Source organism: Micromonospora sp. USAFONa4, from assembly GCF_057197825.1.
Genome location: NZ_CM170072.1, coordinates 7,013,940 through 7,126,376, shown reverse-complemented (window position 1 = coordinate 7,126,376; position 112,437 = coordinate 7,013,940). Strand labels below are relative to the sequence as shown.

Annotated in this window: 105 protein-coding genes, 1 pseudogene and 1 riboswitch (1 of these 107 cut by a window edge); of the genes and pseudogenes, 47 read left to right on the top strand and 59 right to left on the bottom strand. The window is 74.7% G+C overall.

All coding sequences use genetic code 11. The features are described 5' to 3' along the window. The 8 genes from AC0OO9_RS30860 to AC0OO9_RS30825 form a co-directional block, all read right to left on the bottom strand. Nucleotides 1-942, bottom strand: the 5' portion of a protein-coding gene (locus AC0OO9_RS30860; RefSeq protein WP_484514341.1) for a PP2C family protein-serine/threonine phosphatase. It extends 279 nt beyond the left edge of the window; 942 of the gene's 1,221 nt are visible here — the first part of the coding sequence; the start codon lies at nt 940-942; the stop codon falls past the left edge of the window. A gap of 99 nt (nt 943-1,041) precedes the next feature. Next, nucleotides 1,042-3,189 carry an amylo-alpha-1,6-glucosidase gene (locus AC0OO9_RS30855; protein WP_484514339.1) on the bottom strand — a complete coding sequence of 716 codons (2,148 nt, stop codon included), beginning with the start codon at nt 3,187-3,189 and terminating at the stop codon, nt 1,042-1,044. A 341-nt stretch (nt 3,190-3,530) separates the two neighbouring features. Beyond that, nucleotides 3,531-4,661 carry a peptidoglycan recognition protein family protein gene (locus AC0OO9_RS30850; RefSeq protein WP_484514337.1) on the bottom strand — a complete coding sequence of 377 codons (1,131 nt, stop codon included), beginning with the start codon at nt 4,659-4,661 and terminating at the stop codon, nt 3,531-3,533. A 106-nt stretch (nt 4,662-4,767) separates the two neighbouring features. Next, nucleotides 4,768-5,505, bottom strand: a complete 738-nt coding sequence (locus AC0OO9_RS30845) for an amino acid ABC transporter ATP-binding protein (protein WP_484518096.1) — start codon at nt 5,503-5,505, stop codon at nt 4,768-4,770. Between the two features lie 2 nt (nt 5,506-5,507). After that, complete coding sequence (locus AC0OO9_RS30840) at nt 5,508-6,287, bottom strand: amino acid ABC transporter permease (protein WP_484514335.1); 780 nt, start codon at nt 6,285-6,287, stop codon at nt 5,508-5,510. Between the two features lie 40 nt (nt 6,288-6,327). Then, nucleotides 6,328-7,182, bottom strand: a complete 855-nt coding sequence (locus AC0OO9_RS30835) for an ABC transporter substrate-binding protein (RefSeq protein ID WP_484514333.1) — start codon at nt 7,180-7,182, stop codon at nt 6,328-6,330. Between the two features lie 109 nt (nt 7,183-7,291). After that, nucleotides 7,292-7,423, bottom strand: a complete 132-nt coding sequence (locus tag AC0OO9_RS30830) for a hypothetical protein (protein WP_484514332.1) — start codon at nt 7,421-7,423, stop codon at nt 7,292-7,294. Nucleotides 7,424-7,454: 31 nt separating this feature from the next. Then, a riboswitch (SAM riboswitch) is annotated at nt 7,455-7,566 on the bottom strand. A gap of 81 nt (nt 7,567-7,647) precedes the next feature. Then, a complete protein-coding gene (locus AC0OO9_RS30825; protein WP_484514330.1) occupies nt 7,648-8,340 on the bottom strand; it encodes an RraA family protein in 693 nt (230 codons plus the stop codon). A gap of 289 nt (nt 8,341-8,629) precedes the next feature. On the opposite strand from AC0OO9_RS30825, the gene AC0OO9_RS30820 reads away from it, so the two are divergent. Both AC0OO9_RS30820 and AC0OO9_RS30815 read left to right on the top strand, forming a co-directional pair. Beyond that, nucleotides 8,630-9,865 (top strand): MFS transporter, encoded by a 1,236-nt coding sequence (locus AC0OO9_RS30820; RefSeq protein ID WP_484514328.1) that lies wholly within the window; start codon nt 8,630-8,632, stop codon nt 9,863-9,865. Nucleotides 9,866-9,960: 95 nt separating this feature from the next. After that, nucleotides 9,961-10,799: pseudogene (locus AC0OO9_RS30815) on the top strand (SPFH domain-containing protein). A 21-nt stretch (nt 10,800-10,820) separates the two neighbouring features. Here AC0OO9_RS30815 and AC0OO9_RS30810 read toward each other — a convergent pair. Next, nucleotides 10,821-12,380, bottom strand: coding sequence for a sensor histidine kinase (locus AC0OO9_RS30810; RefSeq protein ID WP_484514327.1), 1,560 nt, complete (start codon nt 12,378-12,380; stop codon nt 10,821-10,823). Nucleotides 12,381-12,653: 273 nt separating this feature from the next. Between AC0OO9_RS30810 and AC0OO9_RS30805 the strand changes: the two genes are divergently transcribed. The 4 genes from AC0OO9_RS30805 to AC0OO9_RS30790 all read left to right on the top strand — a co-directional run bounded on the left by AC0OO9_RS30805 (nt 12,654) and on the right by AC0OO9_RS30790 (nt 17,987). Further along, nucleotides 12,654-14,279, top strand: a complete 1,626-nt coding sequence (locus AC0OO9_RS30805) for a serine/threonine-protein kinase (protein WP_484514325.1) — start codon at nt 12,654-12,656, stop codon at nt 14,277-14,279. Between the two features lie 46 nt (nt 14,280-14,325). Then, nucleotides 14,326-15,321: a hypothetical protein gene (locus AC0OO9_RS30800; protein ID WP_484514323.1), complete on the top strand. Its 996-nt coding sequence runs from the start codon at nt 14,326-14,328 to the stop codon at nt 15,319-15,321. Nucleotides 15,322-15,394: 73 nt separating this feature from the next. Beyond that, a complete protein-coding gene (locus tag AC0OO9_RS30795; RefSeq protein WP_484514321.1) occupies nt 15,395-16,414 on the top strand; it encodes a membrane protein in 1,020 nt (339 codons plus the stop codon). Nucleotides 16,415-16,607: 193 nt separating this feature from the next. After that, complete coding sequence (locus AC0OO9_RS30790) at nt 16,608-17,987, top strand: MFS transporter (RefSeq protein ID WP_484514319.1); 1,380 nt, start codon at nt 16,608-16,610, stop codon at nt 17,985-17,987. 157 nt (nt 17,988-18,144) lie between these two features. On the opposite strand, the gene AC0OO9_RS30785 is transcribed toward AC0OO9_RS30790, so the two are convergent. Then, nucleotides 18,145-18,906, bottom strand: coding sequence for a FadR/GntR family transcriptional regulator (locus AC0OO9_RS30785; protein ID WP_484514317.1), 762 nt, complete (start codon nt 18,904-18,906; stop codon nt 18,145-18,147). 140 nt (nt 18,907-19,046) lie between these two features. On the opposite strand from AC0OO9_RS30785, the gene AC0OO9_RS30780 reads away from it, so the two are divergent. The 8 genes from AC0OO9_RS30780 to AC0OO9_RS30745 all read left to right on the top strand — a co-directional run bounded on the left by AC0OO9_RS30780 (nt 19,047) and on the right by AC0OO9_RS30745 (nt 26,728). Beyond that, on the top strand, nt 19,047-20,342 hold the full coding sequence (locus AC0OO9_RS30780; protein ID WP_484514315.1) for an ABC transporter substrate-binding protein: 1,296 nt from the start codon (nt 19,047-19,049) through the stop codon (nt 20,340-20,342). Nucleotides 20,343-20,419: 77 nt separating this feature from the next. Then, nucleotides 20,420-21,370 carry a carbohydrate ABC transporter permease gene (locus AC0OO9_RS30775; RefSeq protein ID WP_311413516.1) on the top strand — a complete coding sequence of 317 codons (951 nt, stop codon included), beginning with the start codon at nt 20,420-20,422 and terminating at the stop codon, nt 21,368-21,370. Next, nucleotides 21,367-22,182, top strand: a complete 816-nt coding sequence (locus AC0OO9_RS30770; RefSeq protein ID WP_421450020.1) for a carbohydrate ABC transporter permease — start codon at nt 21,367-21,369, stop codon at nt 22,180-22,182. Before AC0OO9_RS30775 ends, AC0OO9_RS30770 begins: the two co-directional genes overlap by 4 nt. Nucleotides 22,183-22,189: 7 nt before the next feature. Then, nucleotides 22,190-23,338 carry a galactonate dehydratase gene (gene dgoD / locus AC0OO9_RS30765; protein WP_132239572.1) on the top strand — a complete coding sequence of 383 codons (1,149 nt, stop codon included), beginning with the start codon at nt 22,190-22,192 and terminating at the stop codon, nt 23,336-23,338. A gap of 4 nt (nt 23,339-23,342) precedes the next feature. Next, nucleotides 23,343-23,981: a bifunctional 4-hydroxy-2-oxoglutarate aldolase/2-dehydro-3-deoxy-phosphogluconate aldolase gene (locus AC0OO9_RS30760; protein WP_484514312.1), complete on the top strand. Its 639-nt coding sequence runs from the start codon at nt 23,343-23,345 to the stop codon at nt 23,979-23,981. After that, nucleotides 23,978-24,931 carry a sugar kinase gene (locus AC0OO9_RS30755; RefSeq protein ID WP_484514310.1) on the top strand — a complete coding sequence of 318 codons (954 nt, stop codon included), beginning with the start codon at nt 23,978-23,980 and terminating at the stop codon, nt 24,929-24,931. Before AC0OO9_RS30760 ends, AC0OO9_RS30755 begins: the two co-directional genes overlap by 4 nt. Continuing rightward, on the top strand, nt 24,928-26,193 hold the full coding sequence (gene manD / locus AC0OO9_RS30750) for a D-mannonate dehydratase ManD (protein WP_484518095.1): 1,266 nt from the start codon (nt 24,928-24,930) through the stop codon (nt 26,191-26,193). Before AC0OO9_RS30755 ends, manD begins: the two co-directional genes overlap by 4 nt. After that, complete coding sequence (locus tag AC0OO9_RS30745; RefSeq protein WP_484514308.1) at nt 26,183-26,728, top strand: gluconokinase; 546 nt, start codon at nt 26,183-26,185, stop codon at nt 26,726-26,728. Before manD ends, AC0OO9_RS30745 begins: the two co-directional genes overlap by 11 nt. Nucleotides 26,729-26,768: 40 nt before the next feature. Here AC0OO9_RS30745 and AC0OO9_RS30740 read toward each other — a convergent pair whose 3' ends face one another. The 18 genes from AC0OO9_RS30740 to AC0OO9_RS30655 all read right to left on the bottom strand — a co-directional run bounded on the left by AC0OO9_RS30740 (nt 26,769) and on the right by AC0OO9_RS30655 (nt 47,229). Further along, the gene (locus AC0OO9_RS30740; protein WP_484514306.1) at nt 26,769-27,185 is read right to left on the bottom strand and encodes a YchJ family protein; all 417 of its coding nucleotides are present in this window, start codon (nt 27,183-27,185) and stop codon (nt 26,769-26,771) included. A 66-nt stretch (nt 27,186-27,251) separates the two neighbouring features. Then, on the bottom strand, nt 27,252-27,623 hold the full coding sequence (locus AC0OO9_RS30735) for a hypothetical protein (RefSeq protein WP_484514304.1): 372 nt from the start codon (nt 27,621-27,623) through the stop codon (nt 27,252-27,254). A gap of 113 nt (nt 27,624-27,736) precedes the next feature. Continuing rightward, the gene (locus tag AC0OO9_RS30730; RefSeq protein ID WP_484514302.1) at nt 27,737-28,768 is read right to left on the bottom strand and encodes a methyltransferase; all 1,032 of its coding nucleotides are present in this window, start codon (nt 28,766-28,768) and stop codon (nt 27,737-27,739) included. Continuing rightward, complete coding sequence (locus AC0OO9_RS30725; protein WP_484514300.1) at nt 28,765-29,943, bottom strand: aminotransferase class V-fold PLP-dependent enzyme; 1,179 nt, start codon at nt 29,941-29,943, stop codon at nt 28,765-28,767. Before AC0OO9_RS30725 ends, AC0OO9_RS30730 begins: the two co-directional genes overlap by 4 nt. Then, nucleotides 29,940-31,223, bottom strand: coding sequence for a tryptophan 2,3-dioxygenase family protein (locus AC0OO9_RS30720; RefSeq protein WP_484514298.1), 1,284 nt, complete (start codon nt 31,221-31,223; stop codon nt 29,940-29,942). The genes AC0OO9_RS30725 and AC0OO9_RS30720 overlap by 4 nt, the downstream gene beginning before the upstream one ends. A 65-nt stretch (nt 31,224-31,288) precedes the next feature. Continuing rightward, the gene (locus AC0OO9_RS30715) at nt 31,289-31,993 is read right to left on the bottom strand and encodes a tryptophan 2,3-dioxygenase family protein (RefSeq protein ID WP_484514296.1); all 705 of its coding nucleotides are present in this window, start codon (nt 31,991-31,993) and stop codon (nt 31,289-31,291) included. Nucleotides 31,994-32,359: 366 nt separating this feature from the next. Then, nucleotides 32,360-34,405: a glycosyl hydrolase family 28-related protein gene (locus AC0OO9_RS30710; RefSeq protein ID WP_484514294.1), complete on the bottom strand. Its 2,046-nt coding sequence runs from the start codon at nt 34,403-34,405 to the stop codon at nt 32,360-32,362. 57 nt (nt 34,406-34,462) lie between these two features. Further along, nucleotides 34,463-36,847 carry a galactose-binding domain-containing protein gene (locus AC0OO9_RS30705; RefSeq protein ID WP_484514292.1) on the bottom strand — a complete coding sequence of 795 codons (2,385 nt, stop codon included), beginning with the start codon at nt 36,845-36,847 and terminating at the stop codon, nt 34,463-34,465. Nucleotides 36,848-37,011: 164 nt separating this feature from the next. Beyond that, the gene (locus tag AC0OO9_RS30700; protein ID WP_484514291.1) at nt 37,012-38,016 is read right to left on the bottom strand and encodes an LLM class flavin-dependent oxidoreductase; all 1,005 of its coding nucleotides are present in this window, start codon (nt 38,014-38,016) and stop codon (nt 37,012-37,014) included. Beyond that, nucleotides 38,013-38,339 (bottom strand): TIGR04076 family protein, encoded by a 327-nt coding sequence (locus AC0OO9_RS30695; RefSeq protein ID WP_484514289.1) that lies wholly within the window; start codon nt 38,337-38,339, stop codon nt 38,013-38,015. Before AC0OO9_RS30695 ends, AC0OO9_RS30700 begins: the two co-directional genes overlap by 4 nt. Next, nucleotides 38,336-38,713 (bottom strand): nuclear transport factor 2 family protein, encoded by a 378-nt coding sequence (locus AC0OO9_RS30690; RefSeq protein WP_484514287.1) that lies wholly within the window; start codon nt 38,711-38,713, stop codon nt 38,336-38,338. The genes AC0OO9_RS30695 and AC0OO9_RS30690 overlap by 4 nt, the downstream gene beginning before the upstream one ends. A gap of 42 nt (nt 38,714-38,755) precedes the next feature. Then, a complete protein-coding gene (locus AC0OO9_RS30685) occupies nt 38,756-40,402 on the bottom strand; it encodes a DUF885 domain-containing protein (RefSeq protein WP_484514285.1) in 1,647 nt (548 codons plus the stop codon). Beyond that, on the bottom strand, nt 40,399-41,637 hold the full coding sequence (locus tag AC0OO9_RS30680) for an amidohydrolase family protein (RefSeq protein ID WP_484514283.1): 1,239 nt from the start codon (nt 41,635-41,637) through the stop codon (nt 40,399-40,401). Before AC0OO9_RS30680 ends, AC0OO9_RS30685 begins: the two co-directional genes overlap by 4 nt. 10 nt (nt 41,638-41,647) lie before the next feature. Continuing rightward, entirely contained in the window at nt 41,648-42,631 is a 984-nt protein-coding gene (locus AC0OO9_RS30675) for an ABC transporter ATP-binding protein (RefSeq protein ID WP_484514281.1), read from the bottom strand. Next, nucleotides 42,628-43,605, bottom strand: coding sequence for an ABC transporter ATP-binding protein (locus AC0OO9_RS30670; protein ID WP_327028434.1), 978 nt, complete (start codon nt 43,603-43,605; stop codon nt 42,628-42,630). The genes AC0OO9_RS30675 and AC0OO9_RS30670 overlap by 4 nt, the downstream gene beginning before the upstream one ends. A gap of 3 nt (nt 43,606-43,608) precedes the next feature. After that, on the bottom strand, nt 43,609-44,529 hold the full coding sequence (locus AC0OO9_RS30665) for an ABC transporter permease (RefSeq protein WP_151456999.1): 921 nt from the start codon (nt 44,527-44,529) through the stop codon (nt 43,609-43,611). Continuing rightward, nucleotides 44,526-45,614: an ABC transporter permease gene (locus AC0OO9_RS30660; protein ID WP_311413496.1), complete on the bottom strand. Its 1,089-nt coding sequence runs from the start codon at nt 45,612-45,614 to the stop codon at nt 44,526-44,528. Before AC0OO9_RS30660 ends, AC0OO9_RS30665 begins: the two co-directional genes overlap by 4 nt. A gap of 7 nt (nt 45,615-45,621) precedes the next feature. Beyond that, a complete protein-coding gene (locus AC0OO9_RS30655) occupies nt 45,622-47,229 on the bottom strand; it encodes an ABC transporter substrate-binding protein (RefSeq protein WP_484514279.1) in 1,608 nt (535 codons plus the stop codon). A gap of 300 nt (nt 47,230-47,529) precedes the next feature. On the opposite strand from AC0OO9_RS30655, the gene AC0OO9_RS30650 reads away from it, so the two are divergent. The 6 genes from AC0OO9_RS30650 (at nt 47,530) to AC0OO9_RS30625 (ending at nt 54,436) form a co-directional block, all read left to right on the top strand. Continuing rightward, nucleotides 47,530-48,066 (top strand): helix-turn-helix domain-containing protein, encoded by a 537-nt coding sequence (locus AC0OO9_RS30650; protein ID WP_132239617.1) that lies wholly within the window; start codon nt 47,530-47,532, stop codon nt 48,064-48,066. A 73-nt stretch (nt 48,067-48,139) separates the two neighbouring features. Then, complete coding sequence (locus AC0OO9_RS30645) at nt 48,140-49,060, top strand: dihydrodipicolinate synthase family protein (RefSeq protein WP_484514277.1); 921 nt, start codon at nt 48,140-48,142, stop codon at nt 49,058-49,060. Beyond that, entirely contained in the window at nt 49,057-50,244 is a 1,188-nt protein-coding gene (locus AC0OO9_RS30640) for an NAD(P)/FAD-dependent oxidoreductase (RefSeq protein WP_484514275.1), read from the top strand. The genes AC0OO9_RS30645 and AC0OO9_RS30640 overlap by 4 nt, the downstream gene beginning before the upstream one ends. Beyond that, complete coding sequence (locus AC0OO9_RS30635; protein WP_311413492.1) at nt 50,237-50,548, top strand: (2Fe-2S)-binding protein; 312 nt, start codon at nt 50,237-50,239, stop codon at nt 50,546-50,548. Before AC0OO9_RS30640 ends, AC0OO9_RS30635 begins: the two co-directional genes overlap by 8 nt. Further along, entirely contained in the window at nt 50,545-52,011 is a 1,467-nt protein-coding gene (locus AC0OO9_RS30630; protein ID WP_484514273.1) for an FAD/NAD(P)-dependent oxidoreductase, read from the top strand. The genes AC0OO9_RS30635 and AC0OO9_RS30630 overlap by 4 nt, the downstream gene beginning before the upstream one ends. Before the next feature lie 241 nt (nt 52,012-52,252). Then, nucleotides 52,253-54,436: a N,N-dimethylformamidase beta subunit family domain-containing protein gene (locus AC0OO9_RS30625; RefSeq protein WP_484514272.1), complete on the top strand. Its 2,184-nt coding sequence runs from the start codon at nt 52,253-52,255 to the stop codon at nt 54,434-54,436. 6 nt (nt 54,437-54,442) lie between these two features. Here AC0OO9_RS30625 and AC0OO9_RS30620 read toward each other — a convergent pair whose 3' ends face one another. The 5 genes from AC0OO9_RS30620 to AC0OO9_RS30600 all read right to left on the bottom strand — a co-directional run bounded on the left by AC0OO9_RS30620 (nt 54,443) and on the right by AC0OO9_RS30600 (nt 58,995). After that, a complete protein-coding gene (locus AC0OO9_RS30620) occupies nt 54,443-55,546 on the bottom strand; it encodes a magnesium and cobalt transport protein CorA (RefSeq protein WP_484514270.1) in 1,104 nt (367 codons plus the stop codon). A gap of 64 nt (nt 55,547-55,610) precedes the next feature. Then, complete coding sequence (locus tag AC0OO9_RS30615) at nt 55,611-56,231, bottom strand: class F sortase (protein WP_484514268.1); 621 nt, start codon at nt 56,229-56,231, stop codon at nt 55,611-55,613. Nucleotides 56,232-56,342: 111 nt separating this feature from the next. After that, nucleotides 56,343-56,831 carry a hypothetical protein gene (locus AC0OO9_RS30610; RefSeq protein ID WP_132239627.1) on the bottom strand — a complete coding sequence of 163 codons (489 nt, stop codon included), beginning with the start codon at nt 56,829-56,831 and terminating at the stop codon, nt 56,343-56,345. Between the two features lie 392 nt (nt 56,832-57,223). Next, the gene (locus AC0OO9_RS30605; RefSeq protein ID WP_484514266.1) at nt 57,224-58,114 is read right to left on the bottom strand and encodes an NAD(P)-dependent oxidoreductase; all 891 of its coding nucleotides are present in this window, start codon (nt 58,112-58,114) and stop codon (nt 57,224-57,226) included. After that, nucleotides 58,111-58,995, bottom strand: a complete 885-nt coding sequence (locus tag AC0OO9_RS30600) for an NAD(P)-dependent oxidoreductase (protein ID WP_484514264.1) — start codon at nt 58,993-58,995, stop codon at nt 58,111-58,113. Before AC0OO9_RS30600 ends, AC0OO9_RS30605 begins: the two co-directional genes overlap by 4 nt. 143 nt (nt 58,996-59,138) lie before the next feature. On the opposite strand from AC0OO9_RS30600, the gene AC0OO9_RS30595 reads away from it, so the two are divergent. Then, complete coding sequence (locus AC0OO9_RS30595; protein ID WP_132239631.1) at nt 59,139-59,474, top strand: winged helix-turn-helix transcriptional regulator; 336 nt, start codon at nt 59,139-59,141, stop codon at nt 59,472-59,474. Nucleotides 59,475-59,621: 147 nt separating this feature from the next. Here the strand turns inward: AC0OO9_RS30595 and AC0OO9_RS30590 are convergent, their stop codons facing one another. After that, nucleotides 59,622-60,731 carry a serpin family protein gene (locus AC0OO9_RS30590; protein ID WP_484514262.1) on the bottom strand — a complete coding sequence of 370 codons (1,110 nt, stop codon included), beginning with the start codon at nt 60,729-60,731 and terminating at the stop codon, nt 59,622-59,624. Between the two features lie 134 nt (nt 60,732-60,865). On the opposite strand from AC0OO9_RS30590, the gene AC0OO9_RS30585 reads away from it, so the two are divergent. Then, nucleotides 60,866-62,116 (top strand): lycopene cyclase family protein, encoded by a 1,251-nt coding sequence (locus AC0OO9_RS30585; protein WP_484514260.1) that lies wholly within the window; start codon nt 60,866-60,868, stop codon nt 62,114-62,116. A gap of 98 nt (nt 62,117-62,214) precedes the next feature. Then, on the top strand, nt 62,215-62,694 hold the full coding sequence (rnhA, locus tag AC0OO9_RS30580; protein WP_132239639.1) for a ribonuclease HI: 480 nt from the start codon (nt 62,215-62,217) through the stop codon (nt 62,692-62,694). 25 nt (nt 62,695-62,719) lie between these two features. Here rnhA and AC0OO9_RS30575 read toward each other — a convergent pair whose 3' ends face one another. The 4 genes from AC0OO9_RS30575 to AC0OO9_RS30560 all read right to left on the bottom strand — a co-directional run bounded on the left by AC0OO9_RS30575 (nt 62,720) and on the right by AC0OO9_RS30560 (nt 65,605). Continuing rightward, nucleotides 62,720-62,950: a hypothetical protein gene (locus tag AC0OO9_RS30575; protein WP_121398427.1), complete on the bottom strand. Its 231-nt coding sequence runs from the start codon at nt 62,948-62,950 to the stop codon at nt 62,720-62,722. A gap of 126 nt (nt 62,951-63,076) precedes the next feature. Further along, a complete protein-coding gene (locus AC0OO9_RS30570; protein WP_151457037.1) occupies nt 63,077-63,313 on the bottom strand; it encodes a preprotein translocase YidC in 237 nt (78 codons plus the stop codon). Between the two features lie 356 nt (nt 63,314-63,669). Next, a complete protein-coding gene (locus AC0OO9_RS30565; protein ID WP_484514257.1) occupies nt 63,670-64,569 on the bottom strand; it encodes a pentapeptide repeat-containing protein in 900 nt (299 codons plus the stop codon). A 223-nt stretch (nt 64,570-64,792) separates the two neighbouring features. After that, nucleotides 64,793-65,605, bottom strand: coding sequence for an SDR family oxidoreductase (locus tag AC0OO9_RS30560; protein WP_484514255.1), 813 nt, complete (start codon nt 65,603-65,605; stop codon nt 64,793-64,795). Between the two features lie 170 nt (nt 65,606-65,775). Between AC0OO9_RS30560 and AC0OO9_RS30555 the strand changes: the two genes are divergently transcribed. From AC0OO9_RS30555 to AC0OO9_RS30535, 5 genes are read left to right on the top strand one after another with little or no spacing between them, the layout of a single operon-like run. After that, nucleotides 65,776-68,568: an exo-alpha-sialidase gene (locus AC0OO9_RS30555; RefSeq protein WP_484514254.1), complete on the top strand. Its 2,793-nt coding sequence runs from the start codon at nt 65,776-65,778 to the stop codon at nt 68,566-68,568. Between the two features lie 56 nt (nt 68,569-68,624). Further along, on the top strand, nt 68,625-69,449 hold the full coding sequence (locus tag AC0OO9_RS30550; protein WP_484518094.1) for a carbohydrate ABC transporter permease: 825 nt from the start codon (nt 68,625-68,627) through the stop codon (nt 69,447-69,449). A gap of 2 nt (nt 69,450-69,451) precedes the next feature. Continuing rightward, nucleotides 69,452-70,786 carry an ABC transporter substrate-binding protein gene (locus tag AC0OO9_RS30545; RefSeq protein ID WP_484514252.1) on the top strand — a complete coding sequence of 445 codons (1,335 nt, stop codon included), beginning with the start codon at nt 69,452-69,454 and terminating at the stop codon, nt 70,784-70,786. After that, nucleotides 70,783-71,817 carry an ABC transporter ATP-binding protein gene (locus tag AC0OO9_RS30540; protein WP_484514250.1) on the top strand — a complete coding sequence of 345 codons (1,035 nt, stop codon included), beginning with the start codon at nt 70,783-70,785 and terminating at the stop codon, nt 71,815-71,817. The genes AC0OO9_RS30545 and AC0OO9_RS30540 overlap by 4 nt, the downstream gene beginning before the upstream one ends. A gap of 38 nt (nt 71,818-71,855) precedes the next feature. Next, a complete protein-coding gene (locus AC0OO9_RS30535) occupies nt 71,856-72,725 on the top strand; it encodes a carbohydrate ABC transporter permease (RefSeq protein ID WP_484518093.1) in 870 nt (289 codons plus the stop codon). 71 nt (nt 72,726-72,796) lie between these two features. Here the strand turns inward: AC0OO9_RS30535 and AC0OO9_RS30530 are convergent, their stop codons facing one another. From AC0OO9_RS30530 to AC0OO9_RS30520, 3 genes are all read right to left on the bottom strand, one after another. After that, nucleotides 72,797-74,416 (bottom strand): hypothetical protein, encoded by a 1,620-nt coding sequence (locus AC0OO9_RS30530; RefSeq protein WP_484514248.1) that lies wholly within the window; start codon nt 74,414-74,416, stop codon nt 72,797-72,799. After that, nucleotides 74,413-75,297, bottom strand: coding sequence for an ABC transporter ATP-binding protein (locus AC0OO9_RS30525; RefSeq protein ID WP_484514246.1), 885 nt, complete (start codon nt 75,295-75,297; stop codon nt 74,413-74,415). The genes AC0OO9_RS30530 and AC0OO9_RS30525 overlap by 4 nt, the downstream gene beginning before the upstream one ends. 78 nt (nt 75,298-75,375) lie before the next feature. Beyond that, entirely contained in the window at nt 75,376-75,552 is a 177-nt protein-coding gene (locus AC0OO9_RS30520) for a hypothetical protein (protein WP_484514244.1), read from the bottom strand. Between the two features lie 151 nt (nt 75,553-75,703). Between AC0OO9_RS30520 and AC0OO9_RS30515 the strand changes: the two genes are divergently transcribed. The 3 genes from AC0OO9_RS30515 (at nt 75,704) to AC0OO9_RS30505 (ending at nt 79,268) form a co-directional block, all read left to right on the top strand. After that, nucleotides 75,704-77,029: a cation:proton antiporter gene (locus tag AC0OO9_RS30515; RefSeq protein WP_484514242.1), complete on the top strand. Its 1,326-nt coding sequence runs from the start codon at nt 75,704-75,706 to the stop codon at nt 77,027-77,029. A gap of 177 nt (nt 77,030-77,206) precedes the next feature. Then, a complete protein-coding gene (locus AC0OO9_RS30510; protein WP_484514240.1) occupies nt 77,207-77,821 on the top strand; it encodes a GNAT family N-acetyltransferase in 615 nt (204 codons plus the stop codon). A gap of 28 nt (nt 77,822-77,849) precedes the next feature. Then, the gene (locus AC0OO9_RS30505; RefSeq protein ID WP_484514238.1) at nt 77,850-79,268 is read left to right on the top strand and encodes an RtcB family protein; all 1,419 of its coding nucleotides are present in this window, start codon (nt 77,850-77,852) and stop codon (nt 79,266-79,268) included. A gap of 24 nt (nt 79,269-79,292) precedes the next feature. Here AC0OO9_RS30505 and AC0OO9_RS30500 read toward each other — a convergent pair whose 3' ends face one another. Next, the gene (locus AC0OO9_RS30500) at nt 79,293-79,724 is read right to left on the bottom strand and encodes an archease (RefSeq protein ID WP_484514237.1); all 432 of its coding nucleotides are present in this window, start codon (nt 79,722-79,724) and stop codon (nt 79,293-79,295) included. A 73-nt stretch (nt 79,725-79,797) separates the two neighbouring features. Next, nucleotides 79,798-81,399 (bottom strand): LLM class flavin-dependent oxidoreductase, encoded by a 1,602-nt coding sequence (locus AC0OO9_RS30495; protein ID WP_484514235.1) that lies wholly within the window; start codon nt 81,397-81,399, stop codon nt 79,798-79,800. Nucleotides 81,400-81,560: 161 nt separating this feature from the next. On the opposite strand from AC0OO9_RS30495, the gene AC0OO9_RS30490 reads away from it, so the two are divergent. The 3 genes from AC0OO9_RS30490 to ygiD all read left to right on the top strand — a co-directional run bounded on the left by AC0OO9_RS30490 (nt 81,561) and on the right by ygiD (nt 83,436). Further along, complete coding sequence (locus AC0OO9_RS30490) at nt 81,561-82,163, top strand: MBL fold metallo-hydrolase (protein ID WP_484514233.1); 603 nt, start codon at nt 81,561-81,563, stop codon at nt 82,161-82,163. Nucleotides 82,164-82,239: 76 nt separating this feature from the next. Continuing rightward, entirely contained in the window at nt 82,240-82,458 is a 219-nt protein-coding gene (locus AC0OO9_RS30485) for a hypothetical protein (RefSeq protein WP_089000245.1), read from the top strand. 108 nt (nt 82,459-82,566) lie between these two features. Next, the gene (ygiD, locus tag AC0OO9_RS30480) at nt 82,567-83,436 is read left to right on the top strand and encodes a 4,5-DOPA-extradiol-dioxygenase (RefSeq protein ID WP_484514231.1); all 870 of its coding nucleotides are present in this window, start codon (nt 82,567-82,569) and stop codon (nt 83,434-83,436) included. A gap of 117 nt (nt 83,437-83,553) precedes the next feature. Here the strand turns inward: ygiD and AC0OO9_RS30475 are convergent, their stop codons facing one another. After that, nucleotides 83,554-84,039 carry an SRPBCC family protein gene (locus tag AC0OO9_RS30475; RefSeq protein WP_484514229.1) on the bottom strand — a complete coding sequence of 162 codons (486 nt, stop codon included), beginning with the start codon at nt 84,037-84,039 and terminating at the stop codon, nt 83,554-83,556. Next, nucleotides 84,036-84,344: an ArsR/SmtB family transcription factor gene (locus AC0OO9_RS30470; protein WP_199729471.1), complete on the bottom strand. Its 309-nt coding sequence runs from the start codon at nt 84,342-84,344 to the stop codon at nt 84,036-84,038. Before AC0OO9_RS30470 ends, AC0OO9_RS30475 begins: the two co-directional genes overlap by 4 nt. A gap of 144 nt (nt 84,345-84,488) precedes the next feature. Between AC0OO9_RS30470 and AC0OO9_RS30465 the strand changes: the two genes are divergently transcribed. Both AC0OO9_RS30465 and AC0OO9_RS30460 read left to right on the top strand, forming a co-directional pair. Next, nucleotides 84,489-84,800 (top strand): hypothetical protein, encoded by a 312-nt coding sequence (locus AC0OO9_RS30465; RefSeq protein ID WP_484514227.1) that lies wholly within the window; start codon nt 84,489-84,491, stop codon nt 84,798-84,800. Between the two features lie 204 nt (nt 84,801-85,004). Beyond that, complete coding sequence (locus tag AC0OO9_RS30460; RefSeq protein ID WP_484514225.1) at nt 85,005-86,036, top strand: extracellular catalytic domain type 2 short-chain-length polyhydroxyalkanoate depolymerase; 1,032 nt, start codon at nt 85,005-85,007, stop codon at nt 86,034-86,036. Between the two features lie 34 nt (nt 86,037-86,070). Here the strand turns inward: AC0OO9_RS30460 and AC0OO9_RS30455 are convergent, their stop codons facing one another. From AC0OO9_RS30455 to AC0OO9_RS30405, 11 genes are all read right to left on the bottom strand, one after another. Continuing rightward, nucleotides 86,071-88,446 (bottom strand): hypothetical protein, encoded by a 2,376-nt coding sequence (locus AC0OO9_RS30455; protein ID WP_484514223.1) that lies wholly within the window; start codon nt 88,444-88,446, stop codon nt 86,071-86,073. Further along, nucleotides 88,443-90,206 carry an ABC transporter permease gene (locus AC0OO9_RS30450; RefSeq protein WP_484514222.1) on the bottom strand — a complete coding sequence of 588 codons (1,764 nt, stop codon included), beginning with the start codon at nt 90,204-90,206 and terminating at the stop codon, nt 88,443-88,445. Before AC0OO9_RS30450 ends, AC0OO9_RS30455 begins: the two co-directional genes overlap by 4 nt. Further along, nucleotides 90,203-91,501, bottom strand: a complete 1,299-nt coding sequence (locus AC0OO9_RS30445; RefSeq protein ID WP_484514221.1) for an extracellular solute-binding protein — start codon at nt 91,499-91,501, stop codon at nt 90,203-90,205. The genes AC0OO9_RS30450 and AC0OO9_RS30445 overlap by 4 nt, the downstream gene beginning before the upstream one ends. After that, on the bottom strand, nt 91,498-92,106 hold the full coding sequence (locus tag AC0OO9_RS30440; protein ID WP_484514220.1) for an ATP-binding cassette domain-containing protein: 609 nt from the start codon (nt 92,104-92,106) through the stop codon (nt 91,498-91,500). Before AC0OO9_RS30440 ends, AC0OO9_RS30445 begins: the two co-directional genes overlap by 4 nt. 113 nt (nt 92,107-92,219) lie before the next feature. Further along, nucleotides 92,220-92,858 carry a flavin reductase family protein gene (locus AC0OO9_RS30435; protein ID WP_484514218.1) on the bottom strand — a complete coding sequence of 213 codons (639 nt, stop codon included), beginning with the start codon at nt 92,856-92,858 and terminating at the stop codon, nt 92,220-92,222. Between the two features lie 117 nt (nt 92,859-92,975). Next, nucleotides 92,976-93,281 carry a DUF2470 domain-containing protein gene (locus AC0OO9_RS30430; RefSeq protein ID WP_484514216.1) on the bottom strand — a complete coding sequence of 102 codons (306 nt, stop codon included), beginning with the start codon at nt 93,279-93,281 and terminating at the stop codon, nt 92,976-92,978. Next, nucleotides 93,278-93,949 (bottom strand): biliverdin-producing heme oxygenase, encoded by a 672-nt coding sequence (locus AC0OO9_RS30425; protein ID WP_484514215.1) that lies wholly within the window; start codon nt 93,947-93,949, stop codon nt 93,278-93,280. The genes AC0OO9_RS30430 and AC0OO9_RS30425 overlap by 4 nt, the downstream gene beginning before the upstream one ends. Next, nucleotides 93,946-94,809 carry a heme ABC transporter ATP-binding protein gene (locus AC0OO9_RS30420; protein WP_484514213.1) on the bottom strand — a complete coding sequence of 288 codons (864 nt, stop codon included), beginning with the start codon at nt 94,807-94,809 and terminating at the stop codon, nt 93,946-93,948. Before AC0OO9_RS30420 ends, AC0OO9_RS30425 begins: the two co-directional genes overlap by 4 nt. Before the next feature lie 17 nt (nt 94,810-94,826). Further along, nucleotides 94,827-95,915, bottom strand: a complete 1,089-nt coding sequence (locus tag AC0OO9_RS30415; RefSeq protein ID WP_484514212.1) for a FecCD family ABC transporter permease — start codon at nt 95,913-95,915, stop codon at nt 94,827-94,829. Continuing rightward, a complete protein-coding gene (locus AC0OO9_RS30410; RefSeq protein ID WP_484514211.1) occupies nt 95,912-96,970 on the bottom strand; it encodes a heme/hemin ABC transporter substrate-binding protein in 1,059 nt (352 codons plus the stop codon). Before AC0OO9_RS30410 ends, AC0OO9_RS30415 begins: the two co-directional genes overlap by 4 nt. Next, nucleotides 96,967-97,806, bottom strand: a complete 840-nt coding sequence (locus tag AC0OO9_RS30405) for a hypothetical protein (protein ID WP_484514209.1) — start codon at nt 97,804-97,806, stop codon at nt 96,967-96,969. Before AC0OO9_RS30405 ends, AC0OO9_RS30410 begins: the two co-directional genes overlap by 4 nt. A 182-nt stretch (nt 97,807-97,988) precedes the next feature. Between AC0OO9_RS30405 and AC0OO9_RS30400 the strand changes: the two genes are divergently transcribed. From AC0OO9_RS30400 to AC0OO9_RS30390, 3 genes are all read left to right on the top strand, one after another. Then, nucleotides 97,989-99,488, top strand: coding sequence for an HtaA domain-containing protein (locus AC0OO9_RS30400; protein WP_484514208.1), 1,500 nt, complete (start codon nt 97,989-97,991; stop codon nt 99,486-99,488). A 90-nt stretch (nt 99,489-99,578) separates the two neighbouring features. Next, a complete protein-coding gene (locus tag AC0OO9_RS30395) occupies nt 99,579-100,682 on the top strand; it encodes a WxL protein peptidoglycan domain-containing protein (RefSeq protein WP_484514207.1) in 1,104 nt (367 codons plus the stop codon). Further along, nucleotides 100,679-101,560 carry a hypothetical protein gene (locus AC0OO9_RS30390; protein ID WP_484514205.1) on the top strand — a complete coding sequence of 294 codons (882 nt, stop codon included), beginning with the start codon at nt 100,679-100,681 and terminating at the stop codon, nt 101,558-101,560. The genes AC0OO9_RS30395 and AC0OO9_RS30390 overlap by 4 nt, the downstream gene beginning before the upstream one ends. Here AC0OO9_RS30390 and AC0OO9_RS30385 read toward each other — a convergent pair. Next, complete coding sequence (locus tag AC0OO9_RS30385) at nt 101,530-102,192, bottom strand: TetR/AcrR family transcriptional regulator (protein ID WP_484514203.1); 663 nt, start codon at nt 102,190-102,192, stop codon at nt 101,530-101,532. The two genes, AC0OO9_RS30390 and AC0OO9_RS30385, sit on opposite strands and share 31 nt — an antisense overlap. A gap of 110 nt (nt 102,193-102,302) precedes the next feature. Here AC0OO9_RS30385 and AC0OO9_RS30380 point away from each other — a divergent pair, with 110 nt between their 5' ends. From AC0OO9_RS30380 to AC0OO9_RS30355, 6 genes are all read left to right on the top strand, one after another. Then, on the top strand, nt 102,303-103,787 hold the full coding sequence (locus AC0OO9_RS30380; protein WP_484514201.1) for a flavin-containing monooxygenase: 1,485 nt from the start codon (nt 102,303-102,305) through the stop codon (nt 103,785-103,787). Then, a complete protein-coding gene (locus AC0OO9_RS30375) occupies nt 103,780-104,760 on the top strand; it encodes an SDR family NAD(P)-dependent oxidoreductase (RefSeq protein WP_484514200.1) in 981 nt (326 codons plus the stop codon). Before AC0OO9_RS30380 ends, AC0OO9_RS30375 begins: the two co-directional genes overlap by 8 nt. Continuing rightward, nucleotides 104,757-105,620 (top strand): alpha/beta fold hydrolase, encoded by an 864-nt coding sequence (locus AC0OO9_RS30370; RefSeq protein ID WP_484514198.1) that lies wholly within the window; start codon nt 104,757-104,759, stop codon nt 105,618-105,620. The genes AC0OO9_RS30375 and AC0OO9_RS30370 overlap by 4 nt, the downstream gene beginning before the upstream one ends. Before the next feature lie 30 nt (nt 105,621-105,650). Further along, on the top strand, nt 105,651-106,757 hold the full coding sequence (locus AC0OO9_RS30365) for a CapA family protein (protein ID WP_484514197.1): 1,107 nt from the start codon (nt 105,651-105,653) through the stop codon (nt 106,755-106,757). Between the two features lie 67 nt (nt 106,758-106,824). Beyond that, a complete protein-coding gene (locus AC0OO9_RS30360; protein WP_484514195.1) occupies nt 106,825-107,487 on the top strand; it encodes a GntR family transcriptional regulator in 663 nt (220 codons plus the stop codon). After that, complete coding sequence (locus AC0OO9_RS30355; protein ID WP_484514193.1) at nt 107,484-108,764, top strand: MFS transporter; 1,281 nt, start codon at nt 107,484-107,486, stop codon at nt 108,762-108,764. Before AC0OO9_RS30360 ends, AC0OO9_RS30355 begins: the two co-directional genes overlap by 4 nt. A 121-nt stretch (nt 108,765-108,885) precedes the next feature. Here the strand turns inward: AC0OO9_RS30355 and AC0OO9_RS30350 are convergent, their stop codons facing one another. Continuing rightward, complete coding sequence (locus AC0OO9_RS30350) at nt 108,886-109,305, bottom strand: hypothetical protein (protein WP_484514191.1); 420 nt, start codon at nt 109,303-109,305, stop codon at nt 108,886-108,888. 185 nt (nt 109,306-109,490) lie between these two features. Between AC0OO9_RS30350 and AC0OO9_RS30345 the strand changes: the two genes are divergently transcribed. Together AC0OO9_RS30345 and AC0OO9_RS30340 are read left to right on the top strand one after the other, a co-directional pair. Then, the gene (locus AC0OO9_RS30345; protein WP_151453684.1) at nt 109,491-110,576 is read left to right on the top strand and encodes an S-(hydroxymethyl)mycothiol dehydrogenase; all 1,086 of its coding nucleotides are present in this window, start codon (nt 109,491-109,493) and stop codon (nt 110,574-110,576) included. Next, nucleotides 110,576-111,205 carry an MBL fold metallo-hydrolase gene (locus AC0OO9_RS30340; protein ID WP_484514189.1) on the top strand — a complete coding sequence of 210 codons (630 nt, stop codon included), beginning with the start codon at nt 110,576-110,578 and terminating at the stop codon, nt 111,203-111,205. Before AC0OO9_RS30345 ends, AC0OO9_RS30340 begins: the two co-directional genes overlap by 1 nt. 133 nt (nt 111,206-111,338) lie before the next feature. Here AC0OO9_RS30340 and AC0OO9_RS30335 read toward each other — a convergent pair whose 3' ends face one another. Continuing rightward, nucleotides 111,339-112,283: an anti-sigma factor RsbA family regulatory protein gene (locus AC0OO9_RS30335; protein WP_484514187.1), complete on the bottom strand. Its 945-nt coding sequence runs from the start codon at nt 112,281-112,283 to the stop codon at nt 111,339-111,341. Nucleotides 112,284-112,437: the final 154 nt, after the last annotated feature.

Here is a 112,437-nt window from a genome sequence, read left to right as displayed (position 1 = left end):
CGGGACGGGCCCGCCCGGCTGGCCCGGCGCGGCGAGGACGGGGCGCAGGTGCCCGGCGGAGGAGAGCCGGATGCGGGTCCGGTCGGGGGAGACCATGGCGTAGAGCGCCGTGGTGAGGTTTCCGGCCTCGAAGTGGCTGACCTTGCGGTCGAGGAGCGTCAACGCCTCCGCCGGGTCGTCGCAGACCAGCGCGTAGGCGCGCAGCGCGCTGCGGACGCGCCCCATGATCACGGCCGACTGCAGGCCGTGGCCCGACACGTCGCCGATGACCAGGCCCAGCCAGCCCGAGGGCAGGACGAACACGTCGTACCAGTCGCCGCCGATTCCGGCGACGTGCCCGGGCACGTACCGGGCGGCCATGTCCAGGCCCGGCAGGCGGGGCAGCTGGGTGGGCAGCAGGCTGCGTTGCAGGGCGAGGGCGGCGTTGTGGTCGAGGTTGTGGGACCGGGCGAGGTTGGCCAGGCTGGCCCGGTCGGCGACCAGCTCCAGCAGGCGTACGTCGTCGGTGGTGAACCGGCGCTGGCCCAGCGTGCCGACGTGCAGCACGCCGATCAGCTCGCCCCTGGCGAACATCGGCACGCCGAGCAGCGACCGCAGCCCCATCGACAGCAGGATCGGGTTGACCACGACGTCGGGGGTGACCTCCTCGATGACCACCGGCCGTCCGGTCAGGGCGATCCGGCCGGCGAATCCGCGGCCCACGGAGACGCGGAACCCCTGCCGGACCTCCTCCTCCAGCCCCTTGGCCGCGGTGGCCACGAGCTGCTGGGAGTGCGTGTCCAGCATGAGGATGGCCGCCGTGTCGACGTCGAGCAGGTCCCGGACCCGGTCGAGGAGTTCGTCGAAGAGATCGGCCGCGTCGAGGCGGGACAGCGCCGCGTCGGTCACGGCCTCGATGCGGCGCAACCGTTCGTCGTCCTGGATGAGCCCTCGATCGGCCACCACCGGATCCTAGCCCTGACGGCTGCGACCGCCGATTCTGCGTTGTGCCGGCCGGCCCGGGCGCGGCGTCTGCACGGACCTGGTCCGGGCATCGGCCGGTCAGGACCGGCGGCGGGTCGCCGAGGCCTGGAGCGTGGGCCGGCGGACCACCGCGATCCGGTCGCCCCGGGCGCGCAGCGACGTGCGCCCGCCGCGCCCGCGCCGTACGGTCAGGTCGACGGTGCGTCCGCCCACGCGCACGCCCTCCAGCGTGAGGTCCGGCAGCCACTCCGGCAGGTGCGGGTCGACGAAGATCGTCCGCAGCGGCGCGGCCGGGCGCAGCGCCAGCAGCGCCTGGACCAGCGCGACGACCGCGCTGGCGGACCAGGCCTGCGGGGAGCAGGAGTCCGGGTAGACGCCGGGGTGCGGGTGCGCGTCGTCGCGGGGGAGTCCGCTGAGCACCTCCGGCAGGCGGTGTTCCGTGAAGAGCGCCGCCGCGGAGAACATCCCCTCCGCGAGCCGGTGCAGGTGCTCCCAACAGCCGTACCGGGCCAGCCCCAGGCCGATCGTGCCCGCCTCGACCGGCCAGACGCTGCCCCGGTGGTAGCTGAACGGGTCGTACGCCGGGTGCGCCGAGGACAGCGTGCGCACCCCCCAGCCGCTGAACATGTCGGGGGCGAGCAGCCGGTCGGCGACCAGGTGCGCGATGCGGGCGGGCACGATCCCCGTGGCCAGGAGGTGGCCGTCGTTGGAGTTGACCGAGCGCACCTGCCGCTTGTCCGGCCCCAGCGCCAACGCGTGGCAGCCCCGGTCCGGCATCCAGTAGGCCCGGTGGAAGCGGCGCCGCAGGGCAGCGGCCCGCCGGACCAGTCCCGCGCCGTACGCGGGGTGGCCGGCCGCGGCGAACGCCACCCCGGCGTGCCGCAGCGCGGCGTACCAGTACGCCTGCAACTCGCTGGTCGCGATCGGGTTCGGCACCACCTCGCCGTGCTCGTCGACGATGGCGGTGTCCGAGTCCTTCCACCCCTGGTTCTTCAGGCCGGCGGGGGAGCGGCGGTGGTATTCGAGGAAGCCGTCCCGGTCGAGGTCGCCGAACCGGTCGATCCAGCCCAGCACGCGCCGCGCGGTTGGCAGCAGGTCCCGTACCGTGTCGAGGTCCCCGGTCCAGGCCAGGTACTGGCCGAGGAAGACCAGGAAGTCCGGCGCGGTCGACCAGTCGCCGTAGTAGCCGTCGAACGGGTCGATCCCGAGCGCGGACACCGGCCCCCGCCGGGCCTCGTGCAACGGCTTGCCGGGTTCCTCGTCGCGCCAGTCGTCGACGCGCCGCCCGAGGTGGTGGGCGTTGAGCCGCAGGCTGTCCGCCAGCATCGTCGGCCCGGCGAGCAGGGACTGCCACGACGCGGTCATCGTGTCGCGGCCGAAGATCTCCTGGTAGATGGGCAGGCCCGCCATCGGTGCCGTCGGGCCCTCCGGTTCGCCCAGCGGCAGCACGGACAGGTCGTCGACCGCGCACCGCCAGGCGGCGGTGACGTCGAAGTTGCTGCTGGCGAGCCGCGCGAGTTCGCGGGCCAGGGTGCCCCGGGCGTGCGCGGCGGCGTCGTCCGGCTCGGCGAAGGTCGGCGGCGGCGCGGCGAGGCGCTGCCCGTCGAAGACGGGTTCGACGAGGAGTTCCATCCGGCGGGACCCCCGGGGCGGCACCGCGAGGTCGACCGTCAGGGCGGCGTCGGCGTACCGGACGGGCGTGTCGGCCCGTACGCCGATCGCCACCGCCCGGTCGAGGCCGTCGCACCGGTAGGTCAGGCGGAGCTCCCGGTCCCGGTCGTCCCAGCTCGCGTCGACCGTGCCGGACTGCACCCGGCGGCCGGTCTCGGCCTCGCTGGTGTCGGCGAAGTCGGCGGCGAGGTGGATCCGCAGCCGCAGGTCCAGCGGCACGGCCGCGTAGCTGACCACGGTCAGCCGGGTCCGCAGCCCCGCGCCGACGAAGCGCTCCACCAGCAGGTAGGCCGCGCGGGAGGGCAGCGTGTCGCCGTCGCCGAGGGCGGCGTACGAGAGCTGGGCGTGCCCCGCCACGTTGGCCGTGCTGAACGGGACCGGCTCGCGGCCGTCCACGCTGAGGCGTTCGGTGCTGAGCACCCGGGTGTTGCGGGCGAAGAAGCCCTGCGGGTCGGCGCCGGTGATCCGGCCGCGGACGTCGGTCACCAGGGTGCTCCAGCCGCTCGCCACGTAGAGCAGGTCCGGGCGGACGCGCAGGTTCCGGACCCGGGTCATCGCGGCCGGGGCGGGCTCGGGCGGGTGCGCCGGACGGGACGGGCGGGCCGTGGGCGCGCGGACGGCGACAGCATCGGGTGCACCCCTCGGGCCGGCGGCTGCGGGCCGGGCCGCACCGGCGCGGTGCCGCCCGGGCCCGCCGGACAGCGGTCCCTACCCGTTCGCGTCGCCGCTACACCCCCTCAGCCCTGCGGCTGGCCGATGTCCACGGCCAGCGCGGGGTCGTCGGTGCCGGACGTGCCCAAGGTGTCCGTCGACAGCGAACCGCCGAACACGCGGTGGTAGAACTGCGTTTCGCCGGCCCGCCGGGGCGGTCCGCCCCGGCGGGCCGGCGGCGGTGGTCAGTGGCGGAACGACCGGCGTACGACGCCGCCGACGAGCGCGCACCAGGTGTCGAGGTCCAGCTTGCCGTGGGCCGGCAGGCCGTGGCTGCGCTGGACGTCCTTGACGGCGGTCCTGGTCGGGTGGTCGTACTCGCCGGTGACGGTGACCCCGGGGTGGCCCCGGAAGTTCAGCAGGAACTGCACGGCGGTGACCGGGAGGCCCGTGGCGTCCTTGCCCAGCTCCGGCACCAGGGTCTCCCAGGTGGGCGCGGTGAGGGTGGCGTCGACGTCGACCGCGATGCCGTTGCGGTACTGCCAGTCCTGCACGGCGGCGACGGTGGCGGCGTCGAATACGCTGTTGACGGGCACGGTGTAGCCGCGGTGGGCCAGCAGGTACTGCACCACCCGGACGCTGGGGGAGCCGACGAAGCGCCACAGGTCCGGCCAGCGGCGGGCCGGCACGTCGGCGAGGTCGGTGCCGAGGGCCTCGAAGACCCGGCGGCGCAGGGCGGGGAACTGCCCGTAGAAGGCGGCCCCGGGGCACAGGGTGGTGCGGAAGTCCCAGTGGCCGAAGATGTCGTGGGCGTGCAGCCCGTACCGCCGGCAGATGGTCGCGCAGAGCGTGACCAGCGAGTCCAGCAGCGCCTCCGGCGGGGTCTCGGTGACGTACGTGCCCTCGTTCTCGATGCCGATGGCCCGGCCGTTTTCGCCCGGGCAGTGCGCCGAGATCATCTGCCGGTCGCCGGCGCGCAACCGCTCCAGGCTGCCCCGGCGTCCCTCCATGACGTACCCGCCGCGGCTGATCGTGAAGTGCTGGCCGGTGTCGGACCAGCCGTTGCCGTCCATGTGCAGGTTCTGGCAGTCGCGGGCCAGCTTGACCGCCTGTGCCTCCGAGTAGTCGGTGACGTTCGGGAACGCCATGTGGTGCACGATGATCTTGTTGGTGGGGATGGCGCTGACCGCCAGCGGGTCCGCCGGCGGGCGCGCGCCCCACTCGTCGCAGCTGTAGATCCAGTCCAGGTCGGTGCCGGGGTCCGCCTGTGCGGCGGTGGGGAGGGCGAGTTGGCTGCCGACGACCGCGACGGTGGCGGCGCCGAGGCCTGCCCGCAGCAGGGTCCGGCGGTCCAGTGCGGAATTCTCGACGTGCATGGCGTCTCTCCTCTGCGGCCGGAGGTGGGGGCGGGGGCGGCCCCGTGAAAAGGAACTCCAGGCGTCGCGTGTGCAGTGGAGGATATTGCCAAGCGTCGGCCGGGCGCTAGAGCACCTGGGAGAGGAAGCGGCGCAGCCGGGGATGCTCGGCCCGTTCGAAGATCGCGGCCGGTTCGCCGGCCTCCAGCACCACGCCGCGGTCCATGAACGCCACGGTGTCGGCGACCTCGCGGGCGAACCCCATCTCGTGGGTGACCACCACCATCGTCATGCCCCCGGCGGACAGCTCGGCCATCAGCCCGAGCACGCCCTTGACCAGCTCCGGGTCCAGGGCGGAGGTCGCCTCGTCGAAGAGCATCACCTGCGGGCGCAACGCCAGCGCGCGGGCGATCGCGACCCGCTGCTGCTGCCCGCCCGACAGGTGCGCCGGGCGGGCGTCGGCCTTGGCCGCCAGCCCCACCAGCTCCAGGTGCTCGCGGGCGACGGCCACCGCCTCGTCCTCACCGAGCTTGCGGATGCGGCGCAGCGCGAGGGTGACGTTGCGCAGCACGCTCATGTGCGGGAAGAGGTTGAACTGCTGGAAGACCATGCCGATCCGCTGCCGCAGGGCGTCCGGGTTGTCGGCCAGCACGCTGCGTCCGTCCAGCAGCACGTCGCCACGGTCGGGCTCGACCAGCCGGTTGATCGTGCGCAGCAGGGTGGACTTGCCCGACCCGGACGGGCCGATCACGCAGGCCGTCGCCCCGCGCGCCACGTCCAGGTCCACCCCGCGCAGCACCCGGTGCGACCCGAAGGCCAGGTGCACGTCGCGGACGCTCAGGCTCACCGAGGTCGTCGTGTCGATGCTCATCGCTGGTTCCCTCCCGCCGCGCCCGGCAGCGCCAGGTCGAGGTCGTCGTCGCCGTCAGCCGGCGCGGCGGCCTGCCGGCCGTGCCGCAGCCGCCGGTCGATCCAGTTGACGGCGTGCGTCAGCGGAACCGTCAGCGTCAGGTAGCACAGCCCGGCCAGCAGCAGCGCCGACTGGTTGCCGGTGTTCGCCGCGTAGTCCTGCCCGATCCGGAACAGCTCCCGCTGGCTGGCCAGCAGGCCGAGGAAGTAGACCAGGCTGGAGTCCTTGATCAGCGCGATCAGCTGGTTCACCCAGGCCGGCAGCACCCGCCGGATCCCCTGCGGCACGATCACCAGGCGCATCGCCTCGCCCCAGGACAGGCCCAGCGCCCGGGCCCCCTCCAGCTGGGCGGCCTCCACCGACTGGATGCCGGAGCGGAAGATCTCGCCGATGTAGGCCGCCGCGATCAGCGACAGCGCCAGGATGCCCAGGGGATACGGGTTGGGCCCCCACACCTGCATGCCCAGCGGCGCCAGGCCGACGCCGATGAGCAGGATCGTCGCCGCGGCGGGCAGGCCGCGGAACACGTCGGTGTAGACCCGCGCCGGCCACCGCAACCATCGGGTACGCGAGATGCCCGCGACGGCCAGCGCCATGCCCAGCACCGAGCCGAGCAGGGCGGCGGAGATCGCCAGGATCAGCGTGTTGGGCAGCCCCACCGTCAGCATCTCGGGCAGCGCCTCGCGCATGGAGTCTGCGTCGAAGAAGGTCTCCCACAGGGTGCTCAACGGATCCATCGTCGCTCCTACCGCCCCGCTCGCTCGTCGTCCGTACGTCTCAGGAGGTGGCCGACGCCGACGGCACCGGGACCGTGCCGCTGCCCGGCGTGAAGTCGGCCGGGATCGGGCGGCCCGGGTAGTACTGGGCCTGCAGGCGGCTCCACGTGCCGTCCGCGATCACCTCGTCGAGGCCCTTGTCGAGCGCCTCGCGCAGCTTGTCGTTGCCCTTGGCGAACGCGTACGCCGTCGGGGCCGGGCTGAGCAGCTTGGCCGCCACGGTGATCTTGCCGGCGCTGTCTGCGGCCGACTTGTCGCCGATCTCGGCGGGGGCGATCCAGGCGTCGGCCGTGCCGGCCTTGAGCTGGTTGATCGCGCCGTTGTAGTCGGGCACCCGGACCGGGTCGAGCCCCTCGCCGGTGGCGTAGTCGTCCTGGACGGTGCCCTGCACGACCACGACCCGCTTGCCGGCGAGCTGGTCGAAGCCGGTGATCGACGAGCCGGCCGGCACGTCGAGTCCGAAGTGGCCGAAGTCGTAGCCGTTGCCGAAGTCGACGGTCTTCCTGCGCGCCTCCGTGATCGTGATCGACGAGCTGCCGACGTCGAACTTGCGGTTGTTGACCTGGGAGAGCAGCGCGGAGAAGTCGGTGCCGACGAACTCCACCTTCAGGCCGACCTTTCCGGCGACCGCGACGAGCAGGTCGTTGTCGAAGCCGGTGAACTTGCCGTCCTTGAGGTAGACGTTCGGCGGGGCGTCGGTGAGCGTGCCGGTGCGCAGCACGCCCGGCTGGAGCAGGCCGTACGGGTTGTCGGCCGCGCCGGCTGCGTCGTCGCCGCAGGCGGTCAGGGTGGTGGCGGCCAGGACGGCGGCCACGCCGAGGGCGGCGGCGCGGGTGAGGGAGGAAAGGAATCGCACAGGTGTCTCCGATGAGGTGTCTGCGGCGACGGGCACGGGGCGCGCGTCGCCGACGGTGCGCCCGGTGGGCGTACCGCTGGAACGGTGCGGGGAAGAAGGGGTGGCGCGGCTAGCGCGCGTCGCCGGGGCGACAGGAGGTGGCGCAGACCCGCATCATGTCGATGTGGCGGCGCCGGATCAGCGCCGGCGACGTCGGGGCCACGGCGGGGACCGCCGGTGGGGCGCAGATGCGGACGGACATGGCTCTCCTCGGTCGGGACGACCTGGGAACCAGGCCGCGCTTGCACCGGAGCCGCTCCGGTGCCTGGTCCTCACCCGGGGCACCCCTGCGCGGACGAGGGTTGCCGGCCAGCGAGCCGGGGCTTGACGCTGGCGCTCATGACCTGCCGACGAGGCTAGCAGCCCGCCACGGTGGGTCGTCCAGCCGCTATGACCACCCTCACGCGCGCCTGCGGTGGCACCCGGTCACTCCTCGATCGCCCCGCCGACCTGCCGCAGGTGCTGCCGGAAGGTGTGGGCGGGGTCGGCGGCGCGGCGGGCCAGGTAGTCGGCGAAGGCGGTCTGCTCCCGTAGCGTCTCCCCGGCGCGGATCCGCCGCGCCTGGACCCGCTCGACGGTCCCGATGCGCTCCGCCGCCGCGAACAGCTCCGTGCCCCGTGCGGCGGGCACGAACAGCACCCCGTCGTCGTCGGCGACGACGAGGTCGTCGGCGGTCACCACGTGCGGCCCGACCCGGGCGCTGGTGAGCGTCTCCGGCTCCCGCGCATCGAGGCGGGCCGGGCCCGACGGGAGGCTGCCGTAGCTGAAGACGGGCAGGCCGATCTCCACCAGCTCGGGCGTGTCCCGGTGCAGGCCCCAGACGACGAGTCCGGCGATGCCGGCCGCGACGCCCTCCAGCACCGCCAGGTCCCCGACGCACGCCTCGTCGCTCCGGCCGCCGTTGTCGATCACGAGCACGTCGCCCGGGGTCGCGTTCTCGTACGCCTCCAGGAACACGTCCACGCTGCCGTGGTGGCGCACCGGCAGCGCCCGGCCCACGAGGCGGTGACCCGGGACGACCGCCCGGATCCCGGCCGGCGCCGCGCGCGGGGGCACGCCGAGGCGTACGCAGGCGTCGGCGATCAGCGGCGTGGACAGGTCGGCGAAGCGCTTCCGCATGACGTCCTCCCGGCGGTGCGGCGAGTCGTGGGCCGTCATCGTAGGGGGGCCGATCGGCGCGGTGGCCAGGGCCAATCCGGCGCGGCTGGCCCCCCGCGGTGGCGGCGTTCGGGTCTAGACTGTCCAGCGTGATCCCGCCGCATGCCGTCGCCGCTGTGCACGGCCTCTGGGTCACCCCGGACCTCCCGCTCTACGGCGACGGTCACGATCGCTCCGACTACGTTCCCTGACCGGCCCGGCACTCCACCGCCCACCGGTCCATCTCCGCCACGCTCGGGAGCGCTCAGTCATGCCCGGATCCGATCACCGCCAACTCGTACCGCCCGCCGACCACCCGCCCGCCGACCCCACCGACACCTCCGCCCTCGCGGTGCTGCGGGCGCCGCAGACCGCCCGGGTCCTGGCGGCCAGCCTGCTCGGCCGGCTCCCGCTCGGCGCGGCACCCCTGGCCCTGCTCGTCTTCGCCCGCGAGACGATGACGCTGACCGTCGCGGGCCTGCTGGTCGGCGCGTTCACCGCCGGCACCGCCGTGGGCCAGCCGATGCTCGCCCGGATGGCGCAGCGCTGGCGGCAGCCGCCGGTGCTGTGGCTCTCCGTGGCGGCGTCGACGATCGGCTTCGCCCTCACCGCCGCGCACGTCAACCTGCCGGTCACCGTGTTCGCCGCCGCCCTGGCCGGGGCGGGCGCGCCGCCGTTCGAGTCGTGCCTGCGGGTGCTCTGGCGCGACCTGCTCCCCGCGCACCGGGTGCAGACCGCGTACACCCTGGACATCGCCGTCCAGGAGCTGATCTTCATCCTCGGCCCGGTGGTCACGCTCGCCGCCGTGGGCCTGGCCGGCCCGACCGGCGGCCTGGCCGCCGCCGCGGGCTTCCAGGCCGCCGGCACCGCGTGGTTCGCCACGACCGACGCGGTCCGGCGCTGGCGGGGCGAGCCGGCGGTACGCCACTGGGCCGGGCCGCTGCGCGCCAGCCGGCTCCGACTGGTCCTCGGGGCGCTGCTGCTGGTCGGCGCGGCGGTGGGGAGCGTGACAGTCGCGGCGACCGGATACGCCGAGGCGGCCGGGGCCCGATCCTGGGCCGGCTGGCTGCTCGCCGCGCAGGCCACCGGGGCGCTGGTCGGCGGCCTGCTCTACGTGCGCTTCGGCGGACTGCGCCGGCACGCCACGCTGCCGCGCGTGGTCGGCGTCTTCGCCGCCGGCTACCTGCCGTTGCTGCTCACCCCGGCCCCGCCCGCGATGCTGGCGCTGATGGCGGTCAGCGGGCTCGCGCTGCCGGCGCTGCTGACCATCGCCTTCGTCGCGATCGACGACGTGGCGCCCACCGGCACGGTGGCCGAGGCGTTCGCCTGGGCGGCGACGGCGTTCTCGGTGGGCAGCGCGGGCGGCGCGGCGGTGACCGGCGTGGTGCTGGACGCGGCGGGCGAGGTGACCGTCGGCTTCCTGATCGCCGCGCTGAGCGCCGTCGCGGCGTGCGGGATCGCGCTGGTTTCCGCCCGACTCTCCGGCCGCGGCGGGTCGGCCGGCTGATCCGACGGGCCGGCCGGCCACCCGCTGCGCCGGGACTACTTCCCGGCGCAGCGGGAAAGGGGCGGCCCGGGGGAGCCGAACGGATCGGGGGTGCCGTGGAAGCGGTCGTGGTCGGCGTGGTGGTCGTGGCCGCGCTCCTGGCGCTCGTCGGCGCGCTGAGCGTCCGGCTGGTGCAGCAGTACCAGCGCGGCGTCGTCTTCCGCTTCGGCCGGGTGCTGACGCCGGTCCGGGAGCCCGGCCTGCGGCTGATCGTTCCGGTCGCCGACCGGATGGTCCGGGTCAGCATGCAGACGACCGTCATCGGGGTGCCCCCGCAGGGGGCGATCACCCGGGACAACGTCACCCTCACCGTCGACGCGGTGGTCTACTACCGGGTCGTCGACCCGGTGAAGGCGCTGGTGAACGTCCACGACTACCCCTCGGCCGTGCTCCAGGTGGCACAGACCGCCCTGCGTTCGGTGATCGGCAAGGCCGACCTGGACACCGTGCTCGGCGACCGGGACCGGTCAACGCCGAACTGAAGGCGGTCATCGACGCGCCGACGGAGGGGCCGTGGGGGCTGCTGATCGAGCGGGTCGAGGTCAAGGACGTCGCGCTGCCCGAGGGGATGAAACGGTCGATGTCCCGCCAGGCCGAGGCGGAACGCGAACGCCGCGCCCGGGTGATCGCCGCCGACGGCGAGTACCAGGCGTCCCGCCGGCTCGCCGACGCGTCCCGGGCGATGGCGGGCACGCCGGGGGCCTACCAGCTGCGGCTGTTGCAGACGGTGGTGGACGTGGCGGCCGAGAAGAACAGCACGCTGGTGATGCCGTTCCCGGTGGAGCTGCTGCGCTTCTTCGACAAGTTCACCCGCGACGCGGAGCCACCGGCGGCGCAGCGCCCGGAACCCGCCGTGCCGGTGCCCGGTGACGGCCACCGGCGCCCGCAGGCCTGACCCGGGGCGGCGGGCAGGCTCTCAGACCCCGGCCGCCGACTCCGCGGCCGGCTCGCCCGGCTGCGCGGGTACGACCGCCGTCGGCAGCCGCGGCATCGTGAACACGAAGCGGGTCCCGTCGCGGTACGCCTCGTCCAGGCTCAACGTGCCGCCGTGGAACTCGACGACCTTCTTGCACACCGCGAGCCCGATGCCGGTGCCCGGGTACGTGCCACGGGGGTGCAGGCGCTGGAAGATGACGAAGATCTTCTCGGCGTACCGGGGGTCGATGCCGATGCCGTTGTCCTCGACGGCGAAGGACCAGTCCTGCGGGGTGTCCGTCACCGTCACCCGGATCAGCGGCGCCCGGTCGGGGCTGCGGAACTTGACCGCGTTGCCCAGTAGGTTCTGCCAGAGCATGGTCAGCAGGGTCGGCTCGCCCCGCACGGTGGGCAGCGGGTCGCGGGTGATCGTCGCGCCGGACTCGTCCACCGCCCGGGACAGGTTCGACTCGGCCTGCGCGAACACCTCGGCCAGGTCGACCTCCCGCAGCTCGCCGTAGACCCGGCCGATCCGGGAGAACGTCAGCAGGTCGCTGATCAGCTCCTGCATCCGGCTCGCCCCGTCCACGGCGAAGCCGATGTACTGGCGGGCGCGGTCGTCGAGCTGGTCGGCGTAGCGGCGCTCCAGCATCTGGCAGAACGACGCCACCTTGCGCAGCGGCTCCTGCAGGTCGTGCGACGCCACGTACGCGAACTGCTCCAGGTCCTCGTTGGAGCGGCGCAGCTCGGCCGCCTGCTGTTCCAGGGCGTCCCGGTCGTGCTGGCTGCGCTCCCACGCCTCCACCACGGTGCGGCGCATCGTCTCCACGTCACTGGTCAGCCGGGCGATGTCGGCGGGGCCGTCGGGCCGCAGCCGGTGCCGGAAGTCGCCGCCGGCCACCTGCCGCACCGAGGCGCCCAGCCGGTCCAGCGGGCGCAGCACCCTCGTACGCACCAGCACGGATCCGACGATCCCGCACAGCAGCAGGGCCGCCAGGATCGCCACGAAGGTCAGGTCCCGCAGCGCCCGGGCCCGGTCGAGGTCGTCCCGGCCGGCGTCCCGGATCCCGTCGAGGCGGGCGACCAGCCCGGTCAGCTCGGCGCGTACCGCCGCGAAGGTCTCCGCGTCCCCGGTCACCAGCGGCGCCAGCTCCTCAGGTGTCCCGCCGGCCTGCCGGGAGGCGACCAGGCGTTCGGCGTACTCGGTGCGCCAGCGGTCGGCCAGCCGCTGCGCCCGGTCGAGGTCGGCCAGCGCCTCCGGCTCGCCGGCGAGCAGCTCGTGCAGCCGGGACATGGTCGCGCGTTCGCTCTCGACGCCCCGCCGGTACGCGTCGAGGAAGCGCGGGTCGGCGGTGACGACGTGACCGCGTACGGCCGCCGCCTGGGCGAGCAGGCCGCTGTCGAGCTGGCCGACCGCCGTACGGGCCGGGGCGACCCGGTCGGCGAGGTGGTTGGAGACCGCGGCGGTGTGCCTCAGCGCGGCGGCGCCGGCGCCCCCGCCGAGCAGGACCAGGGCGGTCATCGTCAGCAACAGGACAGTGAGCCACCGCCGCGTCGTCATCGGCCGACGGGTCGCTGCCTCGGGAGTCGCCTCGCTGCCCACGGCCTGCACCCTAGTGCAGCCGGCCCGGCCGGGAGCGCCGTGGCGCGGTGCGGTTGCCGGCGGGTGGTACCAGTGACGTGTGTCCGTAACCGACCATGCCGCCACCCGCCGGGACACCCCGGACGTCCGGGGGCCGGAAGCAGCCGTTGCGCCGATGGCCGCGCCGGCTCCCGCGACCACAATGGCCACCGGGGGACGACCCCACCGTCCCCGGGGCGGGGAGGTGAACGCGTGACCGGCTGGCAGGTCTCCGGCTACCGCCCGGTGCGGCAGCTCGGCGCCGGCGCGTCCGGCCGGGTGGACCTCGCCGTGCACGAGGCGACCGGCACGCCGGTGGCGATCAAGTACCTCATTGGCGGCATCGGCGACGACCCGGCGTTCCGCACCGCGTTCCGCGCCGAGGCCCAGCTCCTGGCCGGCATCGACGACCCGCACGTCTCCCGCCTCTACGAGTACGTCGAGTCGCCCGGCGGCGCGGCGATCGTCATGGAACTGGTCAACGGCGTGTCGCTGCGGCAGCTGCTGCGCGCACACGGAGCGACGACGCCGGAGTCGGCGCTCTGCGTCCTCAAGGGCTCGCTGGCCGGGCTCGGCGCGGCGCACGCCCGGGGCGTCGTGCACCGCGACTACAAGCCGGAGAACGTCCTGGTCACCGCCGAGGGCACCAGCAAGCTGGCCGATTTCGGCATCGCCATGCCGGTGGGTGAGAGCTCCGGGGTCAGCGTCACCGGCACTCCCCGCTACATGGCCCCCGAGCAGTGGACGGGCGCCCCGGCGAGCCCGGCCTGCGACATCTACGCGGCCACCGCCACCTTCTACGAGTGCCTCACCGGCCGCCCGCCCTTCGATGGGCGGGACCTGCTCACCCTGCGCCAGCAGCACGCCCACGCGCCGATCCCCACCGACCCGGCCCCCGAGCCGGTGCACGAACTGCTGCGGCACGGCATGGCCAAGCAACCGGCCGAGCGGCCGCAACCCGCCCAGGTCTTCCTCGCCGTGCTGGAGCGGGTGGCGGCCGACGCGTACGGGCGGCGGTGGGAGGAGCGTGGCCTGCGCGAGCTGGCCCGGAGGGCGGCCCTGCTCGCCGCCCTCCTGCCGTTCCCGGACGGCACCGGCGGGGCCACCAGCCTGGCCAGCACCGCGTTCGGCGAGGCGACGGACCGGTGGACGTGGCTGCGGTCCGGCCGGGCCCGCGCGGCGCTGGTGGGCGGCGGGCTGGCGGCGGCGCTGCTGCTCGGCGGCGCCGGGTTCAGCTACGCCGGCCGCGACGAGCCGCTGCCCGCCGCCGGGACGCCCGCAGCCGAGGCGCCGGCGGGGCCGACGGGTGCGCCCTCCGCGTCGGCCCCCGCGCCGAGCCCGACGGTCGGGACGACCCCCAGCCCGACCCCTCCCGTCGCACCGACGGCGACGACGGCCGCACCGGAGCCGGCCGGTACCGGCGCGCCGACGACGTCGGCCCCCGCCCCGCCGACCGCGTCGGCCAGCGCCAGCGCCGCGCCGGCGGACACCGTCGCGCCCTCCGTCGGCCGGGTCGCGGCCAGCCCGGGCGAACTCGACCCCCGCGGCTGCCCGTACGGGCCGACGTCCAGCACGATCTCCGCGGTCGTCGCCGACGAGGGTACGGCCACCGGGGAGCTGAGGGTGAGCCTCCGGTACACGCTGGACGGCCGCACCACCGAGGTGCCCATGACGGCGGGCGCGCGCGGGATGTTCCGGGGCGTCCTGGGCGAGCTGCCCCAGCCGAAGACCAGCACCCGGATCCCGGTCCGGGTCGTCGCCGTGGACGAGGCCGGCAACGCCTCGCCCGAGGGCCCGCCGGTGTACGTGACGCTGCGCTCGTTCTGCACGCCGGGCTGACGCCCGACACTTCGATGCCGACCACGACGACGGAGGGCGGGCCGCCGTGACCCAGCCGAACGACCCGACCGAGGCGTTGCCCGCCCGCCGCCAGCCGGACGACGGCGCCGCGACCGCCCGCCTGAACGTCCACCAGCCGCAGCCACGGACGGAGCCGACCGCGCACCTGCCGTCCCACGACGCGACGGTGTACCTGGCCAGTGGAGAGCCGACCGCGCGCCTTGCCTCAGGTGAGGCGACCGTGCACCTGGCGGCGGGGGAGTCGACGGCGTCCCTGGCCTCTGGTGAGGCGACCGTGCGCCTGACGGCGGGGGAGCCCACGGCGTCCCTGGCCCACGGTGCGGCGACCGTGCGCCCGGAACCCGGCGAGGCGACGATGCCGCAGCGCGCCCTGGGCGGGGGGCCCGGGCCGTGGCCGGCGGAGCGGCACGCGCCGGGGGAGTGGACCGCCCGGGCGACGGCCACGGAGGTCGGGCACGTGGCCGGCACCGGGCGTACCACCGGAACCGGCCCGGGAACGCCGTTCGGCGGGCCCACCGGGGCCGTGCCCGGCGGGGAGGTGCGGTTCGGGCCGGGCGTGCCGACGACCCCGCCACCGGCACCCGCGTGGCCGGCGCCGCCGCGCCGGCGGTCGCCGTGGCGGACGGTGGCCTCGGTGCTGTCGACCCTGCTGACCGTCGCGCTGCTCGCCGCCGTCGGCCTCCACCTCTGGCAGCGGATCAGCCCGCTCGAGGTGACCGGGGTGACGGTGACGGTTCCGCAGCCGGCCGGCGACCGGTGCGACGTCACCGTCGACGTGGTCGCCACCGTGTCGACGAACGGCCGGGCGGGGGTGATCCGCTACCAGTGGCTGCGCACCGGCAGCGCGCCCGGCAGCCTGCTGACCGAGCGGGTCGGGTACGGCCAGCGCACCGTCGAGTTGACGCTGCGCTGGGCCTTCAGCGGCGTGGGCAGCACGACCGAGACGGCCACGGTCAACATCACCTCACCGGCTCCGGTGCAGGCCCAGACCCCGGTGTCCTACGGCTGCCGGCGCCGCTGACCGGGCGTTTCCCCGGTCGCCGCCGGGGGTAGGTCGGGCCGGACGAACCCGGATGCCGTGTGGAGGAATTCCGATGAGAGACAACTTCGGCGACGCGGTGGGGGACGCCCTCCGGTCGGTGATGCTGTTCCTGCCCAAGGCCCTCGCCTTCGTGGCGATCCTGGTGGCCGGCTGGCTGATCGCCAAGGCCGTGCTGAAGATCGTGGACAAGGTGCTGGAGCGGGTGGGCTTCGACCGTGCGGTGGAACGCGGTGGGGTCCGCCGGGCCCTGGCCCGCTCCCGGTACGACGCCAGCGACATCGTCGCCAAGCTGGCCTACTACGGCGTGCTGCTGGTGACCCTCCAGCTGGCCTTCGGCATCTGGGGGCCGAACCCCATCTCCGACCTGATCGCGGGTGTGATCGCCTGGCTGCCCCGGGCCTTCGTCGCGATCGTCATCGTCGTGGTGGCCGCCGCCATCGCCAACGCGGTGAAGGACATCATCAGCGGCGCCCTCGGCGGGCTGTCGTACGGCCGGCTCCTGGCCAGCATCGCCTCCGTGTTCATCCTCGGCCTGGGCGTCATCGCCGCGCTCAACCAGATCGGCGTGGCCACCGCGGTCACCACTCCGGTGCTGATCGCGGTGCTGGCCACCGTCGGCGGCATCCTCGTCGTCGGGGTGGGCGGCGGGCTGGTCCGTCCCATGCAGAGCCGCTGGGAGTCGTGGCTGAGCCGGGCCGAGCAGGAGTCGCGGCTGATCGCCACGCACGCGCGCGCCTACCAGGCCGGCCGCCGCGACAGCGAGGCCCACCTCGCCGCGGCGGCCACGCACGGCGGCGACCCGGACGCCACGCAGGTCGTCTCGGGCCCGCGCGTCGACACCGACCCGGAGGCCACCCAGGTGGTCTCCGCCCCGCGCGTCGGGGCGGACCCGGACGCCACGCAGGTGGTCTCCGGTCCACGCGCCGACACCGACCCGACCGTGCCCGTGCCGCGGCAGGGCGACCCGGACGCCACCCGGGTCGCCTCGGGCGGCGCCAACGTTCCGGCCGGCGAGGACAGCGAGGCCACCATGGTGATCCCGCCGTTGGATGGCGAGCAACGCCGCCGCTGACCACACCGCCGGGGTGGGATCCACATCGGATCCCACCCCGGCGCCTGTCCGGCGAAGGGCGTGCCGGCCCGGGCCGGCGCGGCTACCATCGCGGCATGACGTGGCGATGTTGATGCACTGCTAGGGGCCACTGCCGTGGGCCGCCGCGGTCGCCGTACGTCCGGCGTCCGCTTCGTCCTCACGGGAAGGTCCCATGACTGTCCACCCTCCGCGCGCGTCCGACGCGCGCGTCCGCCGGCTGGCGGCCACCCTCTACGGGTACGCGTTCCTCAGCGAACTCGTCCTGCTCTATCCGCTGTACGCGCTGCTGTTCAGCGACACCGGCCTGTCGGTGTGGCAGATCTCGTCGCTGTTCGTGATCTGGTCGGCCGCCAGCATCCTGCTGGAGGTGCCCTCCGGCGCGTTCGCCGACGCGGTATCCCGGCGGCTGCTGCTCAGCCTCGCGCCGGTGCTCACCGCCGCCGGCTTCGCCCTCTGGGTGCTCGTGCCCTCGTACCCGGCCTTCGCCGTCGGGTTCGTGCTCTGGGGCGCCGGCGGGGCGCTCGCCTCGGGCGCGCTGGAGGCGCTGGTCCTCACCGAACTCGACCGCCTGGGCGCCGCCGGCCGCTACGCCCGCGTCATCGGCCGGGCGAAGACGGCCGGGACGATCGGCGTGCTCGCCTCGATCCTGCTGGCCGGACCCGTGTTCGCCGTGGGCGGCTACCCGGCCGTCGGTGTGGCGAGCGTGCTCGCCTGCCTGCTCGCCGCCGCCGTCGCCACCCGCTTCCCCGAACACCGCCGACCCGAGACCGCCGCTGTCGACGCCGAGTCCGTCCGGGCCGACGCCGCGCCCGCCAGGGCCGACGCCGCGCCCGCCCTCGTCGTGGGCGACGGCGGACCGGACGGGCCCGGGCGCGACGGGGGACCGGAGCGGACCGGGCACGACGGCGAGGCGGACGACGACGAGGACCTCGGCTGGTGGGCGAGCCTGCGGGCGGGGCTCGCCGAGGTCCGCGCCGACCGGACCGTGCGCACGGCGGTGCTGCTGGTCGCGGTCGTCGCGGCCGTCTGGGGCGCCCTCGACGAGTACACCCCGCTGCTGGCCCGGGACACCGGCGTCGGCGAGGCGAGGGTGCCGCTGCTGCTCCTGCTCACCTGGCTCGGGGTGGCCGTGGGCGGCCTGCTGGCCCCGGCGGGGGAGCGGCTGACCGCCCGGGGGTACGCCGGTCTGCTGGCCTTGTCGGCCCTGGCCCTGGTCGCGGGGGCGCTGTCCGCCCGGCCGGCCGGCTTCGCGCTGGTCGCGGCGGCGTTCTGCGGCTTCCAGCTCGCCACCGTGCTCGCCGACGCCCGGTTGCAGGCCCGGATCACCGGGGGCAGCCGCGCGACCGTCACCTCGCTGGCCGGGATGGCCACCGACGTGACGATCATCGCGGTCTACGGCGGTTACGGCCTGCTCGCCACCGGGGCCGGCAATCCGGTCGCGTTCGCGGTGGCCGCGGTGCCGTACCTGATCGTGGCGCTGCTGCTGGTGACCCGCGTGGGTCGCTCGGCCCGCCGCCGGCCGGCGCGGACGACCGCCGGGCACGCCGGCTGACCACGGCCCGGCGGCGGTCCGTGCGACCGTCGCCGGGCCGCCGCCCGTCAGCCGGAACGACCACCGGTGGCCGTCGAGGTCCCGGGGCCCGCGCCCGCGCCGGCTCGCCGGCGGCGATCCCCCCTCGCCGGTACGCCGTCAGCCCGGCGGGTCGCGCTCAGCCGCCGGCGGTCTCGCCGGTCTGCTCCCAGATCGAGCTCATCTCGTCGAAGGCCTGCTCCATGAGCTGCACCATGGCCCGCCGGGCGCGCTCGCCGTCGCGCCGCTGGATCGCCTGGGCCACTTCGGCGTGCAGTTGGAGGGCCTGCTCGTGCGGGTGGTGCGGCATCAGGTGGTGCTGGTGCCGGCCGGTGAGCACCTCCGCGATCAGGTCCTGCAACCGGACGAACATCTCGTTGCCGGAGGCGACCAGGATCCGGCGGTGGAATTCTATGTCGAGCTGGAGGAAGCGCTCCTCGTCGCCGGCCTTGCCGGCGGCCCACATCTTCGCCGCGAGCCCGACCAGGTCGCTCGCCTCGTCGTGGCCGACCCGGTTGGCGGCCAGCCAGGCGGCGTGCGGCTCGATGGCGGTCCGCAGCTCGGTGATCGAACGAAGCTGGACGATGCGGCCGGCCGAGGCGAGCCGCCAGCGGATCACCTGCGGATCGAAGACGTTCCAGTCCTCCGACGGGCGGATCATGACCCCGACGCGACGACGGGTCTCGATGAACCCGATCGAGGCGAGCACCCGCAGCACCTCGCGGACGACCGAGCGGGACACGGCGTAGCGGTCGACCAGGTCGTCGATGTTGAGCACCGAGCCGGGAGCCAGCTCGCCGTCACAGATGGCCGTGCCGAGGCGATCGAGGACGCGTGCGTGCAGGCCAGCCTCGACAGGGGCGAGCTGGGCGGCCACAGCCCCCGAGGAGGACGATTTCACGTCACGGAGCATATCAGTTGGGTCTACCCCTTGTATAAATCTGTTTTTTCGGCCTAGCATCCGGTTGTTAAGCGGATGTAAACCGCGAGGTGGCGGCCCACCCGGTCAGGGCGGCGGCCACGGCCACGGCATAAGGAGAGATGGACGTGAGACGTCGATCAGTTATTGGGACTTCCCTGGCGATGGTCGTCGCCCTCGGCCTGTCCGCCTGCGGTGGCGGCGGGGACGACGCCGGCGGCTCGAACACCGTTCGCGTGACGCTGGTGAACCACGTCTGGACGGAGAACATCAAGAAGGCCCTGCCGGAGTTCGAGAAGCAGTCGGGCCTGAAGGTGGAGGTCACCCAGCTCGGTGAGGACCAGCTCTCCGACCAGTACAACGTCAAGCTCAACGCCGGGTCCACCGACCTGGACGTGATGATGTACCGGCCGCTGCAGGAGGGGAAGCTGTTCGCAAAGAACAAGTACCTCGCCGACCTGACGGACAAGAGCAAGTCGGACAGCGCGTTCGAGATCGCCGACTTCCAGTCCGGACCGGTGCAGGCCACCACGTACGAGGACAAGGTGGTCGGCGTGCCGATCATCACCGAGCAGGAGGTCCTCTACTACCGCAAGGACCTGCTGGAGAAGTCCGGCTTCACCGCCCCGCCGAAGACCCTCGACGAGCTCAAGGCGCAGGCGGCGAAGGTCGAGGCGGACAACCCGGGCGTGGCGGGCTTCGTGTCCCGCACCGGCAAGGCCGCCGCCGTCACCCAGTTCTCCAGCTTCCTCTACAGCTTCGGCGGCGACTTCGTCGACGCCAGCGGCAAGGCCGCGATCAACACCGAGCAGGCCAAGCAGGCGTACGCCTACTACGGCGGGCTGCTGCGTGAGCACGGCCCGGAGAACATCAGCACCGACATGAGCTGGTCCGAGGCGATGGCGATCTTCACCCAGGGCAAGGCGGCCTTCTACACCGAGGCCAACTCGCTCTACAAGAACGCCACCGACCCGACCAAGTCGAAGGTCTCCGAGACCGTCGGGTTCGCGGCCTTCCCGGCCGGCCCGGCCGGCTCGAAGCCGTACAACATCCCGTCCTGGGCGCTCGGCGTCAACGAGGCCTCGAAGAACCAGGACAACGCCTGGAAGTTCATCCAGTGGGCGGCCGGCAAGGAGCAGGCGCTGGCGCAGCAGAAGGCCGGCGTGCCCAGCGCCCGTACCTCCGTCTGGGAGAACCCGGAGGGCGCGGCGACCTACCCGAAGGACCTCGCCGAGGCCACCACTGTCAGCACCGCCAACGGCGTGGGCCACGACCGGCCGCTGGTCGAGAAGGTCGCCCAGGCTCGGGAGATCGTCGGCCAGCCGATCGTCGACGCGATCACCGGCAAGGACGCGGCCGCCTCGGCGGACGCGGCCAACGAGGCGTTCCAGAAGTTCCTCGACGACGAGGCGAAGTAGCCCGAAGCGCAGGTGGCGGAGCCGACCGGCTCCGCCACCGGGCGTCGGGCCGCTGCCCTGACCCACCCGGAGACCTCATGTCAGCCGTCACCACACCAGTCAAAAGATCGCCCGAGGCGCGTCCGGCGTCCCCGGAGACCTCGGCCTGGTCGCGCTGGGCCAACGCGCACCGCAAGTGGCTCTTCGCGGCACCCGCCATGTTGTTCGTCGCCGTGCTGATCATCTTTCCGGTGGCGTGGACCGGGTACCTCAGCCTGACCGACGCCGAGGGCTCGGTCCGTGCCGAGAGCGAGTTCATCGGCTTCCAGAACTACCTCGACGTGCTCGGCGACACCGACCGGTTCTGGCCGGCCGTGTGGCGCACCGCCCTCTTCACCGGCGTCGTGCTCTTCTTCGAGGTCGTCCTCGGCATGGCGATCGCCCTGCTGCTGTGGCGGCCGTTCCGCGGTGAGAAGTGGGTCCGGGTCGCGATCCTGCTGCCGCTGGTGGCGACCCCGGTCGCGGTCGGCATGATGTGGCGGCTGATCTTCGACCCCAACATCGGCATGGCCAACCAGGTGCTCGGCTGGGTCGGGATCGACCCCCAGCCCTGGCTCTCCGGGCAGAACTCGGCCCTGCCGACGACGATGTTCATCGACATCTGGCAGTGGACTCCGATGGTCGTGCTGATCCTGCTCGCCGGCCTGACGTCGCTGTCCGACGAGCCGCAGGAGGCGGCGCTGATCGACGGCGCCAGCACCTGGCAGCGGTTCCGGCACGTCACCCTGCCGCTGCTGATGCCCACCGTGATCGTCGCGATCCTGCTGCGCGGCATCGACGCCCTGAAGACCTTCGACATCCTCTACGCCACCAAGGGGCGCGGCGGCGGGTCGTTCCACGAGGTGGAGACCCTGAACGTGTACGCCTACGGGCTCAGCTTCGACTACAACGACTACGGCGTCTCATCGACCGTCCTCATCATCTTCTTCCTGATCATCATCGGGGTGATGTGGGCCCTGACCTACCGCAAGAAGGGGCTGGACCGATGAAGCTGCGCAGGCCGTACAAGATCTTCCGCACGGTGGCCCTCGTCCTCGTCGTGCTGTCGCTGATCGCGCCGCTGGTGTGGATGGTCGCCGCGTCGTTGAAGACGAACGTCGACATCTACGACACCGACAAGGCGTTCGTCTTCTCCCCGACGCTGGACAACTACTCCAACGTGCTCCAGCAGGCGAACTACATCCAGTTCATCGGCAACAGCCTCTGGGTGGCGCTCGCGGCCACCGTGCTGTCGCTGCTGCTCGGCGTGCCCGCCGCGTACTCGATGAGTCGCTTCAACATGAAGAAGTCCGCGCTCGTCGTGCTCATGGCGCGGGTCATCCCCGGCGTCTCGCTGCTGGTGCCCTGGTACTACGTCTTCTCGAACCTGCAGATGGTCGGCGGGTTCACCGTGCTGATCCTCAGCCACATGTTCGTGTCGCTGCCGCTGATCGTCTACATCATGATGGGCTACTTCGACGGCCTGCCGGCCGAGCTCGAGGAGGCGGCGCTCGTCGACGGGCTGACCCACATCGGCGCGTTCCGGCGGATCACCCTGCCGCTGTCGGTGCCCGGCATCGCCACCGCCGGCATCCTGTCGTTCATCTTCTCCTGGAACAACTTCATGTTCGCCCTCGTCCTCTCCGGGGCCGACACCAAGACGCTCCCGGTGGCGATCTTCGACTTCGTCGGCTACGCCAGCATCGACTGGGGCGGCCTGATGGCGGCGGCCACGGTGGTCACCCTGCCGATCATGCTGATCGCCCTGTTCGTGCAGAAGTACGTCGTCTCCGGCCTCACCGCCGGCGCCACGAAGGGCTGAGGACACCATGACCACGATCGAACGGGTGGAGACCTTCCTCGTCGCGCCGCGCTGGCTGTTCGTCCGGGTCGAGACGTCCTCCGGGATCGTCGGCTGGGGCGAGGCGACCTGCGAGGGCCGCTCCGAGACCGTCCGCACCGCCGTCGAGCAGCTCAGCGAGCTGCTGGTCGGCCGGGACGCGCTGCGCATCGAGGACCACTGGCAGGTCATGACCAAGGGCTCGTTCTACCGGGGCGGGCCGATCCTGGCCAGCGCCGTGGCCGGGCTCGACCAGGCGCTGTGGGACATCGCCGGCAAGCACTTCGGCGCGCCGGTGCACCAGCTGCTCGGCGGCCCGGTCCGGGACCGGATCCGGGTCTACGGCTGGGTCGGCGGCGACGAGCCGAGCGAGGTACGCGACCAGATCGCCGCCGCCGTCGCCACCGGCCTGACCGCGGTGAAGATGAACGCCTCCGGCCGGATGAGCACCGTGGCGTCCGTCGCCGAGATCGACGGCGTCGTGCAGCGGGTGGCCGCCGCCCGCGAGGTGCTCGGCGACGAGCGGGACGTGGCCGTCGACTTCCACGGCCGGTTCACCCTCGCCACCGCCCGCCGGGTCGCCCCGCTGCTGGAGCCGTACCGGCCGTTCTTCCTGGAGGAGCCGGTGGTGCCGGAGAACTCGCACCTCATCGGCGAGTTCGTCCGTTCCACCACCACGCCGGTGTCGACGGGGGAGCGGCTCTACAACCGGCAGGAGTTCCTGCCGGTGCTCCAGGCCGGCATCGCGGTCGCCCAGCCGGACCTCTCGCACGCTGGCGGCATCACCGAGGTGCGCAAGATCGCCGCGCTGGCCGAGGTGTACGACGTGCAGCTCGCCCCGCACTGCCCGCTCGGGCCGATCGCGCTCGCCGCCTGCCTCCAGGTCGGCTTCGCCACGCCGAACTACCTGATCCAGGAACAGAGCATCGGCATCCACTACAACCTCGGCGCCGAGGTGCTCGACTACTGCCTCGACAAGACCCCGCTGACGTTCGTCGACGGGTACGTGGAGCGGCTCACGGCACCCGGCCTCGGCATCGAGATCGACGAGCACGCCGTACGGGCGGCGGACAAGCGCGGCCACGCGTGGCGCAGCCCCACGTGGCGGCACCGCGACGGCTCCTACGCGGAATGGTGATCACATGACCGTCGACCTGACCGCCGAACTGACCGCGGCCCGCATCCTCGCGATCATCCGCGGCACCGACACCGCCGCCGCGATCGCCGCCGGCACCGCGCTGCTCCAGGAGGGCGTACGCGTCGTCGAGGTGGCCCTGACCACGCCGGACGCCCTCGGGGCGATCGAGGCGCTGCGCGCGGCGGCCCCCGCCGGGTCGCTGGTCGGGGCCGGCACGGTGCTCACCACCGCCGACGTCGCCGACGTGGCCGCCGCGGGCGCGCAGTTCGTGGTGACGCCGGCCGTGGTCGAGTCGATCGCCGAGGCGGCGCGCCGCGGCCTCCCGGTGGCCGCCGGGGCGCTCACCCCGACCGAGGCCTACACCGCGGTGCGGATGGGGGCGTCGGTGGTCAAGCTCTTCCCGGCGTCGGTCGGCGGCCCGGCGTACCTCAGGGCGGTGCGCGACCCCTTCCCGGACATCCCGTTCGTCGCGGTCGGCGGCGTCGGCCGCGACGACGTACCCGCCTACTTCCGGGCCGGCGCGATCGCGGTCGGCCTCGGCGGCCCCCTGGTCGGCGACGCCGCCTCCGGCGGCGACCTGGACGCCCTGCGGGCGCGGGCGCGCAGCTACCTCGCCGCCGTGCGGGAGTCGACGCCGTCATGACCGCACCCGACCTGCTCACCGTCGGCGAGGCCCTGGTGTCGCTGCGCTCGGCCGGACCGCTCGCCGCCGGGGGACCGCTGACCATGCACCTGGCCGGCGCCGAGTCCAACGTGGCCGTCGCGGTGGCCCGGCTGGGCCACCGGGCCGCCTGGGTCGGCCGGGTGGGCGCCGACGAGTTCGGCGAGTACGTGCTGCGCCAGTTGCGCGCCGAGGGCGTCGCCGTCGACGGCGTGACCCGCGACCCGGACCGGCCGACCGGCCTGATGTTCCTGGAGCGGCGCACCGCCGACCTGACCCGGGTGCAGTACCACCGGGCCGGATCGGCCGGCTCCGCCCTCGACGTCGACGACCTGCGGGCGCCGCTGGCGGCCGGCGCGCGGATGCTGCACCTGAGCGGCATCACCCCGGCGCTGTCCGACACCGCCCGCGCGGCCACCCGGTGGGCGGCCGAGGCCGCCGTCGCCGCCGGCATCCCGGTCTGCCTCGACGTCAACCACCGCGACCGCCTCTGGTCCCGCGACACGGCCCGCGAGGTGCTGACCCCGCTGGCCGGGTACGCCTCGACCGTCGTCGCCTCCGCCGACGAGCTGGACCTCGTCGGCGACCCCGGGGCCGACGAGTCCACCGTCGTGGCGGACCTGCTGCGCCGCGGCGTGGACACGGTCCTGGTCAAGCTGGGCTCCGACGGCGCCCGCGCGCACACCCGCGAAGAGGTCCGGCGGGCCGAGGCGCTGACCGTGACCGCCGTCGACGCCGTCGGCGCGGGCGACGCGTTCACCGCCGGCTACCTCTCCGGCTGGTTCGACGGGCTCGACCTGGCCGGTCGGCTGCGGCGCGCGGCCACCCTCGGCGCCTTCGCGGTCTCCAGCCCCGGCGACTGGGAAGGGCTGCCGCGCCGCGCCGAACTGTCCCTCCTCGACGGCCACGAGGCCGGCGACGTCCTCCGCTGACCACCGAGCACCCCGAAGAAGAAAGGCACCCCGTGAAGATCGTCGCCGCTGACGTCATCGTCTCCAGCCCCGACCGCAACTTCGTCACCCTGAAGATCACCACGGAGGACGGCGTCACCGGCCTGGGCGACGGCACCCTCAACGGACGGGAACTCTCGGTCGCCTCGTACCTGCGCGACCACGTCGTCCCGCTGCTGATCGGCCGGGACGCGCACCGCATCGAGGACGCCTGGCAGTTCCTCTACCGCTCGGCGTACTGGCGGCGCGGACCGGTCACCATGGCCGCCATCGCGGCGGTCGACGTGGCCCTGTGGGACATCAAGGCCAAGGCCGCCGGCATGCCGCTGTACCAGCTGCTGGGCGGGGCGTCGCGCACCGGGATCATGGCCTACGGCCACGCCTCCGGCCGGGACCTGCCGGAGCTGTTCGACTCGATCCGCCGGCACCTCGACGAGGGCTACCGCTCGATCCGGGTGCAGACCTCGGTGCCGGGCATCAACGCCGTCTACGGGGTCGCCAGCCAGCCCAGCGCCGACGGCAAGCGCTACGACTACGAGCCGGCGCAGCGCATCCCGCTGCCGGCCGAGGAGGACTGGGACACCCGCTCCTACCTGCGCCACCTGCCCGGCGTGTTCGAGGCGGTCCGCAACGAGTTCGGCCCGGAGCTGCCGCTGCTGCACGACGGCCACCACCGGATGACCCCCATCCAGGCCGCCAGGCTGGGCAAGGCCCTGGAGCCGTACGACCTGTTCTGGCTGGAGGACTGCACCCCGGCGGAGAACCAGGAGGCGCTGCGGCTGGTCCGCCAGCACACCACCACGCCGCTGGCGATCGGCGAGGTCTTCAACACCGTCTGGGACTACCAGACGCTCATCCGCGAGCAGCTCATCGACTACGTCCGCTCCGCCGTCACCCACACCGGCGGCATCACGGCCATGCGTAAGCTGCTCGACTTCGCCGCCCAGTACCAGATCAAGTCCGGCATCCACGGCCCGACCGACATCTCGCCCGTCGGCATGGCCGCCGCCCTGCACCTGGACCTGGCCATCCACAACTTCGGCATCCAGGAGTACATGCGGCACGGGGCGCTCACCAACGAGGTGTTCCGGCAGTCGTTCACCTTCGTCGACGGCTACCTGCACCCGGGCGAGCAGCCCGGCCTCGGCGTCGAACTGGACGAGGAGGCCGCCGCGAAGTTCCCGTACGTGCCGGCGTACCTGCCGTTCAACCGGCTCCAGGACGGCACCGTCCATGACTGGTGAGGGCGCGTCCCCGACGCGGCACGTGGTCGTGATGGGGGTGTCCGGCGCCGGCAAGACGACGGTGGCCCGGGGCATCGCCGCCCGTACCGGACTGGTCTTCGCCGAGGCCGACGAGTTCCACACGCCGGCGCACGTGGCGCAGATGCGCGCCGGCGTGCCGCTGGACGACGCCGCCCGCCTGCCCTGGCTGCGCGAGCTGGCCGGCTGGATGGCCGCCCGCGCCGCCGAGGGCGTGTCGACGGTGCTGGCCTGCTCGGCGCTGCGGCGGTCCTACCGCGACACGCTGCGGCAGGGGCCGCCGAGCGTCGAGTTCGTCCACCTGGACGGCGCCGCCGAGGTGATCCGGGAGCGGATGGCCCGGCGTGCCGGGCACTTCATGCCGCCGAGCCTGCTGGAGTCGCAGCTGGCCACCCTGGAACAGCACCACCCGGACGAGTCGGTGCTGGTGCTCGACCTGTCGCTGACGCCTGACGAACTCGTCTCGGCGGCGGTCGACCGGCTCGGCCTGACGAGCGGCGTCACCACCAGCGGCTGAGCGCGTCCCGGTCGCGGTGCCCAGGCGCCGCGACCGGGCGTCAGTCGGGCAGCGCGTCGAGGTAGACCCAGCGGCCGTCCTCGCGGACGAACCGGCTGCGCTCGCTCTGCGTGCCCGGCTGGCCGCCGGCGCGGTGGTGGGCCCGGAACTCGACGGTGCCGGTGGCGTCGAACAGCCCGCCCCGGTCGGTGTCGACGATCTCCAGGCCCGTCCAGCGCTGGCCGGGGTCGAGGTCGAGGGCACCCGGCCGGGTCGAGGAGTGCCAGCTGCGCAGCAGGTACGCGGTGTCGCCGACGGCGAAGGCGCTGTACCGCGAGCGCATCAGCGCCTCGGCGGTCGCCGCGTCCGCCTCGCCCCGGTGCAGCCGCCCGCAACATCCGGCGTACGGCTGGCCGACGCCGCAGGGGCAGGGCCGGTCACGGTCATCGGCCGCCCGCCGGCGGGATCGCTTCGCCACCGGCCCATTCTGGCCGACGCCCCGGCGCGACCGGCGTCCGGACCCGCCGCCCGTCGTGGTGCCGGCTCAGCCGGCGCTCGTGCGGGGCGCCCGTCGGGTGCCGAAGGACTCCATGGTCGTCGCCTTGCGGGCCGGGGCCTTCGTGGCCGCGCCGGCGCGGGTCGCGGCGGCCTTGGTCGCCTTCTTCGCGGGCGCCTTCTTCGCGGGGGCGGCGGTGGCCGGTGCCTTGCGGGCACGGGCGGGGGCGGCGGTGGCCGAGGTGTCCTTCTTCCGGGCCACCCGGGCGGTCGTCGCCGTGGGCTTGCCGCCCGGGGACTTGGCCGCGGTCGCCCCGGTGGCCCGTTTCGTGGCCGTCGCCACCTTCTTCGCCGCCGTGGCCCGCTTCATCGGGGCCTTGCGCGCCCCGGTGGCCTTCCTGGCCCGTCCTGCGTCCGCCATCGTCGCTCCCTCGGGAATCGGCCCTGGGCGCACGGTCTTCCCCCGGCCCCGGCGGTCAAACGCCGCCGAGCCGGCGTGGCGGGGAAGCGGCCCCGCCACGCCGGCTCGGCAGATCACACCCCGGCCACCGGCTTGTACGCGCAGACCACCTCCCAGCCGCCGGGCAGCACGGCCACCCGGTCGAAGCCGACCTCCTTGAGCAGGCCGGTGTAGAACTCGACCTCCCGCAGCCGGCTGACGCAGCTGTCGACACCGATGAGGAAGTAGCTCCAGAAGAACTGCATCGCCAGCCGGTCCGGGGTGCGGAACTCCTCGCAGATCACCAGCAGCCCGCCCGGTTCGAGGGCCGCGTACGCCTTCTCGACCAGCCGGCGGGCGACGTCGTTGGGCCAGTCGTGCAGCACCCGGACGAACGCCATGGCGTCGTAGCCCGTGGGCAGCGGCTCGGCGAAGAAGTCGCCGCCGACGAAACCCAGCCGGTCGGCGTGCCCCGTACGCGCCCGGGTGGCCGCCACCAGCGGCGCCACGGCCGGCAGGTTGTACACGTCGGCCCGCAGTCCCGGGGCGTCGTCGAGGACGTGCGCGGCGAGCGTGCCGTCGCCCCCGCCGACGTCCAGCAGCCGGCGCCGGTCCGACCACAGCCGGTCGGCGTTGCGGTGCACCGTCTCGATCACCGGGGCGAGACCGACGGCCATGCTGCGCTCGAAGTCGGCGGTCTGCTCGTCGGTCTTCGGGGGCCAGGCGAAGTCGTCGTCGCTCATGCTCACCTCGCCCCGCAGGCTCTCGGCCAGCCGGCCGTGCAGCCGTCGCCAGGGGTAGCGGTCCCGGTCGCGTTCGACGGCGCCGGGGCCGACGACCGCCGTGACGGCGTCCCGGAGGCCGGGCACCGCGCGGTACGTGGCCGTCGTGATGTCGTCGCCCGGCTCGCTGCGTTCGACGACGCCGAGGCTCTCCAGGCAGTCGAGGAACTTGTAGAGCCGCAGGGGCCGTACGCCGAACCGGGCGGCCAGCTCGCCGAGGCTCGCCGGTCCGGGCTCCAGCGCGTCGAGCAGTCCCGTGCCGAGCGCGGTCTCCAGCACGTCCATGGCCTTGGGCCCGTTGGCGAGCAGACTCATCAGCGCCCGGGGGGACAGCGTGACCTTCACCGTTTCAGCTCCTCTTCCAGGGCGTCCATGAACGTGTCGATCTCGTCGAGGGTGTTGTAGACGTGCGGGCCGACCCGCAGGTGGCCCCGCCAGCTGCAGACCATGTCGCGCGCGATGAGCCGCCGCTTGACGGCCTCGCCGTCGGCGACGTCCAGGCAGACGACGCCGCCGCGCCGGTGCGGGTCGGTCGGGCTGACCACGTCGATGCCGGCCGCCGCGGCCCGGTCCAGGACCCGTTGGGTGCAGGCGAGCGAGTGCCGGCGGATCGCGTCGACGCCCACCCCGGCCAGCAGGTCCAGGCCGACCTGGGAGACCAGCGAGGTCAGGGGGAACGGCGTTCCGCCCGCGAAGCGCCGGGCCCCGTCGGCCCAGCCGGTCGACGGCTGGAACGTGAACGCCCGGTCGCCGGCCTGCCAGCCGGTGGCCGCCGGTTCCAGCTCCGGCACCAGGCCCGGGCGGACGTAGAGGAAGGCGGTGCCGACCCCGCAGAGCCACTTGTGCGCGCCGCCGAGCACGACGTCGACGCCGAGCGCCGTCACGTCCAGCGGCATCACCCCGACGGTCTGGAAGGCGTCGACGACCACCAGGGCGCCGACGTCGTGGGCGCGCCGCACCAGCCGGGGCAGGTCGATGGTGGCGCCGGAGGAGAAGCTGGCGTGCGGGACGCAGACCAGCAGGGTGCGCTCGTCGATCCGTGCCTCGAGGGCGTCCTCGTCGAACCGCGGGCCGCCCGAGCCGACCACGTCCAGCCGGGCGCCGTAGCGGCGGAACGCGTTCCAGATGAACGGCACCGTCGGATACTCCAGGTCGGTGGTGACGACCCGGTCGCGCGGCGGTCGGTAGTCGAAACAGGACGCCACCCGGGCGAGCAGCGTGCTCAGGTTCGCGTCCGTGACGACGCTGCCCGCCGGCGCGCCGATGAGGGCGGCGACCGAGTCGGCGTACCGGTCGAGGCCGACGTGCCAGCCCTGCCAGACCTCGTCACGCCAGCTCCGCAGCGTCTCCCAGTAGCCGGTGAGGACGTGTTCCGCGCCTCTGGGCACCGCGCCGGTGGAGTTGTTGTTGAGATAGACGGCGCTCTGGAGCAGGGGGAACTCGGCGCGCAGGGCGGCGTGCGCGGTGGCGTCGAGGCACTCGGGCACGTGCGGGTCGGGGTGCGGTTCGGGCGGGCTCACTCGGGGCTGCCTCCGGTCGGCTCGGTCGGGGACGGGGGCCGGGAGTCGTCGGCGACGGAGGTGAAGACCGGGATGGACCGGACGGCGGCCAGGTAGGGCGTGCCCTCCGTGTAGCCGGTGCCGGGGCGGGGGCCGAGCATCCGGGTAGCCAGCCGGTGGTGCGTGCGCCGCCACTGGACGACCGCAGCGGCGAACGACCGCATCTCCTCCTCGACCCGCTCACCGCCGGGCGCGGCGAGCAGACCGTCGCGTACGGCGGCCCGGAACGCGTCGTCGACCGACGGCCGCCCGGCGTGCACCCGGTCGCGGACCTCCGGCACCTGGTGGTAGGCGGCCGAGTCCAACCGCGACCCCTCCGGGGTGCGGCACAGCGACTCCACCAGCTTGTAGGAGCGCGACTGGATGGCGCTCGCCCCCTCGGTGAACTCCCGGAACGTCCGGAACGCCTCCGCCTGCATGGTGGCCAGCAGCGAGAACAGCGGCCCGGCGGCGGTGAGCTGCTCGCGGGCGTACGCCAGCCGCTCGACCGCCGGCCCCGCATGGCCGGCGGTCAGGGCGGCGACGGTGGCGCGCAGCTCGTCGGCGATCCCCGCGAAGAGGCACTCGTACGCCTGGAGCACCCGGATGAACAGGTACTCGTCGTGTGTCACGTGGACCGGCAGCATGCTCAGCCGCAGCACCAGCTCCCCGGTGGAATCCGGGTCGGCGGCGAGGGCGCGCAACTCGTCCGGGGTCGCCACCGCCTCCCGGTGGGGGACCGTGCCGGCCAGGCCCATCCGGACGAGAGCGGGGGACGCGGCCCGTACGCCGAGCCGGTAGCGCTTGGCCACCACGTCCCGGCTCGGGCGCCGCTCGGGCAGCAGGTCGGTGGTGCCGGAGGCGGCGGTCAGCTCGAAGGCCAGCGCGTCGGCGACCAGGCGGACGAAGAGCCGGTCCCGGTCCCGCCGGGCACCGACCGGGTCGGCGGCCGGCCCGTCGTCGACGTCGTCCCCGCAGGGTAGCCGGAGCAGCCGCAGCGCCAGGTAACTGCGGTAGTCGTACCGGCCGTCCCACTTGTCGAGCGCGGCGTCGAGGAAGTCACCCAGCAACCGGGCGTGGGCATCCCGCGCGGCCGCCGGCACCGTCGACTGCGCACGGGCTTGGTCGAGCAGGGCCAGCAGTTCCTTCTCGACGAAGTGTTTGCCGACCCGGTGAAACTCCGCCAGGACGGCGGAGTATGGGAAACTGTCGGGCTCACCGGCACCGGACAGCCAACTCGTCAGTTCACGCACGAACCGCACCTCGACATTTCGGTCGCCACGCAGACAGGTGGGGAGGATTGACAATTTCTGGTGGACGAGGATTGTCAGGGACGACCGACAGGTGATTCGTTACCGGATTCGTCGGTGGGCTTCAGGCGGGCCCGCCACAGTTCGGGGAAGAACCGGTACCCGACGAGCCTGGCGAGCATCGTCGCCTCGGCGCCGTCCGGGGCGTGGCCCCCGACGCGCAGGGCGAGCTGGTAGTGCCGCGTCCGCCACAGCGACACCCGCTCGTCCCACTCGACGAGCGCCTCGGCGAGCCGATGGACGGGGTCCGCCGGATCCGGCCGGCCCAGTGTGGCCGGGTCGATCCCCTCGGCTTCCAGCTGCTCGGCGAACGCCCGGCCGAGTTGTCGGCTCGTGGCCTGGACCTGCCGCCAGCCGGGCGACTCCGCGCCGGATCCCTTGCCCAGCGCCGGTTGCATGGTCTGGAAGTCGGCCGGGGACAGGTGCCGGAACATCTCCAGCTGGTCGGTGACCAGCTGGATTCCGAGCGTCGCCCGGGCCAGCAGCGACTCGGTCACCGCCAGCTCGCCGGCGCGCAGCCGGGTGACCGCCTCGGCCAGCTCGGCGGCGGCGAGTTTCAGCCACAACTCGGTGGACTGGTGCACCACCTGGAAGAGCAGTTCGTCGCGGTGGAGCATCTCCTCCGGACGCCGTTGCAGGTCGAGCAGCGCGTCGAGGCGCATGTAGCGCGCATAGTCCGTGGCGCCGTCGCCAGGCAGCACAGGTGAGTGGTCCCGCTTCACGGAATTGTGTCCCCTTCGGTCGGCGTCGCCGCATCGGAAACCGACGGTGCGACAGCGCGTGCGGCGGACATTATGCAACGACGAAAGGCAATGTGTCACGCCTCTGTCGCGTCCCGTGTCCGGTTTCGGAAAGAGGAGGGTTTCCGCCATTTTCGGCGACATTTACAAGGCGGTTTGTTAGCACATTCGGTCGACATTCGTCAATCGTGGTGAACGGCTGACCCGTCACACGGCCGGCGGGTGGGTGCGGGGTTGGGCCGACGGTTCCCGCCGGGCGGGCACGAGAAAGCCGCCGCCGTGCCGGGGTGTCCCGGTACGGCGGCGGCTGGCGGTGGGCGGCGGAGTCCACCGCCCACCGCGAGGGGCTCACCAGGCCGACGGTGGCGGCGGCGGCACGACCGGCGGCCGGTCGTCGCAGGTGATGGTGTTCGGCAGTTGCCACGGGGCCAGCCAACCGCCGTCGTTGCCGCCCAGGTCGGTGAGGGCGAACTCCGAGCCGGTCGCCGGGAAGTTGAACGACCCGCAGTTGTTCACGCCGACGGCGCCGACGTTGCGGGCATCGACGTTGCGCAACGAGGCCGACCCCGCCGCCCGGGCGCTCAGCACGGAGGTGCCCGTGCCGTCGACCCGGATGTCCTGGAACCGGACGCCGGTGATCGAGTGGAGGTCCTTCACGGGCCAGTCGCTGACCAGCATGATGGCGTTGTACGTGTTGTCGAGGTAGCTGTCCCCGATGACCTCGATCCGCGCGTCGATGTCCCGGTCCAGCGCGTAGAACCAGATGGCCCCCAGCCCGATCTTCCAGTTCAGCTCGTACGTGCCGGCGCGGGCGGTGGTGTTGCCGGTGATCAGCAGCCGCCCGGTGAACGGCTCCGCGCCGAAGCGGGAGCCGACCTGGACCGCGCTGCCCTCGCGCACCGGGTCGGCGACCAGGTTGTGCGACACCGTGAGGTCGGTGCCGCCGTAGAGGGCGATGCCGTTGGCCAGCACCGGCGACTGCACGGTGTTGTGGTCGAACGTGTTGCGGGCGTTGCCGACCTTCTCGGACCACATGGCGAGCCCGTCGTCGCCGCTGTTGCGGACGAAGGTGTGGGCGACCAGCGAGTCGGTGACGCCGGTGTGGAAGTTGAGACCGTCCGCGATCTGGTCGACGATGATCGTGTTGGTGACCCGCACGTCGCTCATCGGCCCGTCGAACCAGATGCCCACCTTCGTGTGCCGCAGGTGCAGGCCGTCGATGGTGGAGTCGCTCATCGCGCCACCGATCGCGTTGACCTGGTCGGTGTCGATGCGCTCGCGTACGTCGCCCTCGATGGCGAAGCCGGAGAGGTGCACGTTGCGGCTGCCGCCCTCGGCGGCGCTCCTGCCGTAGAAGCCGACGCCGGTGTGCACCGAGCCGTCCGGCGCGGGCGTGGGCAGCGCGACCTCGCGTCCCTTGACGATCGTGTACCAGCTGCCGGCGCCCTCGATCGTCACGTCGTCGACGATGATGTGCCGGTTGACCTGGTACGTGCCGGGCGGCAGGTAGACCGGCACGTCCGCCCGCCGGGCGAAGGCGATGGCCCGCTCCAGGGCGGGGGCGGAGTCGCGGCGACCGGTCGGGTCGGCGCCGAAGGCCAGCACGTTCGCCGCGCGCAGCCGCACGCGTGGCGGGCCGACGAGCTCGGAGTCCAGCAGGTCGATCACCGTCCACGCCGCGTTGCTGCCGGCGGGGGCGGTGAGCCGGATCCGGTCGCCCGCCCGGTACGTGCGGCCGAGCAGCAGCCGCTGCTCGTCGTAGAAGTGGCTGGGGCGGAACGGGGTGGGGATGCTCGGGTACGGCGTGGTGGCCGCCGGCACGCACGAGCACTCGGTGATCCACCAGTCCGGGTGCAGCAGGCCGGCGGTCGGGTCGTTGGAGAACGGGTACTGGTTGTAGAGCCAGGCGTACTGCGAGGTGAGGGTCATCGTCCGGACCCGCCGGTCGTTGACCGCGACGTCCAGCGGGGCGGTGATGCCGCCGCCGCCCGGCGCGTCGGGGATGCTGTAACGCACGGTGATCGCGTTGGCGGCGCGGGGCAGCGTGAACTCGACGTACCGGCCGGGGGTCAGCCGGACCGCGCGGCGGCCGGAGGCCTCGGCGGGCAGCGTGTAGGCGGTGCGGTCGGGGCCGATGATCTCGCCGTCCGTGGTCGCGTTCTCCGCCTCCTGCTCGACGAAGGCGACGTCGGCGCCGCGTCCGGCGACGAGTTGCGGGTCGAGGCCGGCCCTGGTCACCACCGGTGCGGTGCCGGCGGGCGGGGTGGCGGTGGCCGGGCCGGGCGCGCCGGCCAGGACGCCGAGGGCGGTCGCGAGCGCGACGGTGGCGGCGACCGCCGCCCGGGGCCGTCGCCGCGACGACGGTCCGGGCAGCGCAGATCTGCTCAGAGGCATGGCGTGACTCTTCTCGTGGTGGGACGGGGCCGGCGGTGCGGCCGGCAGTGACCGCCGCTACGCGGCGTACACCTCAAGCTGGGACAGCTGCGCCGCCGGCCAGCCGGTGTTGCCCGTGACTCGGATCCGCACGTACCGGCCGGGCGTCGCCGGGACGGCGATCGTCACGCGGTTGCCGGTGGCCGGGTCGAAGACGTGGGCGGCGGACGCGACGGCGGTGCTCCACGCGGTGCCGTCCGGGCTCGTCTCGACCGCGATCGTCTGGGTGCGTCGCTGCCAGGCGGCGGCGGGCGGGAGCCGGAGCACGACCTGTCCGACGGGGACGGTCGCGCCGAGGTCGACCCGGACCCACTGCGGGAAGGCGTTGCTGGCGCTCTCCCAGTAGGTGTCGGCGCTGCCGTCGACGACATTGGCGCAGCCGTAGGTCTGCACGTGGCTGCTCTCCGTCACCGGCCTGCCCCGGGCGAGGTCGGCCCCCGGCGCCGCCGCGGTGGTCGCCGACACGGCGGCGGACGGCGCCGACAGCGTGCCGGCGCCGTCCACCGCGACGACCGTGAAGGTGTACGCGGTCTGGGGCGTCAGCCCGCCGACGGTGGCGGACGTGCCGGGAACGGACGCGACGGTCTGCCCGCCCTGACGCACCTGGTAGCCGGTGATGCCGTCGGGATCGGTCGACGCCGTCCAGGCCAGCGACACGCTCGTCGAGGTGCGGCCGGTCACCGTGAGGCCGCCCGGCGGGGTGGGCGGGGTGGGCGTCCCGGTCGCCGCGTACAACTTGACCTGAGCTAGCTGGGCCGCCGGCCAGCCGGTGTTGCCGGTGACGGTGACCCGGACGTGGCGGGCGGCGGTGGACGGCACGGTGAGGGTCGCGGTGTTGCCGGTCGCCGGGTCGAAGCGGACCCCGACCGGCCCGGCGAGCGTCGTGAAGGTCGTGCCGTCGGTGCTGCCCTGCACCGTCACCGTCTGGGTGCGCGCCTCCCAGCCGGCGGGCACGGCGAGGACGACCCGGGCCAGCGGGTGGCTCGCGCCCAGGTCGACCCGCCACCACTGCGGGAAGGCGCCGTTGGTGGACTCCCAGTAGCTGTGGGGATCGGCGTCGACGGCGTTGCCGGCGGCGAACGCGCCGTTCTGGCTGCTCGCCGACGCCAGCCGGCCGGCGGCGAGGTCGCCCCCGGGCTGCGGGCCGCCGCCGAGGACGGGTGGCGTCGGCCGTACGGGGGTCAGGGCGAGCTGCCCCTTGAACATCCGGCCACCGTCGGCGGTGATCCGCAGGTAGTAGTCGGCGGAGCAGGCGGTGCCGTCCTCGTCCAGCGCCCGGATGCCCGCCCCCGCCGGCGTGGTCGCCTGCGTCTCGCTGGTCTTGGCGATCTGGTTGCCCTCGTTGTACTCGTCGAACATGGAGACGTAGAGGCCCTGGGCGCCCAGCCGGGTCATGTTGTAGAGGTGCCGCCAGTAGAAGTCGCCGTGGCGGCGGTGCCCGGCCGACAGGTCGCCCGGCATCACGCAGGGCTGGTAGTCGATGCCGTGCGCGGCGCAGTCGGCCAGGTCGGGGACGTTGACGTTGGTGTGGAACCAGTCGAGCCCGTCGAGGGTGCCGGTGCGGCCTACCATCCACGGCGAGAGCATGTGGAACGCGTGGTAGACGTCCGAGAAGCCCGGCCGGGAGTCGTTGACGCCCTGCCGCCAGTAGGTCGGCACGCCGCCGATCACGTAGCAGCCCTGGGCCTTGAACCAGTTGACCACGTCGAGGCAGGCGGCGGGCGCGAACGGGCGGCCGTCGTCGTTGAAGCCGAAACCCCAGACGCAGACCACCGGCCGGCCGTTCTGCCGCGCGTACGCCGGTGAGGCGGTGTGCGCGGACATCCGGTCGGTCCAGTCCTGCTTGATCTGGGACTGCATCGCCGTCCAGCCGGTGACGTCGTACATGATGTAGAACTTGCGGCCGAAGCGTTCCGCCGCGCCACGGACCTTGACCGTCATGGCGTCGCGGGTGGGCCCCTCGTCGCCGAACGGGTTGAACCGTTGCAGGGCGGCGGTGTCGCAGCCGTGCTCCTGCATCCAGCGGAAGTGGGTGTCGACGGTCTGCTGGTCGTAGGAGGAGAAGAGCTGCGCCGGCTGGCCGTTGCCGAGCGGAGGGTACGCGGTGGTGTAGCCGCGGGCGTACTCCCGCATGTCGGGCCAGGAGACGATCGTGGTGTTGGCCGGGGAGGGCGACTGGAACCGGTCGCGGCTCCAGTGCCACCAGCCGCCGATCGGCGCGCCGTCACCCGGGCAGCTGAACCAGCCCTGGTAGCCGACCGAGACCTTGCCGACGACGTCGCCCGGCGGGCTGGCCGCGTACGCCGTGCCGCGCAGGGCGGAGACCAGGTCGGTGGGGGAGACGGCGGCGAGCGCCGAACCGGCGGCGAGGGATCCGATGAGTCTCCGACGGGACACCGCCATGGCCGTCTTCCTTCCGGTCGCGGAAAGGTATCGATGGCCATGGTGCAGTAGACGACTCCACAATGCAAGAGCCGGACCCGGCAATGAAAGAACGCGACCGTGCGCGGAAATTTGTCAGGTGGGGGCGGGTCGGGAACCCCTTCCGGCCCGCCCCCACCGCGGCGTCACTCCCTGAGCAGCGGCAGCACCCGGCGGCCGAGCAGGTCGACGCCACCGGCCGGGGTCAGCCCGTGCGGGGTGCCGAACTCCACCCGGGTGGCCCCGGCGTCGAACACCGCCGCGGCCTGCGCCGCGACATGTTCGGGCGTGCCGGAGAAGGCGAACAGGTCGAGCAGGTCCCCGCCGATCAGCGCGCCGGCGAGGTCGTGCTCCTGGCGGGCGACGTGCTGCTGGATCCGCGCCAGCAGTTCCGGGTCGATGTCGACGTTCGGGTCGAGGGCGGCGACCACGGCGAGGTACATGGCGACCTCCGTGCGGGCCACCCGGCGGGCCAGGGCGCCGTCCTCGTCCACCACGGTGACCGCACCGATCACCACCCCCACCTGGTCCCGGCCGGCGGGCGTGGCCTCGTCCAGCCAGGCGCGCATCGTCTTGGCCATCGCCGGGTTGGCCGACCCGCCGACCTTGACCTCCGAGGCGAAGGCCGCGGCCGTCCGGGCGGTCTGCTGACCCCACGTCCCCACCAGGACGGGCACGTCGGCGCGGACCGGGGCGTAGCGCAGCGCCGTGCCGGGCGCCACGGTGAACTCCCGGCCGGCGAAGCCGCCCTCGTCGCGGGAGAGCAGCAGACGCACCACGTCGACCGTCTCGGTGATCCGGCGCAGCGGCCTGGCCTGCGGCACCCCGATCTGGTCCAGCCAGGTGCCCCGGGCCAGCCCTAGGTAGGCCCGCCCGCTCGACGCCAGGTCCAGGGCGGCGACCTGCCCGGCGATCTCCACCGGGTGCATGGTGAACGGGTTCAGGCAGGCCGACCCGAGCCGGATCCGCCGGGTGTGCCGGGCGGCCACCAGCAGCGGGAAGAACGGCGGCTGGTACATCAGGTCGCCGAAGACCGACAGCACGTCGAAGCCGTGCCGTTCGGCGAGTTCGGCCAGTGCCGCGTACTCGTCGGCGCTCTTGTCGGACTGCAGTCCGATGCCGACGAGTCGGCGTCCGTCGTCGGTGCTCACGTCAGGTCTCCAGTGGGAATCTGCCGCCGGGCGGTCCGTTCGATGCGCATGATGACCCGCTCGTCCGGGTCCGGGCAGGCCACGTGACTGTCCCGGGCCAGCCAGTCCTCCGGCGGCAGCGGCCGCTGCTTGGCCGGCAGCAACGGCAGGCACGCGGCGAGGGCGTAGAGGCAGAAGTGCTTGCCCGTCGGGATGCTGAGCCGGTTCGACTCGGTCAGGTCGATGTAGTCACCCGGCCGCAGGCCGCAGACGGACCGGCCCTCGATCCGCTCCACCACGACCCGCAGGTCGTAGAGGTCGGTGACCGGTTCCCCGGCGCTCATCGGACCGCCTCCGCGTGGTGGTGCACGATCCGCCAGCCCCGCTCGTCGCGGCGCAGCACGTCCGTCACCCGGAAACAGTCGTCCGGCTGCCCGCCCGCGTACCGGGCCCGCAGGACGTAGCGGACCAGGCCGGTGTCGTCCCACGACTCGACCCGGAACTGCTCGGGCGCGACCGAGGTGGGGGGCGCGGCCGGGCCCCGGTCCGCCGCCCGGCGGTCCCGCAGGTCGTCCAGGGCGGCCAGCCCGTCCAGCAGCTCGGGCGCGTCGGACTCCCAGATCGTCAGGTCGGGGTGCAGGCGGGCGTCGAACGCCGACCGGTCGCCCAACGACCGGTATATGTCGGTGATGGCGGCGGTGAGATCGTCAACGGTCATCGGGGCTCGCTTCCGGTCGGGGCGGACGGGGGTGACGGTGGATCAGGAGAGTTCGGCGAGACGGGCGCGCAGCGGATCCAGCCCCATCGGGCCGAGCCGCAGGGCACGGTGGTGGAACCGCTTGCGGTCGAACCCCGCGCCCTCGCGCCGTTCGACCTCCCGGCGGGCCTGCTGCCAGAGCCGCGCCCCGACCTTGAAGGCCAGCGCCTGCGCCGGCCAGCCCAGGTACCGGTCGACCTCGAACCGCGCCGTCGCCGGGTCCAGGCCGGCGACGCGGACCAGGAAGTCCACGGCCAGCTCGGGGGTCCACCGGCGCGCGTCGGTGACGCCGTTCCCGGGCGGGATCGGCACGTCCAGGTGCAGTCCGAGGTCGATGACCACCCGGGCCGCGCGCCACATCTGCCCGTCGAGCATCCCGAGCCGCTCGGCGGGACCGGCGTAGAGGCCCAACTCGTCGGCGAGGCGTTCGGCGTAGTGCGCCCAGCCCTCGGCGTACCCGTGCACCTGGCACAGCGAGCGCTGCCACGGGTGCAGCTCGGCGGTGGTGAGGGTGATCGCGTGCTGGAGGTGGTGCCCGGGCAGGCCCTCGTGGCAGAGCGTCCCGACGTGCCGCCACACCGGCACCGTCGACTCGCCGGGGGGCGTCGACCACCAGATCCCGCCCGGCCGGGTCAGCCCGGCGTCGGGCGGGGTGTAGTACATGACGCCGGAGGCGGCGGGGCTGAGCCGGCACACCACCTGGCGGGTGGCGGCCGGGATGTCGAAGTGCGGGCCGTCGAGGGCGTCGGTGAGCTGCTCTGTGCGCTCGCGCAGCCACCGCTCCAGGTCGGGCCCGACCGGCACCCGGCCGGCGGGGTCGGCGTCCAGCGCGGCCCGCGCCGCCGCCACGTCCGGGTGGCCCAGCTCGGCGGCGACCGCCCGCTGCTCGGCGGCGGTGCGGGCCAGCTCCGCCCAGCCGTACGCGTACAGCTCGTCCAGGTCGACGGTCGCCCCGAGGAAGCTGCGCGCGGTGACGGCGTACAGGTCGCGCCCGACGCCGTCGACCTCGGTGGCCCGGGGCGCCAGCTCGGTGCGCAGGAACGCGGCGAAGTCGGCAGTGGCGGCGCTGGCCAGTTCCGCCCCGGCGGCCAGCTCCCCGGCCAGCGGCCCGCCCGGGTGGCCGGCCACCAGCCGGCCGTAGAAGTCGTCGGCGGTGACCCAGGCGGTGCACTGGTCGGCGACCGCCAGCACCTGCCGGCGGGCGACCAGGTGTCCCCGCTGCGCCGACCAGCGCAGCGTCTCGGCGTACTGGCCGAGGGCCGTGGGCACCCGCCGCAGGTGCGCGGCGACGACGGCCCAGTCCTCGTCGGTGGCGCGCGGCAGGTTGTCGAAGACCTGCCGGACCAGGTGCACCGGCGTCGCCAGCGGGGCGAGCAGCCGGGTGGTGAAGCCCGCGTCGTACAGGTCGACCTCGCTGGCCAGCCGGTCGCGCAGCGCGCCGGCCAGGGCCCGCTCGGCGGTGCCGTCGGCGCGGGCACCCGCCGCCGCGGCGGCGGTGCCACGGGCCAGCTCCGCCCGGGCGGCGAAGCCGTCGGGGGAGAGGTCCGCGAAGCGCGACCCGGGGGTACGACCGGCAGCCTCGGCGGCCTCCGGGTCCAGCCCCGCGAGCGCGTCGAGGTACCCGTCGGCGACCTCGACGATCGTCGTCATCGGGCGATCCCGAGGCGGCCGTGGTCGTCGCGGTACCCGACGCCGCCCTTGAGCACCGCGTGCAGGGTGCGCAACGCCGACACCGAGCGGGTGGGGTCGTCGCGCAGGACCAGCAGGTCGGCGTGCTTGCCCACCTCGACGCTGCCGAGCGTGTCGGCCTGGCCCAGCCACTGCGCGGGGCGGATGGTGGCGGACCTCAGCGCGTCGGCGACGGGCATCCCCGCGTCCACCATGAACTCCAGCTCGCGCACGGTCGCGGTCGTCTCGTCGTAGCCGGCGTGCGGCGGCATGTCGCTGCCCAGGGCGATCGGCACCCCGTTGCGGATGGCGTGCTGGAGGCTCTCCCAGTGCCGGGGCCCGGCGGACAGGGCGCGGTCCATCAGCCAGCCCGGCACGCCCGCGTCGCGGAAGAACTGCTCGCAGCGGCTGACCACGATGGTCGGGACGTACCAGACACCCCGGTCGGCCATCAGCCGGGTCACCTCGTCGGTCAGCTCGTAGCCGTGTTCGACGCAGTCCAGCCCGAGTTCCACGGCGCGGCGCACCGACTCGGCGGGCCCGGCGTGCGCGGTGACCTTGCGGCCCCAGTCGTGCGCCACCCGGATCACCGCCGCCAGCTCGTCGTCGAGCAGCTGCGGGGTGTCGATCGACTCGAACTCGCCGGCGATGCCGCCGGAGATGCACACCTTGATCAGGTCGGCGCCGGCCCGGATCTGCTGCCGGGTGAGCCGGCGGAACCCGTCCGCCCCGTCGGCCTCCAGGGCGTCGGCCTCCCAGCCGTGCCCCCCGGTGCAGCAGAGGGCGTGCCCGGCGGTGAAGATCCGCGGGCCGTCCACCGCGCCGCGCTCGATGCCCTTGCGCAGGGCGAAGTCGGCGTACCGGCTCTCGCCGACGAGCCGGGCGGTGGTGACGCCGGAGTGCAGGGTCCGCCGCGCCGAGTCGGCCATCAGCAGCACCAGCTCGGCGAGGTTCGACCGGTGCACCTCGTCGCCGAAGTGGCCGGGCAGGCCGAGCGAGAGGTGCACGTGCATGTTGGTCAGGCCGGGCATGACGTGGTCGCCGTGCAGGTCGACCACCCGGGCGCCGCCGGCCTCGGCGAGGACGTCGTCGACCGGGCCGACCGCGCGGATCGTGCCGTCGGCGCCGACCCAGATGCCCTGGTCGCGCTGGAGGTCGTCCCGCACGCCGTCGTAGAGCGCGAGGTTGACCAGGACCTGTTCGGTGGGGATGTGCATGCGGAGTCCTCTACGCGGCGGGCGCGGTGGTCGGCGCCACCGTCGGGTCGTTGAGCCAGCAGGCGGCGCTGCGGCCGCCGAGGTCGAGCGTGGGCGGCTGCTCGCCGCACGGCCCGAAGGCGTGCGGGCAGCGCGGCCGGAACCGGCACCCGGTCGGGGCGTGCGCGGGGTCGGGCACCTCGCCGGCGAGCGTTTTGGGCAGCTGCGGCTGCGCCGAGATCTGCGGCACCGCGTCGATCAGCGCGCGGCTGTACGGGTGCCGGGGCGAGCGCCACAGCTGGCGAGTGGGCGCGGTCTCCACGATCCGGCCCAGGTACATCACCGCCGTGACGTCGGCGATCTCGTGCACCAGGGACAGGTCGTGCGAGATGAACAGCATGCCCATGTCCAGGTCGCGGACCAGCCCGACGAGCAGGTTGACCACCTGCGCCTGGGACGAGGCGTCCAGCGCGGTGACCGGCTCGTCCGCGATGATCATCCGGGGCTCCGGCGCGAGCGCCCGCGCGATGGCGAGCCGCTGCCGCTGGCCGCCGGAGAACTGGTGCGGGTACCGCTCCGCGGCCCCGGCCGGCATGCCGACCCGCTCCAGCAGGTCGGCGACCCTCGCCCGGCGGGCGGCGCCGGTCACCGTGTCCGGCACCCCGTCGAGGAGTTGGGCGCCGATGGTGCGCCGGGGGTTCAGCGACGCGTACGGGTTCTGGAAGACCATCTGGAGCCCCACCTGCGGCACCGGCCGGCGCCGCCAGCCGAGCGGGGTGACCGGGTGACCGGCGAACCGGATCGCCCCGGCGCTCGGCGCGGCCAGGCCGACCGCCACCCGGGCCAGCGACGACTTGCCGCAGCCGGACTCGCCGACCAGGCCGACGATCTGGCCGGGCGCCACATCGAGGCTCACCCCGGCCACGGCCCGCACCGGCCCCCGGCCGCGTGCCCTGTACTCGACCTCGACGTCGCTGATCTCGAGCAGGTTGCCCGAGCCGACGGGCTCGTTCATGCCGCCACCTCCAGGTGCGGACGGACCACGCAGGCCACCGACCGGTCGGCGCCGGCGGGGGCGAGCGGGGGCGGCGCGCTGCCGCAGGACGGCTCGGCGTACCCGCACCGGGGTTGGAACGGACATCCGGGCGGCGCCTGCCCCGGCGCCGGCGGCCCGCCCGGGATGGGGCGCAGCGTGCCGACGGCCTGGGTGCCGTGCGGGCGGGCGCCGAGCAGCGCCGCCGTGTACGGGTGCCGCGGCGCGGTGAGCAGCGCCCCGGTGGGACCGGTCTCCACCACCCGCCCGGCGTAGAAGACGTATCCCCGGGTGGTGAGCGCGCTGAGCACGCCGAGGTCGTGGGTGATGAACGCGACGGCCAGCCCGGTCTCGGCGCGCAGCTGGTCCAGCAGCGCCAGGATGCCGGCCTGCACCGTCACGTCGAGCGCCGTGGTGGGCTCGTCGGCGATCAGCAGCCGGGGGCGTGCGGCGAGGGCGATCGCGATGGCCGCCCGCTGCCGCATGCCGCCGGAGAACTGGTGCGGGTACGCCCGCACCGCCCGCTGCGGGTCGGGGATGCGGACCTGCTCGAGCAGCTCCACAGCCCGCCGGTCGGCCGCCCGCCGGTCCAGGCCCAGGTGGACCTGCATGTGTTCGGTGAGCTGCCGGCCGATCGTGAGCATCGGGTGCAGCGCGGCGGTGGGGTCCTGGAAGACCATCGCGATGCCGGCGCCGCGTACCTTCTGCCAGCGCTTCGTGTCCAGGCCGAGCAGTTCGGTGCCGGCGAACCGGGCCGATCCGGTGACCTTGGCGCCGGCGGGCAGCAGCCCGAGCAGGGTCTGCGCGGTGAGGCTCTTGCCGCACCCGCTCTCCCCGGCGATGCCGACCATCTCGCCCTCGTCGACGGTGAACGACACGTCGTGCAGGATCGGCAGCGGTCCGGTGGGGCCGGGCAGGGTGACGGCCAGGGAGTCGACCTCGAGCAGGGGTGCCATTTCTCAACGTCCCTTCGCGTAGCGGGGGTCGATCCGGTCGCGCAGCGCGTCGCCGAGCACGTTGAAGGCCATCACCACGGTGAGGATGGCGAGACCGGGGAAGACGCTGACCCACCACATGGAGAGGTCCTGCGAGCCGAGCGCCACCATCGAGCCCCACTCGGCGGCCGGCGGGCGGGGGCCGAGGCCGAGGAAGGACAGCGCGGAGAGCAGCAGCACGGCGTTGCCCAGTTCGAGGGTGGCCAGCACGATCGCCGGACCCACGCTGTTGGGCAGGACGTCGCGGCGCAGCGCGCGCATCGGCCCGATGCCGAGCAGCCGGGCGGCGCTGAGGTAGTCCTCGCCGCGCATGGTCAGCACGGCGCTGCGGATGACCCGGGCGTAGACCGGCCAGGAGACGATGACCAGCGCGAGGACGGCGTTGCGGGTGCTGGGGCCGAACGCGGCCGTGACCGCCATCGCCAGGATGATCTGCGGGAACGCGAAGACCAGGTCCGTCAGGCGCATCAGCGCCTCGTCGACGAACCGGCCCACGTAGCCGGCCACCAGGCCGAGCAGCCCGCCGATCAGCAGGGCGAGCGAGACGATGGCGAGCGCGAGGGGGATCGACAGGCGGGAGCCGTGGATCACCCGGCTGAACACGTCCCGGCCGAGGGAGTCGGTGCCGAACCAGTGCGTGCCGGACGGCGGCGCGTAGGCGTCGGGGCTCTGCGCCAGCGGGTCGAACGGCGCCACGAGCGGGGCGAGGAGCGCCGCCAGCAGCCACCCGCCGAGGATGACCAGGGCCACCACGGCGATCGGCTGGCGCCAGATGGGCCGCGCCGTCGAACGTCCCCGCAGCCGGCCGCCCAGGAAGCGGCGCCGGGTCAGCGCGGCGGTCGCCTTGGGGTCGGGCGCCACGGGATCGGGTGCGAGTGCGGTCATGACAGGCGGATCCTCGGGTCGATGAGCCCGTACAGCAGGTCGACGGTGAGGTTGACCAGCGTGTAGACCAGCGCCACGAACAGGCTGACGCCGAGGATCGCGGGCAGGTCCAGCGCCGTCGCGCTGCGGTACGCGTACTGGCCGAGGCCCGGCCAGCCGAAGATGTTCTCCACCAGCACCGTGCCGGAGAGCAGCGAGGCGAAGGCCAGCCCGGAGACGGTGATCACCGGGACCAGGCCGGCGCGCAGCAGGTGCCGGCGGAACACGACCCGGGCGGGCAGGCCCTTGGCGTACGCGGCCCGGATGTAGTCCTGCTGGAGCACCTCCAGCATGGACGAGCGGACGAACCGGACGAGCATCGCCACGGTCAGGCTGGTCAGCACGAGCACCGGCAGGATCAGGTGCTGGGCGGCGTCCCAGGCGACGTCCCACTGGCCGGCGAGGGCGGCGTCGACCGTGTACATGCCGGTCACCGTCGGCGGTGGGCTGAAGTCGGTCGAGAGCCGTCCGCCGCTGGGCGCCAGGCCGAGCTGGTAGAAGAAGACGTAGAGCACGACGAGCGACAGCCAGAACGGCGGGGTGGAGAGGCCGAGCAGCGCGCCGACGCGGATCAGCTGGTCGGTGACCCGACCGTTGCGCACGGCCGCGAGCATGCCGATCCCGGTGCCGATGAGCAGCGCCAGCACCATGGTGGGGATGGCCAGTTCCATGGTCGCCGGCACGTACTGGAACAGGTCGTCGGCCACGGTGCGGCCGGTCTGCTGCGAGATGCCGAGGTCACCCGTCAGCAGGTTGCCCAGGTACTGGAAGTACTGCACGTACAGCGGCTGGTCCAGGCCCCACTTCTCGCGGAACGCCGCGACCGTCGCGGGGTCGTTGAGCGCCTGGTCGGAGAGGTTGGCCGTGACCGGGTCGCCGGGTACCACGGTGACCAGGCCGAACGTCACGATCGTGACGCCCAGCAGCAGGCCGGCGGTGATGGCCACCCGCTTGAGCAGGAAGACCAGCAGTGCCCGGTGCGGCCGGGGCCGGGACACGGTCGTGGTGACCGTGCCCGGCTCGGCGTCGTCGACTGTCGTCGTCATGGAGTGACTACCCCCGGCCCACCGCGGCGAGGTCGACCTGCCAACCGGCGGCGGTGTAGTCCGTGCCGGTCAGGTCGCCGCTCGCCACCACGGTGGAGGAGTTGCTGGCGAGGACGATGTACGGCGAGGCGGCGTTCATCGCCCGCTGCCACTCCTGCATGGCGGCGGCCCGGGCGGCCAGGTCGAGGGTCTCGGTGACCTTCTTGCCGGCGGTCACGACGGCCGGGTCGGCCCGCTCCACCGTCCAGCCCGAGCGCAGCGCGGTGGCCTGGCCGGGGGACATGTTGTTGATCAGCGAGTCGGCGACCGGGTAGTTCAGGCTCTGCGGGGTGAAGCCGAGGGCCATCTTGCCCGTACGCATCTCGTCGAGGAAGGTGGTCAGCGGCTGCGGGGTGAGCTCCAGCTTGATGCCGGCCTCGGCGGCGTCGCCCTGCACCTTCGTCGCGACCGTGCCCAGGTCGACCCCCTTGTAGGTGATGGCCGGGTAGTTGAACTTGACCGTGGGGTTGGTCAGCCCCGCCTCGGTGAGCAACGCCTTGGCCTTCGCCACGTCACGCTTCGACTGCTCCTCGGCGGGCAGCGCGCCCGGGTAGGCCGGGGCCACCAGGCCGGCGCCGGGGGCGGCGCCCTTGCCGTACAGCGCGGCGATGCCCTCGTAGTCGATGGCGGCCCGCAGCGCCTGGTTGAACTTCGCGTTCGAGCTCACCGGGGAGACGGCCGGGTCGGCGTTGAGGAAGAGGAAGTAGACGGTGTCCTGCATGGCGGAGGTCTTCAGGCTGCCCGGCAGCCCCTCCAGCAGCTTGCCGGAGATGTCCAGCGCGATCTCGGAGCCGCCGGCCCGCTGCATGGTCAGCTTCTGGGTCTGCACGTCCATGTTGCGCAGCACGACGCGGCTGAACTCGGGCTTGTCGCCCCAGTAGTTGGGGTTGGCCTCCAGCACCACCTGCGCCGACGGGTCGTACGACTTGAGCACGTACGGGCCGCTGCCGACGGAGTTCGTGTCGAGGTACTGCTGCGCGGTGTCGCTCTTGGCGGCGTCGGCGGCGTCGGTCGCGCCGTGCTCCTTGGCGACCTTGGAGTTCACCACGCCGGTGGAGGGCATCGCGAGCACCACGGGGATGTTCGGGTCGGCGGTCGCCGAGGTGACCACCACGGTCCGCTCGTCGGTCTTGGCGAACGTGAGGCCGCTGACCATGACGGCCGGGCTGGCCTTGACGTTCTTCAGCCGGTTGAGGGAGAAGACCACGTCGTCGGCGGTCAGCGCGGTGCCGTCGGAGAACTTCACGCCCTCGCGCAGCTTGAAGGTGAAGGTCTTGGCGTCGGGCGACGCCTCGAACGACTCGGCCAGCGCCGGGACCGGCTTGCTCACGTCCGAGCCCTCGAAGGTCAGCAGCGTGTCGTAGAGCGAGTGCACGGCGGTGAGGCCGGTCGCCTCGTAGATCCGGCCGGGGTCGAGGGTCTTGAGGACGAACGAGGTGTTGACGGTGAGGGTCTTGGCCGAACCGCCGTCACCGTTTCCTCCGCTGCCGCCCGCGCTGCACGCGGTGCTGGAGGCTATGGCCAGCGCCGCCAGAGCGATCGCTCCGACGCGGAGCCGGCGAGGGGACACCGACATGCTGTTCCTACCTTCGTATGGGCCGGCCCGCGCGGGACGGGCTCTGGGGGCTGTCACACCCGGTGACGTCGGTGACGCCGCGCCGGGGCGGTGGTGCAACCGTGGCGGCTTCGCGGGTCAGCGCCGCTGGGCCGTCATGGGGTTGGATGTACCCGGACGGGACTCCTGTCCGGTTCGTGCCTCAACGCCGCTTGTCTAGTAGTGCCAAACGCGTTCACCTTGTGTTTGACCACCCTAGACAGCGGCGTATAGTCACGTCAAACATTTCTAGCCACACTGTTTTGGAACGAGGAAAGACGCATGCTCGGTGACCAGCTCCGCGACCTGCGCCAGCAGCACTCCTTCACGCTGCGCCAGCTCGCGGCGGCGGCCGACGTGTCGCCCGCCCTGCTCAGCCAGATCGAGAACGGCGCCACGGACCCCAGTTTGGCCACCCTGCGTAAGCTCGCCAAGGTCTTCGACACCTCCATCGCGGCGCTGTTCTCCGAGCCGGACGCCCCGCTGGTGCACATCAGCCGGCCCGGCTCGCGGTCCCGGCTCGCCGCGCCTCCCGGCCAGATCGCCTACGACCGGCTCACGCCGGGGCGGGGCGACCTGGAGGTGCTCGAAGCCGAGCTGGCGCCCGGCGACGCCAGCTCCACCGAGCCGTGGGCGCACCCGTCCACGGAGTGCGCGATCGCCGTCACCGGCGAGGTCGTGGCCGAGATCGGCGGCGAGAACTACGTGCTGAAGACCGGCGAGGCGATCACCTTCGACTCCCGGCTGCCCCACCTCTACCGCAACGCCAGCGACCAGCGGGCCCGGCTCATCATCGCGGTCACCCCGCCGACCCCCTGACCCACCCGGCACGTCACCCGGCCCGCGTACACGCACGTGGGCGGTACGACGCCGCCCGTCGAAAGGACCCGCAGTGGACCGTGACAGCGTCGACTGGTTCGGCTACCTCCCGGCCGTCACCACCCCGTTCACCGCCACGGGCGAGCTGGACCTCGCCGCCTGGCGCGGGCAACTGGACTGGCTCGCCGCCGAGCGGCTGCACGGGGTGATCGTCGGCGGCACCACGGGCGAGTGGTTCAGTCTCAGCGAACAGGAGCGGGCCGAGCTGTTCCGGACGGCCGCCGAGCGGGTCGGCGACCGGCTCACCGTGCTCGGCGGCTGCAACGCGTACACGCCGGCGGAGGCCATCCGGCACGCCGAGGCCGCCCGGGCCGCCGGCCTGCACGGCATCCTGCTCACCCCGCCGCCGTACGTGGTGCCCACCCGCGCCGAGGTCGTGGCGTTCTACCGGGCCGTCTCCGAGGCCGTCGACATCCCGCTCTGCGTCTACAACTGGCCCCGCGGCACCGGCGTCGACCTGGACGCGGACCTGCTGCTGGAGCTGAGCGCGCTGGACACCGTGGTGGCGGTCAAGAACTCCACTCCCGATTTCGGCGGCTTCGTCCGGAGCCTGGTGGCCCTGCGGCAACGGGTGCGCTACTTCGGCATCCCCACCAACGAGGTGGGCATCGAGCTGATGACCACGATCGGCGGCGACGGGCTGATGGGCGCCGGCGCCGTGCTCGGCGCCGACCACCCCGACTTCTTCCGCGCGCTGCGCGCCGGGGACCTCGACCGGGCCCGGGTCCTCGGCGCCCGCGACCGCGTGATCATGGAGGACTGGTTCGGGCCCGACTACGGCGCCCGGTTCGGCAACGCCCAGGCGATCATGAAGTACGCGCTCACCCTGCGCGGCGTGCCGGCCGGTCACGTCCGTGCGCCGCTGCTCCCGCTGACCCCCGCCGAACAGGACCGCGTCCGGGCCACCCTGACCCAGCTCGACCTGCTCCCGTGACTGCGTACGACACGGCGGTCGTCGGCGGCGGCCTGCTCGGCTGCGCGACCGCCTGGCACCTGGCCCGGGCCGGCAACCGCGTCCTGCTCGTCGAGAAGGACCAGGTCAACCGGCACGCCTCCGGGCAGAACGCGGGCAGCCTGCACTTCCAGCTGGAGTTCCGGATGGTCGAGCACGGCGACGACGCGGCCCGCGCGGCGGCCCGTGCGCTGCCGCTGCACCTGGACGCCGTGCGGGCCTGGGCGAGCATCGAGGACGAGCTCGGCGAGCGGTGCGGGGTGTCCCGCACCGGCGGGCTGATGCTCGCCGAGACCCCGGCGGAGATCGCCGTGCTGGACCGCAAGGCGGCCCTCGAACGCGGGTACGGCCTCGACGTCGCCGTGCTCTCCGGCCCCGAGCTGCGCCGGTTCGCGCCGTACCTGGCGGACACCGTGCTCGCCGCCGGCCACGTGCCCGGCGAGGGCAAGGCCAACCCCCGACTGGTCACCCCGGCGCTGGCCCGGGCCGCCGGCCGCCACGGTGCCGTGCTGCGCACCGGTTGCCGGGTCACCGGGCTGCACCGGCGCGGCCGGCACTGGGAGCTGCGCACCGGGACCGGCCCGGGGGACACCGCCGGGGAGACCCACCTGGCCGACACGGTCGTGCTCGCCGGCGGCGTCTGGACCGCCGAGCTGGCCGCGATGGCCGACGTCCGGCTGCCGGTCTTTCCGGTCGGGCTGACGATGAGCGCCACCGCCCGCAGCCGGCCGTTCCTGCCGCACCTGATCCAGCACGTCGGCCGGCGGCTGTCGATGAAGCAGACCGAGGACGGCAACGTGCTGATCGGCGGCGGTTGGCCGGCCAAGCTGGTCAGCTGCGCCGGGCAGGTCGACCTGGAGACCAACCCGGAGCTGCGCTACGAGTCGCTGGTCGGCAACGCCGACGCCGCCCGGGTGGTCCCGGCGGTGTGGGACCTGCCGGTGATCCGGACGTGGACGGGCATGACCACGCTCACCCCGGACCACCTGCCGCTGCTCGGCGCGGTGCCGCGCCGGCCGGGGCTGTACGTCGCCACCGGCGGCTCGGCCTTCACCCTCGGCCTCACCTACGCCCGGCTCCTCGCCGCCATGGTCGTCACCGGCGAGCCCGACCGTGCGATCGAGGACTACTCGCCCGCCCGCTTCGGAGCGCTGAACTTTGTCTGAGCACCGCCCGCCGCAGCCCGCCGAGGCGCCGAGGCGCACCGCGATGGGCCGGCCCGCGCCGGTCACCATCGAGGTGGACGGGCGGCCGGTGCCCGCCCACCCGGGCGAGTCCCTGGCCACCGCGCTGCTGGCCGCCGGGGAGCGGGCCGTCGGCGCCACGCGCGGCGGCGCCCGCCGGGGGCCCTACTGCAACATGGGGATCTGCTTCGAGTGCGTCGTCACGGTGGACGACGTGCCCTGCCAGCGGTCCTGCCTGGTCCGGGTACGGGCCGGCATGCGGGTCCGCACGGCGGTGCCCCGGTGAGCGCGCCCGACGTGGTGGTGGTCGGCGCCGGTCCGGCCGGGCTGGCCGCCGCCGCCACCCTCGGCCGGCACGGCGCCGCCGTCACCGTCGTCGACGAGCAGGAGCAGCCGGGCGGGCAGATCTACCGCCGGCCACCGGCCGGGTTCACCCCGCCGGCCGCGCCGTCCTCCGCCGGTCGGGCGCTGCTCGCCGAGGCCACCGCCGCGCCGGGCGTCCGGTGGCTCGCCGACACCACCGTGTGGGGCGTCCTCGGCACCCGCGCCGGCCTCGACGGGTACGCGGGCGAGCAGCCCCCGCCGGGGCGCTACCGGGTCGCCACGCACGGCCCGGCCGGGGTCCGCCTGCTCGAACCCCGGGCGGTGCTGCTCACCGCCGGCGCGTACGACCTGCCGGTGCCGTTTCCCGGCTGGACCCTGCCCGGCGTGCTCACGGCGGGCGGTGTGCAGACGTTCGTCAAGGCGCAGGGCCTGCTGCCGGGTGGCCGGTTCGTGCTGGCCGGGGGCCACCCGCTGCTGCTGGTGGTGGCCGCCCAGCTGGTGCGCGCCGGTGCCCGGGTGGTCGAGGTCGCGCTGGTCCAACGCCGCCGCGACCTGCTGCCCGGTCCGGCCGGGCTGGCCGCCGTGGCGGGCGCGGGCGGCAAGATCGCCGAGGGCGTGGGGGCGCTGCGCGTGCTGCGCCGGGCGGGGGTGCCGGTCCGGTTCGCCACGGTCGTCCGCCGCGCCGACGGCGACCCGGACCTGAGCGCGGTGACCCTCGCCGAGGTCGGCCCCACGGGGCAGCCGGTGCCCGGGACCGACCGGGAGGTGCCCTGCGACGCGCTGGCGCTGGGCTACGGTTTCGTCCCCTCCGTCGAGCTGGCCCGGCAGGCCGGCTGCGCGGTGACCTGGGACTCGCCCGCGGGCGGCTGGGTGGTCGGGCACGACGAGTGGTTGCGTACCTCGGTGCCCGGGATCGCGGTGGCCGGCGAGTTGACCGGCGTCGCGGGTGCCGAGCAGGCGGAGGTCGAGGGGCGGCTGGCCGCCCTGGGCGTGCTGCGCGACCTGGGGTTGCTCGACGAGCGTCGGGCCACCGCGCTGGCCGACCCGGTACGCCGGGAACTGCGCCGCCGGCGACGTTTCGTCACCCGGGTGCTCGACCGCTTCGCGCCGGACCGGGCGGCCCTGGGCGGCCTGGTCACCGACGACACGGTGCTCTGCCGCTGCGAGGAGGTGCGGGCCGGTGACGTGCGCCGCGCGCTGGCGGCCAACCCGCACCTGGGCACCGCGAACGCGGTCAAGCTGGTGACCCGCGCCGGGATGGGCCTGTGCCAGGGCCGGTCCTGCCAGCCGGGCCTCTGCCAGTTCATCTGCACGCTGACCGGCCGGGCGCCGGAGGAGGTCGGGGCGTTCACCGCGCAGGCGCCGGTCAAGCCCGTCCCCCTGCGCGCCCTCGCGGTCGGCGACGCGCCGCCCGACACGCCCTGACCGACGGTGGCGAGCCGGCCGCCGCTGATCGGGTCGCCGCCGCGTCGGGCCCGTCGCCTCGATCGACAATAGTCGATCGCCTTCCGTCAATCGCTTGATCGGCGGGACCGGCGCGGGCCGGCCGGTCGGAGGTGCGCGCGGATCATCCGATTTCGCCGCTCAGGGCGCCTGGCGGGGTCCCGCCGGCGCCCTCGGTTTCGTAGGTTGCCCAGCACATCCGCCTCGCCGGAGAGGGGTCGCCATGGGAAACGTGCCGGGCCTGGGGGGCGTACCGCGCCGACGGCTGCTCCGCGACGGCGTCGTCATCGCCGCCTCCGTGCCGCCGCTGCTGCTGGCGGGCTCGTCCGGCGCGTCGGCCGCCGTGCCCCAGTACGACCCGCAGCAACGGTTCATCCGCCTGGTCGGCGGCGGGTACGGCGTCATCTTCGCGATCCAGGCCGACGGCGCGCTGTACTGGTACCGGCACACGGGCTGGCAGACCGGCGCCTTCACGTGGGCGAGCGGTTCGGGCCGCCGGATCGGCTCCGGCTGGCACCAGTTCCGGGCGGTCTTCGGCGGGCTCGACGGCTCGCTCTACGCCGTGCGCGGCGACGGCACCGTCCACTACTACCGCTACCGGCTGACCAACTCGACGACCGGCGCCGGCACCTGGATCAGCGGCGGGCAGATCGGCGCCGGATTCGAGCGCTATCCCCGGCTGTGCGGGTTCCACGGCGCGTTCTACGGGCAGAACGCCGCGGGCGAGCTCTTCCTGCACCAGTACGACCTGGTCGGCAGGACGTGGACGGTCCAGGGAGCGCGCATCGGTGGCGGCTTCACCGGCGCGGTGTTGCAGGCGGACACCTCCGGGGTCGTCTACGCCTACCACTACGGCGACATCCGCTGGCACCGGCACCTCGGCGGCGGCACCTGGGCGTCGGGCTCGGGCCTGCGGATCGGCTCCGGCTTCCGCAACTTCTTCCTCAACGACGGGGTGTGGTGCACCGGCCAGGGGGCGCTGTACGCGATCCCGCCGGACGCGGCCACCGCCCGGCAGAGCGGGGCGCTCACGCAGTACCGGTTGACGAACCACACCACCGCCGGCCCCGACGGGCGGGCCGCCTGGATGAACAGCGGCACCGGCAAGCGGGTCGGCTCCGGCTGGACGGTGCAGACGCAGGCCGCCCTCCAGGGCTACGCCAACACGCCGAGCGTGGCGCAGGGCGAGGTGGCGCGCTTCGCGGTGTCCACCGGGTTCCCGTCGCTCACCGCGTCGATGGTCCGGCTGGCGCCCAACCCCGGCGCCCCCGTGGTGGTCTCGCAGCCGCTGCCCGTCACCGGCGGGGTGCAGTCGCTGCCGGTGGGGTTCCTCGGCGTCGGCTGCGGCTGGTCCGACCGGTTGCAGTTCCGGGTCCCCGCCGACTGGCAGCCCGGCCTCTACGCCGCCCGGCTGGAGGGCCCGAACGGGCTGCACCGGTACGTGCCGTTCCTCGTGCGGCCGACCCGCCCCACCAACAGGATCGCGGTGCTGCTGCCCACCTTCACCTACAACGCCTACAACAGCTGGGGCGGGCACAGCCAGTACTGCCCGGACACGACAGGCCGGCGGCCCCTCTCCGTACGCCGGCCGTCGACGGAGCTGAACGTCGACGACCCCGGGATCCGCGACCACACCCTCTTCTCGGATCTCCTGCTGACCCGCTGGATGTCCCGGCAGGGGCTCGCCTTCGACGTCTACGAGGACGCCGACCTGCACGGCTCCAACGGCTGGCTCACCAACTACCGGGTGCTCGTGCTGGGCAGCCATCCCGAGTACTGGTCCGACACGATGCGACAGCGCCTGGTCAACTTCCAGGCCGGCGGTGGTCGGCTGATCTACCCGGGCGGCAACGGCCTGTACGAGCGGGTGCAGGTCAACTCCGCTCGTACGGTGGTCACCTACCGCCGCTCGGACGGCCGGCGGGACATCTACACGGAGCTGGGCCTGCCCGCCTCGCAACTGCTCGGCACCAACTACGTCGACGCCGGCACGTACGCGCCGTACCAGGTGCTGCGTGACCACCCGCTGCTGGCCGGCACCGGCCTGGTGGTCGGCAGCAGGTTCGGCCGCACGGGTTACAACGGCGCCGCCAGCGGCTGGGAGACCGACGGGCTGCGCGGGCTGGCCGGCGAGGCGTCCCCGGCGCAGGTCATCGCCCGGGGGGAGAACCCCGGGGGCCAGGGCGCCGCGATGGTCTTCCTGGAGCGGCCCAGCGGCGCCCTGGTCTTCAGCGCGTCCTCCATCTCGTTCGTCGGGGCCCTGGCGGAGGATCCGGCGATGTCGACGCTGTTGCGCAACGTCTTCGACCGGATGCTGGCGTCGGCGCCGGCGGTCCGGGCCACCGAGGTCCCGATGCCGCGCACCAGTCCCGCGCCCGCGATCCCGGAGCCGTCCACGATGGAGTAGCGGCGCTCAGAGCCAACCCGAGCGGCGGAAGAGGCGGTGCAGGGCGAACGCGGTCAGCGCCATCAGGCCGAGCACGGTGGGATAGCCGTAGCGCCAGTGCAGCTCCGGCATGTTGGTGAAGTTCATGCCGTAGATCCCGGCGATGCCGGTCTGGGTGGCGGCGATGGCGGCCCACGCGGCGATCTTGCGCATGTCGTTGTTCTGCTCCACCGCGAGCTGCGCCAACCGGGACTGCACGATCGAGTTCAGCAGGTCGTCGTAGGCGGCGACCCGGTCCACCGCCCGGGTCAGCCGGGCGTCCACGTCGACGAACCACCGGTGCAGGCCGCGCGGCGGGTTGTCGGGCCGCTGGTCGAGCAGGGAGCGCAGCGGCGCCTGCAGGGGCTGCACCGCCCGCTTGAACTCGACCACCTCCCGCTTGAGCTGGTAGATGTGCTGGATGTCGGCCGAGCGGTCGCGGGCGAACACCGACTCCTCGACGCGTTCCAGGTCCCGCTCGACGTGCCCGGCGACCTCCAGGTAGAGGTCGACCATCCGGTCGCAGACCGCGTACGCGACCGCCCACGGGCCCTGCGCGAGCACCGCGGGGCGCTGCTCGACGTCGGCGCGCACGCAGGTGAGCGCGCCCGCGGCGCCGTGCCGCACCGTGACGGCGAAGCGGTCGCCGACCAGCACCATCACGTCGCCGGTGTCGACCACCTCGGAGGTGTCGGTCAGCTCGGCGTGCTCGACGTAACGGGCGGTGCGCAGGACCAGCAGGGTCACGTCGCCCTCGCGGCGCACCGTGGGGCGGTGGCCGTCGGCGAGGGCCTGCTCGACGGTGAGGTCGTCAAGCCCGAAGGTGCGGCCGACGGCCGCCATCACCGCCGGATCGGGCTCGTGCAGACCCAGCCAGACGAAGGTGTCGCGGCCGCGACGGCTGCGGGCGTACGCGTCGGCGTAGTGCGGGCGGCCCGGCTCGCGCCGCCCGTTGACGTAGACGGCACAGTCGACCACGGAGTCGGGATTGGAGCGACGGGGCTCCGGTGCGCGCTGACCGGGCAGCGGTCGGCCGAGCAGCCGGTCGAACACGGCCGACAGCCTGACCCGTTCCCTCGACCGCCGAACCACCCGTCCCCCTCCGCCGCACCGGCATCCGCGCGGACACCGTACTCGGGTCGTGCGGGTCCGGGGGTCACGGCACCCGGGTGGCGAACACGATGACGTTGTCGACGTAGTTGCCGCTGTCCCGGTCGAACCGGCCGCCGCAGGTGATCAGCCGCAGGCCGGTCGCGTCGCTGGGCCCGTAGACCAGGTCGGTGGGGAAGCGGTCCTTCGGGTACGACCCGACGCCGTCGACGGCGAAGGTGGCGACGCTGGCGTCGGCGCGGGTGATCCGCACGGTGTCGCCGGGCCGCAGCCGGCCGAGGTCGAAGAAGACGGCGGGGCCGGCGGCGGAGTCGACGTGCCCGACGATCACGGCGTTGCCGGTCTCGCCGGGGCTGGCGCCGTGCCGGTACCAGCCGGCCAGGGTGGGCCGGTCCAGCGGCGGCACCTCCAGGTGCCCGTCGGCGTCGGCGCCCACCGGGACGATCCGTGCCCGCACGTCGATGGCCGGGATCCGCACGTCGACCGGCGCGGCCCGGTGCAGCGGCGGCACCGGCGGCGCGGAGCGGACCGGTGCGGGGGCGTCGGCGGCCTCCGGCCGGGGCGGGCGGGGCGGGGTCGTCGCCAGCCCGGCGGCGACCAGGCCGAGCCCGGTCGTGGCGAGCAGGACGACGACCGTGACCGCCCAGCCGGGCCTGCGCCAGGACACGATCCCACCTCCGTACGCGTGCGCCCGGGTGCCCGCTCCGGTGGTTCACCGGTGCGGGCACCCGTTGCAGGGATGGACGACTTGCAGGAGTGGACGGCACGGGGCCGTCGGTCAGAGCGTGGCCGCCGCCATGTGGCGCCGGCGGCGGGCCAGGACCAGGGCGCCGCCCGCGGCGGAGCCGAGCAGGGCGCCGCCGGCCGCCAACGCGCCGGTCCCGTCGGTGCCGCCGCGCCCGCCGGCCTGGGCCCCGCCGATCGGGGTGACGGTGAACGTGGCGCTGCCGGCCGCGCTGCCGTCGCCGCAGGTCGCGGTCACGGTGTAGGTGCCCAGGGTGAAGCCGGCGGTGAAGAGTTCGGCGCTCAGCCCGCCGCCGGCCGCCGCGGTGGTGGACCGGACGTTCTGGTCGCGGTCGGGGCCGGTGACGCGGAAGATCGCGTCGCCGGACTTCGGGTTGCAGGTCGTCGCGGTGAGCACGACCGTCCCGCCGACCGGCGTGGTGGCCGGTGACACGACGGTGTCGGCCAGCGCCGCGCCGGGGAGCAGGAGCGTGCCGAGACCCACGCCGAGCGCCGCCGATACGAGAACTGTCTTTGCCTTCATACGCGTCTTCCCTCACTTTTCGTCCGCTGACTGCGTGGGACGTCGTTCGGGTGGCCAACTCCGTGACTAGCACCGGTGTGACCAACCCTAGGAGGGTTGGGACCCCGATCCGGTGAAAATGAGAAATCTTCGTTGCCGTCACGTGTCCACCCGCGAGGCGGAGGGAGCAGCGGAAATGCCGGCACGGCCCACCCGCGAGGGTTGGCCGTGCCGATGTCACCGGGGGACGTGCTGTCGCGGCTGGGCCGTCCCGGCCCCACTCGGGAACGGTGCCCCGCGGCGGGCGCGTACGCGCCCGGCCCGCCGCGTTGGCCCGGTCCTGGCCGGTTTGCTCCGGGCGACTGCCTGTCCAGCGTGTCGCCGCGGCCATCCGGCAGGGGCGGCGGGAGCGGTCAGGCCGGGCGGCCGGCGTCGTCGTGCAGCAGCCCCACCAGCGCGGAGAGGCCCTCCTCGCCATGGCCCCGGGCGACCGCCTCGTCCAGCAGGTCACGCACCGGGCGCATCAGTCCGGCGTCGACCCCCAGGTCCCGGCAGGCTGCCAGCAGGTTGCCGAAGCTGGCGGCCTGCATCCCCAGGGAGGACCCGTCGGCGTCGTGCTCGCCCGAGTCGACGGCCGCCGCCATGGCGGGCAGCTCCCCGAGCATTGCGGTCAGCCACCCGGTCACCATCGGCGCGAGCCGGCCCGCCGGCGTGCCGGCCGCGCGGACCATCGCCGTGGCGTGCAGGAACCCACCGAACATGCCGTACATGGCGGCGAGCAGGGCCAGGTCGTGCACGGCGGCCCGACCGGGGTCGGCGCCGAGCCAGTGGACGTCGCCGAACGCCGCGAGGGTGTCCCGCCAGTCGAGGAGGGCGTCCTCCGTGCCGCTGTAGAGCACGAACGCGCCGGGCTGGCCGATCATGAACGGCACGGCCATGATGCCGCCGTCGACGTACCTCGCGCCCCGCGCGGTCACCCACTCCGCGAGCCGGCGGGCCTGCGCGGGGGTGCCGTTGGTCAGGTTGACCACCGTCCGCCCGGCCAGGGCCGGCGTCGCCTGTTCGAGCACCCGACGGGTGACGTCGTCGTCGAGCAGGCACACCACGACCAGTTCGCCCGCCGCGACCGCCTCGGCGGCGGAGCCGGCCACGTCCGCTCCCGCCCCGGCCAGCGCGGCGGAACGCTCCGGCGACCGGTTCCACACGGTCGTGGGGTGGCCGGCGGCCAGCAGCGCGCCGGCCAGGGCCCTGCCCATCGCGCCGAGCCCGAGCACGGCGACGGGCCGGTGGCGTGGGGCGCTCACGCGGCCGCCTGCGCGTACACCCGGACCAGCCGGGAGAAGTCGTCGGCACCGTGCCCGGCGGCCACCGCGCGGGCGGCGACGGCGTTGGCCGCCCGGAGCGTGCCGGTGTCGATGCCGTGCCCCTCGGCCGCCTCGACGATGTGCGCCATGGTGGCGGCGGCGGAGGCGATGGTGGAGACGTCGGCGGTGTGGTTCCCGACGTCGGTCCGCCCGGCCAGGTCGTCGACGAGGTCGGGCAGCAGGCCCGAGATCCCCTTTGCGTACGGCGCAAGCTCGGTCGCCGTGATCCCCTCCGCCCGGGCCAGGGCGAAGGCGTGCGCGATGCCGCTCATCGCGGTCCAGAACACGTCGAGCAGCGCCACGTCGTGGGCGGCCGCACGAGCCGGGTCCGGGCCCAACCAGTCGGCCGAACCGCCCAGGCTCCGCAGGGTGTCCCGCTGGGCGTGCCAGACCCGTTCGGGCCCGCTGTAGAGCACCAGCGCCTCGGACCCGCCGATGGTGGGGGCCGGGGTCATGATCGCGCCGTCGAGGTAGTCGACGCCCTGCCTGGCGGCCCAGGCCGCCATCGCCCGGGCCCGCTGCGGGGTGTCGGCGGTCAGGTTCACCAGGGTGCGCCCGGCGAGGGCTTCGACCGCGGGCTCGACGACGGCGCGGACGGCCGCGTAGTCGATGACGCAGGCGAGCACCAGCGGGCTCGCGCGGACGGCCTCCGCCACGGTCGGCGCCCGCCGGGCGCCACGTGCGACGAGGGGATCGGCCCGGGCGGCCGTGCGGTTCCAGACGGTGGTCGGATGGCCGGCGGCCAGCAGCGCGCCGGCGAGGGCCCGGCCCATCGGCCCGAGGCCCAGCACGGTCACCGGGGACAAGTCGCGGTCGGTCACGGAAGTGCTCCTTCGTGGACGGGGTGGCTCGGCCCTTGCGCGTGCCGCCGGGCCGGTCCCATCCTGTTTCCGTACGCGCGAAGCATCAAGTACCGACTATTTCCTCAGGTACTTACCTTTTGGTAAGTGAGAGCGGGGGCGACGTGAAGAAGCGGACCTACACGTGCGGGCTCGACGCCGCGATCGACGTCGTGGGCGGCAAGTGGAAGGCGCTGATCCTGTGGGAGCTGGACGGGGGTCCCCGCCGCTTCGCCGAGGTGCGCCGGGGAATCACCGGGATCAGCGAGAAGATGCTGATCCAGCAACTGCGCGAGATGGAGGCCTACGGTCTCGTGCACCGCGAGGTCTACCGGCAGGTCCCGCCCAAGGTGGAATACTCGCTTACCGACTTCGGCCGGTCCCTCAACGAGGCGCTGATGCCGCTCGGCGACTGGGGCGAGCGGAACATGGCGACCATCGAGGCCATCCCCCGGGACTGACCGGCCGGCCCGTCGGGCTGCCGGAGATCCTGGCCATCACCACCGCGACCAACCTGCGCTCGCAGGCGGTGAGAAGGCCAGTTCCGGGTCGGTGAGTGCCATGGCCGCACGGCACCCGGGCCAGCGGGCCGGCGGTGCGCCCGATGCTCAGCCGCGAGGGTCGGGGTCGGTCACCCAGCCGGCGAGCAGCACCAGCCCGGTGGGCCGGTGCACGGCGAGGAAGCCGAAGGGCCGGTCGACGTCGAGGCGTACCCGCCGCTTGCGCGCGGTGAGTCGCGGCGGCGCGGAACCCGCCCGCATGGCGACGGCGGTGACCACGGCGGCGCGGAAACCCGTCGCGCTGAAGGTCGCCGTGGCGCTCTGCCGTGCCTGCGAGACCGCCAGGAGCCGGGAGATGCCGGGAAAGTGGTCGCCGTCCCCGACCGCGGTGGACAGGCCGAACAGCGCGGCCCGCTCCAGCAGGTCGTGGTCGGCGGAGGCGGTGAAGGCCACGGTGGAGACGAGCAGTTCCGGCCGGTCGTCGACGGCGTCGACGACCTGCTCGTCGACGCCGGGGCCGGCGGCGATCGGCAGCGCGGCCGGTGCGTCGAGTGCGCCGATGGCGGCCGGGAGCACCTCCGCCGCCCCGTGCCGCGGCGCACCCAGGGCGAGCATCACGTCGACGTCCTCGGCACCCCGCACGGTCAGCAGGCTCAGCGGGCCGACGGGGGTGTCGACGGCCCGCAGCGCGTCGAGGTCGTAGCTCGTCCGGTTCAGCCCGGCGAGCCGGCGACCGTGCCACGGCCCGACGGACGGCTGACACCAGGCGTCGCGGAACGGCGCGGCCCACTCGGTACGCAGCGACAGCGCGCTGGCCAGCACCATCGCGGTCGCCGGGGTGACCCGCACCGGCATCCGGGGGACCAGGCCGTCGGTGTGGGTCGCGGCCCACCCGGCGAGGGCCCGCTGGTCGTGCGCCGGATCGCCGGTCAGCTCCCCGCGCATGGCCGCCGGCACCTCCCGCAACCACCGGTCGGCCAGCGGCAGGTCCCGCCGCGCCCAGGCGGCTAGCGCGAGCCGGGTGGTGGGGGAGCGGTCCAGGTCGAACCGGGCCGGTTCCGGCGCGACCGCGAGCAGCTCGTCGCGGACCGGACCGGTCGCGTAGCGGGCGAGCAGCGCCAGCAGCGGATAGACGCCGGCGCCGGAGACGACCGTCTGCCCGCCGTCCACCGTGGACGCCCAACGGGCGGTGAGCGCGTTGGCGGCGGTGATGCTCATCGGCGGGCGTCCTCCCGGTTGCGCGGTGGCCGTCGCCCGGGGGCGACCGCTGGCACCCTACCGCCGTCCGACGATCGGCCGACCCGGGCCGGTCGGTGCCCGGGTGCCCCCGGTGGTGTGGCAGCGTGGTCGGCGTGAACACCTCCGCGCCGCTGGATGTCGACCTGGCGCTGGTCGGCGGCGGCGGTGCCGCGTCGCTGGTCCTCGCCGCCCTGGACCGGCACGGCGTGCGGGACCTGCGGATCGCCGTCGTCGACCCGGTCCACCGGCGCGGCCAGGACCGGACCTGGGCGTTCTGGGGCAACCCCGGCAGCGACTGGGACCCGCTGCTGGCCGCGAGCTGGCGCCAGGTCGAGGTGGCGACGCCCGACGGCCGCCGCGTCCTCAACCTGGCCCCCCTGCGGTACGCCATGCTGCGCTCCGGCCCGGTCTACGCCCGGGCTGCCGAGGCCGAGCGACGGCTCGGCGTGCGACGGATCGTCGCGCCCGTCGACTCCCTGCACGACGACGGCGGGCACGTCACCGTACGCGTCGGCGGTGCCGGGCCGGCCGTCCGCGCGTCCTGGGTGCTGGACTCCCGGCCCCGGCCGCCCCGGCGACCCGGGCGCACCAACTGGCTCCAGCACTTCCGGGGCTGGTGGCTGGAGTCCGCCGTGCCGGTCTTCGACCCGGCCCGGGCCGTCCTGATGGACTTCCGCACCCCGCAGCCCGCCCGGGGCGTGTCGTTCGGGTACGTCCTGCCGGTCAGCGACCGGTACGCCCTGGTGGAGTACACGGAGTTCGGCCCCGACCTGCTCACCGACGCCGGCTACGACGCGGCGCTGACCGGCTACCGGGACCTGCTCGGCCTCGACCCGACCCGGTTGACCGTCCGCGAGGTGGAGAACGGGGTGATCCCGATGACCGACGGCCCGTTCGAGGCCCGACCCTCGCCCCGGGTGGTCCGCCTCGGCACGGCCGGCGGCGCCACCCGACCCTCCACCGGCTTCACCTTCTCCGCCATGCACCGCCAGGCCGAGCAGGTCGCCCAGGCCCTCGCGGCCGGCCGCCCGCCGGTGCCCGCTCCCGCGTACCCCCGTCGGCACCGCTGGATGGACGCGGTCGCGCTGCGGGCGCTGGACGCCGGCGGCGTCGGCGGGCCCGACTTCTTCGGCCGGCTCTTCGACCGCAATCCCGCCGAGCGGGTGCTGCGGTTCCTCGACGGCGCGACCACCCCGGCGGAGGAGGTGGCGCTGATGGGCACCACCCGGCTGCGGCCGATGGTCGCCGCCACCGCCGGCGACGCCGTGGCCCGGCTCCGCGACCGCCTCGACCCGACCGGGAGGGCGGCGACCTGGACGGTCCCGCGGCCGGTGGTCGGCGACCGGGCCGACACCGACGGCTGAGCCGCCTCAGCCGGCGCGGTGGAAGGTTGGGGAGGTCGTCCCCGCCGCGTCGCCGCCCGACGGCGGGGGAGGCGGTGCGGATTCGGTAGGTTGCCGGCATGGTGGACGAGACGGCCGGCAGGGTCGTGCAGATCTGGACCGACGGGGCGTGCAGCGGCAACCCCGGCCCCGGCGGGTGGGGCGTGGTGCTGCGCTACGGCGCGCACGAGCGGGAACTGTGCGGCGGCGAGGCGACCCCGACCACCAACAACCGGATGGAGCTGATGGCGGCCATCCAGGCCCTGGAGAGCCTGACCCGGTCGGTCACCGTCGAGCTGCACACCGACAGCACGTACGTGCGCAACGGCATCACCAGCTGGCTGGCCTCGTGGAAGCGCAACGGCTGGCGGACCGCCGCGAAGCAGCCGGTCAAGAACGCCGACCTGTGGCAGCGGTTGGAGGCCGCGTGCGCCCGGCACGAGGTCACCTGGCTGTGGGTGAAGGGGCACAACGGTCACCCGGAGAACGAGCGCGCCGACGCGCTGGCCAACCGGGGCATGACCGAGGCCCGCGCGTCGGCAGTGCCCGCCGGCCGCTGATCGGACCGGCGGGCGGGCGCTCAGGTCACTCGGTGCGGCTCGGGTCGGTGGTGCCGGAGACGGCGTCCACGTCGTAGCCGGCGCGGCTGACCTCCCGGGCCGACCGCCGGTCCTCGGCCGGCAGGTCGGCGAAGTCGTCGCCGGTGTCGTCGGTGCTGCGCAGGGACTCGCCCGGCGGACGCAGTGACGCCTGCATGGCGGTGGCGCCGTCCGGCTCGTCGGTGGCGGCCCGGTCGGTACGGTTCTGATCGGTCATGCCGCTCTCCTGCCCCCGTGGCCTGCCCGCAAACGTCCCCCGCCGCGCTCAGCGAACCGCGTCCGGGTGGCCTGCCCGCGAGCGTGCCCCGCGGCGCCTGCCCGCAAATGTGACGCGCGGCGGTGCTCAGCGAGCCGCGTCCGGGTGGCCCGGCATGCCGGACCCGCCGCTGGAACTGCCCGACGCGCCGCCCGCCATGCCCGACCCGTCGTCCTCGGTGACGATGTCGGGCTTCGTCGTCGTGTCGTCCGGCGCCGGTACGTCGGTGTCCGCCTCGACCTGCACCAGCCGGGCCTGGCCGGCCTCGTCCTCGGCGTGCGCCGGATCGACCGGCAGCTCCCCGTCGCGCGCCCGATACCCCACCGCTGCCTCCCCGCGCCGTCGCACCGCCGCGTTCCGCCGATGCCGTTGTCCGCTCCGGCTACCCGCAGCCCTCCACCCAAAACCCGCCCGCCCTGCCCCGCGCCGCGCCGCGCCGCCCCGCCCGCCCCGGCGAGGCGATCATGCATTTGTGGTGCCCGTTATGGCCGTTTTGCTGCCGGTATGCGCAGCACCACAACTGCATGATCGCGAAGAGCGGGGGGTGGGGTGGGAGCGCGGGCGGGAGGTGCCGCCGGGCCAGGGAGCCAGAGGGGCGGAGTGGGGTCGGGAGCGCGGGGAAGAGCGGGGGTGGGGAGAAGGGCATAGGGAGGGGGCAGGGAGGGGAGTGCGGGGTGGGGTCAACGGGGGCGGGGTGGGCGGGTGGCGCGGGTGGGGGAGCGGGCTGGGCGGGGCAGCGGGGTGAGCGACAGTGGTGACCAGTGCCCGGGGCGCGTCCGGGCGGGCGGCAGGGCCGTGTGCCGGTCGCCCCGGGCCGCGTCGAGCTGGGACTGGTGCAGGAACAGGGCGCCGGAGAGGTCAGCGCCGCGCAGGTCGGCCCCGCGCAGGTCGGCCCCGGTGAGGTCGGCCAGGCCGAGGTCGACGCCGCGCAGGTCGGCGCCGATCAGCAACGCCCCGCGCAGGTTCGCCCGGCGCAGGTCGGTCCGGCGCAGGTCGACGCCGAACAGGTGGGCGCCCCGCCGGTCCACGCCGGGCCGGCCGCCCCGGGCCCGGGCCGCGTCGCCGGCGCGGGACAGCAGCGGGTTGACCCGCCCCCGGTGCGCGTCCACGTCGAGGCCCAGCAGCGTGTCGGCGGGCTCCCGGGTCAGCCGCCCGGTCTCGTCGAGCGCGACGGACAACTCGTCGCGCAGCGGCTGCGGCGGGCGCGTCGCGAGTGCCTCGGTCAGGTACCAGAGCAGCTCGTGCAGGGGTCGCATCACCGCGAACGTGTCGAACATGCGCGCCGCGGTCTCCGGGGCGTCGCGCCAGTCCCGCCCCCCGAAGGTGACCTGGGCCACCCGCTGCCCGGCGCCGAAGCAGTCGAAGACGGTGCAGCCGGGGAAGCCCCGGTCGCGCAGGTCGGCGTGGATGCCGCAGCGCGAGTCGGCCCGCAGGTTGGGGCAGGGCCGTCCGGCGGGCTTGTCGATGGCGAAGTCGGCCGACGCGGAGAAGGCCGGCGCGACGCAGCAGAGCCCGAAGCACCGGGCGCAGTCGGCGCGCAGCCCGTCCGCCGGCGACGTCGCCCCGGGAGTCTCCGACACGCTGACCGTTCTCCTGCCGATCGGGGGGATCCCGCCGGCGGCCTCGCGGGCGGAGGCTCCCATTGTCCCGCCGCCGCGCCGGTCACCGGGCCCCGGGGTGCCGAGCTGTGCGCGCCCGGCCGGCGGGGCCGCGCCCGGGTGCCGAGCTGCGGGGCCGCGCCGGGGTGCCGAGCTGTGCGCTTGGCGGACGGGGCGCGTCGGGGCGTCCCGGTGCGGCGGCGCCTCACCCCCGCACCGAGCGCCAGTCGTGCGACTCCAGCGCGTTGGCCTGCGGGCCCATCATCAGCATGCCGCCGTCCACCGGCCAGGACGCGCCGGTGACGTACGCGGCGGCGGGCGAGGCGAGCAGCGCGACCACGGCGGCCACCTCCCGCGCGTCGCCGGGCCGCCCGACCGGCACCCCGGGACGCTCCTCGGTGAACGGGTCGACGTCCTCCTGGCCGGTCATCGGGGTGGCGATCTCGCCCGGGGCGACCGCATTGACGGTGATCCCGTCCGCCGCCAACTCCTGCGCCATCACCTTCGTCAGCAGGCCGAGCCCGCCCTTGGCGGCGCAGTACGCGGCCGAGCCGACCCGGGGCGCGTGCTCGTGCACGCTGGTGATGTTGACGATCCGTCCGCCCAGCCCCGCAGCCCGCATCCGCCGCGCGGCCCGCTGCCCGCACAGGAACGGCCCGTCGAGGTCGACGGAGAGCACCTCGCGCCACTGCTCCCAGCCGGTGTCGACGAAGGGCGTGGACGCCCCGGTGCCGGCGTTGTTGACGAGCACGCCGAGACCGCCGAGCCGGTCGGCCAACTCGTCGACGACCGCGTCGGCGCCCGGCAGCCGGGTCAGGTCCAGCTCGGCGACCTCGCAGCGCCGGCCGGCGGCGCGTACCTCGGCGGCGGTCCGGTCGGCGCCTGCGGCGTCGCGGTGCCAGGTGACGCCGACGTCGAAGCCGGCCTCCGCGAGGGCGACGGCGCAGGCCCGGCCGATGCCGGAGTCCGCGCCGGTGACGATGGCGATCCTCGGATAGTTCTCGTAACGCGATGGCATGCCGGCGCACTACCCGTTCCATGCGGATGCAACCATGCGTCGATGCTCGTCCATGCAGAGGATTGTCTGCGTCGATGCGCTCTGTCATTCTCCACCGTGGACGCTGCCAGCGGCGGTCGGCAATCCGGAGGGTCGCGCTGAGTGGCGCCGTCATCTGCCGGAGGGACCTCGTGAAGCGCAGACGTCGTCATCTGCTCGCAGGACTGGCGGTCGGTGCCCTGGTGGCGTCGACCGGTCTCATCGGAATCCACTTCGCCGGCGCCGAGGTGCCGACCCCCGTCGCCGCGGCCGGCGACGGGGAGATGCCAGGCGCGCTCGGCGCCCACATGGAACGGCTGCGCCAGGCCGTGCCGGGCAGCGACGGCATGTCGCCGGACGGGCCCGGCAACGCCGCGCAGCAGGAGTTCCTGGAGCGCGCGTACCCGGCCGACACGATCAGCATCGCCCAGGTCGACCGCTCCAAGTCGGCGTACGCCGCCGCCGAGCGGCGCGCCGGCGGCACCCGGGGCTGGACGAACATCGGCCCCAGCGAGGCGCTCTACCCGTTCACCGAGTTCCGCAACGCCGGCAACTACGTGCCGAACGCGTACGTCGCGGGCGGGCGGGTCACCTCCATCGACATCGCCCCGGACTGCAACGCCCTGCTCTGCCGGGCGTACGTCACGCCGGCCGGCGGCGGCGTCTGGGGCACCCTGAACGTCCTCGCCGCCGAGCCGAAGTGGTTCTACCTGGGCGGGCCGCTGGGCATCAACGCGGCCGGCTCGGTCAAGATCGACCGCAACGACAAGACGGGGCTGACCATCTACGTCGGCACCGGCGAGGCCAACACCTGCGCCTCCGGCTGCGTCGCCGGCGTCGGGCTCTACAAGTCCACAAACGGCGGCGTCACCTGGAAGGGCCCGCTGGGCAAGGACGCCCTCGCCGGCAAGGGCATCGGCGAGATCACCGTCAAGCCCGGCGACCCGAAGACGCTCTACGTCGCCACCACCACCGCCCTGCGCGGCATGTCCGGCTCCTGCTGCACCGGCGTCACCCGGCCCGTGCCCGACGCCGAGAAGTGGGGCCTCTACAAGTCCACCGACGGCGGCGCGAACTGGAAGTTCATCCACAACGGCTCGGCCGACGCCACCCAGTGCACCGGCAGCGCCGCGGAATACGCCAACACCGCCACCTGCTCGCCGCGCGGCGTGCGCTACGTCAAGCTCGACCCCCGCGACGCGAACACCGTCTACGCCTCCTCGTACGCCCGGGGGGTCTGGCGCTCGACGGACGCCGGCGCCACCTGGACGCAGATCAAGCCCTCGCTCAACCCGGCGGTCTTCCAGACCCGGGCCGCGATCGACGTGACCGCCCTGCCGAACGGCAAGACCCGCATGTACGTCTACGAGGGCAACCTCGGCAACCCGTACTCGCGGCTGTTCCGCAGCGACGACGTGGCCGGCGGCGCCCCCGCGTTCGCCGACCTGAGCAGCGCCAACCCGGCCGACCCGGGCTACGCCACCTACAACCAGTGCACCGGCCAGTGCTGGTACGACGTGTTCGTGCACACCCCGGCCGGGCACCCGGACATCGTCTACACCGGCGGCTCGTACGTCTACGGCGAGACCGTCGCCCACAAGCGGGCCGTGGTGCTCTCCACCGACGCCGGCGTCAGCGGCACCGACATGACCTTCGACGGCACCGACGAGCTGCACCCCAACGGCCTGCACCCCGACCAGCACGCCCTCGTCACCAACCCGCGCAACCCGTACCAGTTCTTCGAGGCCAACGACGGCGGCGTGATGCGCTCCAGCGGCCAGTTCGTGGACCGGTCGGCCTGGTGCGACAACCCGGACCGCAACCTGACCACCCAGGCGCAGAAGGACCGCTGCCGGCAGATGCTGTCGAAGATCCCGTCGAAGCTCGACGGCATCAACAAGGGCATGAACACGTTGCAGTTCATCAGCCTCTCGGCCAGCCCGCACGACCACCGGCTGCTCCAGGGCGGCACCCAGGACAACGGCACCTGGGAGAACAAGGGCGAGCGCCGGCGCTGGGTCAACACGATGATCGGCGACGGCGGCGCGTCCGGCTTCGACGTCGGCAGGCCGGAGTTCCGCTTCCACACCTTCTACGACGCCTCGCCCGAGGTGAACTTCGACAACGGCGACGTGGGCAGCTGGATCTCGATCTCCGACCCCGTCTTCGGGCAGCCGGGCACCCTGTTCTACGCACCCGTGGTCAGCGACCCGAAGGTCAGCGGGACGATCTTCGCCGGCACCTCGCGCACCGTCTACCGGACGAAGACGTTCGGCCTGGGCGACCGGAGCCTGGCCGAGGCCGACCGGATCTGCAACACCTGGACCGGCACCTTCGAGGCGCAGTGCGGCGACTTCGCGCCGCTGGGCACGGTCAACCTGACCGACGCCGCGTGGGGCGACCGGGCCGGCGGGGCCGTCTCGGTCGTCGAGCGCGTCGCCTCCGACTCGTCCACGGCGTACGCGGCCACCAGCACCGGCCGGGTCTTCGTGTCGCGCAACGTCGACGCCGAGCCGGCGTCGGCGGTCACCTGGACGCGCATCGACACCGCCGCCACGCCGAACCGCTTCGTCACCAGCGTCCACGTCGACCCGGCCGACCCGGCCCGGGCGTGGGTCTCCTACAGCGGCTTCAACTCGAACACCCCGGCCACGCTGGGGCACGCGTTCGAGGTGCGGGTGGCGGGGGCGGGCGCGACCTGGACCGACCGGTCGTACGACTTCGGCGACCAGCCGATCACCGACCTGGTCCGCGACGACGTCACCGGCACCCTCTACGCGGCCACCGACTTCGGCGTGCTGCGGCTGGCCAAGGGCGCCACGACCTGGGTGAAGGCGGCCCGGGGCATGCCGAACGTGGAGGTGGCCGGGCTGACCATCGTGCCGGGCAAGCGGGTGCTCTACGCCGCCTCGCACGGCCTCGGCGCCTGGCAGCTCACGCTCTGAGGCAGGCGACCATCGGCAACGACACGGTACGGGGCCGCGCGGGCGGCCCCGTACCGCTGCCCGGGGCGGCCGGACGCGCCTGGCGGACCCTCGGCGCAGCCTTCGTCCTGCTCGTCTTCGTCCCGCCGCTGCTGCTGCTGGTCTCCGGCTCGCTGACCGAGCCGGGCCTGCCGCCGCCGCCCACCCCGCAGCTCGTGCCGGAGCCGGTCTCCACCACCGGCTACCGGCAGGCCGTCGAGCTGGGCGGGCTGCTGCGCGCCTCGCTCAACTCGGTAGTGGTCGCGGTCGTCGCCGTGCCGCTGAGCGTGCTCGTCGCCTCCCTGGCGGGCTTCGCGCTGGCCCGGATCGCCCCGCGCGTCACCGGCGTCGTCGTGGCGGCCTCCCTGGTGGCCCTGATGGTGCCGGCCACGGCGCTGCTCGTGCCCCGCTTCGCGATCTTCCGGATGCTCGGCCTGACCGACACGCTGGTGCCGCTGGTCGCCCCGGCGTTGCTGGGCACCTCGCCGCTCTACGTCCTGGTCTACCACCTGGCGTTCCGGGCGCTGCCGACCGATCTCTACGACGCCTGCCTGGTGGCGGACCTGTCGCCGCTGCGCACCTGGTGGCGGGTCGCCCTGCCGCTGGTGCGCCCGGTCACGGCCGGCCTCACCGCGCTGACCTTCGTGCTCACCTGGTCGAACTTCCTCGACCCGCTGGTCTACGTCTACGACCGCGACCTGTTCACCCTGCCGCTGGCGCTGCGCTCCCTGTCGGTGCTGGACCCGACGAACTTCCCGGTGTTCCTGGCCGGCGCGGTGCTGGCCACGGTGCCGGCGCTGGCCGTCTTCGTGCTCGCCCAGCGGCGCTTCCTCCACCACGACGACCCGACGGGACGAGACTGACGATGCGACCGACGACGCGACCGAAGGCGCTGCTCGCGCTGCTGCTCACCGCTGTGCTGGCCGCCACCGGGTGCGGCTCCGGCGCCGGGTCGTCCGCCGACGGGCCGGTGCGGCTGCTGGTCTTCGGCGCTCCCGAGGAACTCGCCGCCTACCGCACCCTCGTCGAGGCGTACGAGAAGGCCCGTCCCGGCGCCGACGTGCAGCTCGTCGAGGCCAGCGACCGCAAGGACCTGCTGGCCCGGCTCGCCACCTCGGTGGCCGGCGGCGCCCCGCCGGATCTGTTCCTGATGAACTACCGCTTCTACGGCCAGTTCGCCGCCAAGGACGTCATCGAGCCGCTGGACGACCGGCTGGCCGCCTCCGAGGCCGTCGACCCGGCCGACTACTACCCGGTGGCCTGGAACGCGTTCCGCTGGAAGGGCCGGCAGCTCTGCCTGCCGCAGAACGTCTCCAGCCTGGCCGTCTACTACAACCGCACCCTGTTCGCCAAGCACGGCGTGCCCGAGCCGAGGGCCGGCTGGACCTGGAACGACCTGGTCGCCACCGCGACCGCGATGACCCGCGACTCCCGGGGCGTGGTGGTCAAGGCCACCGAGAGCGAGGGCGCGGCGCTGCGCCCGGCCGTGCACGGGCTCGGCGTCGAGCCGTCGATCATCCGTCTCGCCCCGTTCGTCTGGTCCGGCGGCGGCGAGATCGTCGACGACCTGGCGAAGCCGACCCGGCTGACCCTGGACACCCCGGCCGCCCGGGAGGCGCTGAAGAACCTCGTGGACCTGCGGCTGGCGTACGGGGTGGTGCCCACCGACGAGGAGGTGGAGGCCGAGGACGACGAGTCGCGCTTCGCCAACGGCCGGCTCGCCATGCTGATGAGTTCCCGCCGCTCCACCACCACGTTCCGCTCGATCACCGGCTTCGAGTGGGACGTCGCGCCGCTGCCCGTCTACAAGGAGCAGGTCGGGGTGCTGCACTCCGACGCGTACTGCATGACCCGGGGCGCGAAGCACAAGGACGCCGCGTGGCGGTTCCTGGAGTTCGCCATCGCCGAGGAGGGGCAGCGGATCATCGCAGCCACCGGCCGTACCGTCCCGTCGCACGTCGGGGTGTCGAAGTCCCCGGCGTTCCTCGGCCCGGCCCAGCCGCCGCGCAGCGCCAAGGTCTTCCTCGACGCGATCCCCACCGTCCGGGCGCTGCCGACCGTCTCCACCTGGCCGGAGATCGAGGACGTCACCTACGGCATCCTGGAGAACGCCATGCACCGGGGCGACCGGCTCGACGACGTGATCCGCGACCTCGACCGGCAGACCCGGCCGATCTTCGCCCGCGGGGAGCACGGGTGAGCGATCCGGGCCTCGCCCTGGCCGGCGTCTCGGCCGCGTACCGGGGGGCGACCGTGCTGCACGAGGTGGACCTGGCCGTCGCCCGGGGCGAGCTGCTGGTGGTGCTCGGCCCGTCGGGGGCCGGCAAGTCGACGGTGCTGCGGGTCGTCGCCGGCCTGGAGCCGGTCACCGCCGGCCGCGTCCGCATCGCCGGCCGGGACGTCACCGCCGAGCGTCCCGGCCGGCGCAACGTGTCGATGGTGTTCCAGTCGTACGCGCTCTTCCCGCACCTGAGCGTCGCCGAGAACATCGCCTTCGGCCTGGAGGTACGCGACACGCCCCGCGCGGCGGCCCGCGAGCGGGCCCGCGCGGCGGCCGAGACGGTCGGCTGCGCCGGGCTGCTGGACCGGCGGCCCGGACAGCTCTCCGGCGGCGAACGGCAGCGGGTGGCGCTGGCCCGGGCGCTGGTGCGCGAGCCGGACGTGTTCCTGCTCGACGAGCCGCTGTCCAACCTCGACCAGGCGCTGCGGGTGCAGATGCGCGCCGAGCTGCGGGCCCTGCACGACCGGCTGGGCGCGACGATGGTGCACGTCACCCACGACCAGACCGAGGCGCTGGTGCTCGCCGACCGGATCGCCGTGCTGCGCGACGGGCGCATCGAGCAGGTCGGCACCCCCGACGAGATCTGGCGCACCCCGGCCACCACCTTCGTGGCCCGCTTCGTCGGTTCCCCCGCGATGAACCTGCTCCCGGCGGACGGTCCGCTGCGCCCGCACGGTGACGCCCCACCCGCCCTGGACGGCCTGGAGCTCGGCTTCCGCCCCGAGGCGGTGGTCCTCGACGCCGCCGAGGGCACGGACGCCACCGTCGACCGGGTCGAGGTGGTGGGCGAGGACGCGTACGCGTATCTGGGGCTTGCCGGCGGGCACCGGATCGTCGCCCGGGTGCCCGCCGCCCGCCGCCCCGGCAGGGGCGCGCCGGTACGGGTCGGCGTGCGCTGGGCCGACGTCCACGTCTTCCACGCCGCATCGGGCCGCCGGTACGCCCCGTGACGACGACCGACCGCCGCTCGCGCCGGCAGCTGGCGCTGATGCTCACGCCGTACCTGGTGGGGCTGGTCGGGCTGGTGCTGCTGCCCGCCGCCGTCACCCTGGCGCTGGCGTTCACCGAGTACGACCTGCTGCGCCCGCCCCGCTGGGTGGGGCTGGGCAACTTCGCGGCGCTGCTGGACGACCCGGTGTTCCGGGTGTCGCTGACCAACTCGCTGGTGTTCGCGCTGGTGGCCGTACCGCTGCGGGTGCTGCTCGCCCTCGGCCTGGCGCTGCTGCTGCACCGCCGCGCGGTCGGCGTCGGCGGCGCCCGCACGGCGGCGGTGCTGCCGACCGCGGTGCCGGAGATCGCCTACGGGCTGCTCTGGCTCTGGCTGCTCAACCCCCTCTACGGCCCGATCAACCAGCTGCTGCGCACGGGCGGGGAGAACGGCCTGACCGCGCTGGGACGCACCCCGCCGCAGTGGCTCACCGACCCGACCGACGCCCGCGCGGCAATCGTCCTGATGAGCCTTTTCACCATCGGCGAGACCTTCGTGGTGCTGCTGGCCGCCCGCCGCGCGCTGCCCCGCGACGTCTACGAGATGGCGGCGCTCGAGGACGCCACCGGCTGGGACGTGTTCCGCCGGGTCACGCTGCCGCTGATGGCACCCGTGCTGGGGCTGCTGGCGGTGCGCGACGCCATCCAGAGCCTGCACTTCTCCTTCGTGCCGGCCTTCGTGGTCACCGACGGCGGCCCGCCCCCGTACGCCACCACCTACCTGTCGCTGTTCGTCTACCGCACCGGCTTCGAGTACCTGCGCTACGGCTACGCCGCCGCCGCGACCCTGGTGATGATCCTGCTGACCGTGGCGGCGGTGCTGGTGCAGTGGCGGCTGATCCGCCGCTACCGCGCGTTCTACCGTGTGTGACCTCGCGACGTTCGGCGGCTGCCCGTCCCGCCGCAGGTCGTCGATCGGCAGGGCCGCGTCCAGCCGCCGGGCTAGACCACCATGTCCCGACGCCGGTAGCCCGCCACGCCGACCGCGACGGCCGCACCAGCGAGCACGATCATGACGGCCGTGGCGGGCCAGTCCGGCGTCGCCTGGGGCACGGCCGCGAGATGGGTGTACGGCGAGAGCCAGCTCACCCAGCCCGCCGCCCCGGTGCTGTCGGCGATGACCTTGAGGAGGAACCCGCCGGCGGCCGGCACCATGCCCAGTACCGCCACCCCGTGCGGTGCCCGGCCCAGGACGAGGACCGCGGCTCCGAGGTTGAGCAGCGCCACCGGCAGGACGTTCCAGGTGCCGGCGAGCGCGGCGCGCAGCGGCAGATCCGCGCCGACCAGGATCGCGCCGAGCCACGTCCCCACTCCGGCGACGGTGACGAGCACCGCAGCGCCGACCGCGGTGGTGCCCACCTCGGCGGTGAGCAGCCGGGCGCGCGGGACCGTCCCGGCGTGGAGGAGGGTCAGGCGCCCGTCGGCCTCCGCGGCGGCGAACGCGGCGACCCGGACTGCGGTGAAGGCGCCGACCGGTACGGCGAGCAGTGCGAACAGGGTGGCGGCGTATCCACGGACGGAGCCGAGGCCGGCGAAGCCCGCCTGCGCGGCAAGGTCGGCGAAGCGGGGGTTGTCGGCGAGGAAGTCGGTCAGGGAGACCGTGAGCACGCCAATCAGCAGGAAGTACGCGCCGACGCCGGACGACCAGCCGACGAGTGGCCGCAGCATCCGCCGGACGGCGAAGGTCTCCACCGAGCCGAGCAGCCGCAGACGGGGCGGCCGGCCGGCGGCGGGGGAGAGCAGTCCGTCGCGGACGTCCCGCCGGCCGGCCAGCGCGAGCGCACCGGCGGACAGCACGACCGTGGCGAGCGCGAGCACGATCAGGGGCGACACCCGATCGTCCTGATAGGGGCGCGTCAGCGCCAGCGGCCCGTACGGCGGCAGCCAGCGCAGCCAGCCGAGCGGAGCGACGCCGTCACCGACCATGCGGGCGAGCAGCCCGAGGCCGAGAAACGCCAGCGTGGCCCCGCTCGCGGCGGCCCGCGTGGGGAAGACCTGTGCGGCGAGGGCCGCTGCCGCGACGGCCACCGTGGCGACCAGCGCCAGACCGGCGGCGTGCAGGGCCGCTCCGCGGGCCGGGGTGCCGACCGCGACGAGCGCCACGGCGAGCGTGACCCCGGTCAGGGTCGTCGCGGCCGCCAGCACCGCGAGGTGCCGGCCGAGCACCGTAGCCGGTCCCAGCCGGCCGGCGAGCAGGAGGTCCCACCGGCCCGCCGCCTCCTCGCCGCGCGTGACGCGGGTGGTCGCGAGCAGGCCCCACACCGACAGCACGACGGCGAGGATGGTGCCGGTCCGCCAGACGGTGAAACCGCCTGCGGTGTCGAGGGCGACCGGCTCGCCGAACAGGGTCCGGATCGCGGGATTGCGGGCCAGGGCGGCGAGCGCGTCCGCGTCGAGATTGTCCCCGACGGTCGTGGCGTAGGTCGCGGCGACCAGCGTCGACATGCCGACCGTCACGGCGAGCACGACCAGTGCGCCGCGGCGTACCTGGCGTACGGCCAGGCGGGTGACGGCCTGCCCAGCGGCGGTGCGGCCGGCCACTCTCAGGGCGGCGGCGGTCATCGGGCGGTCTCGCCGTAGTAGTCGAGGAAGATCTCCTCGAGGCTCGGCTCCCGGACGGTGAGGGCGGTGACGTCGGCGGCGGCGAGGGCGCGTAGCGCGGGCGCAGGCGGCCCGGTCAGGGAGAAGCTGAGCGTCCCGCCGTCCTGCGCGACGATGTCGACTCCCGCCGCGCCGGACAGGTCGGGTACGGGGCCGGTGAAGCGGGCCGTCACCTCGGTGCGGTGCAGGCGGCGCAGGTCGCCGACGGTAGCGACGTCGACGAGGCGGCCGGCGCGCAGGATCGCCACCCGGTCGCAGACCGCTTCCACCTCCGCCAGTTGGTGGGAGCAGAGGAACGTGGTCTGGCCGCGGTCCCGGGCGACCGAGACGGCACGGCGGAACTCCCGCTCCATCAACGGGTCCAGCCCGCTGGTCGGCTCGTCGAGGACCAGCAGCGGCGCGCGGGTGGCGAACGCGGCGACGAGCGCGATCTTCTGCCGGTTGCCGGTCGAGTAGGTGCGGGCCGGTTTGGACAGGTCGAGGGCGAACTTCTCCACGAGGTCGTCGCGGTAGGCGCGGTCGATGCCGGGTCCGGTGGCGGCGAGCAGTTCGAGGGTCTCCGCGCCGGTGAGCTGCGGCCACAGCGCCACGTCGGCCGGCACGTAGGCCAGCAGGCGATGTGCGGCGACGTCGCCGGCGTCGGCGTCGAAGACCCAGGCCCGCCCGGCGGTGGGCCGCGCCAGGCCCAGCAGCAGCCGGATGGTGGTGGACTTCCCGGCGCCGTTCGGGCCGAGGAACCCGAACACCTCGCCGGCCGGCACGGTCAGCTCCAGCCCGTCGAGGGCGAGCACCTTTCCGTAGCGCTTGGTCAGGTCTTGCGTGCGAACGGCGGGTGTGGCCATGGAATGCCTCCGGTCGACGACGTGTCACGACTGCCGACCAGGCTTCCCGGCGCACCGCGTTCACCGTACTGCGCCGCGTCACGCGTGGGAAGTGGCGCGGTTCATCCGGCCGCCGGCGAAGCGTTCCACGTGGTCGACGTCGGCTCCGATGGCCACGACCGCGCGGTGGGAGCCGGCGATCCCTAGCCGCCGTAGCAACGGCGGGTCCAGCGCCAGCGCCGGCAGCGTCAGCGGGCCGGTACGCCCGGCGAACATCAGCAGGCTCAGCAGCAGGGATGGCCGGCCGGGAGGCGCGGGTACATCCGGTGCCTCGGCGTGCGGGCCGCCGGTATGATCGCCGAGATCTGTGGAGCGCCGGGAAGTCTGGTCGGCACCGTGATGTTCCGTACCCTCGGAAGGCCAACCCGTGCTGCTGCTGTCCTTCGCCGCCGTCCTGCTGGCTGCCGTGCTCGTGTCGGCGCTGGCCCACCGCACCATCCTCTCCACGGCGGCGCTGTTCCTGGTCGCCGGCTTCCTGTTGGGCGAGGACACCGGGGGCGTGCTGCACCTGCGGGCCGACTCGCCGATCGTGGCCCAGTTGGCGGAGCTGGCGTTGTTCGCGGTGCTGTTCACCGACGGGATGCGGGTGGGCTGGGCCGACCTGCGCTCGGCGTGGCGGTTGCCCGGTCGGGCGTTGGGCTGGGGTCTGCCGCTGACCCTGCTGGTGACGGCGGTGCTGGCGCACTACGTGGCCGGTCTGGACTGGCCGGAGGCGCTGCTGGTCGGGGCCATCCTCGCCCCGACCGATCCGGTCTTCGCCGCCGCACTGGTCGGCAACGACAAGGTTCCGGCGCGGCTGCGGCACCTGCTCAACGTGGAGTCCGGCGTCAACGACGGCCTGGCCCTGCCGTTCGTGGTGGTCCTCCTGGCGGTTGCGGCCGGCTCGGACGATCTGCACCTGGGGGAGTTGGGCACCGAACTGGCGGTCGGTCTGCTCATCGGGGTGTTGGTGCCGCTGTTGGCGATCGGGTTGGAGCGGACCCGCTGGTTCGCCGCGTCGACGGCGTACGCCCCGTTGAACGGGATGGCGATCGGCCTGCTGGTGCTGGCGCTGGGTAAGGCCACCCACGGCAACCTGTTCCTGGCCGCGTTCGCCGCCGGGATCACCGTGGCCACCTTCGGGCCGCGGCAGCGCGCGGCGTTCGAACACTTCGGGGAGAACGTGGCGGAGCTGCTGAAGCTGGCCGCACTGCTGGTGTTCGGGGCGCTGATCTCGGTGGAGTTCCTCGGGGAGATCTCCTGGACCGGCTGGGTCTTCGCCGTGCTGGCGATCGTGGTGGCTCGGCCGGTCGCGTTGTGGATCTCTTTCCTGCGCTCGGGACTGGGCCTGCGGGAGCAGGCCGCCGCCATGTGGTTCGGACCGAAGGGCTTCGCCTCCGTGGTCTACGGGCTGCTGGTGCTCGAGTCCGGCATCGCGGCCGGCGACGAGGTGTTCCACCTGGTCGCCCTGACGATCGTCATCTCGATCCTGGCGCACTCCTCGACCGATGTCGTGATCGCCCGGGCCTTCGACGACGCCCGCGAGGCGCCGGCCTGGCACGGGGTGCTGCACCGGATGCGCCGGGCCCGGCGATCGGTGGCTCCGCCTTCACGTCGGGCCGACCGCCCGGCAGCCAGCCGGTCCACGTCCACGGAACGGCCGGCGACCGAGGACGGGTCGGGAGCAGATCCGGCGCGGACCGGACAGGAGTAGTGACCGTGCCTGCCGCGCCGCCACCCGGTTCGCCGCCTGCGGCGACACTGGTCCGACCCAGACCGTGGCCGTCGATCGGGTGGGCCGGCCTGACCTGATAATCCCGGGCGCCGGCCTGTGGGCCGTGGCATGATCGCGCACTGCGCCGGCCGGGTGGCGGCGCGCGAGGAGGACGGCATGGAATTCGACGTACGCCGCATCGGCCCGGAGTCGACCGCCGAGGCGGCCGACGTGCTCGCCGACGCCTTCGACGGGTACCCCTGGATGGCCTGGACGGTGGCCGCCGACCGGCACCGGGAGCGGCTGGCGGCGATGTTCGCCGGCACCGTCGCCGCCGTCGGGCTGCCCTACGGTGACGTCTGGGCGGCGGTGGACGCCGACGGCCGGCCGTCGGCGGTGGCGGTCTGGCTGCCCCCGGACCGGCCGGTGCCGGACGAGGTCTGGGCCGGTGTCGCGGCGCGCAACGCCGAGCTGGCCGGCGACCGGCAGTCGGCGCTGCACGCCGCCGACGCGGCCTGCGCCTCCCTGCGGTCGGTCGAGCCGGCGTTCCTGCTCGCCACCGTCGGCGTACGCCGGGCCGGCCAGGGCCGGGGGCTGGGCGCCCGGGTGCTGCGGCCGGGCCTGGCCGAGGCCGACCGGGCCGGCCTGCCCGCCGTGTTGGAGACCTCGTCGGAGCCGAACGTGCGCTTCTACCGGCGGCTGGGCTTCGTCGTCACCGGCCAGGCGCGGGTGCCCGACGGCGGGCCCGACGTCTGGGCGATGCGGCGGCCGGCGGCCGGCAAGCGGGTGTAAGGGCCGTCCGCCCGGGTAGCCGCCGGGAATGGAGCTGGTCGAGGAGTCGCCGTACCGCTTCCGGATCGACCGGCACGACCCGATGCGGGTGCCGGGGGTGGTGTTCGCGTCCCGGTCCCTGCTGCCCGACGCGGGGGAGGACAGGTCGCTGGAGCAGGTCGCGAACGTCGCCACGCTGCCCGGCATCGTCGACGCCTCGTACGCCATGCCCGACGTGCACTGGGGCTACGGGTTCCCGATCGGCGGGGTGGCCGCCACCGACGTCGCGAACGGCGGCGTGGTCTCGCCCGGCGGGGTGGGCTTCGACATCTCCTGCGGCGTCCGGCTGCTCGCCGCCGACCTCGACCGCGACGGGCTGCGGCCCCGCCTCGACGCGCTGATGGACGGCCTGGGCGAGGCCACCCCGCGCGGCATGGGCAGGGGCGCGGTGTGGCACCTGTCGGATCGCGCGGAACTCGACGCGGTGCTGCGCGGCGGCTCCCGGTACGCCGTCGAGCGCGGCTTCGGCGTCGAGCGGGACCTGCACCGCTGCGAGGACGCCGGGGCCGTCGGCGACGCCGATCCGGCGCGGGTCAGCGAGCGGGCGATCGAGCGCGGCGCGCGCCAGGTCGGCAGCCTCGGCTCCGGCAACCACTTCCTGGAGGTGCAGGCCGTCGAGGAGGTGTACGACGACACCGCCGCCACCGCCTTCGGGCTGCGCCCCGGCCAGGTCTGCGTGATGATCCACTGCGGCTCCCGGGGGCTGGGCCACCAGATCTGCACCGACTACGTGCGGAAGATGGAGCAGGTGATGGCCCGCCACGGCATCGAGGTGCCGGACCGCCAGCTTGCCTGCGCCCCGGTCTCCTCCGCCGAGGGCCGCGCCTACCTGGGCGCGATGGCCGCCGCCGCCAACTACGCCCGGGCGAACCGGCAACTGCTCACCGACGCCGCCCGGAAGGTCTTCGCCCGGGTCACCGGCAGCCGGCTCGACCTGGTCTACGACATCTCGCACAACCTCGCCAAGATCGAGACGCACGGCGTCGACGGCGAGCGCCGCGCGCTGTGCGTGCACCGTAAGGGGGCCACCCGCGCGCTGCCGCCCGGCCACGACGACCTGCCCGAGGACCTGCGGGACGTGGGGCAGCCGGTACTGATCCCCGGCTCCATGGGCACCGGCTCGTACGTGCTCACCGGCGTGCCGGGGGCGCCGGCCTTCGCGTCCACCTGCCACGGGGCCGGCCGGGTGCAGAGCCGCAAGCAGGCCGTGCGGTCGGAGCGCGGGCTGGACCCGCGTGCCCAGTTGGAGGCGCGGGACATCGCGGTTCGCGGGGCGTCCCGGCGCGGCCTGGCCGAGGAGATGCCGGCGGCGTACAAGGACGTCTCGGCGGTGGTGGCCGCCGCCGAGGGCGCCGGACTGTGCCGCAAGGTGGCCCGGCTGGTCCCGCTCGGCGTGGTCAAGGGCTGAGCGGGCGGCGCGGGGCGCGGGGGCTCACACGTCCAGCGTCACCGCGCAGCACCAGCCCTCGCCGTCGGGGCCGAAGCGCAGCCCGTGCAGGGAGACGGCCTTCGGCACCGCGCCGACCAGCTCGACGGCGTCGGTGTCCGCCGTGCGCCAGCGCACCACCAGGCCGCCGGCGCCGTCGTCGGCCACGTCGGTGCGCAGCGGCAGTTCACCCGTCGTCTCCATCCGGAAGATCACCTCGTCGAGTACGCCCACCAGCAGGTCCGCGTCGTCGTCACCGGCCGGCGCGCGGAACTCCCGCTGCGGGCCCGGGGGCGTCCCGGCGGGGTCGACGAACGTCCCGACCAGCGCGGCGACCGCCTCGGCGACGCACTCCTCCCGGCTCGGCGCCCACGCCTCGATGCGGACGTCGGCGGTGTGCGGCAGGCGGCGGTGCCCCCGCCCGGGTGGTCGCGGCATGCCCCGATCCTCCGCCACGCCGTGCGACGGCGGGCTCGGTTCCGGTCCGCCGGCACGCCGCGCGACGGCGGGTTCAGTTCAGGCCGAGCCGGGCGATGGGCTCGACGAGTTCGCGTTCCTCGTAGGCGAGGTGGGACAGCAGGGTGTCGCTGAGCAGGTCCACCGCCGCGCGCAGCTCGGCCATCCCGTCGGCGACGGAGACGAACGCGACGAGCGCCCGGTCGACGCGTTCCAGCACGTCGTGGATGGCGTGGTGCTCCTGCTCCAGCCGGTCCAGCACCGGGGCGAGGCGGTCGTCGCCCCGGCGCAGGTGCGGGAAGATCCCCCGGTCCTCCAGCGTGTGGTGGGTGGTGACGACCCGGCAGTACGACTCGCAGTACGTGCCCAGCGTCCACTTGTTCTGCCGGATCGTCATGGTGTTGATGTGCGAGCGGGCCGTGCCCGCGTCGACCAGCCCGGCCCCCACCTGCTCCACGAGGTCGTACAGCCGGGTCAGCTCGGCGCGCAGCCCGTCGTGCACGTCGATGAGGTGCTGCGCGCCGGCCTGGTCGTGCGGCGTGTAGGTGCGTGCCGGGTCGGGCGCGGGGCCGGTGGGGCGCGTGGCCTCGTCCCAGACCCGGATCGCGCTGCGGCGCACGCCGTCGTCGGGCGTCGGGACGACGACGAAGGACCCCGCGACGGCGGGCGGGCGGGGAGCGGGCGACGGCTGCGCCCCGGCGCCCCCGGGTGTCGCCCGCGCCCCGACGGCTCCGGGCGTCGCCGGGGTCACGGCGGCAGCGGCGCCGGCCGCGCGCTCGCCGGCCACGAGTTCGCGTACGGCGGGGGCGACCTCGGCGGCGAAGCGCCGCAGGTCCTCCGGGTCGTCGCTGCCCAGGATGAAGGTGCTGATCCCGTCGCTGAGCGCGAGGTCGGCCAGTTCCTCGGCCCACTGCTCGGCGGGGCCGTCCAGCGGTCCCCGGCCGACGGTGGCGAAGCGGCCGGTGACGTTGAGCAGGCGGCGCACGTCGGCCGGATCGCGGCCGGCCTCCCGCGCGGCGTCGTCGATGATCGTGTTGCCCCTGCCCAGGTCGCCGGGTTGCAGGTAGCCCAGCGACGGCAGCCACCCGTCGGCCCGGCTCCCGGTCAACGCCAGCATCCGCGGCTTGTACGCGCCGAGCCAGATGCCCACGTCGTGGGCGGGCGCGGGGCCCCGCTTCGCGCCCACCACCCGGTGGAACTCGCCGTCGACCCGGACGCCGCCGCGCGCCTCGACGTCCCAGACCTGGCGGATGACGTCGATCGCCTCGGTCAGGGCCCGCACGCCCTGCCCGGGGGAGAGCCGGCGTCCGCCCATCGCCTCGATGGCCTCCCAGAACGCGCCGGCGCCCAGGCCGAGCTCCACCCGGCCACCGCTGAGCAGGTCGAGACTCGCCACGCTGCGGGCCAGGACGGCCGGCGGGCGCAGCGGCAGGTTCGTCACGTTGGCCGCCAGCCGCACCGTGCCGGTCCGGGCCGCCACGAAGCTCATCAGCGTCCACGTGTCGAGGAACGCGGGCTGGTACGGGTGGTCCTGGAAGGTGACCAGGTCGAACCCGACCTGCTCGGCCAGCACGGCGAGGCCCACCACCCGCCCGGGTTCGGCGTTGCCGGGCGTCAGGAACGCCCCGAAGGCCAGCGGGTGGCCGTAGTCGCCCATTTCGGTACTCCCTTCCGCCCCGCAGCCTCTCACGCGGCTCGGGGCGGTCTCCGGGCCGTCCGGCGAAACCGGCGGAAAGGCGGGCCGGCGCCACCTCCGGCACGGCCCGTGCCGCCCGCCGCCGGGCACACGGGGCGCTGCCACCGGCGTACGGTCGCCGGATGCGGATCACGAAGTTCACCCACTCCTGTGTCCGGCTGGAGCACGACGGCGGCGTGCTGGTCATCGACCCCGGCACCTGGAGCGAGCCGCGGGCCCTGGCCGGCGCGGACGCCGTGCTGGTCACCCACGAGCACACCGACCACGTCGACGTGCTCCGGTTGGCGGGTCTCGGCGTGCCGGTCTTCGCCCCGCAGGGCGCCGTCCTGCCCGACCTGGCGCCGCTGCCGGTGACCAGGGTCGGCGCCGGCGAGCGGTTCACCGCCGCCGGCCTCACCGTGACCGCGCTCGGCGGTCGGCACGCCACCATCCACGGCGGCCAGCCCGACTGCCCCAACCTGGGCTACCTCGTCGGCGACGCGGTCTACCACCCGGGCGACTCCCTGCACCGGCCGGAGCGGCCGGTCGAGACGCTGCTGGTCCCGGCGCAGGCATCCTGGCTGAAGCTCACCGAGGCGATCGACTTCGCCACCGCCGTCGGGGCCGAGCGGGTGTTCCCGATCCACGACGCCCAGCTCAACGAGCGCGGCCTGACCAGCGTGAACGGCTGGTTCGCCGAGACCGTGCCCGGCTACCGTCACCTGGCGCCGGGGGAGTCCGCCTGACCCGCGACCCCGCCCGGCGCGATCTCCACCGGCACCGGCCGTGTCGTCCACGGACGAACTGCTATACGGTCGCTGGGTGAGGGTCGAAGAACACTGGTGGAACGGTGACACGTCGCAACGCGGGCGTCGGGACGTGTACATCCGCACCGATGGGCAGCGTTGGGACGTGCAGGTACGAATCGGCGGCGAGTCCGGCCGCTCCCGGGTGCAGGAATGCCCCGGCCGGACGTCCGCGGTCATCCTCGCCGGTGCATGGCGTGGCAATCACCCCGCCTGGCGCGAGGTGTCCGACTGACGGCGATCGCCGGCCGCGACCGGTGACAACCGGTCGCGGCCGGCGATGACCGGTCGGCTCCCCACGACAGCGGTTACGCTCGCCTCAGCGCGAGCCCGGGGGAGCAGCATGAGCAGCGAGACCGTCCCGGCGGTGATGCCGGCCGCCTTCATCGGGCACGGCAGCCCGATGAACGCGCTGGAACTCAACCGCTACACCCAGGCGTGGCGCGCCTTCGGGCGGGCGGTTCCGCGCCCCCGGGCGATCCTGGTCGTGTCGGCCCACTGGTACATCGGCGCCACCGCCGTCACCGCGATGCCCCGACCGAGGACGATCCACGACTTCTACGGCTTCCCGCCGGAGCTGTTCGACGTCCACTACCCGGCGCCCGGCCTGCCGGAGCTGGCGGAGGAGATCGCCGACGTGGTCCACCCCACCTGGGTCGGGGCGGACGTCGACTCGTGGGGGATCGACCACGGCACCTGGTCGGTGCTCACCCACGCGTTTCCCGACGCGGACGTCCCGGTCGTCCAGTTGAGCATCAACGCGTTCAAAAGCCTGGACTACCACCTGGACCTGGGCGCGCGGCTAGCCCCGTTGCGCGAGCGCGGGGTGCTCGTCGTGACCAGCGGCAACGTGGTGCACAACCTGCGGGGGGTGGACCCGCGCATGGTCGACGAGGGCTTCGACTGGGCGCAGCGGTTCGACGAGGCGGCGAAGGACGTCATGCTCGGCGAGCCGACCGAGGCGGCCGCGCTGGACGCCCACCGTGACTTCGGCCGGGCCGTACCGACGCCGGACCACTTCATCCCGCTGCTCTACCTCGCCGGCCTGGCCGGCGCCGCCGGCAACGGCGCGGAGGTGCTGGTGGACGGGTACGCGTACGGGTCGCTGTCGATGACCGCCTACACCGTGGGGTCGTCCTGCCGCACGCAGGCCCCGCTGGCCGGCGCTCCCGCCCTGCCGGCCGAGGTGCCGGCCGACTCCGCCAACATCTGACGCCCGCCCGTCGCTGTGGGCCACCGCCTGGCGGCCCGCGCGGCCGGCCCGGCGGGGCGACGGGACGCGGGACCAGCCGGTCCGCACGGCGGGGCCCGCATCCGGTCGCCGCGTCGCTCAGAGGCCCTTGACGACCTCGACCAGCTGGTCCAGCGCGGCGCTCCAGCCCTCGGCGAAGCCCATCTCCTCGTGCGACTTCTTCGCCGCGGCGTCGGCGTGGATCGCCGTGGCCGTGTACTTCGTGCCGTTGCCGGTGGGCTCGAGCTTGATGATCGCGGTGAACGGAAAATCGTCGCTGGCCACCTGGGGGCGGAAGCCGGGGCCCAGCCCCGAGGTGAAGATCAGCGTCGAGCCTTCCTCGACGACCAGGATGCAACCGGTGCTAGGGAACTCCTCGCCCTCGGGCGAGCGCATCACCGTGTTGAACCTGCCGCCGGGCTGGAGGTCGATCTCGCAGGACGAGGTCGACCAGGGCCGTGGGGCGAACCACTGCACGATCAGCTCGGGCGTGGTCCAGGCCTTCCAGACCAGCTCGGGGGCGACGTCGACGGTGCGCTCCAGGACGAGGTCGAGATTCGGGTTCACGCTCGGGTAGGCGGTCATGTCTGCTGCTCCTTCAGGTCGTGGAGAAACGAGTCGAGCTGGTCGAGGCGCCGGGACCATGTCGCGCGCTGACCGGCGAGCCAGGTGTCGACGTGCTCGAGCGGCTGGGGGGCGAGCCGGTAGGTCCGCACGCGCCCCTTCTTCTCCGACGTCACCAGGCCGGAGCGCTCGAGGACGCCCAGGTGCTGGGTGAACGACGGCAGTGCCATGTCAAACGGACGAGCGAGCTCGCTGGTTGTCGCGGGCCCCCGGCCGAGCAGCTCGACGACCCGGCGGCGGGTCGGGTCCGACAGCGCGTGGAACACGCCGTCCAGGGTCCCGTCGTCGCTTCCGGCTCCGCCGCCCGATTGCTTAGGCATGCACCTAACTATGCCTACGCCGAACACTTAGGTCAAGCCCTAAGTGAAAGCGTCTGGTCCCGATCCGTCCGGGTGGGTCATGCTGAGGGCATGACCGACGTCGGTGCCCCGGAACCGCTCACCCTCAACGTCTACTGCCGGCTCACGGTGGCCGTGACCGATCCGCAGGTGCTCACCGACCACGCGGTGGCCGACCTGCGGGCCGCGGACATCGACTGGGCGGCGGAGGAGGACGACCTCGAGACGGCGGTGGCGGACCTGCGCAACGACGTCGTGGTGTCGCTGGCGTCGCTCGTGGACATCAGCCGCATGGTCGAGGGGCTGCCGGGGGTGGAGGCGAAGGGCGGGCTGTGCTGGGCCGAGCCCGGCCCGCCCCGCGAGGCCGTGTGGCGCGCCGAGTGAGGGTCGCCGCTGGCGAGCCCGCGCGCGGCGGGCCGCAGCCGGGCGGTGGCACCACCTGAGCGCCGGACGGGCGGCCCCTGTGTCGGTCTCGGACATGCCGGCGTCACCCGAGGTGTCGGCGGCACTCATGTCCACGTGCACTGCGTCACGCTAGCGTCTGCGCACGCCGGCACCACCGCCGCCGCTCCCGGACAGGAGAGCGCCATGACCGTACCGCTGAAGGCCGCCGCCGCCCTCGTCACCGCCCTGCTGCTCGTCCTCACGACCGCGGCCCCCGCCCAGGCCGCCACCCCGGCCACCAAGGCCCCGGTCGCCGGGACCCTGCGCCCCCACAACGTCTCCGGCGTGTACGTCGCCGGCGTCTCCTCCGGTGGCTACATGGCCACCCAGCTGCACGTCGCCTACTCGTCGCGGATCCGGGGCGCGGCGGTCTTCGCCGCGGGGCCGTACTACTGCGCGCAGAACAACGTCGCCCAGGCGCTCGGCGGCTGCGGCGACAACGCGTACCCCACGAACGTGTCGGCCCTCCAGGCGTACACCCGGACGTGGGCCTCCTACGGCTGGGTCGACCCGGTGGGCAACCTGTCCGGCGATCCCGTGTACGTCTTCCATGGCGCCAACGACACCGTCGTCGAGAAGTCCGTCACCGACGACCTGGTCCGGTACTACCAGCACTTCGGTGCCAGCGTGCAGTACGACAGCGGCTCCCCGGCCGGCCACGCCTGGGTCACCCCGTACGGGACCCTGGGGTGCACCGTCACCGCCTCGCCGTTCCTCGACGACTGCGGCACCGACCCGCAGAGCGCCCTGCTGGGCAAGCTCCTCGGCAGCGTGCGGGCGCCGAACACCGGCCCGCTGGGCGGCAGCCTGATCCGGTTCAGCCAGCACACGTACGCCGTCAACGGCTGGGCTCCCGGGCTGAGCATGGGCGCCGACGGTTTCGCCTACGTGCCGGCGTCCTGCGCCGCCGGGCAGTCGTGCCGGCTGCTCGTCGCCCTGCACGGCTGCCTGCAGGGCCACGGCGCGGTCGGCACCGCCTTCGTGGACCGGGCGAACCTCAACCAGTACGCCGACACCAACAACCTGATCGTGCTCTATCCGCAGGCCGGCACCGCCGCCGCGAACCCGAACGGCTGCTGGGACTGGTGGGGCTACCTGGGCGCGACCAACTACCCGATCAAGGGCGGCGCCCAACTGGAGACGATCATGAACATGGTGCGCCGGCTGGACGGCTGAGCCGCGCGGGCGGGGCCCTCGGCGCGGGCCCCGCTCAGGCCGGCGCGTCGCTGCCCACCAGGCGGGCGTCGGCCGCCGCCTGACCGTCGACGTCCCCCGCCTCCTCGCACACGCCCGCCGCGTCCGCCCAGTGCCGCCGGGCCTCGTCGGCGTCGTCGAGGGCCGCCGCCGCGTCGCCCAGGTGCAGCAGGGTCCGCCCCAGGCCGGCCGTCGGCCGCCCGTCGCGCAGCCGCAGGCTCTCCGCCAGCAACTCGTACGCCTGCCGGGCCTGGGCGGGCGTGGTGGACAACAGCGCGGCACCCGCGTTGAGCAGCGCGGCGGCCCGGTTGGTCGGATCGGCCACGGACTCGTACTCCCGCAGTGCCGCCCGCCACGACTGCGCCGCGTCGAGGTGCTCGCCGAGCCCGGCGTGCACCAGCACCAGGTTCGTCAGCGCCGCCGCGTAGCCCCGGGCGTCGCCGAGCGCGCGGAAGGCGTTCGCCGCGCGGACCAGGTGGCGGTGTGCGACCTCCAGCTCCCCCCGGGACAGCCGGGCGGCGCCCAGGCCCAGATCGGTCAGCGCGTGCCCGGCCCGGTCCGCCGCCGAGCGGTGCCGCCGCGACAGCTCCAGGTGCTCCACCGCGTCGTCGAACTGCCCCAGGTCCAGCAGCACCAGGCCCAGGTTCATCCGCGCCTGCGCGGTGCCGCGCCGGCCCCGCTCCGCCACCGCGAGGCTGAGCGCCGTCGCCGCTGCCTGCGGGTCGCCCCGGCGGCGGCGCAGCACACCCAGCTCGTTGTGCGCCCAGCCGGCGATCTCCGGCCGGTCGTCGGCCGTGGGCGTGGCGAGCACCGTGCGGCACACCTCCGCCCACTCGTCGAGGCGCTCGGCGTGGGCGAGCCAGCCGCACAGCGCCACCGCCAGGCGGAACCACCAGCGGCGCACCCGGCGCGGCAGGGTCTCCGCCGCGCCCGCCGGCACCCTGACCACGGCCAGCAGCAGCTCCTGGTGCAGGTCGAACCAGCCGTACGGGTCGTCGTCCAGCGCCAGCGTCGGCTCCCGGTCCGGCGGCGAGCCGACCACGGCGAGGCTCGCGGCGTGCCGCTCGGCCCGCCGGGCCAGGTGCCGGGTGAGCCGGGCCTGCGCGGCGACCCGCCGCCGCGCCGGCTCCGCGTCGCGCAGGTGCATCCGGGCGTACGGGGCCAGCAGCGGGCGCACCTCGTAGCGGTCCCCGGGCGCGCCGGTGACGAACCCACCGGCGGCCAGCTCGTGCAGCAGGGCGGCCACCCGGTCCGGGCGGCGGCCGGCCAGCGCCCCGATCGTCGGCCGGTCCAGCGGCACCGGGCTGAGCGACATCAGCCGCCACAACCGTCCCGCCTCGCCGCCCAGCGCGTGGTACGCGGTGTCCCGCGCGGTCACCAGCAGGGTCGCCGGGGAGGCGGCGACGTGCTGGTGCGGGGGCGTGTCGACGGCGCGGCGCAGCGCGTCGAGCACGTCGCTGTGCCGCCACCCGTGCTGCGCCGTACGCCTGCCGAGTTCCGCGACCGTGCGGGGCTGCCGCCCGCAGAGTTCGACGAGGTCGCGTACCGCCGGGTCGGTGCGCGGGTCCGGGCGGTGCGGCCGGGCGACGGGTGCGGCGGCCCCGGCGGCGGCGAACAGCTCGACGGCGTCGTCGGCGTCCGGCTCGGCGAGCCCGTGCGCCACCACCCCGTCCACCGCGGCCAGCGCTCCCGTGCCGGCCAGCAGCAGGCGGCACGTCCGCGCGGTCGGCGGCAGCAGCGGCCGGACCTGGGCCGGGTCGTCCACGTTGTCCAGCACCACGAGGACCGCCCGGCCGTCGAGCTGGCCGCTCAGCTCGTCGACGGCGTCGGCGAGGTCGTCGGCGCGTCCCGACGCCGGCGGCCGGGTGCCGAGGATCCGGGCCAGCGCGGTCAGCACCTGCCGGGCGTCGTGCCGCCGGCCGCCCCGGCGCAGGTCCAGGTAGTACTGGCCGTCCGGGAAGTCGTCCCGGCACAGGTTGGCGGCCTGGATCGCGCAGGCCGACGTGCCGACGGCCCGCCGGCCGACCACCGCGACCGCGTGCTCCTTCTCCAACAGGTCGACGATCGCGTCGACGTGCCCGGCCCGCCCGGTGAACCCGGCCGGCCACGGCAGGGTGGGCGCGCCGGCGACCGGCGGCGGCTCGGTGTCGTCAGGCATCGCGGCCTGCTGCCGCTGGCGGCGCCATTCCACGATCATCGCGGCGGCGAGGCCGAGCACGATCACCCCGGCGCTCGCCGAGCCGAGCTGGGCGACGGACAGCTCGGAGAGCAGGTTGCCGGTGACGTTGCCGAGCACCGCGCTGACCGTGCCGCCGACCACGCCGCCGATCGCGAGCAGCAGGCTCAGCCGCCGGGGCCGCCGCGAGCGGCGGGCCGGTCCCGGCCCCGTCACCGCACGCCCCCGGCGACCAGGCCGGCGACGAGCTGGCGGCGGGCCAGCACCACCAGCAGCACCGGCAGGACGGAGGCGATGACCGAGCCGGCGGCGAGCGCCCCGCTGTTGGCCGCGAAGCCCCGGGTCTGGCCGGCGAGGAACAGCCCCAACGGCAGCGCGCCCGGACCGCTGAACAGCAGACCCACCACCAGGTCGTTCCACACCTGCACGAACTCCAGCACCGCGACCGCCACCACGGCCGGGCGGTTGTGCCGGGCGAGCAGCCGCAGGGTGCCCCACCAGTGCCGCCCGCCCACCCGGGCCGCCCGCACCTGCTCGGCGGGCAGGTCCGCGAACGCGTTGCGCAGCACCAGCACGGCGAATGGCACGCCCAGCGCGACGTGCACCAGCGCCAGGCCACGCGCCGTGCCCGAGGAGAGCACCACGCCGAGCACCTCGTTGACCGGCCCGGCGATCACCTGCACCGGCACGATGCTGGCGGCCATCAGCAGCAGCCCGGTGGCCTGGGCGGGTGGCCCGGTCAGCCAGGCCAGCGGGTACGCGGCGAGCAGCGCGACGCCCAGCACCACGGCGGTGACCACGGTCGCCAGCACCAGCGTGAAGCCCAGCGTGCGCCACAGCTCGGCGCCGGTCAGCAGGTCCCGGTAGGAGTCGAGGCCGGGCGGGCTCCACCACCAGCCCCGTGCCGCCGCGTCCACCGTGCCGTGCAGCGAGGTGGCGAGCAGCACCCCGAGCGGCACCAGCCAGGCGACCGCCGCTCCCGCCACCAGCAGCCGGGTCGTCCGGCGTGGCGCGGGCGCCACCGGTTCGGGCGCGACGGGCACCGGGTCCCGGGGCGGCGGCCACGCCTGCCGCACGAACAGCGCGGCGACCAGCATGCCGGCGGCCACCGCCATCAGCCACACCACGCCGAGCGCCGCGCCCTCGCCGGTGGTGGCGCCGTTGGAGGTCTGCCAGACCCGCAGCGCGAGCACCGACGCCTCGTCGCGCACCGAGCCGGGCGTCATCACCAGGATCAGGTCGAACGTCCGGGCGGTGCCGAGCGCCGCCAGGGTGAACACCACGGCCACGGTGCGCAGCAGCAGTGGCCGCCACTGCGCGTCCCAGAGCACGTCGCGGCGGTTGCCGCCGTAGGCGCGCACAGCGTCGGCGAGGCTGGGCGGCACCGCGTCGAGGGCGGCCCGGAACACCAGCACGGCCAGCCCGACCCATGCCCACACGAACGCCGACATCAGCGCCACCGTGACCAGGCCGGGGCCGAGCAGTTGCGGGGCGTCGGCCGCCGGCCGGCCGGTCAGCGTCGCCGCGACGAGCGTGGCCAGCCCGCGTTCCGGGTCCGGGTCGTACATCAGTCGGAAGGTGACCCCGGTGACCACCAGCGGCAGGGCGGTGGGCACCACCAGGATGAGGCGGACCAGCCCGCCCTCCTGCGAGCGGCGCGAGGCGGCGGCGAGCAGGTAGCCCAGGACGGTGACCACCGCCGGCACCAGCAGCGCCCAGAGCAGCGTGCGTCCCACCACGGCGCCGGTGCCGGGCGCGGCCAGCGCGGTGCGGAAGTGCTCCGCGCCCACCCACCGGCCGTCGGTGGTGACGCTGGCGTGCAGCGTACGCAGCACCGGCCACGCCACCAGCCCGCCGAGCAGCAGCAGGGCGGGCAGCAGCAGCGCCGAGGTGGCCCCGGCCGCCGGGTAGGCCCGCCCGCGCCGGGGCGGCCCGACGTCGTCGAGGACCGCCAGCTCGCCCAGGACCCGGCTCATCGCCCGCCGCCCGCCGACCGGGCCGCCGCCGCCAGTTGCCCGACGGCCCGGCGGGTCGCCCTGCCGGCGGGGACCCCGTCGGTGACGTCGGCGAAGAAGTCCTGCATGATCCGCCAGATGCCCACCCCGTCGGAGCCGGTGAACGGGCCCGGCAGCCGGTCGGAGAGGTCGAAGCGCACCGCCTCGGCCGTGCGCAGCTCGGCGGCGAGGCGGCGCCCGACGGGGTCGCGGTAGTCGTCCAGCGGCACGGACACGTTCGGGGAGAGGTAGCCGCCGGCGCGCAGCCACGGCTGGAAGGCGGAGCCGTCGCTGAGCCAGCGCACCAGCTCCGCCCCACGGGCCGAGCCGGCGAACGCCACGGCGGCGTCACCGCCGACGATCAGCGGGCCGTCGGCCACCCGGGCGCCCGGGAAGCGGAAGGTCTCCGGCTGCTCCGGGCCCCGGCGGAACCGGCGGCTGACGTCGTCGACGAAGTCGGCTTCGAAGAGCATCGTCGCCCGCCGGTGGTGCACCACCTGGATCACCGACTCCTCGTACTGGGTGAGCAGGGCCCGGCGACCGCCGCCGGGGAAGGCGCCGTCGACGCCCCACAGCTCGGCGAGCCGGTCCAGCGCCGTGTGCACCGACGGGCTCCGCCAGTCGGCCTCGCCGCGCGCCAGGGCCTCGTAGTGGCCGGGCGGGGCCACGTCGGCGAGCACGTTCTCGAGCCAGTCGGTGAGCACCCACCCGTCGGCCGCGCCGACGGCCAGCGGCGCCGGACCGTCGCCCGACCGGGCCCGCGCGCCGAGCCGCCGGGTGAGCGTCACGAGCTGGTCCCAGGTGCGCGGCGGTGCGGGGAGCATCGACGGGAAGTACCAGAACAGCGACTTGTGGGCCGCCTTGACCCAGACGCCGTAGCGGCGCCCGTCGGCGGAGAGCAGGTCGGCCATGCCGGGCGGGAGGGCGTAGCTGGTGGCGGGGGCCAGCTCGCGCAGCCAGCCGCGCCGGGCGTACTCGACGACCAGCCCCGACCGGGGCAGGATCGCCACGTCGGGGCTGGTGCCGGCCAGGTGGCGGGCACGCAGGAACGCGTCGATGTCGTTGCCGGCGCTGATCACCTGCACGTCGGCGCCGTAGTTGCCCACGACCTCGCGGAAACGGGCCAGCTCGCCGCCGCTCCACACGACCGCGACCTGGACCGCCGGCGGTGTGGCGGCGCAGCCCGCGCCGGCGGTCGCGGTGAGCGCGGCGGTGGCCCGCAGCAGGGTACGGCGGCTCAGGCGCGCCGCCGGCGCGGCCCGGCCCCCCGGCGTCACCGGCCCACCTCGGCGACGACCGGCACGTCGGCCAGCGAGCCCGGGTCGGCCGTGCACACCAGCACCGCCACCCCCGGGGTGTTCGCCGGGGAGAGCCGTCCGACCAGGTCGGTCAGCCGCCCACCGCCGGCCGGTCCGGTCGGCAGGTCGATCACCAGCACCTCGGGCAGGCAGGCCACCGCCCGGGCGAGCGCCACCCGGAACCGCTGCGCCTCCGACAGCAGGTGCGGTCGCAGCTCCAGCGTCGGGGCCAGCTCCAGCCGGTCGACCACCTTCGCCGTCCACGCGTCGGCCATCTCCCGCACCCGTTCCCGCCGGCGCTGGCCGTAGGCGATGTTGCGGCGCACGGTCAGGTGGGGCAGCAGCGCGCCGCCGGCCGGCACGTAGGCGATGCGGCGCTGCGGCGGCGGCAGGGCGGTCACCTCCCGGTCGCCGACCAGGACCCGGCCGGCGACCGGCGCGGCCAGCCCGCTCACCACCCGGGCGACGGCGGTGCCGAGCGGCGGGGCGGCGACCAGGGCGGCCGTGGCGCCGGCGGCGACGTCGAGGGTCACCGCGGCGGCGCCGGGCACGGCGACGAGCTCGCACAGTCGTAACGTGGCCATCACCTCCGGTGACCCGGGCAGTCGATCCCAGGGTCGCACAATCCGGCGACGACCGGCGCCCCGCCACCGTCCCCTGTGGAGTGCCGCGCGGGACCGGCCGCGCCGCCCACCGGTCAGCGCGACGCCACGCCGAGCCGGTGGGGCATCTGCCAGCCCTCCGCGAGCCGGGACGGGTGCACGTGGTGCCCGCCGCCGAAGAACTCGCAGAACTTCATGATCAACGGATCCCAGCGCAGCGGGTCCACGTGGCTCGTCCCGGGGATGACGAGGTCCTGCTCGACGTACGCGCGCAACACCTCGACCTGGAAGGCGGTGGCCCGCACGTCGTCTCCCGCCAACGGGTGGGCCGCGACCACCCGGCACTCCAGTTGGATCGGGCACTCCGCGACCCGGGGTGCCGCGACCAGCGCGGACGGCTGGGCGGTCAGCCCGGCCAGGGTGAACTTGTCCGGCTCGTAGCGGTAGCCCTGGCGTGCCTTCTGCTCCGGCACGTCCGGGCGGCCGGTGGTGAGCGCGATCCGGTCGACCGCGTCGACCATCGCCGAGGAGGGCAGGTTGAGCACGCACTCGCCCTCGCGCAGCAGGTTCGACGTCGTCCGGCCGCTGTCGCCGAGCCCGAGCATCGCCTGCCGGCCCAGCCACCACGCCGACGACATCGGCGCGAGATTCGCCGTGCCGTCGGGGTTGCGGGTGGTCACCAGCACCACCGGGGTGCCGAAGTAGAGCACCTTCAGACCGGGCACGACGTGCATCCGTCCGCCTTCCACCGAGGGCGCGACCGTGCGTCGCGCCACCGGAGCCCGACTATCCGGGAACCGGCCGGCCGGCGCTGGCGGCGATCGGACGTGGCGTTCGCGCCGTGCCGCCGGTCAGCCGGCCGGGCGCGGCGGGAGACCGGACCGCTGGCACGCCTCCCGGTACATCCGCACCACCTCCTGCCGGATCTGGGCGCGTTCGCTCAGCCGGTGGGCGAACGGCACCCGCACCGGGACCTCGATGTCGTCCACGGCCACGGCGAACTCCATCCCCTCGGCGTCCAGGCCGGTGGCCCGGGCCCGGGTGGCCGCCGGCTGCCCGCCGAGCGTGCGGCAGATGAGCAGCGAGTCCCCGGCGTGGTCGTCGTTCATGTGCCGGCAGACGGCGGCGACCACGTCGGCGCCGAACGGGGCGGTCACGCGGCCACCTCCGCGTCCGTGGCCGGCACGAGGTGGGACAGGGCGGCGAGGACCTCGGTGTTGTGCCGGTACGCCACGAGCACCTCGGCCCGCAGCGCGGCCCGACCCACCTCGTCGAGCGGGAGGGCGTCCAGCCTGGCCCGGTAGGCGTCCTTGTACGCCTTCGGACTGGGGATCCGGTCGAACCGGTAGAACGCCGCCCCGGCGTCCCCGGTCAGCCCGTAGTGCCGGGCGAGGGACCGTCCGATGTGCAGGCCGCCGGAGAGGTCGCCGAGGTAGCGGGTGTAGTGGTGGGCGACGAACCGTTCCGGTGAGCTGGCGCAGACCGCGCCGAGGCGCCCGGCGTAGGCGACCGTCGCCGGGGTCGGGTCGATCCGTCGACGCCAGTCGGGCCCGAGCAGGAACTCCAGGTCCGCGGCGAGGGCGGGCAGCCGGGTCAGCGCGTCGTCGACGAACGGGCCGGCGAGCGGGTCGTGGCGCATCGCCTCGGCGGCGCCCTCCAGCGCCTCGTAGATCACGTGGTGCTGCACCACCAGCGCGGCGTAGCCGGCGCGGTCCAGCTCGCCGGCCACCAGGGCCGAGACGTACCGCTGGGACTCCGCGCCCTGGTGGGCCTCCTGGCTGGCGGCCCGCAGTTCGGCCGAGAACGGGGTGCTGGTCGGGCTCATGTCTCCTCCAGGGTGACGGAAGGCCGGGTGGGCTGCCGTCGGGGAACGATCAAGGGTAGTCGGGTACTGGGATGGGGCACGACCTCGATGTCGTGCCCGTACACCTCGCTGAGCAGGAGGGCGGTGAAGACCTCCGCCGGCGGCCCGGCGGCGCGTACCCGCCCGGCGTCGAGGAGGGTGACGGTGTCGGCGTACGCGCCGGCGAGGGTCAGGTCGTGCAGCACCGCCACCACGGCGTCGCCGGCCCGCGCCCGGTCCCGCGCGACGCGCATGACCAGCTCCTGGTGGCCCAGGTCGAGGGCCGCGGTCGGTTCGTCGAGCAACAGCACGGCGGCCTGCTGCGCCAGCGCCCGGGCCAGCGCGACGCGCGCCTGCTCGCCGCCCGACAGCGCCGGGTACGGCCGGTCGGCGAACCGGGTCGCGTCGCAGCGCCGCAGGACGTCGGCGACGACCGCGTCGTCGCGCTCCTGCTCCGGCCGCCCGGCCCAGGGCGCCCGTCCCATCCGCACCACCTCGTCGACGGTGAACGGGAAGCTCAGCGTGCTGCGCTGCGGGAGCACGGCCCGGCGCATCGCCAGCTCCACCGGCGTCCAACCGGCCGGGGGCGAGCCGTCGATCTCCACGGTGCCGGCCACGGCGGGCAGGTCGCCGCTGACGGCCGCGAGCAGGGTGGACTTGCCCGCCCCGTTCGGCCCGACGAGGGCGTGCACCTCGCCGGCCCGGATCAGCAGGTCGACGCCGTCCAGCACCGGCCGCCCCGCGCGGGCGACGCGCAGGCCGGCGACGCGTACCCGGGTCGTCCCGGCCGGCACCGGCGTCGGCACGCGGGGCGTCGCCCATCGACGCGGGACGCGCGTCATCCAACTGCCCGGATGGCTCATCCCCAGCCCCCGGCCCGGTCCCGGGTGCGGCGCAGCAGCCAGAAGAAGGCCGGCCCGCCGACGACCGCCGTGAGCACGCCGAGCGGGAGTTCCTGGTGCTCGACCAGGGTGCGGGCGGCGAGGTCGGCGGCGATCACCACGACCGCGCCGCCCAGCGCGCTGGCCGGCAGCAGCACGCGGTGACCCGGGCCGGCGACCATCCGGACCAGGTGCGGCACCACCAGGCCGATGAAGCTGATGATGCCGGTGAAGGCCACGGCCGCCGCGCCGAGCAGCGCGGTGACCACGATCATGCGGATCCGCAGCCGCTCCACGTCGACTCCGAGGTGGCGGGCGGCGGGCTCGCCGAGGGCGAGCAGGTCGAGCCGGCGGGCGTCGGCGTACGCGACGCCGAGACCGACCGCCAGGCAGGGCGCGGCCAGCGTGACCGCCGACCAGTTCGCCGACGCCAGGCTGCCGAGGTTCCAGAAGGCGATGGCCTGCACGCCGGACTCGTCGGCGACGAACATGAGCAGTCCGATCGCCGCCCCGGCGACGGCGTTGACCGCGACACCGGTCAGGACCAGGGTCACCACCTCGGTCCGGCCGTTGGAGCGGGCCAGCAGGTACACGGCGTACGTGGTGGCCAGCCCCCCGGCGAATGCGGCGGCGGGGACGGTCCAGCCGCCGAGGACGGTGACGCCGGTGACGATGGCGAGGGCCGCGCCGACGGCCGCCCCGGCGGAGACCCCGATGACGCCGGGCTCGGCGAGCGGGTTGCCGAAGACGCCCTGCATGACGGCGCCGGCGCAGCCGAGCGCGGCGCCCACCACGGCGGCCAGCACCACCCGGGGGAACCGGACGATCCAGAGCGCGTTCTCGCCCTGGGGGTTCGTCGGCAGGGCACCGACGTCCAGGCCGAGCCGGTGCAGGACCGAGCCGAGCACCTCGGCGGGGGAGACCTGCACCTGTCCCCGGCCCGCCGCGACCAGGACGATCAGCAGCAGGGTGGCGCCGAGGCCGGCGAGGAGCAGCGGACCGCGCCGGACGGGACGGCCGGCCGGGGGCCGCGCGGGCGGCCGGACCGGGGTGTCGACGCCGGTCACGACGGGCTGCCGCAGGAGTACACGGCGGCGGCCAGGGCCTGCACGGTCCGCCCGGAGCGGGTGCCGAAGGTGAGCAGGGTGCCGTCGTCCATGTCGACGATCCGGCGGGCCGCTCCGGCCGGGGTCTGCGCGACGCCGGGGAGCTTCAGCAGGCCGTCGATTCCGCCGACGGAGGCGAGCCCGGCGCTCATCACCAGGATCACGTCCGGGGCGGCGTTGATGAGTCCCTCGCTGGTCAGCGGGCGGAACCTGGCCAGGCCGACGGCGCTGCCGGCGTCCACCCCGCCGATCGCCTCGATCATCGCGTCCGAGCCGGCTCCGTCGCCACCGATCAGGTAGACCCCTGCGGTGCCGCGCAGGTAGAGGAACGCGATCCGGGGCGCCCGGCCCCCGGGCGCGCTCCGGCGGGCCGCCGCGATCTCGCTCTCGACCCGGGACACGAGCAGTTCGCCGGCGGCCGGGACACCGAGGGCCGCCGCGACGGCGCGCACGTGGCCCGGTACGGCGGCGAGGGTCTGCTCGGCTTCGATCAGGACGACGGGGATGCCGGAGGCGCGCAACTGGCGGAGCACCTCCGGCGGCCCGATGCTGTCGTCGGCGAGTACCACGGTCGGGTTCAGGGCGAGCACCGCCTCGGCGGAGAGGTCGTGCCCGGCCGGGGTCACGACCGGCAGGTGCGCGGCCGCCGGGAAGGTGGTCGAGGTGTCCCGGCCGATGACGTTGCCGCCGAGCCCGAGGCCGAACACGGTCTCGGCGATGGAACCGTAGAGGTTCACCGCGAGGATGCGGCTGGCGTCGGTGACGGTGACGCTCGTGCCGTCGGCGGAGGTGACGGTGGCCGGCAGGGCGGGCGCCGGTGCCGGCCGCAACGCGGTGACGTCGGTGCTGTCCAGCGCGGCGGTGACCGGCCCGCAGTCAGCCGTCGCGGCCGGCGTGGCGCCGGAGGGGGACGCGGAGCAGGCGGTGGCCCCGAGGAGCAGCACCACCAGGGCGGCGACGGAGGAACGGCGGGCGGCTGCCGGCACGGGGCGGTGGCGCCGGGGATGCCCGGTCACCGGGCCTGTCCCCGGCGACGCCAGCGGCGCAGGCCCAGCAGTGCGGTGGCCGACAACGCGAGCACCACCAGGCCGACGGTCCACCCGCGACCGGCCTCGGTGGCGGTGCTCACCCTGCTGATCGCCAGCTCGCTCGGGGCGGCGGCGGTGGGGGCTGCGCCGTCCCCGGCGGCGGTGTCCACCGGGGCGCCGGCGGGGGCAGCGGGGGAGGCGGACCTGGCCGTCGTGGTCGCCGGTGCGGCGGCGCCGCCCGGTGCCCCGGCGGCGGCCGACGGGGCGCGGCCCGGGGCGGTGGCGCCGGATGTCGCCGGGCGGGGGCTGGCCGGGGCGGGGGCGGGCCGGGCGAAGGTGGTCGGGACCCGGACGTCCTGGGAACGGTCGGCGGTGCGGGTGTGGTCGGCGCGGGTCACCACCGCGCACCGGCGGGTGGTGCAGTCGACGTCGCCGATGGTCGGGGTGACCTTGAGCGTGATCCGGAACGACCCGCCGGGCCCGTACGGGACGGCCAGCCCCTCGCCGTACGAGGGTGGGTTCGACGAGATCCAGTGCGACGCCCCGAGGGCGCCGGTCGTGTCGGCCCCGCCGCCGCAGGGGCTGGGCACCGCGCCGGGCCCGTTGTCCACACAGAACGCCACGTAGATGCCCTTGGTGACGTCGTACCCGCGGCCGGAGACGGTGACGGTCGCGCCGGACCTGTCGAGTCCGGTGCTTGGAGTGACGCTGAGCGCCTGGCCGCCGGGGCCGCGGCCGGTGCCGGCGTGCGCGGGCGGCGCAGTGGCGACGACACCCACGGCGATGAGGGTGGCGGCCATGTAGACGTGACGCGGTGTGCGCATCGGGCTCCTCACGAGAGCATCGGCGGAGAGCCGAGAACTTAGGTTTGGCTAACCTAAGTTAAGAAGATCCAGTTCACAAGGGGTTGTTCGGTCCGGATAGCCGGGCCGAACGCGGATGGCTGACTTCTTAGGTTTGCCTTACCTTACTGACTGTCCGTAGCGGATCAAGAGAAGGAGTCAGCATGGTCCGATCCAGAGCCGGTCAGGCCTGGCGGCAGTCGATGCGCTGGGCGGCGGTCGCCGCCCTCGGCCTGTCGACCGCACTCGTGGGCGCCGGCCCCGCCTCGGCAGCCGAGGCCGACATCACCGGTGGCACCCTGACCTGGGGTTTCAAGCAGTCGTTCCGCACCTACGTCTCGGGCGGCAACGGCAACCCGCCGATCGCGGCGAGCAACGGCGCCACCATCAACGCCGACGGCACGTTCACCTTCCCGTCGACGGGGGGCACCCACGACTCCGCCACCGGCGCCGCCAGCGCCGAGTACGGCGGCACCGTGGTCTTCTCGTACCCCTCGCACATGTTCACCATCACCCTGGCCAACCCGACGATCGCCATCTCCGGCGGCACCGCCGCCCTGAAGGCCGACGTCGACCTGGTCACCACGGCGGCCGAACCGGTGTCGGTGCGGCAGGCGACCATCGCCACGCTCGCGTCCGGCGGGAACCCGGGCGGCACGGGGACGGTGAGCGGCAGCAGCCTCGCCGCGACGCTGACCACCGCCGGTGCCTCGGCCTTCAACGGCTTCTACGCCTCGGGTGACGCGCTCGACCCGGTGTCGTTCACGTTCACCAGCGGCGGCTCCGGGCCGGCACGGCCGGCGGTGGCGGTCACCCCGTCCGGCGGGCTCGACCCGTCGGGGGCGACGATCACCGTCGAGGGCTCCGGCTTCGACCCCGCCGCCAACAGGGCGGCCGGGGTCTACGTCGCGTTCGGGCCCAGGGTCGACGAGCACTGGACCAACGCCGGCGTGCTCCAGGTCACCAAGTGGGTGAGCGCGACGAACGAGCCGACGGAGGCGCGGGACAGGCTCAACGCCGACGGCACGTTCCGCACCACGCTTCCGATCAGCGCGGTCTACACCGACAGGACCGGTGAGCGGGTCGACTGCACCGCCGTGCAGTGCTACGTCATCACCTTCGCGGCCCGCGGCTCGGCGGACCGCAGCCAGGACACCTTCACGCCGGTCACCTTCTCCGGGACCGGCACCGGTGCGGGGGACGCCGTGCAGCGGATCACCGCCACCGTGAAGGGTGGCCCGCTCACCCTGGGCGTGGCCGGCTCCGCCGTCGCCCTGCCGGCCGTGACCAACGGCCAGGTCGCCAGCGGGGCACTGCAGGACGCCACCGTGGCGGACCTGCGGGGCACCGACGCCGGCTGGAGCCTCGTCGGGCAGGTCTCCGACTTCACCTCCAGCACCGGCGGGGTCATCGCCGCGGACAACCTCGGCTGGGTGCCGAGCGCGGCCGCCGTCGACGACCCGCTGGCCGGTGACCCCGGCACGGTCGTCCCCGGCGCGGTGGCCGCGCCCGGCGCCGGCCTCGGTGCGGCCCGGGCGCTCTGCACCTCGGCGGCCGGGGCCAGCGGTGGCACCTTCACCTGCGGGGCCCGGCTGAACCTCGGAGTGCCGGTGTCCGCGGCGGCGGGCGACTACGCCGCGACCCTCACCCTGACCCTCTCCTAGGTCGGCGCCGGGTCACCGGTGGGGCGGGCCCTCCCCGGCCCGCCCCACCGGCCGTCCCGCCCACCGTCACCCACCCACCCGGAGCCCGGCATGTCCCTCGTCACCCTCCTGTTCCGGACCTGCGTCACGCTCGTCGCCGCGCTGCTCGCGGCGGGGCCGACGGCGGCCGTCGCCGCGCCCGCGCCGGCCGCGCCGACGCCCGGCGCGGTGGCGCCCGGCCCCGCGGCGACCCGCTGGGCGGTGCAGCCGTCCGGGCCGGACGGCCCGACCGGACGCAACTACTTCATCTACGACCTGGCCCCCGGCGGCACCCTCACCGACCACGTCGGCGTCACCAACCTGAGCGACCGGCCGCTGACCTTCCAGGTGTACGGCACCGACGCCTACACCACCGCCGACGGCGCCTTCGCACTGCTGCCCGCCGACCGGGCGGCCACCGACGTCGGCTCCTGGGTCCGCTTCGACAAGCGCACCTGGACGATCGCCCCCGGACGCCGCGCCGACATCCCGTTCCGGCTGAGCGTGCCCGCCAACGCCACCCCGGGCGACCACGCTGGCGGGGTCATCGCCGCCATCACCCAGGCCCGCACCACCGCCGACGGGCAGCAGGTCCGGGTGGACCAACGGCTGGCCGCACGGGTCTACCTCCGGGTGGACGGCGACGTCCGCCCCGCCGTCACGATCGAGTCGGTCAGCGTCAGCTACGACAATCCGATCAATCCGGCCGGCGGCGGCGACGCCGTGGTCAGCTACCGCGTACGCAACACCGGCAACGTGCGCCTCGGCGGAACCGGCACGGTGGCCGTCGAGGGGCCGTTCGGGTGGCGGCTGGCCCGTACCGCGCCGGTGGACCTGCCCGAGCTGCTGCCCGGCGGGGTCTTCACCGTCACCGAGCGGGTCACCGGCGTGCCGCCCGCGCTCCGGCTGACCGCCGAGGTCGACCTGGCGCCGACCACCGTGGACGCGGCGCTGCCGCCGGTGCTGCGCTCCGCGAGCACGTGGGCACCGCCATGGCTGCTGCTCGCCGCGCTCGCCGTGCTGGCCGGCTGGCTGGCCGTCCGGCTGCGCGGCCGTACCCTCGCCAAGCGGGGCGCCGGGGACACGTCCGCGCGGGACGCGGCGGCGGATCCGGGCCGCCCGGCCGGCTCACCCGCCACCCGCCCGGTCACCGGCCCGGCGGGCGGCGCGCCGTGACCCGGCTCCTGCCGGTCGCCGCCGCGCTGCTCGCGCTGGCCTCCCCGGTGCCCGCGCCGTCCGCGCCCGCCCCCACGTCCGCGCCCGCCCCCACGTCCGCGCCCGCCGCCGCGCCGGCGGCGCCGCGGATCGCCGTACCGGCCGGCACGTTCCGGGTCGGCGACCAGATCCCGGTCACCCTCGGCGGCTGGCCGGCCGGCACCGTGCAGATCGAGGTCTGCGGCAACGGGGGACGACGCGGCGCGCTCGACTGCGCGACCAGCAGGGCCGGGCACGGACAGGTGCCGTCGTCGGGCGCGGCCACCCTGCCGGTGGTGCTCGCCGCCCCGCCGGTCGGCTGCCCCTGCCTGGTGCGGGCCCGCACGCCCACCGGCGGCACCCGGGCCAGCGTCGACCTGCCGCTGACCGGCGTGAGCGCGCCGCCCGCCCCCGCGCCGGCCGGCGCCGCGGAACTGGTCGTCGCCGGACTGCGCGCCGCCGACCGGTCCGGGGTGCCTGGCTGGTTCGGTGTGCCGGGAGACCTGACCGTGGACCTCACCCTGCGCAACGTGGGCTCCACCGACGCGGTCGACCCGCCGTTCGCGCTGCTGTTCGGCCGCCCCGGTCGGGTGCACACGCTCGTCGACGCCCCGCCGCTCGGCACGATCGGCGCCGGGCAGACCCGGGAGTACCGGATCCGCGTCCCGACCGACGCGACAGTCGTGGGCCCGCACGAACTGCACGGCCGGATCGAGCCGTCCGGCGGGCCGGTCGCCTTCACCGTCGAGGCGGCCCGTTACCCCTGGGGCCTGCTGGGCCTGGTCACCGTGCCGTTGGTGTGGGCGCTGGCGCGGCCGCGCCAGCGCGGTCAGGCCGGCGGGGGAGCGGTGCCACGGTAGATCGCGGCCAGCCACACGTCGCGCAGCACGTCGACCACGTCGCGCTCGGCCACCGCCGGCCCGTCGCCGGCGAAGGTGGCGTACCAGACGCGCTCGTTCATCGAGTTGAGCGCGATGGCGAGGTCGCGGGCCGGCACGCCGTCGGGGGCCGCCCCGCGCCGCCGCTCGGCCACGATCGCGGTCTCGATCGCGTGCACCCAGCGTTCCAGCACGGTTGCCCAGAGCCGGCGCACCTCGGCGTTGGTGCCGCGCACCTGGGCGCAGGCCAGCACCACCGCGCGGTGCGCGCCGAAGGTCTCGTGGAACCGGTCGATCAGCTCCCGCCAGCGCGTCGGCGGGTCCTCGGCCAGCCGCTCCAGCACGTTCCCGGCGGCGGCGTCGGCCTCCTCGATGACCCGGTCCAGCAGCGTCAGCAGCACCGCGTCCTTGGCCGGAAAGTAGAAGTAGAAGGTGGGCCGGGAGATGCCCGCCCCGCGCGCCAGGTCGTCGATGGAGATGTCGGCGAAGGCCCGCTGCCCCAGCAGCCGCTCGGCGGTCGCCAGGATGGCCAGTTCCCGCTCGTCGCCGACGGAGCGCCCCGCGCGCCGTCCGCGCCCGGTCGCGTTCCCGGTGGCCGTACGGGCGGGTGTCATGCCCGGTGACTCTACACCGGATCAACATCCTGTCGATCCGACTCGACAGGGTGTTGACTAGCCTCGACAGCCGTGGCTAGTGTCCGGTCACACCGGCGGACGGAGACGAGATGGCCACCGAACACGTCGATGTGCTCATCGTCGGTGCCGGCCTGTCCGGCGTGGGCGCCGCCTGCCACCTGCGCCGCGGATGCCCGGAGAAGACGTACGCGGTGCTGGAGTCCCGCGACGCGATCGGCGGCACCTGGGACCTGTTCCGTTATCCCGGCGTCCGGTCGGACTCCGACATGTTCACCCTCGGCTACTCCTTCAAGCCGTGGACCGACCCCAAGGCGATCGCCGACGGCGACTCGATCCGCGACTACGTCCGCCGCACCGCCGACGAGTACGGCGTCACCGACCACATCCGCTTCCGGCACCGGGTGCTGCGGGCCGACTGGGACGGCGCGAGCGCCCGCTGGACCGTGCACGCCCAGCGCGACGACACCGGCGAGACGGTCGCGCTGACCTGTTCCTTCCTGTTCACCTGCGCCGGCTACTACCGCTACGACGCCGGGTACGCCCCGGGGTTCCCCGGCAGCGAACGGTTCGCGGGGCGGATCGTGCACCCGCAGCACTGGCCCGCCGACCTCGACCACACCGGCAAGCGGGTGGTGGTGATCGGCAGCGGCGCCACCGCCGTGACCCTGGTGCCGGCGATGGCCGAGCGGGCCGCCCACGTCACGATGCTCCAGCGCTCACCCACGTACGTCCTGGCGCTGCCATCGCGCGACGTGCTGGCCGACGCGCTGCGGCGCTGGCTGCCCGCGAAGGCCGCGTATCCGGTGGTGCGCTGGAAGAACGTCCTGCTCTCCACCGCCAACTTCCAGCTCAGCCGGCGCGCGCCCGCGCTGGTCCGGCGGCTGCTGCTGCGCGCCGCCCGGGGCCGGCTGCCGGCCGGCTACGACGTCGACCGGCACTTCTCGCCCCGCTACGACCCCTGGGACCAGCGGCTCTGCGTGGTGCCCGACGGCGACCTGTTCACCGCGGTGGCGCGGGGGAGGGCGTCGGTGGTCACCGACACGGTCGACACCTTCACCGAGCGGGGCGTCCGGCTCGGCTCCGGCGAGGAACTGGCCGCGGACGTCGTCGTCACCGCCACCGGGCTCAACCTGCTCGCCCTCGGCGGCATGACGCTGACCGTGGACGGTGCCGAGGTGGAGCTGCCCGACACCGTCGCCTACAAGGGGATGATGCTCTCCGGGGTGCCGAACTTCGCGCTGACCCTCGGCTACACCAACGCCTCGTGGACGCTGAAGGCCGACCTGGTGGCCACCTACGTCTGCCGGCTGCTGCGGCACCTGGACCGCACCGGCCAGCAGGTCGTCACCCCGCTGCCGCCGCCCGACGGCGAGCTGGAGCCGATCATCGACCTGACGGCCGGCTACGTGCTGCGCAGCGTCGACGCCCTGCCCAAGCAGGGCGCCCGGGCGCCGTGGCGGCTGCACCAGAACTATCCCCGGGACGTCCTGCTGATGCGGCACGGCCGGCTCACCGACCCCGGCGTGCGGTTCTCCCGCGCCGGCACACCGCAAAGGAGGACCGCCCGTGCGTAGGTTCGTCTTCACCGGCGGCACGGCCGTGGTGACCGGCGCCGCCAGCGGGATCGGCGAGGCCCTCGTGCACGGGCTGGCCCGCCGGGGCAGCGACCTGGTGCTGGTCGACCGCGACGCCGGGCGCCTCGACGCCGTCGTCGCGGCGGTCCGCGCCGCGCACCCCGACCGGCAGCTCACCGCCTACGTGGTCGACCTGGCCGACGCCGCCGCCACCGCCCGGGTGGCCGAGGAGATCCGGCGGCGGCACCCGGCGCTGCGGCTGCTGGTAAACAACGCGGGGGTGGCGCTGGGCGGCCGGTTCGACCAGGTGAGCCTGGACGAGTTCAGCTGGGTCGTCGACGTCAACTTCCGGGCCGTGGCGCAGCTGACCCACGCGCTGCTGCCCACCCTGCGGGTCGAGCCGGGCGCGCACCTGGTCAACGTCTCCAGCCTCTTCGGCATCATCGCCCCGGCCGGGCAGACCGCCTACTCGGCCAGCAAGTTCGCCGTCCGCGGCTTCACCGAGGCGCTGCGCCAGGAGCTGGCCGGCGAGGGGATCGGGGTGACCTGCGTGCACCCGGGGGGCATCCGCACCCGGATCGCGCAGAACGCCCGGGTGAGCGCCGGCGTGCCCGCCGAGGAGTTCGAGACCGGCCGCCGGCAGTTCGAGAAGCTGCTGACCATCGACCCCGCCCGGGCCGCCGAGGTGATCCTGCGCGGCGTGCACCGCCGCCGGGGCCGGGTGCTGATCGGCTGGTCGGCGAAGCTGCCCGACCTGCTGGCGCGGGTGGCGCCCGTGTCGTACCAGCGGGTCCTGGCCTTCGCGCTCGACCGCGTCGCGGGCGACGCCACCCGCCGGCTCACCACCGGATCGCCCGCCCCGGCGCAGCGCCAGCCCGAGGCGCCCCCGGCGCAGCGCCAGCCCGAGGCGCCCCCGGCGCAGCGGCAGCCCGAGGCGGCCCCGGCGGCCGACCCGGCCGGAGGACCGGCGTGAGCGCCCCGGCCGGACGCCGGCACGTGAGCGTGGACGGCCGGCGGGTGTGCCACCGCGTCGACGGCGACGGGCCGCCGGTGCTGCTGCTGCACGGCATCGGCCGCACCCTGCGCGACTTCACCGAGCTGCACGAACTGCTCGCCGGGCGGTTCCGGGTGCACAGCGTCGACCTGCCCGGCTACGGCGGTTCGCTGCCGATGGCCGGACCCTGCACGCTGCCGGCGCTGGGCGAGTTCGCCGCCCGCTACCTCGACGCCGTCGGCGTCGAGGAGCCGGCGCACGTGGTCGGCAACTCACTCGGCGGCGCCGTCGCCATGCGCCTCGCGGCGTCCGAGCCGGCCCGGGTGGCCAGCCTGACGCTTGTCAACAGCGCCGGCTTCGGCCGGGAGGTGACCATCGCGCTGCGGCTGCTGGCGCTGCGCCCGCTGGGCCGGCTGCTGCTGCGGCCCACCCGGTGGGCCGCCCGCCGCGCCGAGTTGTCGCTCTTCCACGACCCGGCCCTCGCCACCGCCGAACGCGTCGCCCACGCCCTGGCGGTCGCCCGCCAGCCGTACGCCGCCCGGGTGATGCTGGAGACCGCGCGCAGCCTCGGCACCTTCCGGGGCGTCAGCCCGCAGTGGCGCGAGGAGCTGCTGGCCGAGGTGGAACGGCTCGACGTGCCCACCCTGGTCGTCTGGGGCGACCGGGACCTGATCCTGCCGGCGGCGCACCTCGACGCCGCCCGGTCCCGGCTGCCGCGCGCCCGCACCCACCTGTTCGCCGACTGCGGGCACATGCCGCAGATCGAGTGCGCCGAGGAGTTCCACCGCCTGCTCGTCGACTTCTGGGCCGAGGCCGGCGCGGACGCCACCGGCAGGTGAGCCGGCGGCGGGACGGGGAAAGCGGGCCGGGTGCCCGAGCTGCCCCTCTTCCTCGGCGGCGACGTGATGACCGGCCGGGGCGTGGACGCGATCCTGCCCGCGCCCGGCCCGCCCGAGCTGCGCGAACCGGCGGTACGCGACGCCCGCGACTACGTCGACCTCGCCCGGGTCGCCAACGGGCCGGTCCCGCGCCCGGTGCCGCCGGCCTGGCCGTGGGGCGAGGCGCTGCACCTGCTAGACGAGCTGCGGCCCGACGCCCGCGTGGTCAACCTGGAGACCGCGGTGACCGGCCGGGGCGGGCACGCGCAGGCCAAGGCGATCCACTACCGGATGCACCCGGCGAACCTGGCCTGCCTGACCGCGGCCCGGCTCGACGTCTGCGCCCTGGCCAACAACCACAGCCTCGACTTCGGCACGGTCGGGCTCACCGACACCCTCGACGCCCTCGGCGGCGCCGGCATCGCCACGGCGGGCGCCGGCCGGGACGCGGCGGCGGCCTGGCGACCCGCCCGGGTGCCGCTGCGCACGGGCGGCCGGCTGCTCGTCTGGGCGGTGGCCGCGCCGTCGAGCGGGGTGCCCCCGCCCTGGGCGGCCACCGCCGGGGCGCCCGGGGTGGCGTACCTGCCGGAGGTCTCGGTCGCCTCGGCGGACGCGCTGGCCGGGCGGATCGCCGCCGTGGCCGGGCCGGGGGACCGGGTGCTGGTCTCCGTGCACTGGGGCACCAACTGGGGGTACGAGGTGCCGCCCGCGCACGTCGACTTCGCCCACCGGCTGGTCGACGCCGGCGTGGACGTGGTGCACGGCCACTCGTCGCACCATCCCCGCCCCGTCGAGGTGTACCGCGACCGGCTCATCCTCTACGGCTGCGGCGACCTGGTCGACGACTACGAGGGCATCGGCGGGCGGGAGGCGTACCGCCCGGAGCTGCGGCTGCTCTGGCTGCCGACCCTCGACGCGGAAACCGGGGCGCTGCGTGGCCTGCGGGCGGCCCCGGTACGGATGCGCCGGATGCGGCTGGAGCGGGCCGCGCCCGACGAGGCCGGCTGGCTGGCGGGGCTGCTCGGCGGCTTCGGCCCCCCGTTCGCGCGCGGGTTCACCGTCGACGGCGACGGGCTGCTGACGCTCCACCCACGCTGACGGTGGCCCGCGCCACCCCCAACGGGGGCGCGGGACGCGCCGAGGAGGCGGGACCCACCATAGATACATGACGCATCCCTCCCCGTCGGGCCGGACGGCCGCACCCTCGGCCGCCGAACGCGCCTACCGGCACCTCAAGCGCGAGATCCTGGAGCAGATCCACCCGGGCGGCTCGCTGGTCAGCGAGGGGGAGATCGCCGAGGCCACCGGGGTCTCCCGCACCCCGGTCCGGGAGGCGCTGCTGCGCCTGGAGGCGGAGGGACTGGTCCGCCTCTACCCCAAGCGGGGCGCCCTGATCCGCCCGGTCTCCGCCCGCGAGATCACCGACGTGATCGAGGCGCGGCGGCTGGTCGAGCTGCACGCCGCCGAGCGGGTCTGGCCCCGGCGCGCCGCGCTGCGGGGCGACCTCGCCGCCCGGCTGGCCGAGATGCGGGACGCGCACGCCGCCGGTGACCTGGCCGCGCTGATGCAGGCCGACCGGGCGTTCCACGCCACCGTCGTGGACGCCGCCGGCAACGAGATCCTCGCCGAGCTGTACCAGCGGCTGCGCGACCGGCAGCTGCGGATGGGGGAGGCCAGCTTCCGGCTCTCGCCCGGCTGGGCCGAGACGGCGCTCACCGAGCACGCCGACCAGCTCGCCGCGCTCGACTCCGACGACCCCGGGCGCTGGCTCGCCGCCGTCGCCGCGCACATCGACAACGCGGCGGCCGTGCTGCGGGCCCTGCGGTGAGGGTGCTGACCGCGCCGCTCGCCCCGCTCCGCTCGGCGGGGGGCCTCGTCTGGGGCGTGGCCGTGTCCGCGTACGTGGCCGCCGTGTTCCACCGCAGCTCGCTCGGCGTCACCGGCGTCGACGCGGTACACCGCTTCGAGGTCAACGCCTCGGCGCTGGCCACCTTCTCCGTCGCCCAACTCGCCGTGTACGCGGCGATGCAGGTCCCGGTCGGCGTGCTGCTCGACCGGTTCGGGTCCCGCCGGCTGCTCATCGCCGGCGGCGCGCTGATGGTCGCCGGCCAGCTCTGCTTCGCCGTGGCCACCGACGTGCCCCTGGCGATCGCCGCCCGCGTGCTGATCGGTCTCGGCGACGCCATGACGTTCATCAGCGTGCTGCGCATTGTGGCGCTGTGGTTCCCGGGGCGGCGCTACGCGATGATGACCCAGCTCACCGGCACGCTCGGCCAGCTCGGGGCGATCCTCGGCGCCGTACCGCTGGTGGCCCTGCTGCACTCGGCGGGCTGGACGCCGGCCTTCCTCACCGCCGGGGCGGTCGGGGCGACCGTGCTGCTGATGGTCGTCGTCGCCGTCCGGGACACCCCGGGCGGGCCGGTCCCGGCCGGCGCGGCGCCCACCCTCACCGACGTCCGCCGGGAACTCGCCGCCGCGTGGGCCCAGCCGGGCACCCGGCTGGGGCTCTGGACGCACTTCGTCACCCAGTTCTCCGGCGCGGTGTTCGCCCTGCTCTGGGGGTACCCGTTCCTGGTGCAGGGGCAGGGGCTCAGCCCGACCGCGGCGGCGTCGCTGCTCACCCTGATGACCGCCGCCATGCTGCTGACCGGGCCGGTGGTCGCGCACCTCTGCGCCCGGCACCCGTTCCACCGCTCGGTGCTGGTCTTCGCGATCACCGGCGCCACCGCCGTGGTCTGGGCCGTCGTGCTGGCCTGGCCGGGACGCGCGCCGGGCTGGCTGCTGGTCACGCTGGTGCTGGTGCTCGCGGTCAACGGCCCGGCCTCCCTCATCGGCTTCGACTACGCGCGCAGCTTCAACCCGGTCAACCGGATCGGCAGCGCCACCGGGGTCGTCAACGTCGGCGGCTTCGTCGCCTCGATCGTGCTGGTGCTGGCCGTCGGCGTGGTGCTCGACCTGGCCACCCCGGCCGGTCGGGCCACCCCGGACCTGACCGCCTTCCGGTGGGCCTTCGCGGTGCAGTACGTCCTCTGGGCGCTCGGCGCGGTCCAGGTCCTGCGTTACCGCAACGCGGCCCGCCGCCAGCTCGCCGCGACGCCGACCTGACCCGCCACACCGGCCGCGTGACGCCCACCGCCCTCGCGGGGACGGAGCGCGTGACGCGGCGCGGCGTGGTCTCCGGCGCGTCGCGGCCCGTGGGGTGCAGGAGGCCGGCGGCGCGGGAACCTCAGCGCCGCCGGCGGCCGTGGGTGAGGTCGTCCAGCACCAGGGTCAGGCCGGCCCCGAGCAGCCAGACGTCCTTGGCCAGGCCGATGCCCTGCTGGGTGGGCCGCAGGCTGCCCGCCTCGCGCATCCCCGGCGTCCTCAGATAGAGCTGCACCAGGCCCGCGCCGAACGCCGCCAGCCCCAGACCGGCCAGCGCCGACGGTATGAACGGCGCGAGCAGCGCGGCGCCCAGGGCGATCTCGGCCCGGGAGAGCAGCCGGGCGAACCGGTCCGGATCGAGCTTGCCGAGCTGCGGGACGGCGCCGACGGCCATCCCGTGCACGCCCTGCGCGGCCTCCCCCTCCAACGACCGCTTGCCCATCCCCGAGTTGAGGACGAACGCGCCGATGCTGACCCGCAGCGGCAGATGGCTGATCCTCATGGCGCACTCCCGTCCGAGCGTCGAACCGTGCCCCCGCCTACCCCTCGCCGCCCCCGATAACCGCCCGACGGCCCCGGTCGTCCGCGACGATCGGGAGTAGGTTCGGCCCGAGGAACGTGATCGGGTGCCGCGTCAGGGCACCGACGGACGGCGGCGCGACGCGTCGGCGTGGAGCAGGAGGAAGCGTGAGCCAGGAGGTCAGGGGAGTCATCTCCCGCAGCAAGGGCGCGCCGGTCGAGGTGACCACGATCGTGCTGCCCGACCCGGGGCCGGGCGAGGCGATCGTACGGATCCAGTCCTGCGGGGTCTGCCACACCGACCTGCACTACCGCGAGGGCGGCATCAACGACGACTACCCGTTCCTGCTCGGCCACGAGGCCGCCGGCGTCGTCGAGCAGGTCGGGCCGGGCGTCGACGGCGTCGCGCCGGGCGACTTTGTGGTGCTCAACTGGCGGGCCGTCTGCGGGGTGTGCCGCGCCTGCCGCCGGGGCCGCCCGTGGTACTGCTTCGCCACCCACAACGCGGCGCAGAAGATGACCCTCACCGACGGCACCGAACTCACGCCCGCGCTGGGCATCGGCGCCTTCGCGGAGAAGACCCTCGTCCACGCCGGGCAGTGCACCAAGGTCGACCCGGCGGCCCGGCCCGCCGCCGTCGGACTGCTCGGCTGCGGCGTGATGGCCGGTCTCGGTGCCGCCATGAACACCGGCGGGGTCACCCGGGGCGACTCGGTGGCCGTGATCGGCTGCGGCGGCGTCGGCGACGCGGCGGTCGCCGGTGCCGTGCTGGCCGGCGCGACGACGATCGTCGCGGTGGACACCGACCCCCGCAAGCTCGACTGGGCCCGCAAGTTCGGGGCCACGCACACCGTCAACGCCCGCGACGACGACCCGGTCGAGGCGATCCGCGCCGCCACCGGCGGCTTCGGCGCCGACGTCGTGATCGACGCGGTTGGCCGCCCCGAGACCTGGAAGCAGGCCTTCTACGCCCGCGACCTGGCCGGCACCGTCGTACTGGTCGGCGTGCCGACCCCCGAGATGACCGTCGACCTGCCGCTGCTCGACGTCTTCGGCCGCGGCGGCGCGCTCAAGTCGAGCTGGTACGGCGACTGCCTGCCCAGCCGCGACTTCCCCATGCTCACCGAGCTCTACCTGCAGGGCCGGCTCGACCTGGACGCCTTCGTCACCGAGGAGATCGCCCTGGACCAGGTCGAGGAGGCGTTCGCCCGGATGCACCGGGGCGACGTGCTGCGCTCGGTGGTGGTCCTCTGATGGCGGCCCGCGTCGACCACACCGTCACCTCCGGCACGTTCTCCCTCGACGGCCAGACCTTCGACGTCGACAACAACGTGTGGGTGCTCGGCGACGACGCCGAGTGCGTCGTCGTCGACGCCCCGCACGACGTCGACGCGATCCTCGCCGCCGTCGGCGACCGACGGGTCCGGGCGATCCTCGCCACCCACGCGCACGACGACCACGTCCGGGTGGCCCCGGCACTGGCCCGGGCCACCGGCGCCCCGGTGCTGCTGCACCCCGCCGACCGGGTGCTGTGGGACATGGTGCACCCCGACGAGGCGCCGGGCGGGGAGCTGCGCGACGGGCAGACCGTCGAGGTGGCCGGGACCGCGCTCACCGTGCTGCACACGCCCGGCCACAGCCCCGGCGCGTGCAGCTTCCACGCGCCGCAGCTCGGCGTCGTGTTCACCGGCGACACGCTCTTCGCCGGCGGGCCGGGGGCGACGGGACGCTCGTACAGCGACTTCGGCACGATCGTCGCCTCGATCCGGGACCGGCTGCTCACCCTCCCGCCGGAGACGGTCGTGCACACCGGCCACGGGGAGAGCACCACCGTCGGCGCGGAGGCTCCCCACCTCGACGAGTGGCTGGCCCGCGGGCACTGACCCCGCCCAGCCACCAGCGGTCCCGGCAGCCGCTCAGCGACTGTCCGGGGCCGCTCCGCGTCCGGCACCGCCGCGTGCGGTCACGCCGGTGCTCTCCCGGTCACCTTCCAAGGTGACGCCGTCGAGCGCAAGGTCACGCCGGGTGCCGCACGTACATCCGGACGGTCGTCCCGGCGGTGGTGGTGTGCACGCGGACCAGGTCGCACAGCGCCTGCACGATCACCAGCCCTCGGCCGCCGATGCCGTTCGCGGCCGGGGTCAGGCGGCCGGCCAGCGGGTCGGCCAGCCAGCCGTCGTCGCGGATCTCGCAGACCAGGTGCTCGGCGGTACGCCAGACGCGCAGCACGCCGGTGCCGCCGGCGTGCGCGACGCTGTTCGTCGCCAGCTCGGTCACCGCGATCTGCAGATCGGCCAGCCGGTCCTCGTCCAGCCCCGCGGCCGCGCCGTGCCCGGCCACGAACCGGCGCACCGCGGACAGCGTGTCGACCTCGTAGACCAGCGCCGAAACGGGCTCCGTCGGGCTCGCCAGGGGCTCGTTGTAGCGGGCGACCACGTCCGCCGGGGCGTAATGGGCGCTCGGCCGTCGCCCGGCGTCGTCGACGAGGATCGGGTGCGTGGCGTACGCGTCGGCGAGCACGTCGGCGTCGAGCCCGGCGACGTCGTACGGGCAGAGGATGGTCGCCTCGCGGCCGGCGAACGCCATGTTGATCAGCGCCTCGTGCTGGGCGCACGCCGGATACTCCGTGTCGCTGCGCCCGGCCCAGATCGGCTCGCCGATGATCCGTGCGCGGCGGCCGGCGTGCTGGTCGATAAACGCCTGCAACACCCAGGGGATGATCCGTCCCGGGTTCCGGCCCGCCTCCGACATGTCCGCCCAGCGCACCGCGTCCGTGGGGCCGACGGCGGCGCGGACCAGCCGCAGGTTCGCGCCGGGCATCGCGACCAGCACCGGCTCCCCGGCGGCCAGGCCGTCGGTGATGAACGGCACCGTGCCCGCGAGCAGACCCTCCCGATCGCGGTAGAAGAGCCCCTCGTGCACGAAGGCGCCCGCCGCCTGCGCGTGCCACGCCCCGGTCACGCCGGCCGTCCCGCGATGGTGGCGAACCCGGTCCTGCGCGGCCGCCGGTGGTGGCGGCACCACGCGACCATCCGGCGGGGCATCTGCTCGACCACCGCACCACCAGTCATCCGTCGCCTTCCGCTTCGGGCCCCACTGTAATCGCCGCTCCGGG

What these genes read in the sequence shown, in the direction of transcription:
- AC0OO9_RS30855 (WP_484514339.1), bottom strand. Translation starts at nt 3,189, where the DNA reads ATGACCCGGGTCCGGAACCTGCGCGTCCGCCCGGACCTGCTCTACGTG.
- AC0OO9_RS30850 (WP_484514337.1), bottom strand. Translation starts at nt 4,661, where the DNA reads ATGCACGTCGAGAATTCCGCACTGGACCGCCGGACCCTGCTGCGGGCA.
- AC0OO9_RS30840 (WP_484514335.1), bottom strand. Translation starts at nt 6,287, where the DNA reads ATGGATCCGTTGAGCACCCTGTGGGAGACCTTCTTCGACGCAGACTCC.
- AC0OO9_RS30830 (WP_484514332.1), bottom strand. Translation starts at nt 7,423, where the DNA reads ATGTCCGTCCGCATCTGCGCCCCACCGGCGGTCCCCGCCGTGGCCCCG.
- AC0OO9_RS30825 (WP_484514330.1), bottom strand. Translation starts at nt 8,340, where the DNA reads ATGCGGAAGCGCTTCGCCGACCTGTCCACGCCGCTGATCGCCGACGCC.
- AC0OO9_RS30820 (WP_484514328.1), top strand. Translation starts at nt 8,630, where the DNA reads ATGCCCGGATCCGATCACCGCCAACTCGTACCGCCCGCCGACCACCCG.
- AC0OO9_RS30810 (WP_484514327.1), bottom strand. Translation starts at nt 12,380, where the DNA reads ATGACGACGCGGCGGTGGCTCACTGTCCTGTTGCTGACGATGACCGCC.
- AC0OO9_RS30795 (WP_484514321.1), top strand. Translation starts at nt 15,395, where the DNA reads ATGAGAGACAACTTCGGCGACGCGGTGGGGGACGCCCTCCGGTCGGTG.
- AC0OO9_RS30790 (WP_484514319.1), top strand. Translation starts at nt 16,608, where the DNA reads ATGACTGTCCACCCTCCGCGCGCGTCCGACGCGCGCGTCCGCCGGCTG.
- AC0OO9_RS30780 (WP_484514315.1), top strand. Translation starts at nt 19,047, where the DNA reads ATGGACGTGAGACGTCGATCAGTTATTGGGACTTCCCTGGCGATGGTC.
- AC0OO9_RS30775 (WP_311413516.1), top strand. Translation starts at nt 20,420, where the DNA reads ATGTCAGCCGTCACCACACCAGTCAAAAGATCGCCCGAGGCGCGTCCG.
- AC0OO9_RS30770 (WP_421450020.1), top strand. Translation starts at nt 21,367, where the DNA reads ATGAAGCTGCGCAGGCCGTACAAGATCTTCCGCACGGTGGCCCTCGTC.
- dgoD (WP_132239572.1), top strand. Translation starts at nt 22,190, where the DNA reads ATGACCACGATCGAACGGGTGGAGACCTTCCTCGTCGCGCCGCGCTGG.
- AC0OO9_RS30760 (WP_484514312.1), top strand. Translation starts at nt 23,343, where the DNA reads ATGACCGTCGACCTGACCGCCGAACTGACCGCGGCCCGCATCCTCGCG.
- AC0OO9_RS30755 (WP_484514310.1), top strand. Translation starts at nt 23,978, where the DNA reads ATGACCGCACCCGACCTGCTCACCGTCGGCGAGGCCCTGGTGTCGCTG.
- AC0OO9_RS30745 (WP_484514308.1), top strand. Translation starts at nt 26,183, where the DNA reads ATGACTGGTGAGGGCGCGTCCCCGACGCGGCACGTGGTCGTGATGGGG.
- AC0OO9_RS30735 (WP_484514304.1), bottom strand. Translation starts at nt 27,623, where the DNA reads ATGGCGGACGCAGGACGGGCCAGGAAGGCCACCGGGGCGCGCAAGGCC.
- AC0OO9_RS30710 (WP_484514294.1), bottom strand. Translation starts at nt 34,405, where the DNA reads ATGCCTCTGAGCAGATCTGCGCTGCCCGGACCGTCGTCGCGGCGACGG.
- AC0OO9_RS30705 (WP_484514292.1), bottom strand. Translation starts at nt 36,847, where the DNA reads ATGGCGGTGTCCCGTCGGAGACTCATCGGATCCCTCGCCGCCGGTTCG.
- AC0OO9_RS30695 (WP_484514289.1), bottom strand. Translation starts at nt 38,339, where the DNA reads ATGAGCGCCGGGGAACCGGTCACCGACCTCTACGACCTGCGGGTCGTG.
- AC0OO9_RS30690 (WP_484514287.1), bottom strand. Translation starts at nt 38,713, where the DNA reads ATGACCGTTGACGATCTCACCGCCGCCATCACCGACATATACCGGTCG.
- AC0OO9_RS30685 (WP_484514285.1), bottom strand. Translation starts at nt 40,402, where the DNA reads ATGACGACGATCGTCGAGGTCGCCGACGGGTACCTCGACGCGCTCGCG.
- AC0OO9_RS30680 (WP_484514283.1), bottom strand. Translation starts at nt 41,637, where the DNA reads ATGCACATCCCCACCGAACAGGTCCTGGTCAACCTCGCGCTCTACGAC.
- AC0OO9_RS30675 (WP_484514281.1), bottom strand. Translation starts at nt 42,631, where the DNA reads ATGAACGAGCCCGTCGGCTCGGGCAACCTGCTCGAGATCAGCGACGTC.
- AC0OO9_RS30670 (WP_327028434.1), bottom strand. Translation starts at nt 43,605, where the DNA reads ATGGCACCCCTGCTCGAGGTCGACTCCCTGGCCGTCACCCTGCCCGGC.
- AC0OO9_RS30665 (WP_151456999.1), bottom strand. Translation starts at nt 44,529, where the DNA reads ATGACCGCACTCGCACCCGATCCCGTGGCGCCCGACCCCAAGGCGACC.
- AC0OO9_RS30660 (WP_311413496.1), bottom strand. Translation starts at nt 45,614, where the DNA reads ATGACGACGACAGTCGACGACGCCGAGCCGGGCACGGTCACCACGACC.
- AC0OO9_RS30655 (WP_484514279.1), bottom strand. Translation starts at nt 47,229, where the DNA reads ATGTCGGTGTCCCCTCGCCGGCTCCGCGTCGGAGCGATCGCTCTGGCG.
- AC0OO9_RS30650 (WP_132239617.1), top strand. Translation starts at nt 47,530, where the DNA reads ATGCTCGGTGACCAGCTCCGCGACCTGCGCCAGCAGCACTCCTTCACG.
- AC0OO9_RS30625 (WP_484514272.1), top strand. Translation starts at nt 52,253, where the DNA reads ATGGGAAACGTGCCGGGCCTGGGGGGCGTACCGCGCCGACGGCTGCTC.
- AC0OO9_RS30610 (WP_132239627.1), bottom strand. Translation starts at nt 56,831, where the DNA reads ATGAAGGCAAAGACAGTTCTCGTATCGGCGGCGCTCGGCGTGGGTCTC.
- AC0OO9_RS30590 (WP_484514262.1), bottom strand. Translation starts at nt 60,731, where the DNA reads ATGAGCATCACCGCCGCCAACGCGCTCACCGCCCGTTGGGCGTCCACG.
- rnhA (WP_132239639.1), top strand. Translation starts at nt 62,215, where the DNA reads ATGGTGGACGAGACGGCCGGCAGGGTCGTGCAGATCTGGACCGACGGG.
- AC0OO9_RS30575 (WP_121398427.1), bottom strand. Translation starts at nt 62,950, where the DNA reads ATGACCGATCAGAACCGTACCGACCGGGCCGCCACCGACGAGCCGGAC.
- AC0OO9_RS30560 (WP_484514255.1), bottom strand. Translation starts at nt 65,605, where the DNA reads ATGCCATCGCGTTACGAGAACTATCCGAGGATCGCCATCGTCACCGGC.
- AC0OO9_RS30545 (WP_484514252.1), top strand. Translation starts at nt 69,452, where the DNA reads ATGCGACCGACGACGCGACCGAAGGCGCTGCTCGCGCTGCTGCTCACC.
- AC0OO9_RS30535 (WP_484518093.1), top strand. Translation starts at nt 71,856, where the DNA reads ATGCTCACGCCGTACCTGGTGGGGCTGGTCGGGCTGGTGCTGCTGCCC.
- AC0OO9_RS30530 (WP_484514248.1), bottom strand. Translation starts at nt 74,416, where the DNA reads ATGACCGCCGCCGCCCTGAGAGTGGCCGGCCGCACCGCCGCTGGGCAG.
- AC0OO9_RS30525 (WP_484514246.1), bottom strand. Translation starts at nt 75,297, where the DNA reads ATGGCCACACCCGCCGTTCGCACGCAAGACCTGACCAAGCGCTACGGA.
- AC0OO9_RS30520 (WP_484514244.1), bottom strand. Translation starts at nt 75,552, where the DNA reads ATGTTCGCCGGGCGTACCGGCCCGCTGACGCTGCCGGCGCTGGCGCTG.
- AC0OO9_RS30510 (WP_484514240.1), top strand. Translation starts at nt 77,207, where the DNA reads ATGGAATTCGACGTACGCCGCATCGGCCCGGAGTCGACCGCCGAGGCG.
- AC0OO9_RS30505 (WP_484514238.1), top strand. Translation starts at nt 77,850, where the DNA reads ATGGAGCTGGTCGAGGAGTCGCCGTACCGCTTCCGGATCGACCGGCAC.
- AC0OO9_RS30500 (WP_484514237.1), bottom strand. Translation starts at nt 79,724, where the DNA reads ATGCCGCGACCACCCGGGCGGGGGCACCGCCGCCTGCCGCACACCGCC.
- AC0OO9_RS30495 (WP_484514235.1), bottom strand. Translation starts at nt 81,399, where the DNA reads ATGGGCGACTACGGCCACCCGCTGGCCTTCGGGGCGTTCCTGACGCCC.
- AC0OO9_RS30490 (WP_484514233.1), top strand. Translation starts at nt 81,561, where the DNA reads ATGCGGATCACGAAGTTCACCCACTCCTGTGTCCGGCTGGAGCACGAC.
- ygiD (WP_484514231.1), top strand. Translation starts at nt 82,567, where the DNA reads ATGAGCAGCGAGACCGTCCCGGCGGTGATGCCGGCCGCCTTCATCGGG.
- AC0OO9_RS30475 (WP_484514229.1), bottom strand. Translation starts at nt 84,039, where the DNA reads ATGACCGCCTACCCGAGCGTGAACCCGAATCTCGACCTCGTCCTGGAG.
- AC0OO9_RS30465 (WP_484514227.1), top strand. Translation starts at nt 84,489, where the DNA reads ATGACCGACGTCGGTGCCCCGGAACCGCTCACCCTCAACGTCTACTGC.
- AC0OO9_RS30460 (WP_484514225.1), top strand. Translation starts at nt 85,005, where the DNA reads ATGACCGTACCGCTGAAGGCCGCCGCCGCCCTCGTCACCGCCCTGCTG.
- AC0OO9_RS30450 (WP_484514222.1), bottom strand. Translation starts at nt 90,206, where the DNA reads ATGAGCCGGGTCCTGGGCGAGCTGGCGGTCCTCGACGACGTCGGGCCG.
- AC0OO9_RS30440 (WP_484514220.1), bottom strand. Translation starts at nt 92,106, where the DNA reads ATGGCCACGTTACGACTGTGCGAGCTCGTCGCCGTGCCCGGCGCCGCC.
- AC0OO9_RS30435 (WP_484514218.1), bottom strand. Translation starts at nt 92,858, where the DNA reads ATGCACGTCGTGCCCGGTCTGAAGGTGCTCTACTTCGGCACCCCGGTG.
- AC0OO9_RS30425 (WP_484514215.1), bottom strand. Translation starts at nt 93,949, where the DNA reads ATGAGCCCGACCAGCACCCCGTTCTCGGCCGAACTGCGGGCCGCCAGC.
- AC0OO9_RS30420 (WP_484514213.1), bottom strand. Translation starts at nt 94,809, where the DNA reads ATGACGCGCGTCCCGCGTCGATGGGCGACGCCCCGCGTGCCGACGCCG.
- AC0OO9_RS30405 (WP_484514209.1), bottom strand. Translation starts at nt 97,806, where the DNA reads ATGCGCACACCGCGTCACGTCTACATGGCCGCCACCCTCATCGCCGTG.
- AC0OO9_RS30400 (WP_484514208.1), top strand. Translation starts at nt 97,989, where the DNA reads ATGGTCCGATCCAGAGCCGGTCAGGCCTGGCGGCAGTCGATGCGCTGG.
- AC0OO9_RS30395 (WP_484514207.1), top strand. Translation starts at nt 99,579, where the DNA reads ATGTCCCTCGTCACCCTCCTGTTCCGGACCTGCGTCACGCTCGTCGCC.
- AC0OO9_RS30385 (WP_484514203.1), bottom strand. Translation starts at nt 102,192, where the DNA reads ATGACACCCGCCCGTACGGCCACCGGGAACGCGACCGGGCGCGGACGG.
- AC0OO9_RS30380 (WP_484514201.1), top strand. Translation starts at nt 102,303, where the DNA reads ATGGCCACCGAACACGTCGATGTGCTCATCGTCGGTGCCGGCCTGTCC.
- AC0OO9_RS30360 (WP_484514195.1), top strand. Translation starts at nt 106,825, where the DNA reads ATGACGCATCCCTCCCCGTCGGGCCGGACGGCCGCACCCTCGGCCGCC.
- AC0OO9_RS30350 (WP_484514191.1), bottom strand. Translation starts at nt 109,305, where the DNA reads ATGAGGATCAGCCATCTGCCGCTGCGGGTCAGCATCGGCGCGTTCGTC.
- AC0OO9_RS30340 (WP_484514189.1), top strand. Translation starts at nt 110,576, where the DNA reads ATGGCGGCCCGCGTCGACCACACCGTCACCTCCGGCACGTTCTCCCTC.